This window comes from Pseudaestuariivita rosea, assembly GCF_017592335.1.
Classification (GTDB): domain Bacteria; phylum Pseudomonadota; class Alphaproteobacteria; order Rhodobacterales; family Rhodobacteraceae; genus Parasulfitobacter; species Parasulfitobacter rosea.
Genome location: NZ_JACNMP010000006.1, coordinates 57,461 through 148,546 on the forward strand (window position 1 = coordinate 57,461; position 91,086 = coordinate 148,546).

The 91,086-nt window shown below is 57.0% G+C and carries 91 protein-coding genes and 3 tRNA genes (1 of these 94 running past the window's edge); 49 read left to right on the forward strand and 45 right to left on the reverse strand.

The annotated features are described in order from the left end of the window. The 6 genes from H7848_RS06275 to H7848_RS06300 form a co-directional block, all read left to right on the forward strand. A protein-coding gene (locus tag H7848_RS06275; protein ID WP_208349101.1) for an alpha/beta hydrolase crosses the window boundary here: on the forward strand, nucleotides 1-696 show its 3' portion. Its footprint begins 180 nt before the window's first position; the window shows 696 of its 876 coding nt (coding positions 181-876); its start codon lies beyond the left edge, outside the window; its stop codon occupies nucleotides 694-696. Nucleotides 697-780: 84 nt separating this feature from the next. Further along, complete coding sequence (locus H7848_RS06280) at nucleotides 781-1,353, forward strand: hypothetical protein (RefSeq protein WP_208349103.1); 573 nt, start codon at nucleotides 781-783, stop codon at nucleotides 1,351-1,353. A gap of 309 nt (nucleotides 1,354-1,662) precedes the next feature. Beyond that, entirely contained in the window at nucleotides 1,663-2,259 is a 597-nt protein-coding gene (locus H7848_RS06285; RefSeq protein WP_208349105.1) for a peptidoglycan recognition protein family protein, read from the forward strand. A 194-nt stretch (nucleotides 2,260-2,453) separates the two neighbouring features. Beyond that, nucleotides 2,454-3,404: a hypothetical protein gene (locus tag H7848_RS06290; protein ID WP_208349107.1), complete on the forward strand. Its 951-nt coding sequence runs from the start codon at nucleotides 2,454-2,456 to the stop codon at nucleotides 3,402-3,404. Nucleotides 3,405-3,605: 201 nt separating this feature from the next. After that, nucleotides 3,606-4,316, forward strand: a complete 711-nt coding sequence (locus H7848_RS06295; RefSeq protein WP_208349109.1) for an alpha/beta fold hydrolase — start codon at nucleotides 3,606-3,608, stop codon at nucleotides 4,314-4,316. A 468-nt stretch (nucleotides 4,317-4,784) separates the two neighbouring features. Next, the gene (locus H7848_RS06300; protein ID WP_208349112.1) at nucleotides 4,785-5,048 is read left to right on the forward strand and encodes a hypothetical protein; all 264 of its coding nucleotides are present in this window, start codon (nucleotides 4,785-4,787) and stop codon (nucleotides 5,046-5,048) included. A gap of 233 nt (nucleotides 5,049-5,281) precedes the next feature. Here the strand turns inward: H7848_RS06300 and H7848_RS06305 are convergent, their stop codons facing one another. Both H7848_RS06305 and H7848_RS06310 read right to left on the reverse strand, forming a co-directional pair. After that, entirely contained in the window at nucleotides 5,282-5,818 is a 537-nt protein-coding gene (locus H7848_RS06305) for a hypothetical protein (RefSeq protein WP_208349114.1), read from the reverse strand. Between the two features lie 72 nt (nucleotides 5,819-5,890). After that, nucleotides 5,891-6,325 carry a MarR family winged helix-turn-helix transcriptional regulator gene (locus tag H7848_RS06310; RefSeq protein WP_208349117.1) on the reverse strand — a complete coding sequence of 145 codons (435 nt, stop codon included), beginning with the start codon at nucleotides 6,323-6,325 and terminating at the stop codon, nucleotides 5,891-5,893. A 136-nt stretch (nucleotides 6,326-6,461) separates the two neighbouring features. On the opposite strand from H7848_RS06310, the gene hmgA reads away from it, so the two are divergent. Next, complete coding sequence (gene hmgA / locus H7848_RS06315) at nucleotides 6,462-7,754, forward strand: homogentisate 1,2-dioxygenase (protein ID WP_237072624.1); 1,293 nt, start codon at nucleotides 6,462-6,464, stop codon at nucleotides 7,752-7,754. Between the two features lie 66 nt (nucleotides 7,755-7,820). Then, nucleotides 7,821-8,804, forward strand: a complete 984-nt coding sequence (locus tag H7848_RS06320; RefSeq protein WP_208349123.1) for a fumarylacetoacetate hydrolase family protein — start codon at nucleotides 7,821-7,823, stop codon at nucleotides 8,802-8,804. A gap of 2 nt (nucleotides 8,805-8,806) precedes the next feature. Here H7848_RS06320 and H7848_RS06325 read toward each other — a convergent pair whose 3' ends face one another. Continuing rightward, on the reverse strand, nucleotides 8,807-9,367 hold the full coding sequence (locus tag H7848_RS06325; RefSeq protein WP_208349124.1) for a DUF2585 domain-containing protein: 561 nt from the start codon (nucleotides 9,365-9,367) through the stop codon (nucleotides 8,807-8,809). A 64-nt stretch (nucleotides 9,368-9,431) separates the two neighbouring features. Here H7848_RS06325 and H7848_RS06330 point away from each other — a divergent pair, with 64 nt between their 5' ends. The 5 genes from H7848_RS06330 (at nucleotide 9,432) to H7848_RS06350 (ending at nucleotide 13,117) form a co-directional block, all read left to right on the forward strand. Then, complete coding sequence (locus H7848_RS06330) at nucleotides 9,432-9,794, forward strand: VOC family protein (protein WP_336512070.1); 363 nt, start codon at nucleotides 9,432-9,434, stop codon at nucleotides 9,792-9,794. Beyond that, nucleotides 9,791-10,741, forward strand: a complete 951-nt coding sequence (locus H7848_RS06335) for an MBL fold metallo-hydrolase (RefSeq protein ID WP_208349126.1) — start codon at nucleotides 9,791-9,793, stop codon at nucleotides 10,739-10,741. Before H7848_RS06330 ends, H7848_RS06335 begins: the two co-directional genes overlap by 4 nt. A gap of 72 nt (nucleotides 10,742-10,813) precedes the next feature. Then, nucleotides 10,814-11,056: a hypothetical protein gene (locus H7848_RS06340; RefSeq protein WP_208349127.1), complete on the forward strand. Its 243-nt coding sequence runs from the start codon at nucleotides 10,814-10,816 to the stop codon at nucleotides 11,054-11,056. Nucleotides 11,057-11,313: 257 nt separating this feature from the next. Continuing rightward, on the forward strand, nucleotides 11,314-12,927 hold the full coding sequence (locus H7848_RS06345; RefSeq protein WP_208349128.1) for an FAD-dependent oxidoreductase: 1,614 nt from the start codon (nucleotides 11,314-11,316) through the stop codon (nucleotides 12,925-12,927). Beyond that, nucleotides 12,917-13,117 carry a DUF2783 domain-containing protein gene (locus H7848_RS06350; RefSeq protein WP_208349129.1) on the forward strand — a complete coding sequence of 67 codons (201 nt, stop codon included), beginning with the start codon at nucleotides 12,917-12,919 and terminating at the stop codon, nucleotides 13,115-13,117. Before H7848_RS06345 ends, H7848_RS06350 begins: the two co-directional genes overlap by 11 nt. Nucleotides 13,118-13,271: 154 nt before the next feature. Here the strand turns inward: H7848_RS06350 and H7848_RS06355 are convergent, their stop codons facing one another. The 3 genes from H7848_RS06355 to H7848_RS06365 form a co-directional block, all read right to left on the reverse strand. Continuing rightward, the gene (locus H7848_RS06355; protein ID WP_208349131.1) at nucleotides 13,272-15,263 is read right to left on the reverse strand and encodes a capsular polysaccharide biosynthesis protein; all 1,992 of its coding nucleotides are present in this window, start codon (nucleotides 15,261-15,263) and stop codon (nucleotides 13,272-13,274) included. Further along, complete coding sequence (locus tag H7848_RS06360) at nucleotides 15,264-16,394, reverse strand: polysaccharide biosynthesis/export family protein (protein ID WP_473774351.1); 1,131 nt, start codon at nucleotides 16,392-16,394, stop codon at nucleotides 15,264-15,266. It abuts the gene before it with no gap. A gap of 92 nt (nucleotides 16,395-16,486) precedes the next feature. After that, a complete protein-coding gene (locus tag H7848_RS06365) occupies nucleotides 16,487-17,791 on the reverse strand; it encodes a capsule biosynthesis protein (protein WP_237072613.1) in 1,305 nt (434 codons plus the stop codon). A 162-nt stretch (nucleotides 17,792-17,953) separates the two neighbouring features. Here H7848_RS06365 and H7848_RS06370 point away from each other — a divergent pair, with 162 nt between their 5' ends. From H7848_RS06370 to nusB, 5 genes are read left to right on the forward strand one after another with little or no spacing between them, the layout of a single operon-like run. Beyond that, nucleotides 17,954-18,544: a riboflavin synthase gene (locus H7848_RS06370; protein WP_208349133.1), complete on the forward strand. Its 591-nt coding sequence runs from the start codon at nucleotides 17,954-17,956 to the stop codon at nucleotides 18,542-18,544. Further along, on the forward strand, nucleotides 18,541-19,107 hold the full coding sequence (locus H7848_RS06375) for a hypothetical protein (protein WP_208349135.1): 567 nt from the start codon (nucleotides 18,541-18,543) through the stop codon (nucleotides 19,105-19,107). Before H7848_RS06370 ends, H7848_RS06375 begins: the two co-directional genes overlap by 4 nt. Then, a complete protein-coding gene (ribB, locus tag H7848_RS06380; RefSeq protein WP_208349136.1) occupies nucleotides 19,104-20,228 on the forward strand; it encodes a 3,4-dihydroxy-2-butanone-4-phosphate synthase in 1,125 nt (374 codons plus the stop codon). Before H7848_RS06375 ends, ribB begins: the two co-directional genes overlap by 4 nt. Next, nucleotides 20,228-20,779 (forward strand): 6,7-dimethyl-8-ribityllumazine synthase, encoded by a 552-nt coding sequence (locus H7848_RS06385; protein WP_208349137.1) that lies wholly within the window; start codon nucleotides 20,228-20,230, stop codon nucleotides 20,777-20,779. Before ribB ends, H7848_RS06385 begins: the two co-directional genes overlap by 1 nt. Further along, complete coding sequence (gene nusB / locus H7848_RS06390) at nucleotides 20,776-21,243, forward strand: transcription antitermination factor NusB (RefSeq protein WP_208349138.1); 468 nt, start codon at nucleotides 20,776-20,778, stop codon at nucleotides 21,241-21,243. Before H7848_RS06385 ends, nusB begins: the two co-directional genes overlap by 4 nt. Nucleotides 21,244-21,457: 214 nt before the next feature. On the opposite strand, the gene H7848_RS06395 is transcribed toward nusB, so the two are convergent. Beyond that, nucleotides 21,458-22,735 (reverse strand): alkaline phosphatase, encoded by a 1,278-nt coding sequence (locus H7848_RS06395; protein ID WP_208349139.1) that lies wholly within the window; start codon nucleotides 22,733-22,735, stop codon nucleotides 21,458-21,460. A 199-nt stretch (nucleotides 22,736-22,934) separates the two neighbouring features. On the opposite strand from H7848_RS06395, the gene H7848_RS06400 reads away from it, so the two are divergent. The 3 genes from H7848_RS06400 (at nucleotide 22,935) to H7848_RS06410 (ending at nucleotide 24,653) form a co-directional block, all read left to right on the forward strand. Next, the gene (locus H7848_RS06400) at nucleotides 22,935-23,267 is read left to right on the forward strand and encodes a hypothetical protein (RefSeq protein WP_208349140.1); all 333 of its coding nucleotides are present in this window, start codon (nucleotides 22,935-22,937) and stop codon (nucleotides 23,265-23,267) included. 330 nt (nucleotides 23,268-23,597) lie between these two features. Next, the gene (locus tag H7848_RS06405) at nucleotides 23,598-24,095 is read left to right on the forward strand and encodes a hypothetical protein (RefSeq protein WP_208349141.1); all 498 of its coding nucleotides are present in this window, start codon (nucleotides 23,598-23,600) and stop codon (nucleotides 24,093-24,095) included. Nucleotides 24,096-24,203: 108 nt separating this feature from the next. Then, entirely contained in the window at nucleotides 24,204-24,653 is a 450-nt protein-coding gene (locus tag H7848_RS06410; protein WP_208349142.1) for an MmcB family DNA repair protein, read from the forward strand. Here H7848_RS06410 and H7848_RS06415 read toward each other — a convergent pair. Next, the gene (locus tag H7848_RS06415; protein WP_208349145.1) at nucleotides 24,631-24,831 is read right to left on the reverse strand and encodes a DUF6324 family protein; all 201 of its coding nucleotides are present in this window, start codon (nucleotides 24,829-24,831) and stop codon (nucleotides 24,631-24,633) included. The genes H7848_RS06410 and H7848_RS06415 overlap by 23 nt on opposite strands. A gap of 143 nt (nucleotides 24,832-24,974) precedes the next feature. Here H7848_RS06415 and H7848_RS06420 point away from each other — a divergent pair. Together H7848_RS06420 and H7848_RS06425 are read left to right on the forward strand one after the other, a co-directional pair. Then, nucleotides 24,975-25,051, forward strand: a tRNA-His gene (locus H7848_RS06420). Nucleotides 25,052-25,128: 77 nt separating this feature from the next. Further along, nucleotides 25,129-25,205: transfer RNA gene (locus H7848_RS06425), tRNA-Arg, on the forward strand. 368 nt (nucleotides 25,206-25,573) lie between these two features. Here H7848_RS06425 and H7848_RS06430 read toward each other — a convergent pair. The 4 genes from H7848_RS06430 to H7848_RS06445 are packed head-to-tail and all read right to left on the reverse strand — an operon-like array spanning nucleotide 25,574 to nucleotide 29,518. Continuing rightward, nucleotides 25,574-26,320, reverse strand: coding sequence for a proteasome-type protease (locus H7848_RS06430; protein ID WP_208349148.1), 747 nt, complete (start codon nucleotides 26,318-26,320; stop codon nucleotides 25,574-25,576). 22 nt (nucleotides 26,321-26,342) lie between these two features. Next, a complete protein-coding gene (locus H7848_RS06435; RefSeq protein ID WP_208349151.1) occupies nucleotides 26,343-27,146 on the reverse strand; it encodes a transglutaminase family protein in 804 nt (267 codons plus the stop codon). 6 nt (nucleotides 27,147-27,152) lie between these two features. Further along, nucleotides 27,153-28,088 carry an alpha-E domain-containing protein gene (locus H7848_RS06440; protein WP_208349154.1) on the reverse strand — a complete coding sequence of 312 codons (936 nt, stop codon included), beginning with the start codon at nucleotides 28,086-28,088 and terminating at the stop codon, nucleotides 27,153-27,155. After that, nucleotides 28,088-29,518 carry a circularly permuted type 2 ATP-grasp protein gene (locus H7848_RS06445; protein WP_208349157.1) on the reverse strand — a complete coding sequence of 477 codons (1,431 nt, stop codon included), beginning with the start codon at nucleotides 29,516-29,518 and terminating at the stop codon, nucleotides 28,088-28,090. Before H7848_RS06445 ends, H7848_RS06440 begins: the two co-directional genes overlap by 1 nt. Before the next feature lie 673 nt (nucleotides 29,519-30,191). On the opposite strand from H7848_RS06445, the gene H7848_RS06450 reads away from it, so the two are divergent. From H7848_RS06450 to H7848_RS20165, 3 genes are all read left to right on the forward strand, one after another. Next, nucleotides 30,192-30,755 (forward strand): GbsR/MarR family transcriptional regulator, encoded by a 564-nt coding sequence (locus H7848_RS06450; protein ID WP_208349160.1) that lies wholly within the window; start codon nucleotides 30,192-30,194, stop codon nucleotides 30,753-30,755. 63 nt (nucleotides 30,756-30,818) lie between these two features. Beyond that, complete coding sequence (locus tag H7848_RS06455) at nucleotides 30,819-31,460, forward strand: DUF4166 domain-containing protein (RefSeq protein WP_208349162.1); 642 nt, start codon at nucleotides 30,819-30,821, stop codon at nucleotides 31,458-31,460. 3 nt (nucleotides 31,461-31,463) lie between these two features. Next, nucleotides 31,464-32,960 (forward strand): TIGR01777 family oxidoreductase, encoded by a 1,497-nt coding sequence (locus H7848_RS20165; protein WP_272874385.1) that lies wholly within the window; start codon nucleotides 31,464-31,466, stop codon nucleotides 32,958-32,960. A 20-nt stretch (nucleotides 32,961-32,980) separates the two neighbouring features. Here the strand turns inward: H7848_RS20165 and H7848_RS06465 are convergent, their stop codons facing one another. The 5 genes from H7848_RS06465 to H7848_RS06485 are packed head-to-tail and all read right to left on the reverse strand — an operon-like array spanning nucleotide 32,981 to nucleotide 37,963. Beyond that, nucleotides 32,981-33,757, reverse strand: coding sequence for a citryl-CoA lyase (locus tag H7848_RS06465; protein ID WP_208349165.1), 777 nt, complete (start codon nucleotides 33,755-33,757; stop codon nucleotides 32,981-32,983). Continuing rightward, nucleotides 33,754-34,956 carry a CaiB/BaiF CoA transferase family protein gene (locus H7848_RS06470; RefSeq protein ID WP_237072614.1) on the reverse strand — a complete coding sequence of 401 codons (1,203 nt, stop codon included), beginning with the start codon at nucleotides 34,954-34,956 and terminating at the stop codon, nucleotides 33,754-33,756. The genes H7848_RS06465 and H7848_RS06470 overlap by 4 nt, the downstream gene beginning before the upstream one ends. Then, nucleotides 34,953-36,491 (reverse strand): tripartite tricarboxylate transporter permease, encoded by a 1,539-nt coding sequence (locus H7848_RS06475; RefSeq protein WP_208349168.1) that lies wholly within the window; start codon nucleotides 36,489-36,491, stop codon nucleotides 34,953-34,955. The genes H7848_RS06470 and H7848_RS06475 overlap by 4 nt, the downstream gene beginning before the upstream one ends. Beyond that, nucleotides 36,488-36,937, reverse strand: coding sequence for a tripartite tricarboxylate transporter TctB family protein (locus H7848_RS06480; RefSeq protein WP_208349171.1), 450 nt, complete (start codon nucleotides 36,935-36,937; stop codon nucleotides 36,488-36,490). The genes H7848_RS06475 and H7848_RS06480 overlap by 4 nt, the downstream gene beginning before the upstream one ends. Before the next feature lie 57 nt (nucleotides 36,938-36,994). Then, the gene (locus H7848_RS06485) at nucleotides 36,995-37,963 is read right to left on the reverse strand and encodes a tripartite tricarboxylate transporter substrate binding protein (protein WP_208349173.1); all 969 of its coding nucleotides are present in this window, start codon (nucleotides 37,961-37,963) and stop codon (nucleotides 36,995-36,997) included. Nucleotides 37,964-38,091: 128 nt separating this feature from the next. Between H7848_RS06485 and H7848_RS06490 the strand changes: the two genes are divergently transcribed. Both H7848_RS06490 and H7848_RS06495 read left to right on the forward strand, forming a co-directional pair. Then, entirely contained in the window at nucleotides 38,092-38,817 is a 726-nt protein-coding gene (locus H7848_RS06490) for an IclR family transcriptional regulator (RefSeq protein WP_208349175.1), read from the forward strand. Nucleotides 38,818-39,005: 188 nt separating this feature from the next. After that, on the forward strand, nucleotides 39,006-41,210 hold the full coding sequence (locus tag H7848_RS06495) for a hypothetical protein (protein ID WP_208349176.1): 2,205 nt from the start codon (nucleotides 39,006-39,008) through the stop codon (nucleotides 41,208-41,210). Between the two features lie 123 nt (nucleotides 41,211-41,333). On the opposite strand, the gene H7848_RS06500 is transcribed toward H7848_RS06495, so the two are convergent. Genes H7848_RS06500 through H7848_RS06510 form a run of 3 tightly spaced genes read right to left on the reverse strand, consistent with a single transcriptional unit; the run spans nucleotide 41,334 to nucleotide 43,410 of the window. Then, a complete protein-coding gene (locus tag H7848_RS06500; RefSeq protein ID WP_208349178.1) occupies nucleotides 41,334-41,801 on the reverse strand; it encodes a CinA family protein in 468 nt (155 codons plus the stop codon). Then, nucleotides 41,798-42,292: a phosphatidylglycerophosphatase A family protein gene (locus H7848_RS06505; protein ID WP_208349179.1), complete on the reverse strand. Its 495-nt coding sequence runs from the start codon at nucleotides 42,290-42,292 to the stop codon at nucleotides 41,798-41,800. The genes H7848_RS06500 and H7848_RS06505 overlap by 4 nt, the downstream gene beginning before the upstream one ends. Further along, entirely contained in the window at nucleotides 42,289-43,410 is a 1,122-nt protein-coding gene (locus H7848_RS06510; RefSeq protein WP_208349181.1) for a bifunctional 2-C-methyl-D-erythritol 4-phosphate cytidylyltransferase/2-C-methyl-D-erythritol 2,4-cyclodiphosphate synthase, read from the reverse strand. The genes H7848_RS06505 and H7848_RS06510 overlap by 4 nt, the downstream gene beginning before the upstream one ends. Nucleotides 43,411-43,596: 186 nt before the next feature. Between H7848_RS06510 and dusB the strand changes: the two genes are divergently transcribed. The 9 genes from dusB to hflX all read left to right on the forward strand — a co-directional run bounded on the left by dusB (nucleotide 43,597) and on the right by hflX (nucleotide 55,375). Further along, nucleotides 43,597-44,577: a tRNA dihydrouridine synthase DusB gene (gene dusB / locus H7848_RS06515; RefSeq protein WP_237072615.1), complete on the forward strand. Its 981-nt coding sequence runs from the start codon at nucleotides 43,597-43,599 to the stop codon at nucleotides 44,575-44,577. Further along, nucleotides 44,574-45,662, forward strand: a complete 1,089-nt coding sequence (locus tag H7848_RS06520; protein ID WP_208349187.1) for a two-component system sensor histidine kinase NtrB — start codon at nucleotides 44,574-44,576, stop codon at nucleotides 45,660-45,662. The genes dusB and H7848_RS06520 overlap by 4 nt, the downstream gene beginning before the upstream one ends. Beyond that, entirely contained in the window at nucleotides 45,662-47,026 is a 1,365-nt protein-coding gene (locus H7848_RS06525; RefSeq protein WP_208349189.1) for a response regulator, read from the forward strand. Before H7848_RS06520 ends, H7848_RS06525 begins: the two co-directional genes overlap by 1 nt. Before the next feature lie 96 nt (nucleotides 47,027-47,122). Next, nucleotides 47,123-49,369, forward strand: coding sequence for a sensor histidine kinase NtrY-like (locus H7848_RS06530; RefSeq protein WP_419555496.1), 2,247 nt, complete (start codon nucleotides 47,123-47,125; stop codon nucleotides 49,367-49,369). 7 nt (nucleotides 49,370-49,376) lie between these two features. Next, nucleotides 49,377-50,780 carry a nitrogen assimilation response regulator NtrX gene (gene ntrX / locus H7848_RS06535; protein WP_208349192.1) on the forward strand — a complete coding sequence of 468 codons (1,404 nt, stop codon included), beginning with the start codon at nucleotides 49,377-49,379 and terminating at the stop codon, nucleotides 50,778-50,780. 52 nt (nucleotides 50,781-50,832) lie between these two features. Next, nucleotides 50,833-52,209, forward strand: coding sequence for a Trk system potassium transporter TrkA (gene trkA, locus H7848_RS06540; protein ID WP_208349193.1), 1,377 nt, complete (start codon nucleotides 50,833-50,835; stop codon nucleotides 52,207-52,209). Then, a complete protein-coding gene (locus H7848_RS06545; RefSeq protein WP_208349194.1) occupies nucleotides 52,209-53,720 on the forward strand; it encodes a TrkH family potassium uptake protein in 1,512 nt (503 codons plus the stop codon). The genes trkA and H7848_RS06545 overlap by 1 nt, the downstream gene beginning before the upstream one ends. A 135-nt stretch (nucleotides 53,721-53,855) precedes the next feature. Further along, nucleotides 53,856-54,089 (forward strand): RNA chaperone Hfq, encoded by a 234-nt coding sequence (hfq, locus tag H7848_RS06550; RefSeq protein WP_093966744.1) that lies wholly within the window; start codon nucleotides 53,856-53,858, stop codon nucleotides 54,087-54,089. A 5-nt stretch (nucleotides 54,090-54,094) separates the two neighbouring features. Further along, a complete protein-coding gene (hflX, locus tag H7848_RS06555; RefSeq protein ID WP_237072616.1) occupies nucleotides 54,095-55,375 on the forward strand; it encodes a GTPase HflX in 1,281 nt (426 codons plus the stop codon). Nucleotides 55,376-55,740: 365 nt separating this feature from the next. Here the strand turns inward: hflX and H7848_RS06560 are convergent, their stop codons facing one another. Continuing rightward, the gene (locus H7848_RS06560; protein ID WP_208349195.1) at nucleotides 55,741-58,200 is read right to left on the reverse strand and encodes a penicillin acylase family protein; all 2,460 of its coding nucleotides are present in this window, start codon (nucleotides 58,198-58,200) and stop codon (nucleotides 55,741-55,743) included. A gap of 82 nt (nucleotides 58,201-58,282) precedes the next feature. Between H7848_RS06560 and H7848_RS06565 the strand changes: the two genes are divergently transcribed. Beyond that, nucleotides 58,283-59,152: an NAD(P)-dependent oxidoreductase gene (locus H7848_RS06565; RefSeq protein WP_208349196.1), complete on the forward strand. Its 870-nt coding sequence runs from the start codon at nucleotides 58,283-58,285 to the stop codon at nucleotides 59,150-59,152. 228 nt (nucleotides 59,153-59,380) lie between these two features. Here the strand turns inward: H7848_RS06565 and H7848_RS06570 are convergent, their stop codons facing one another. Both H7848_RS06570 and H7848_RS06575 read right to left on the reverse strand, forming a co-directional pair. Further along, a complete protein-coding gene (locus H7848_RS06570) occupies nucleotides 59,381-60,019 on the reverse strand; it encodes a nucleotidyltransferase domain-containing protein (RefSeq protein WP_237072617.1) in 639 nt (212 codons plus the stop codon). A gap of 260 nt (nucleotides 60,020-60,279) precedes the next feature. Beyond that, nucleotides 60,280-60,840: a lipid-binding SYLF domain-containing protein gene (locus H7848_RS06575; RefSeq protein ID WP_208349197.1), complete on the reverse strand. Its 561-nt coding sequence runs from the start codon at nucleotides 60,838-60,840 to the stop codon at nucleotides 60,280-60,282. A 404-nt stretch (nucleotides 60,841-61,244) separates the two neighbouring features. Between H7848_RS06575 and H7848_RS06580 the strand changes: the two genes are divergently transcribed. Next, on the forward strand, nucleotides 61,245-62,480 hold the full coding sequence (locus H7848_RS06580) for a bifunctional alpha/beta hydrolase/OsmC family protein (RefSeq protein ID WP_208349198.1): 1,236 nt from the start codon (nucleotides 61,245-61,247) through the stop codon (nucleotides 62,478-62,480). Here H7848_RS06580 and hpt read toward each other — a convergent pair. Further along, entirely contained in the window at nucleotides 62,473-62,979 is a 507-nt protein-coding gene (hpt, locus tag H7848_RS06585) for a hypoxanthine phosphoribosyltransferase (protein WP_237072629.1), read from the reverse strand. The genes H7848_RS06580 and hpt overlap by 8 nt on opposite strands. Before the next feature lie 99 nt (nucleotides 62,980-63,078). Here hpt and H7848_RS06590 point away from each other — a divergent pair, with 99 nt between their 5' ends. Further along, nucleotides 63,079-63,528, forward strand: a complete 450-nt coding sequence (locus tag H7848_RS06590) for a type II toxin-antitoxin system RatA family toxin (protein WP_208349201.1) — start codon at nucleotides 63,079-63,081, stop codon at nucleotides 63,526-63,528. A gap of 128 nt (nucleotides 63,529-63,656) precedes the next feature. Here the strand turns inward: H7848_RS06590 and H7848_RS06595 are convergent, their stop codons facing one another. The 5 genes from H7848_RS06595 to H7848_RS06615 all read right to left on the reverse strand — a co-directional run bounded on the left by H7848_RS06595 (nucleotide 63,657) and on the right by H7848_RS06615 (nucleotide 69,876). Beyond that, nucleotides 63,657-64,124 carry a DUF1203 domain-containing protein gene (locus H7848_RS06595; RefSeq protein WP_208349202.1) on the reverse strand — a complete coding sequence of 156 codons (468 nt, stop codon included), beginning with the start codon at nucleotides 64,122-64,124 and terminating at the stop codon, nucleotides 63,657-63,659. 97 nt (nucleotides 64,125-64,221) lie between these two features. Then, a complete protein-coding gene (locus H7848_RS06600) occupies nucleotides 64,222-64,866 on the reverse strand; it encodes a class I SAM-dependent methyltransferase (RefSeq protein WP_208349203.1) in 645 nt (214 codons plus the stop codon). Nucleotides 64,867-64,948: 82 nt separating this feature from the next. Then, a complete protein-coding gene (locus tag H7848_RS06605) occupies nucleotides 64,949-65,629 on the reverse strand; it encodes an HAD family hydrolase (protein WP_208349204.1) in 681 nt (226 codons plus the stop codon). Between the two features lie 28 nt (nucleotides 65,630-65,657). Continuing rightward, complete coding sequence (locus tag H7848_RS06610) at nucleotides 65,658-68,768, reverse strand: efflux RND transporter permease subunit (RefSeq protein ID WP_208349205.1); 3,111 nt, start codon at nucleotides 68,766-68,768, stop codon at nucleotides 65,658-65,660. Nucleotides 68,769-68,772: 4 nt separating this feature from the next. After that, nucleotides 68,773-69,876, reverse strand: coding sequence for an efflux RND transporter periplasmic adaptor subunit (locus H7848_RS06615; RefSeq protein WP_174139259.1), 1,104 nt, complete (start codon nucleotides 69,874-69,876; stop codon nucleotides 68,773-68,775). Between the two features lie 102 nt (nucleotides 69,877-69,978). On the opposite strand from H7848_RS06615, the gene H7848_RS06620 reads away from it, so the two are divergent. Next, nucleotides 69,979-70,614, forward strand: a complete 636-nt coding sequence (locus H7848_RS06620) for a TetR/AcrR family transcriptional regulator (protein ID WP_208349206.1) — start codon at nucleotides 69,979-69,981, stop codon at nucleotides 70,612-70,614. 3 nt (nucleotides 70,615-70,617) lie between these two features. Here H7848_RS06620 and H7848_RS06625 read toward each other — a convergent pair whose 3' ends face one another. The 3 genes from H7848_RS06625 to sfsA form a co-directional block, all read right to left on the reverse strand. Then, a complete protein-coding gene (locus H7848_RS06625; protein ID WP_208349208.1) occupies nucleotides 70,618-70,995 on the reverse strand; it encodes a DUF2237 family protein in 378 nt (125 codons plus the stop codon). A gap of 65 nt (nucleotides 70,996-71,060) precedes the next feature. Continuing rightward, nucleotides 71,061-71,873, reverse strand: coding sequence for a type I methionyl aminopeptidase (gene map, locus H7848_RS06630; RefSeq protein ID WP_208349210.1), 813 nt, complete (start codon nucleotides 71,871-71,873; stop codon nucleotides 71,061-71,063). Between the two features lie 53 nt (nucleotides 71,874-71,926). After that, nucleotides 71,927-72,652 (reverse strand): DNA/RNA nuclease SfsA, encoded by a 726-nt coding sequence (gene sfsA, locus H7848_RS06635; RefSeq protein ID WP_208349212.1) that lies wholly within the window; start codon nucleotides 72,650-72,652, stop codon nucleotides 71,927-71,929. Between the two features lie 46 nt (nucleotides 72,653-72,698). Here sfsA and H7848_RS06640 point away from each other — a divergent pair, with 46 nt between their 5' ends. From H7848_RS06640 to H7848_RS06660, 5 genes are read left to right on the forward strand one after another with little or no spacing between them, the layout of a single operon-like run. Beyond that, entirely contained in the window at nucleotides 72,699-73,421 is a 723-nt protein-coding gene (locus H7848_RS06640; RefSeq protein ID WP_208349213.1) for a competence/damage-inducible protein A, read from the forward strand. After that, nucleotides 73,418-74,164, forward strand: coding sequence for a GNAT family N-acetyltransferase (locus tag H7848_RS06645; protein WP_208349214.1), 747 nt, complete (start codon nucleotides 73,418-73,420; stop codon nucleotides 74,162-74,164). Before H7848_RS06640 ends, H7848_RS06645 begins: the two co-directional genes overlap by 4 nt. Continuing rightward, nucleotides 74,161-74,733, forward strand: coding sequence for a peroxidase-related enzyme (locus H7848_RS06650; RefSeq protein ID WP_208349216.1), 573 nt, complete (start codon nucleotides 74,161-74,163; stop codon nucleotides 74,731-74,733). Before H7848_RS06645 ends, H7848_RS06650 begins: the two co-directional genes overlap by 4 nt. Further along, nucleotides 74,730-75,680 carry an OmpA family protein gene (locus tag H7848_RS06655; RefSeq protein ID WP_208349219.1) on the forward strand — a complete coding sequence of 317 codons (951 nt, stop codon included), beginning with the start codon at nucleotides 74,730-74,732 and terminating at the stop codon, nucleotides 75,678-75,680. Before H7848_RS06650 ends, H7848_RS06655 begins: the two co-directional genes overlap by 4 nt. Nucleotides 75,681-75,695: 15 nt before the next feature. Beyond that, entirely contained in the window at nucleotides 75,696-76,640 is a 945-nt protein-coding gene (locus H7848_RS06660) for a 1-phosphofructokinase family hexose kinase (protein ID WP_208349221.1), read from the forward strand. Between the two features lie 7 nt (nucleotides 76,641-76,647). Here H7848_RS06660 and H7848_RS06665 read toward each other — a convergent pair whose 3' ends face one another. The 7 genes from H7848_RS06665 to H7848_RS06695 form a co-directional block, all read right to left on the reverse strand. Then, nucleotides 76,648-77,553, reverse strand: a complete 906-nt coding sequence (locus H7848_RS06665; protein ID WP_208349223.1) for a LysR family transcriptional regulator — start codon at nucleotides 77,551-77,553, stop codon at nucleotides 76,648-76,650. A 134-nt stretch (nucleotides 77,554-77,687) separates the two neighbouring features. Next, entirely contained in the window at nucleotides 77,688-79,715 is a 2,028-nt protein-coding gene (locus H7848_RS06670) for an NADPH-dependent 2,4-dienoyl-CoA reductase (protein WP_208349225.1), read from the reverse strand. A gap of 115 nt (nucleotides 79,716-79,830) precedes the next feature. After that, nucleotides 79,831-80,457, reverse strand: a complete 627-nt coding sequence (locus H7848_RS06675; RefSeq protein ID WP_336512071.1) for a ferric reductase-like transmembrane domain-containing protein — start codon at nucleotides 80,455-80,457, stop codon at nucleotides 79,831-79,833. Between the two features lie 5 nt (nucleotides 80,458-80,462). Then, nucleotides 80,463-80,951, reverse strand: coding sequence for a peptidase associated/transthyretin-like domain-containing protein (locus H7848_RS06680; RefSeq protein ID WP_208349227.1), 489 nt, complete (start codon nucleotides 80,949-80,951; stop codon nucleotides 80,463-80,465). A gap of 178 nt (nucleotides 80,952-81,129) precedes the next feature. After that, entirely contained in the window at nucleotides 81,130-81,771 is a 642-nt protein-coding gene (locus H7848_RS06685) for a TetR/AcrR family transcriptional regulator (RefSeq protein WP_208349228.1), read from the reverse strand. Nucleotides 81,772-81,882: 111 nt separating this feature from the next. Further along, the gene (locus H7848_RS06690; protein WP_208349229.1) at nucleotides 81,883-82,032 is read right to left on the reverse strand and encodes a hypothetical protein; all 150 of its coding nucleotides are present in this window, start codon (nucleotides 82,030-82,032) and stop codon (nucleotides 81,883-81,885) included. A 221-nt stretch (nucleotides 82,033-82,253) separates the two neighbouring features. After that, nucleotides 82,254-82,508 carry a transposase domain-containing protein gene (locus tag H7848_RS06695; protein ID WP_237072618.1) on the reverse strand — a complete coding sequence of 85 codons (255 nt, stop codon included), beginning with the start codon at nucleotides 82,506-82,508 and terminating at the stop codon, nucleotides 82,254-82,256. 89 nt (nucleotides 82,509-82,597) lie between these two features. Here H7848_RS06695 and H7848_RS06700 point away from each other — a divergent pair. Together H7848_RS06700 and H7848_RS06705 are read left to right on the forward strand one after the other, a co-directional pair. Beyond that, nucleotides 82,598-82,687: transfer RNA gene (locus H7848_RS06700), tRNA-Ser, on the forward strand. A gap of 126 nt (nucleotides 82,688-82,813) precedes the next feature. Continuing rightward, the gene (locus tag H7848_RS06705; RefSeq protein WP_208349230.1) at nucleotides 82,814-84,127 is read left to right on the forward strand and encodes a tyrosine-type recombinase/integrase; all 1,314 of its coding nucleotides are present in this window, start codon (nucleotides 82,814-82,816) and stop codon (nucleotides 84,125-84,127) included. Nucleotides 84,128-84,159: 32 nt separating this feature from the next. On the opposite strand, the gene H7848_RS06710 is transcribed toward H7848_RS06705, so the two are convergent. From H7848_RS06710 to H7848_RS06730, 5 genes are all read right to left on the reverse strand, one after another. Then, a complete protein-coding gene (locus H7848_RS06710) occupies nucleotides 84,160-84,639 on the reverse strand; it encodes a hypothetical protein (RefSeq protein ID WP_208349232.1) in 480 nt (159 codons plus the stop codon). Further along, nucleotides 84,629-86,254: a hypothetical protein gene (locus tag H7848_RS06715; protein WP_208349236.1), complete on the reverse strand. Its 1,626-nt coding sequence runs from the start codon at nucleotides 86,252-86,254 to the stop codon at nucleotides 84,629-84,631. Before H7848_RS06715 ends, H7848_RS06710 begins: the two co-directional genes overlap by 11 nt. 1 nt (nucleotide 86,255) lies before the next feature. Further along, on the reverse strand, nucleotides 86,256-87,227 hold the full coding sequence (locus H7848_RS06720; RefSeq protein ID WP_208349237.1) for a DUF4123 domain-containing protein: 972 nt from the start codon (nucleotides 87,225-87,227) through the stop codon (nucleotides 86,256-86,258). Nucleotides 87,228-87,363: 136 nt separating this feature from the next. Next, a complete protein-coding gene (locus H7848_RS06725; protein ID WP_208349238.1) occupies nucleotides 87,364-87,645 on the reverse strand; it encodes a hypothetical protein in 282 nt (93 codons plus the stop codon). A 159-nt stretch (nucleotides 87,646-87,804) separates the two neighbouring features. Continuing rightward, a complete protein-coding gene (locus H7848_RS06730) occupies nucleotides 87,805-89,019 on the reverse strand; it encodes a MobA/MobL family protein (protein WP_208349239.1) in 1,215 nt (404 codons plus the stop codon). A 101-nt stretch (nucleotides 89,020-89,120) separates the two neighbouring features. Here H7848_RS06730 and H7848_RS06735 point away from each other — a divergent pair, with 101 nt between their 5' ends. Next, a complete protein-coding gene (locus tag H7848_RS06735; RefSeq protein WP_208349240.1) occupies nucleotides 89,121-89,402 on the forward strand; it encodes a hypothetical protein in 282 nt (93 codons plus the stop codon). On the opposite strand, the gene H7848_RS06740 is transcribed toward H7848_RS06735, so the two are convergent. Continuing rightward, nucleotides 89,377-90,471 carry an AAA family ATPase gene (locus H7848_RS06740; protein ID WP_208349241.1) on the reverse strand — a complete coding sequence of 365 codons (1,095 nt, stop codon included), beginning with the start codon at nucleotides 90,469-90,471 and terminating at the stop codon, nucleotides 89,377-89,379. The two genes, H7848_RS06735 and H7848_RS06740, sit on opposite strands and share 26 nt — an antisense overlap. Nucleotides 90,472-91,086: the final 615 nt, after the last annotated feature.

The window sequence follows — 91,086 nt, forward strand, 5'->3', positions numbered from 1 at the left end:
CCGGTTCCTGATCTGGTGGCCCAGGCGCTGGGGGCCAATCTGCACTATACGCGGCTGGCGGGCCATGGGCAGGACGGTGCGGCCATGGGGCAGGCCGGTTTCGGCGACTGGATGGACGACGCGCGGCAGGCCATTGCGATCGGAAATGTCATCGGGGAAAAGGTTCTGATCCTGTCCTGTTCGACCGGTGGCACCCTTGTGCCGATGCTGCTGTCTGACAATCCGACCGACCGCGCCGTGCTGGGGGCTGTCTTCGTGGCGCCGAATTTTGGCCTGTCGCGGCGGATGCTGCGCGTGTTGCTGTCGCTGCCAGGGATCGAACGCTGGGGGCATCTGCTGGTTGGGCGCGAACAGGGATACGATGTGATGTCGGACCAGCATCAGGCCTATTGGACGACCCGCTTTCCCACGCGCGCCGTCTTTACGATGCGTCAGGCGGTGCGGACGGCCTGGCGTGTGAACGCCCACCGCATCAAGACGCCCGCCCTTGTCATCGCCGATGACCGCGACAAGGTCGTCAGCACCCGCGATGCCCGCCGCTATTTCGGGCGATGGGGCGGCCCCGTGACATTTATCGATTGGGAAACCGGCCCCGACGACGACCCCAACCATCACCTGATCATGGGCGATATCTTCAGCCCGTCGCAAACGCAGCCCGCCACACAGGCCATTTTGGACTGGTTTCACAAATTATAGACAAACCCCATTGCCCCGACGTAAAAACGTCGCTTTACTTAAGGTATAGTTGTCGTTGTAGATCACTCATTTCAGGGGCTGTTCATGAATTTCGAAGCATGGATCATCACGCTGCGCCATATCGAGGGGCAGATCAAGACGCATACGCTGGCCTTGAAGGTCAACGATTCACCCGACAAGAACACACATTCCTATAATGAACTGATCCGCAAACTGGATCGATGGGAACGCCAGCTGACGCTGATGCAGCGCGATCTGGCGTCGCAATATCACAATGTCGCCTATCGGCACGGGCGGCCCAAAAGCTATCCCGAGGTGCAAAGCCGCAAGGACCGACTGGGCAATGTCAACCGCCTGAACGCTCAGGTCGATGATCTGCTGGATGCGCTGGACAAGATGCGCAATGCGATGGGCGTTCCGAATAACCCCAACCGGTCGCTGATGAAGGGCTTTCAGAAGGGGCTGAAGGAACTGACGAAGGACATCGATCCGGATGATTTCATCCAGGTGATCGGACATAATCCCGGACCGGCAGTGCCAGCGGCGCCCCCCGTGACCGGCAATCAGATCACCGGCGGCATCGTTCTGGCGGTGGCTGCGATTGCCGCGATCAAGCGGTATCTGTCGGGCCGCAGCCGAAAGGACGACGCGGCTTAAGCGTCGTCTACATTTATTAGGCAACACCCCATTAAAACTACAGGGCGACGCATGGCTTGTGTGTGGGTTAGAAGCGCCCGCCCTTTTGGGCGGAATCGGGCGCTGCCCGGTGGTGACCACCGGGCGAATTCGTTGATGCCTTTGATGTTGAATTATTAATTCGATACCTGAAGTCTTACTTCAGCCTGCGGACTTGGCGCAGATGGCGATTTGTGTTAATTTCTGAAGCTGAAGGGGCATTTTTCGCCCGTTCGCTTTTTTGAACTTTGTATTTTTGAACCTATTGAAACAAATGATTGGAAATCTCCCATGTCTTTAAGACGTATCATTATGCATTGGACCGCCGGTGGTCATTCCGCCAATAGTCTTGACCGCAAACACTATCATGAAATTGTCGAAGGCGACGGCACCCGTGTGCAGGGCGACAAGCTGCCCGAGGCGAATGAATCCACGCGCGACGGCCATTATGCCGCCCACACACGCGCGCTGAACACCGGGTCGATCGGGCTGTCGATGGCCGCGATGAGCGGGGCGCGCGAACGGCCCTTTGCCAAGGGCAAGTCCCCCATCACTGAAAAGCAGCTGGATGCCTTTGTCGCGATGGTGGCGGAATATGCCGATACCTACGCCATCGAGATCACGCGCGAAACGGTGCTGACCCACGCCGAGGTTCAGCGCACCCTGGGCGTCGCGCAGCGCGGCAAATGGGACATCACCTGGATCCCCGGTATGGACAAACCCGGCGACCCGGTCGAGGTCGGCGACCGCATCCGCGCGATGATCAAGGCCAAACAGGCAGAACTGTATCAACCCGACCTCCCCGCGCTGAAAGGTGCAGGCCTGGACGACCTTGGCGCACGACTTGCATCGCACATCACCGACTTCCTGGAAAACGCGCGCCCCTGAGCAGCGATCTTATGCAACGGGCCGTCTTTGTGATGGCCTTTTGCAGCCGCTGTAGGGGCGTATGTGAAAGTTTGATAAAACGTCTTTAAGGCGATTGATAGGTTAGCCGACTAAGGGTAGTGTGATTGCAAAGATTTTGTATTTTTTAAAAGTTCAGCCCGGTTTCATAGTCAGATTGAAAGTAGGATTGCAAAATGCCATACGGTTTTACCCAGCAAAAATCCATCAGCGGAAATGACAACCTGAAGACACTCGAAGGTCTTCATGATTTTCAGGAAAAGTTTGTTATTGGCTGGCTTATCAAACAGCCTATCGAGTATCTGAAACGATCCACTTGGATGATCTGGGGAGATCTGATGAACTGTGCCGACATATCGGTCAGGTTCGCCGCAAATTCGCTTGCAAATAGCATGCGCCTGATGCCGCTGATCAAAAGATTTAAATCCAATCTTGGAATAACTGAAAGCAAGACCTTTTCATTTGGTTTGCCCAAAGTGGATTATCAGGGGGCAGATACAACAGCGAAACAATCTGCATCGAAGCCCGCGAAGAAGGATCAACTGAACAAGCTGGAAAACACTGTCGGATATGACGACGGGTATAGTTATTTCCAGACCAAGTATCAGTCAAAAGTTGATCTTGGATTTGCAAAGCCAGTTACACTTGACGCAACGATCTATAACAAATATCCGTTGAAAGACGGCAAGGAGAGTTCGAAGTCTTACATTTCTGCCCAGTATGAGACAGACAAAATATCCTTAAGCGACAGCTCTAGCAATCTTTATATGGTGCTATACTTCATCGGAAGTTCAGGTGTCGAGATCAAAGACGGTGAGAGTGCGCCTTATAACCTTCTAAAAACTAAGACTAAACTAAACATGGCGAAAGATATTGCCCTGACGGGTGAGCTTGCAACCGATGCTGGCGTCTCTCTTGGGTTCACGATTGATAACCTGGCAATGGATCGCCTGAACCTGAAGGGTGGTGCGAATGGCGATCTGAATAAAGGTTTCTCGGATATCTATTTTGGTGGTGATTTTAAGATAACGAAGGATTTCGCGATTGGCGCTGGTACCAATGTTGCATTTCCCGGTGGACCTAAACTAAAGAAGCTTTATCTGACCATCTCTTATAAGTTTTGGTAGCCTAATCTTCTTTGCCTGCACACCGCAATCTAATCGGCAGTTTTTAACCATATCCCCCTAACCACAGGTTTCCAATTGCGGAATTAGGGTTGGCTGGGTCTTTCGACTTGGGATATAGAGATGCGGATAAGCTTGGGGGCGGGGAATGGGTTATCCCAATCAGTTTAGGTACATACATTGCGCTTGTGGGGTCAGGGCGCGATGAATGAACCATTGGTTCTATTGCCGGGGCTGATGTGTGACGCGCGGCTGTTTTTCCATCAGATCAATGTGATCTCGGCCGAGCGTCCCGTTATGGTGTCACCCATCACGCAGGGCGAACGGATTGAACAGATTGCATCAGACATCCTCAGCGCGGCGCCTGCGAAGTTTGCGCTTTGCGGTCTGTCGATGGGGGGCATCGTCGCGATGGAGGTGCAGCGCCGCGCGCCTGACCGTGTGACGCGCATCGCTTTGCTGGACACCAGCCCGCTGGCAGAAACACCCGCCGTGGCCGCCGAACGCGAACCGCAGATCGTGCGCGCCAAGACCGGTCAGCTTGTCGAGGTCATGCGCGAGGTCATGCAGCCGAAATATCTGGCTCCGGGGCCGCATAGGATTGATGTTCTCAATACCTTCATCGACATGGCAACAGCCCTCGGCCCCGAGGTCTTTATCCGCCAAAGCCGCGCCCTGCAGAAACGCAAGGATCAGCAGAAGACCTTGCGTCAGTTGAAGTGCCCGGTTCTGATCCTGTGCGGCGAACATGATACCATGACGCCCGTCAAGCGGCACGAATTCATGGCCGAACTGATCGAGCATGCCAAGCTGAAGATTATCGAGGGTGCAGGCCATCTGCCCACGCTGGAAAAGCCCAAGGCCACAACTCAGGCGCTGCAGGATTGGCTTCGGCAGCCTTATATTCTGCAGTAAACAGACCGTTAAAACATTTTTCTGCACATCTGACATGTAAATGCCGGGTCACCATCGCGCGGGAGTGGTCAGGCAAAGCGTTTCAGATGTCCAGAACGATGCAAAAACACCGTCAGACTGGATAATTTTGGCCGCTTTTCATTTTATTTGACCTCACGTTACTCACGCAGTTTGTGAGTATTGACGCCGGATCACAGTATTTTTGTAACAATGCAGAACTGCACATCGCAAAACACCTTTTTTCTTTGGGTTATTTTGCCCTTTTTCACGGATTTTTATTTCACGCGCGTGTGATGTGCGATTTTGCACAATGGGCAGTCGCATTTTCGCCAGTACTCAATTTTTGGCACGACCCCAAATGTATCTCATCCGACGAGCGGATCACAACGATCCACCCGCCAAATCAACGGCCCATAAGGGTCAATATATAGCACCCGCAATCCCCGCGGGACATAGAAAGGAAGACCAATGACACGTAACTTCGCAATCGCCGCTATCGCTTTCGCACTGGCAACACCTGCACTGGCAAACGACAAACTGGCTGGTTCAGTTGGTGTTGAGCCTGGTCAATTCACATTGAATGAACTGGCTTCTTTGAAAGCCGCACAGGACGGTGATGATCGTATCGCTTTCGGCTTTGAAGGCGGTTCAGAAATCGTGTCGACCCAAAGCATCGATATGGACCGTTCGGACGATGGCCGTAAAGCCGGCATCATCTCAGACGACGACTAATTGAACTGCTGGACGCCTGATCACAGCGCGTTCAGTGTCACCGGTGACAAAGAAGCGGGGTTCCCCACATGGGTGAGCCCCGCTTTGTTTTTGGATGAGGCCGCACATAATTTAGTTCAAACTGAAAAGGCAGTAGGACAAAGATATTCTCAGTATCGATGAGAAACGTCCGGTGTCGTGCGGTTAAGCCGTATTGATGTACCGCAACTTTTCGATACCATCATTGTACAAACTCAACGATCTTCGCTTTTCCGAATACTTGCAGCGACAGTTATACTGTTGTCGTTCAGGTCGAACATAACAACTTTTTTGAGTGTTCGGCAGATTTCGAGAAGTTCATCCGTCTCATCCACCTTCTCGGAAATTAACTTGATTGAACCATTACCTTTGTGAATTCTTTCGAATTTGACTGATTGCTCTGCAAGGGTTTTCTCGATCAATGCAAGATGATCGAAACGTTTATAGCCCATCCGTATTTCAAGTTGATACGAGTTCTTGTTCGCCTTCCTTCCGCTTACCTTTACAAAAACTTCGATCGTTGGAATAGGAAAGACAGCAGAAACAAATGACCCCCTTGGAGCGCTATGCAGCAGATCGGGCACTTTCTGCTTTAGGGTTGAAAATCCCACGTCTTTATTTGTGTGATTACCGGAAACCTCTTTAAACTCTGACTGTAGTTTTCGCCCTATAATCACTGCAGCCAAGACAACAACTATAGCAATAATGCCAATGCCTGCCAAAATCCCGATCAGTATTCCTGTTGCTGTCATAACGCTCTAACTTTCTTCAATACTGGCGACTAATACTGTTTAGAGAAACAGTGTCGGCTTACTTCAACACCCCTATTGCAGCCTCGCCAGCCTTTTCAACATATCTTGCAGCGCTTTCGCGTCGGTCATTTTGAATTGCCCCAGCAACTCTAGCTGATGGTCATGGGCCACCTGGACCAGATCGTGATAAACCTTTTGGCCTAAGGGCGTTAGCTGCAATAGTTCACGTCGGCGATCCTTTGCATCGGTGTCGCGTTTCAGCCAGCGGCGGTGTTCCAGTTTCGTGATCGCTCGGCTGATTTTGGTTTTATGCATCTTGGACCGCGCGCTGATTTCCTGGGCGGTCAGGGTGCCGAAGCGACCAAGGTGAAACAGAACGCGCCATTCGGTGCGCAGCATGCCGTAGCGGTCTTTGTAGTGTTTCTGAAAGGCCAGGCTGCATTCCTCGGCCGCCTGGTTCAGCAGATAGGGCAGAAAATCGGTCAGGTCGAAGTCATCCGGGTGCATGGGGTTGACTTAGGGCTTGTTAGTTACAAATGCAACAGTTAGCGGAGTGCTGTGGGAGGGCCGCGATATGAATGATCAGTCTGCGACGTTGGTAGAGGCTGAAGGCGATCAGCCACTGCTGTTGAAGCCAAGCTATATGCCCGGCTTTGGCAATGATTTTGAGACCGAGGCGCTGCCCGGCGCGCTGCCGCAGGGTCAGAACAGCCCGCAGAAGTGCAACTATGGGCTATATGCCGAACAGCTGTCCGGCACACCATTCACCGCGCCTCGGGGGCAGAATGAACGCACTTGGTGTTATCGCATCCGCCCGTCGGTCAAACACACGGGGCGCTTTGAAAAGATTGATCTAAGCTATTGGAAAAGCGCGCCGAATGTTGATCCTGATGTCATCAGTCTGGGCCAATATCGGTGGGACCCGGTGCCCCATTCCGATGCGCCGCTGACGTTCCTGACAGGTATGCGGACGATGACGACGGCGGGGGATGTGAACACTCAGGTCGGCATGGCCGCGCATATTTACCTGATCACTCAGTCGATGCAGGACGAATACTTCTACTCCGCTGACAGTGAGCTGCTGATCGTGCCGCAAGACGGGCGGCTGCGCTTTGCGACTGAGCTGGGGATCATTGATCTGGAGCCGCAAGAGATCGCCATTCTGCCGCGCGGCATGCTGTTCAGGGTCGAGGTGCTAGAAGGGCCTTGCCGTGGGTTTGTCTGCGAAAACTACGGCGCAAAGTTCAATCTGCCGGGCCGCGGTCCGATTGGCGCGAACTGCCTGGCCAACCCGCGGGATTTCAAGACACCGGTTGCTGCTTTTGAGGATCGCGATGCCCGGTCCCGTGTCGTGATCAAATGGTGCGGACAGTTTCATGAAACCTGGATCGATCACAGTCCGCTGGATGTGGTGGCCTGGCATGGAAACTATGCCGCCTGTAAATATGATTTGCGGACGTTTAGCCCGGTGGGGGCGATTTTGTTTGATCATCCCGATCCGTCGATTTTCACCGTTCTGACCGCGCCAAGCGGGGTGGAGGGCACGGCGAATATCGATTTTGTGCTGTTTCGTGATCGTTGGAATGTGGCCGAAAATACCTTTCGCCCGCCGTGGTATCACAAGAACATCATGTCCGAGCTGATGGGGAATATTCACGGAATTTATGACGCCAAGCCCAAGGGGTTTGTGCCCGGCGGGATGAGCCTGCATAACATGATGCTGCCCCATGGTCCCGATCAGCCCGCGTTTGAGGGGGCATCGAATGCTGATCTGCAGCCGCAGAAGCTGGAAAACACGATGTCATTCATGTTTGAGACACGGTTTCCGCAGCACCTGACCAAGTTTGCGGCGACTGAGGCGCCGTTGCAGGATGATTATATCGATTGCTGGGACGGGCTTGAAAAGAAATTCGACGGTACGCCGGGTGAGAAGTGATTTCTTTGAGTGTATGTGGGGGCCAGCCCCCACGCCCCCGGAGTATTTTAACCAAGAAGAAGGCATATGAAGTACGGATCACTTTTTCTTCCTGACAGTAAAGAAGAGTCCTTTTTCAACGCCGACGGTTTTCTTGTAGCCGTTTCGAATGATTTGACACTTGTTGCGACATGCGAAAGGCGCTCGCTGCAAGAGGCATTGGATCGTGGATTTGGCAAGGTGCTGGACAATCACGGGTCGATGTTTAAGGACTTTATCTTTTCGTCACCCCTGCCGCGGGCGTATCAGTTTCTGGATGGCTCGGCCTATGTGAACCATGTCGAACTGGTCCGGCGGGCGCGGGGGGCGAAGATGCCGGACAGTTTTTGGACCGATCCGCTGATGTATCAGGGGTGTTCGGACAGCTTCCTGAACCCTACGGACGACATCGTCGGTGATCCGGCCTGGGGGATCGATTTTGAGGCTGAGGTGGCGGTGATCACGGGCCACGTACCGATGGGCGCCAGTCGGGATGAGGCGGCAGGCGCGATCAAGTTGGTGATGCTGTGCAATGATATCAGCCTGCGCAATCTGATCCCGGGTGAGCTGGCCAAGGGCTTTGGTTTTGTCCAGTCGAAGCCGCCTTGCGCCTTTTCCCCCTTGGCCGTTACCCCCGATGCCTTGCCGGGATGGGACGGCGGTAAGCTGCATGGTGTCGTCAAGGTGGATCTGAACGGCCAGCCCTTTGGACGTGCGGATGCGGGCATTGATATGACCTTTGATTTCCCGACGCTAATCGCCCATGCCGCCAAAACGCGGCCCCTTGCGGCGGGCACGATCATCGGGTCGGGGACGGTGTCGAACAAGCTGGACGGCGGCCCCGGCAAACCGGTGGATCAGGGCGGGGCGGGCTATTCGTGCATCGCCGAACAGCGGATGGTCGAAACGATCCTGGATGGTGCGCCAAAGACGCCGTTTCTGCAACCGGGCGATCACGTGAAAATCTGGATGGAGGATTACACGGGTCAGTCCATCTTTGGGGAAATCAGCCAGACGGTGCGTGCGCTATGAGCCTACAGCGCGCCTTGCCAGTCTTTGACCGCATCCAGCGGATAGATCAGCATCAGCACGTTCAGCGCCAGACCGTCGCGGATCAACCAGTGTGTCAGGAGCTCAAAAAAGATCACAATTCCGATGCTGGCCCAGACCGGCAGGCGCCGCGCCAGCCAGAAACCGATCAGCATTGCTGCCATATCGGACACGGAATTGACGACGCTGTCACCGTAATAATCAAGCGAGATCGTGACCTCGCGGTATCGTTCGATGACGGCGTTGGTGTTTTCGACAATTTCCCACGCGGCCTCGACTACGGTCGCGATCACCAGCCGCCAGCCCACCGACATGCGCCGCGCGACCAGCCAAAGCGCGCCATAAAACAGAAAGCCGTGGATCAGATGCGACGGCGTGTACCAGTCGATGATGTGCTGCGATCCTTCGGACGACATCAGTTCGAAATGCCACAGCTTGATCGTGCCGCATTTACACATTGGTTCGCGGCCCATCCAAAGCAGGACGGCGGCCATGGCCATAATAAGTGCGGCGGTGATCCAATAGGGAAGCATACGTTTTGTCATGTCGAACAGCGTTCACGATATCTGAGGGAGTTGTCGAGTATGGAAAACCAGAGGTGAAGCAATGATGATCAAGACTGTTGATCACGTGCAACTGTCGATGCGCGCGGATGATACAGACGCCATGCGTGATTTCTATCTTGATGTGCTTGCCATGATTGAGGTCGAAAAGCCGCATGCATTGAAAGCAAGGGGTGGGTTTTGGGTCAAGGCTGGCATGATGAATATACATTTCGGCGTTGATGATAGCTTTGTTGCGCAGAAAAAGCCGCATATTGCACTTGGCACGGATGACCTTGATAACTTGGCAGCGCGATTCGAACAGCGAAACCTTGCAGTAACTTGGGATACTAAAATTCCCGATATTCGACGTTTTTTCAGTGTCGATCCAGCGGGGAACAGGATTGAATTAATGGAGGTACGGCAGTGAGCAAAGCATTCGCAAGCGCGGACGATATGGAAGAAAAGCAGATCAGTTTCACCGAGGTGGGCGAGGGGCTTTATGCCTTTACGGCCCAGGGCGATCCGAACAGCGGCGTGATCATCGGTGACGATAGCGTTATGGTAGTTGAGGCGCAGGCGACGCCGCGGCTGGCGCGCAAGGTGATCGACTGCATTCGCGGGGTGACGGACAAACCGATCACGCATCTGGCGCTGACCCATTATCACGCGGTCCGGGTTCTGGGGGCCAGTGCCTATGGCGCGCCGCAGGTCATCATGTCGGACAAAGCCCGCGCCATGGTCGTCGAACGCGGGGCCGAGGATTGGGCCAGTGAATTCGAACGCTTTCCGCGTCTGTTTCAGGGGCACGAAGAAATCCCCGGCCTGACATGGCCCACGACGACCTTCAGCGACCGGATGACGGTTTATCTGGGCAACCGGAAGGTCGAGATCATGCACCTGGGCCGTGCGCATACGGCGGGCGACGCCGTGATCTGGGTGCCCGATGCCGAGGTGATGTTTACCGGCGATATCGTCGAATATCATTCGGCCTGCTACTGCGGGGATGGGCATTTCGCCGACTGGGGTCGTACTCTGAATGCGGTGGCGGGATATCAGCCAAAGTCTATTGCGCCGGGGCGCGGCGATGCTTTGGTTGGCGATCAGATGGTGGGTGCCGCGATTGAGAACACCCGCGATTTCGTCCAAAGCACCTATCGCCCCGCCGCTCAGGTCGCCGCGCGTGGCGGGTCGCTGAAAGACGCGATGGAAGCCGTGCGCGATGCCTGTGACGCGAAGTTCGGCGATTACGCGATCTACGAACATTGCCTGCCCTTCAACGTCGCCCGCGCCTATGACGAGGCTCGCGGCATCGACACCCCCCGCATCTGGACGGCCGAGCGGGACAAACAGATGTGGGAGGATTTGCAGGGGTGATGACGTGGATTTTAACTGAGTGTTAAGCAACTAAAAGGATGACAATGTCACGAACCTGCAGTGAGGATAGGCATGATCGATTGGACCGAATTCAAAGTCGCCATAGTCAAGGCTACGGTCGTTTTGTTGCCCTCCTACACCGCTGCTTATCTTACCGGGCAGATGGTTTGGGTCGTTCCCACGTTAGCCGCATCCGGTTTTCTGGCGGCATCTATTCAGAAGATCGATACAGCCGAAACGCGCGTGGAGCAGGAAGCGGATTTCGAGACAGATGTTCAGACAAATGTTTACAAGGAAGCAGAAGTTGCTGGTTAGAAGATAGCCTTGCTGTTCCATTCGACACTAGAAATCCGGTAGCGCCGGCCCGAGGGTGGCGCAATCGCGCCGCCCTGGGGGGCGGGTCGGCGCGGCCCGGTGGCGCCCACCGGGCGAGTTTTCTATGCTGCAGTGGTGAACCGTAGTGAAAGCAAGGGTAATATCATGAAAATAAAAGCTATTCTGGCGATCTTGGCACTTCTCACGCTGACCGGTTGCGGGGTGCCATTTGTGCCGATCATCTGACGGGGGATCAGATGCCCTATGACTACAGACCCTTTCCCTACATCACGCCCCCCGGCCTGACGGGACCCGAACCGCGCCATCCGGTGGCGATCATCGGGGCGGGGCCGATTGGGTTGGCTTTGGCGATTGATCTGGCGACCAAGGGGGTTGGCAGCGTGGTGCTGGACGACAACAACGTCGTCTCGTTCGGGTCCCGCGCTATTTGCTGGGCCAAGCGGACGCTGGAAATTTTTGACCGCCTTGGCGTCGGTGAACGGATGTTGGCCAAGGGCGTGACCTGGCGGGTGGGGCGGTTGTTTCATGGGGCGGATGAGGTCTATGCCTTTGATCTGCTGCCTGAAGACGGCCACAAATACCCCGCCTTCATCAATCTGCAGCAATATTATGTCGAAGAATACCTGATCGACCGCGCGCGGGACTTCCCTGACCTGATCGATCTGCGCTTTAAGAACGCGGTCACAGACCATCAGGATCGCGGCGACCATGTGGCCTTGACCGTTGAGACGCCGGATGGATCGTACCAGCTTGAGGCGCAATATTGCGTTGCCTGCGACGGCGCCGGATCGCCCACGCGCAAACGGATGGGGCTGGGGTTTGACGGGCAGACATTCGACGAACATTTCCTGATCGCCGATGTCGAGATGGACGACAGCCCCTTTGGCACCGATACCCCCGAACGCTGGTTCTGGTTTGAGCCGCCTTTTCACAACGGCCAGTCCGCTCTGCTGCACCGTCAACCTGACAACATCTATCGCATCGACCTGCAATTGGGCCCCGACACCGACCCGAAGGCAGAGGCGACCGAGGAAAAGGTCATCCCCCGCATCCGCGCGATGGTGGGCGACCGGCCGTTTCGATTGGATTGGATGAGCGTCTATAAATTCCGCTGTGCCAAGCTGGATCAATTCGTCCACGGCCGCATGATCTTTGCCGGGGACAGCGCCCATGTGGTCAGCCCCTTTGGTGCGCGGGGCGGGAATGGTGGTATTCAGGATGTCGATAACTTGGGCTGGAAACTGGCGCGGGTGGTGCAGGGGCAGTCCGATGCCAGCCTGCTGGACAGCTACGATCAGGAACGGCGGCAGTGTTGCGATGAGAATATCCTGAATTCGTCGCGGGCCACGAACTTCATGACGCCAAAGTCGCCGATTGAGGCGCTGTTCCGGCAAGAGGTCCTGCGACTGGCCCACGACATGCCCTTTGCGCGGCGGCTGATCAACTCGGGCCGTTTGTCGATGCCGGGGTCCCTGGCCGGGTTGCCGTTGCAGACCGATGCGGACACGCCGGTGCGCCCCGGGGGCGCGATGCCAGACGCGCCCTTGGGCGATGCGTGGTTGATCGACGTTGTTCAGAGCCGGTTCTGCCTGTTGGGCTTTGGCGATGTGGTGCTGCCGGATGTCGATGGGCTGGCACGGATCGGCGTCGGGCAGGGGGCACAGAATTACCCGGTTTATCAGGACATCGATGGCTTCGCGACAGAGCGTTACGGGACCGGCATGGCCTATCTGTTCCGTCCCGATGGGCATGTTGCTGCAGCTTTTCGGGCGCCGGATGCAGACAGTGTGCGCGAAGCCCTTCGGCGGGCCTGCGGTGAACTGGAAAGGGAATACGCCAATGGATCATGACAATCTGGGGGCCGATGGCGATGCAGTCTACGCCGCGCTGATGGCCACGCATGAAGGGTTAAACGAGGCGGAAAGCCACGCCCTGAACGCGCGGCTGGTGCTGATGATGGCGAACCAGATCGGGGATGCAGACGTTTTGGAGAAGCTTTTCTTGGCCGCAAGGTCGTATAGAGAGTCGACCCCGCAGTAATTGAATTTAGGCGCCTCGCTCGCCGATATTGCCCGGTGGGCACCACCGGGCAGCGCCCGACCCGCCCCCATGGGCGGGCGCTTCACGCCCACCCTCGGGCCGAGCGCTGCCCTCAGTTCTAATCAAATACATTGCAGATTTCGAGGACGACAACCTAGCGCCACAAGCGGGCCTGGCTGGCGAAGATTCCTTGAAGTTTCGACAAAATACGGTTTGCGGGGCCGGGCAGGGGGACGGTGTTGTCGGCCAGCCGTTCGATGATCACCTCAATCGGGCAAGGTTGGTTGGTGACCGGGTCGTGATAGCGCGGGTAGTCGATCAGGGCGGCGTGGACGAATGCTGTCAGATCGGGCCGGGCGCGGCGTCGGGGTGGTGTGGGTGCCAGATCGGTCGTCAGACCCCAGCCCGCATAGAACGGCACGCCAAGACAGGTGACGGGAACGCGGTGCAACAGCGCCTCAAACCCCATCAGGGATGTCATGGTCCAGACTTCATCTGCGGCCTTTATCGCCTTGATGGGATTGATGTTTTCAAGAATGATGTCCGCGTATTCTTGCGCGGCAGAGGCATCCACCCCGCCGTCGCGCAAGCCAGCCAGAACATCCGGATGCGGCTTGTAAAGGATGGCGGCATCCGGGTTCAGTTCTCGGGTTTTTTGCAGAAGCTGCAGGTTTGTTTTGACCTCACCCGCGCCTGTCAGGATCGAGGCATCGTCTTCCACCTGACCCGGCACCAGAATGCGGCGCCCTGTGGGCAGTTCAGGCAGATCGCCGCCCTGGTTGTATTTGCTCAGCTGCAGCTGTGTTATGCTGGCGATCACCGCCTCGGCCCGATAGCGCGCCCAGCTTGGCAGGTCTTCGCGCCAGGCGACCAGCAGTTCCAGATCGCTTTCCTGCGTGGGATCATAGTAAATGCCCCGCTGATCGCAGATCAGCGACAGGGGTGGGGTCAGTTCGGCACCCAACCCGCGGGATCGCAGAAAGCCGTCTTCCAGCCGCGTCGCCTGTGGTCGATCAGCCTGCCATTTATTGGCCCAGACCATTTCGCGGCGGTCCTGTTTGTTGGGTTTGTCAAAGATCATCCGCCGCGTCTGGCCGAAAAAGCGTTGCAAATGCGGGCGCTTCCACAGGCGCATGTCATGGCCGACCCACCCAAAACGATCCTCGCGCCAGGCGCGGGATTGGGCCTGTAGCGTATTGATCGCCTCTTCCAGCGAACACAGGCGGTCGCGGTAAGGATCGTACCATTTGGGATAGAGTATCATCGCACCCGCAAAAAGCTGTGCGTGGGTCAGTTTGCGTTCGCGGCGGGCGACCGGGTTGCGGTCATCGGTCAGGCCCCAGCCCGCATAGAAGGGCTGGCCAAAAACCTTGGGCTTATGCCCGCCATAGATCGCCTCAAACCCCAATTGCGAACTGACGGTATAGACGCCGACGGCCCCTTCGAACAGGACCCAGGGCGAATGCGGCTGATCACATATTTTGATGCGGTCGGTCTCGGTTTGCGTGCTGAGATACCCCGAGCGATGCCCCGCAGTGGTTTCGGGGTGGGTTTTGATCAGAACCGGGCAGCCGGGGTTTTCTTCCTGCGCGATGACCAGCATTTCCTGAAACATCGCCTTGTCCGCGCCGCTGCAGGTGACGGATGCGTCGCCCTCGGTCTGGTCTATGACCAACACATAGCCGGGGTCGGGTGGGGGCAGGTCGGGGTCAAAAGCGCTGTATTTCGACAGATGCGCCTCTTTCATATGGCCGATGGCATCCTTGGCGCGGTTCATCAGGTCGGTGTCGTCCAGTGGATCTGTGGCCAGCAGCGTTTCCAGATCAGACGGTTGCGCGGGATCGAAATGCAGACCGCTGTGATCGATGGTCAGCCCCATGGGCGGTTCCCCATCGCGGCCGGGATGGACGGATCGCAGAAAGCTGTCTTCGACCCTTACGATCCCGGCGCCGGTCCAGTCCGATACAGCCTGACCCCGGGGCGCGGTGGGCGATTGGCCCCAGACGCCGATCAGGTCGTCGGGGCCGGGTTTGCCAAGCTGAATGTCATAGCCCGAAAGGTCCAGAATGCGGCGGATGCGCGACTGCGTCAGGAACCCGCCGCTGTAGACATAAAGACTGTGGCGCGTGGCGTCGTCGTCGGCCACTTAGTTTCCAATGTTGCTGATCGTGTTGACCTGGGCCAGTGATCCGGTCAGGGCCGAGAAGATCTTGTTCCACTGGGTAAACGGCGCTTCGGTCACATAAACAGTGTCGCCATCGCGGATCATGAAATCACGCGCATAAAACAGGCCGTTGGGTTCGGTCAGGTTCATCACATAGACCATGCGCTGCGTGGTCTGAATATCGCTGCGGCCGGTCAGGGTGCGGGCCACATCCACGCGTTCATCGCGCAGCACGAAAAGGCCGGTCGGGTCGGCGGAATTGCTTTGTAGGCCACCGACCTGCGCCAGGGCCTCAAGTGCTGTCAGTTCCTGTGTGTCAAAGGGCACAAGCGTCTGCGCCCCCGTCGAGCCAAGCGCGGTGTAACGGCGTGTATCAGCCTCGACCAGAATACGGTCGCCACTGCGCAGCGCGATGTCCAGTTCGGGATTTTCGAAGATATCGGTAAACCAGACACGTCCCCGCGTGCCGCCACGCACCAGGACGACCTGCGCGATCTCGGGTTCGCCCAGAATACCGCCTGCGCGGGCAATCATAGCCGACAGCTTGCGCGTCGGTCGTTCGATTGCATAGACACCCTGCGCGCCCACGGCCCCGGACAGCGTTACGGTCGCACCATCCCCGGCCACACGGCGCACTTGCACCTGGGGGTCAGGGGTCTGGTCGTTCAACTGACGCGTGATCAACTGGCGTAGCTGTTCGGGCGTTTTTCCAGACGCCTTGAGCACACCGGCATAGGGCACGAAGATATTGCCATTGCCGTCGACCTGCACTTCCTCAAGGATCGTGGCGTTCTGACCCTGACCGGCCAGCAGACCGTCATCGACGTTTTCCCAGATCGTCAGGCCCAGCACGTCGCCGGGGCTGATCAGATCGGACCCAACGATGCCTGCATTCTTGAATGAATTGGGAAAGCCGAACTGCGGAATGACATTGGCGTGCCGGGTGACGGTATCATCCACATCGACGATAATGGCGTTCACGCCACCGTCGCGATCTTCGCGCGTCAGTTCGGATTTGTTCGGGCCGGATCGGGGCAATCCGCAGGCCGCCACAGACAATGTCAACAAAAACACAAGGATAAGTTGCGCGCTGCGTCGCATGTCTGCTTTCACTGTCCTGTCCTGCCTTTACGCATTTGCTGCAGTTTTTCCTATAAGTATTCGGTATCTGACTCAATAGACAAGGATTAAAACCATTTGCCCACTCAGCGCGGTTTTTGCGGCAACATGCGCAAATATTCCCGCGGGGCGGGTCGGCCCAGTTTCAGCAGCGTGTATGGATCGTGGGGCGACAGCATCATGTCGACCACCTGACGCAGGACCTGCCTGCGGCCCGCGGCGGAATAGAAGCTGCCTGGGATTTGCGATGTTTCCAACAGATAGCGCCGGAACAGAGCATAGGCTTCGTTATCGGAACGTTGTGGGTGTACGAAGAATTCAGGAAGGGGCTGATCTGACACCAGTTCTGGCTTGTCATAGATTGCGCGGCCAAACAGCTTAAGCGGTATGCCGCGCCAAAGCACCTGTTGCCCGGCGGTTGAGTTAACGGTGATCGCGGTGCGAGCGTGATCCAAGAGCCGGGCCAGTTTGCCCCCGCGGATATAATGAACACGAGAGGTTATGCCGTGATCGCGGGCCATGGCGCGGATCATCTTTCGCAGGGGAACCCGCCCGTCTTCCAGTGGGTGGGCTTTGAACACCAGTCTGTGGTGTTTGGGGGCGCTTTCCGCAAAGCCGCGTGTTACGATTTCTAGAAATTCGGACATGGTGGAAAAAGGCGAATGTTCCTGAAAGCTGGCGTCATGTTCCAGTTGCAGCAGGACGACGTGATAAGGAAATCCGCCCATCTTGACGCGGGTCGTTTCGACAAACCGTTCTGCCGCGTGCAGCGGCAGCAGCAGAAATCGCAGCAGGTGCAGCCGAAATTCAGCCGCCACAGACAGGCTGCGATGGGGGCGATAGGCCTTGTAGCCCTGATTAAAGAACAGAATAAAGCCGTGGTACAAAGCCCCATAGAACATATGCCGCCGCAGACTGCCCCAAAGCCCTGGGGCCTCGGGGATGGCCATATCGCGTTGGGTCATCTGACCGCGCACATCCGTCAGGCTGGTCTGCATCAGGGCCGAATGCCCGTTCGATCCATCCCGTTCATAGCTGATCCAATAGGGGCGCAGATAGCCTTCCTCGAACACATGGACGGTCAGACCGCGTTCGCGGGCCTGTTCCGCCGCAATTGCATGGACTTGCCGCGTATCGCCATAGATGACAATATCGGTAACGCCCTTGTCGTTGATGATGCTGTTAAACCGGTTCGGCCACTGATCCAGACTGTTCTGAAACGGAATGTAATGCGCCCCGTCACGCCAGAAGGCGGCGTCGCCCGCGTTGAACCCCACGCGCCAGACTTCACACCCGGCTTGGCGCAGCATATTGCCCAGCTTGCTGAAAAACGGGCCATGGGGCCCCTGCAACAGCAGGAAAACACGCTTGGGTTTCATTTGGTCTGGCATCAGGACGGTCTGATTTCACTATCACTTGCAACTGGGTTGCTTATACCCAAGGGTCATCAATTGGCAAAAAGATTAAATAACAAATAATATCGTCACCCAGTGTCACATCTTGCCCCGCTGTGTTGCACAGGCTAGGTGGAACGAAAGAAGAAAGGGTCGCGCATGTTCACAGGGATTATCACGGATATAGGCGAGGTGCTGCAGGTCGAACAGCGCGGCGACATGCGCGCGCGGATTGGCACATCTTATGACACGGGCGACATTGATATCGGGGCCTCAATCGCTTGTGACGGGGTTTGTCTGACCGTAGTGGATCTGGGCGCAGGGTGGTTTGATGTGGATGTGTCGGCTGAGACACTATCGAAAAGCAACCTGAAGGGCTGGTCCAAGGGCACGCGGATCAATCTGGAACGCGCGCTGCGCGTCGGTGATGAACTGGGCGGTCATATCGTGTCGGGTCACGTCGATGGCGTCGCCGATGTGATCGGTATCAAGGACGAAGGCGACAGCACGCGCGTCATTCTGCGTGCGCCGGATGATCTGGCGAAGTTCATTGCACCCAAGGGGTCGGTTGCCTTGAACGGCACATCGCTGACGGTGAACGATGTAAATGGCGCTGATTTCGGTATCAACTTTATCCCGCACACCAAAACCGCGACCACCTGGGGTGGGGTCAAGATGGCCGATCATGTGAACCTGGAGATCGATACTCTGGCCCGTTATGTCGCGCGTCTGGCGGAGTATGAAGAATGAGCGGTCTAGGCCACAACAACGGCCCCACGATGGAAGGCGGCTATCGCTGGCGCAAGCACGTCTGGACCAAGGCGCGCGCCGATCTGCTGCCGAAACTGCCGATTGAGATCGTGCGGCTGCGCGTCAAGCGGGCTCAGGAACTGGGGCTGGAGTACAAAACCTACGCCAGTGTCCGCGCCAGCACAGGCCGTGACGTTGTGGGTTTTTTGTTTTCCACCAATGCCTTGCGTTTGGTGAAGGGCCGGGATCGTTTGCGGCCCGACCGGAACGCGAAACTTCAAGGCCTGCGCGCCTGTCAGCGGATCGCGGTGGTGCAGCCACCGTTGTCAGCCGCGGCGGTGATGGGCCTGAACCCGGTCATCGATCTGGCCACCGCCGCGCCGCGCGCCTTTGCGCCCTGGTCCGAGGTGCGCCGCGGCATGCAGGGTATTGCCCGCCAGGCGCAAACACCCGGTGACAGTCTGTTGGTGATCGGTGACACGGCGCTGGAACGGGAATGGTCCGAGGCCGGGCGCCTGGCCGGATATATTCCGGCAGATCAGTATTTTGGAGCAACACCATGAGCTTTGAAACCCCCGGACCGGTGGAACAAAACTGGAGCGATGCGATCAGCTCAATCGATGAAATCATCGAAGATGCGCGCAACGGGCGGATGTTCATTCTGGTCGATCATGAGGATCGTGAGAACGAGGGAGATCTTGTCATCCCCGCCCAGATGGCCACGCCCGAGGCTATCAATTTCATGGCCACCCATGGGCGTGGTCTGATCTGCCTGTCAATAACGGGTGAACGGGTTGATGCGCTTGGTCTGCCGCTGATGGCGTCTTACAATTCTTCGCGCCATGAAACGGCCTTTACCGTGTCGATCGAGGCGCGCGAAGGCGTCAGCACCGGTATTTCCGCCCATGATCGGGCGCGCACGGTGTCTGTGGCCATCGACAGCAGCAAAACCGCCGCCGATATCGCCACACCCGGCCATGTCTTCCCCCTGCGCGCCCGCGATGGCGGCGTGCTGGTCCGTGCAGGCCATACCGAGGCTGCCGTGGATATCAGTCGGCTGGCGGGGCTGAACCCCTCCGGCGTGATTTGTGAGATCATGAACGAAGACGGCAGCATGGCGCGTCTGCCCGATCTGATTGCCTTTGCGCAGCTGCACAATCTGAAAATCGGCACGATCAGCGACCTGATCGCCTATCGCCGCCGCCACGACAATCTGGTCCGCCAACGGACGTCTGAAACGATCACGTCAGAATTCGGCGGCGAATGGGAGCTGCGCGTTTACACCGACGAAACCCAGGGCGCCGAACATATCGCGCTGATCAAGGGCGATATCTCGGGCGATGATCCGGTTCTGGTTCGCATGCACGCGCTGGACCCGATGCTGGATATCGTCGGCACCGGGGGCAGGGGCCGTGCGGCGGAATTCAGCGATGCGATGAAACTGATCGCGGACGAAGGCCGCGGCGCGCTGGTTTTGCTGCGCGATCTGCATATGAAACTGAGCGCCGAGGGCGAGGTGTCGCCCCAGACCCTGCGGCAATATGGGCTTGGAGCGCAGATATTATCGTCACTCGGCATATCGAAAATGACCTTGCTGACAAATTCACCCACCCCAAAGGTTGTCGGGCTTGAGGCCTATGGCCTTGAAATCGTGGGCACCCGCAAAATATCGGAGATTGGCTGATGGCCGGACAGGAAACGCACTATACATTGCCGCGCCCCAGTTTTGACAAGCCGGTCAAGGCGCTGATCGTCGTGGCCCCTTATTATCGCGATATTGCGGATAATCTGATAAAAGGCGCTGTGGCCGAGCTTGAGGCCGCGGGCGCCACCCATGAGCTGATCGAAGTGCCCGGCGCGCTTGAGGTGCCGACGGCCATCGGCATGGCGGAACGACTTTCGAATTTCGACGGCTATGTCGCACTTGGCTGCGTGATCCGCGGGGAAACCACGCACTACGAAACCGTCTGCAACGACAGCAGCCGCGCGATCCAGTTGCTGGGGTTGCAGGGCCTGTGCATCGGCAATGGCATTCTGACGGTGGAAAATCGCGCCCAGGCCGAGGTGCGCGCGCACCCTGATGATCAGAACAAGGGGGGGGGCGCCGCGGCGGCGGCATTGCACCTGATTGCCATCAGCCGCAAATGGAGCGGTCAGACCAAGGGCGTGGGCTTCAAACCCACCACCGACACAATCCTGCTGGCCGGCGACGCAGATGGGTCCACAACCGCATGACCCTGTCGAACAACCAAAAACGCAAGATGAAGTCGGCGTCGCGCCTTTATGCCGTGCAGGCGCTCTTTCAGATGGAGGCATCGGGGCAGACAGTCGATGCCGTCATTCGTGAATTTCACGATCACCGCTTTGGCGCCCGCTATGAAGACGATGAGATGAACGAAGGCGACCCCGATATCTTCCGCCAACTGATGGAAGATGCGGTGAATAATCAGGCCCGCATCGACCAGATGACCGACCGCGCACTGGTGGCCAAATGGCCCATCGCCCGCATCGACCCGACCCTGCGCGCCCTGTTCCGCGCAGCAGGGGCCGAGTTGGGCCAATCTGACACCCCGCCCAAGGTCGTGATCAGCGAATTCGTCGACGTCGCCCGCGCGTTTTTCCCCGAAGGTAAAGAACCGAAATTCGTCAATGCTGTTCTGGATCACATGGCACGAGAGGCCAGACCAGAAGCTTTCTGAGTATCGTATGTGTCATGAGTATTTTTGGAACAATAAAGAGCATATAATCTTCTTCTTGGCAAAAATACTCAAATCCCGATCTATCCGATAACACATCGGTCAGGCATTTTGCACAACTTGCCAATCCAAGCAGTCCCGGCCAGCGCGCCGGGACCTCATAGCATAGCGATACAAATGACCGGCCCCGCGTACCAAAGGCTGGTCCTACCTTTCGTTATTGCATCGGAACGTTAAACAGCGTCCGGTGCATGATGCGGTAGACGTCAGTGCTGTCCATCAACGGTTCGACCAGATCGCTGTTCAGACCCGCGGTGCGGACCAGAATACCGCCCGCCATGTCGTTCGACCCGGCCCATGCAATGCCAAACGGGTGCTTCACCCCGTTGGCGTCAGGCGCCGTCATGAAAGCATCGCCAAAAGGCCCCTGCTGCCCGTGCAGGATACCACCACCCCGGGTTGTTGCATCGACCATTCCGGGGCCGTCCGTGGCCACCACCTGCAATCCGCTCGCATCTGAGTCAGCAGCCATTACCAGCATCGTATCCTGATTTTGACCTATGAAATCCAGAATAACACCCGTCGCCTGATCGGCCCGTGCCAAGGCCTCAAGCGTACCGGCGGCATTCATGTTGTTGGGGATGTTGTCTGTGCCTTCCTCTTCGATCACGGCGAAAAAGCCGTCTTCGTCGCGCGATACGATCTGAAGGGCGATGTCGGTCATCTCGGCGATGGTTGGTGCGGTTTCCAAATACGTTGGAAGACCGTCGATAGTGTTCCGGATCCATTCCTGATCATTGAATGTGTGATTATGGGCAAAAACACCCAGCACCATGTCTGTATTATCGACATCCAAAGCCATCAGTTCATCACGGGTGTAAACAACAGTGTATCCCAGTTCTTCTGCGCGTTCGATCAGGTTTACGCCATCCTGTCGTTCGCCCGCCCCGTGACGACCCTGGGTGCCCTCAGGCAACAGGAATCGTTCGCCGCCCGCCATGATCACCTGTGCGCCCGATGTGATGACCTGTTCCGCGATATCCTGAGTGTTCCGACGGCTTTCCGAGGATGCCACGAAAACAGCAGTGCCCGGTTCGGCGATATGACCTGTTTGCACCAGCGCCACGGCCTTGCCTGCCTGCAGGGCCTCTTGGCCGATGGACATGCGCTGCCCGGAGGCGGCGGTGATCTCTTCCGTGCCATTCATGCCAAAGCTGTCAGCCTGCACCTTGACGCCATAGGCATGGACCGTTGCGCCGCCATGGCTTGTCCCCGTCACCTGGTCGGCCATGTGGCCGGTGTAGACACCGATGCCAGGCAACCGATCCCAGTTCAGCTGACCATCGGGGCCTGCAATATGCATCCGCGCAGCCGTCCAATGGTTCAAACCCGTTCCGTCCGGGTGAAAAAAGATCACATTGCCGGTGTCCTGTGCGGCCACGGTCGATGCCCCCAGGGCCAAGCCAAAACAGGCGGCATAGGTTATGATTTTCATCAGAGTGCTCCAGTTCGTTTGTTAGCGATTGATCAGGCTGGCACAAATGCTGCCCATGGATGCTACATAGAGGCCTATGTAACAGTCAGGGCACAGGAATATGAAAGTGTTGTAAAGCCACAGGTTGAATGCAATTGATTTGCATTCCGGCGGAAACGAGATAGTTTATAGACTGAGTGTGAATGATCTGAGGTTACCGATGCCCAAACTGGTTCAGCTTTATATTCGTCAGTCTTTGATTGGATTTGTCATTGCGGGCTGCTTTGTCGGGTTGCTGTTTTACTTCAACGTTGCAAACCTGTGGCATTTGGTGACGCACACATCAGAAGGTTGGCTGGCGGCATTTTTGCTGTTCATGTTCAACGGTATTGTATTTTCCGGCGTTCAATTCGGCATTGCCATTATGCGGATGGAAGAAAAAGACGACACGCCATCAAATGGCCGTCCTGCGGCAATGCTGCAGCCGGTTCCGATCAAGGTTGAAAATATGTCTGATCAGCGGCGGGCCCGCACGCAACCGTGGGGTTCGTAATTCCCGAGGACCTGTATATACAGGTGGGCGCCAGGTAACTGGACCACGATCCAATCAGAGCCAGCTCCCTCGGAATTGCTTAAGGCCACCGGAATTTGACCCATATACGAGAAGGGCAGTACCCGCCAGATGTTTAGATAAGGTGGCGGGGGTGATCCGACAAGTCTTATCAATCGGTTAAACGCATCTGTTTAATCAAATTGTAAACAAGCTTACGAAAATACAACGCAACTTTCGCGGTACCTTCACGAAGTTTTAAACAGTGTCAGTGCATCTTGTCTTCGTAAACGCAAGGTAAAGTAAACGGTAATTGATGTAGGAGAAGGTCCAATGCACGCACTTATTCTGGACTCTCGTTTTTCGACAGTTGGTAAAATCGGCGCTGCTGTTAAGGCGCGCGGTATCACGACCAAACAGAAACTCACGGTTGAGGGCGCATTAGGCTTTCTCAGAACAGCCCCGGTTGATCTGCTGATCATTCGCGAATGCATCGGTGATGCGCACAGCCTGTCCGTTGCGCTGGCGGCTGAATACTATAACCCTAATGTCGCAACAGTTATTCTTAGTGACCGCAAGGGCGACGATGCCGATGAGCTTTTTGATCTTTTGCCATCACTGTATAGCCTGATGGGCAACGCATCGACACCGGAAAGCATTGCCGCCATTGCAGATGCGGCGTGCGAAATGAACCGTGATACGCCACTGATCCTGGGCAAACAGTTTCGCGTTTATGAAGATGAGGTGGCGATGCCGAAGGTTGCCAGGGTTTCACCTTTCTTCTCATCCGCACGTGTCGCGCAGCCTCTGCAGGTTGGTCTGTCGGCCTGACGCGCAGGGCGCCTCTTCTCCTAAATCATCGCTCTGGCCCCGGTAATATCCGGGGCTTTTTTATTTAAGTACACTTGTCATTGTTCATGTTTTGTTCATAATCAAGATATGATGATCGAGCTTCAACCAGGGCAACTTTTGGCGCGCGGGGTGTCGCGGCACCTTTTGTCATTGGATTTCATGTCGGTTCATGAATTTGTTCCAACTGCGGGACTGCGTGTGGATGTCATTGCTTTGGGGCCAAAAGGTGAGATTTGGGTCATTGAATGCAAATCCAGCCGGGTCGATTTTCAATCCGATCAAAAGTGGCAGGGGTATCTTGAATGGTGCGATCGATATTTCTGGGCTGTGGATTCGTCGTTTCCGACGGAATTGCTGCCGGATGATGGCGGTTTGATCATCGCCGATGCCTATGACGCTGAAATCCTGCGCATGTCCGATGAACAGAAACTGACCCCGGCGCGGCGCAAAATGCTGACCCGAAAGTTCGCCCGCCATGCTGCCCTGCGCCAACACATGGCGCGGGATCCTGACATCATGCTTTCTTCGGCGGTTTGATCGCACGTGCAGCTTTGGCTGCAGCAATGATTTCTTCGGCAATCTCTTCAGCTTCATCCGCATCGAAATCCATCGGAATTTCGGCACCATCGGCTTCGACATAAATGCGCACCATGCCCACATCTGTCGGACCGATCTGCAGATTGGCTTCGACGTCCTTTTCGCTGTTGATGCCCATCATCATTCTCCTGCTGACGGGGTCGTTTAGCCCATGGTGCAAGGCAGTTGCAACCAAATCGACTAACGGTGGTGACCTGCACCGGAAAAGCGGACGTATTTCCCTTGCAATTGATGATATGCGACGGTATCTGAACGATCGTTGCCGTCTTAGCTCAGTTGGTTAGAGCGCTGGTTTGTGGCACCAGAGGTCGGTGGTTCGAACCCACCAGACGGTACCATTTCAATTTTGCTTGTATGGCATTGGTGAAATTCCTGTTGCATGATGACAAGTGCTTGTCTAATCCATCCCTGTCGCGGTCCCGTAGCTCAACTGGATAGAGCAACTGACTTCTAATCAGTAGGTTGAGGGTTCGAGTCCTTCCGGGATCGCCATTTTTATAATATTTTACATATATTAAAGGATATTACTCTTTTGGGCTTACTGGTGCGCCATTCCAGTGAAGAAGTACTGAGGCAAGTTTAACATGCATCATTCTTTGCAACAATGCTGTCGTTCTAACGAATTCATGTATTGGCTCGATAGAATATTTAGAAGTAAATACGGTTCATAACTGCTGTTGAATGGAAATGGTCGCTACTACGAAGCGGCCCGCCATCCGGGCATTGCTGCAATTGCGCAATCACCGACCTTGATTTTGTATCTCAACAGATTTACGCGCGATGAAGTCTCAAAATCGCTAGTTCTGCCGTGCGCCGGGGTGGCTGAGCATGAAGAAATTCAGGAATAGCCCTGACTTCGACTATGTATCGTCCAGTCGATAAGGCGGAAGGTCTTGTACCGCGTTTTTCAGTGCCTCGCCCCATCCAAGGGACAGCGCTTCGAAATAGCTGTCGCCCTGGTCGATCCGTCTTTGGGTGCCCAGTCTGAGGCTGTCATTTTTGTAGACATGCAGGTCCAGCGGCAGGCCCACGGATAGGTTGGCCTTTAACGTCGAGTCGAAACTGAGCATCGTGATCTTTATCGCGTCTTCGAACGTCATATCAGTGGAAAAGGCGCGGACGATGATCGGCTTTCCATACTTGGTTTCGCCAATCTGAAAGAAGGGTGTTTCTTCGCTGGCCTCGACGAAATTTCCTTCGGGGTAAATCATGAAAAGCCGCGACTCGCCGCCCTTGACCTGCCCACCAAGGATAAGGGTGGCCGAGAATGCGGACTCGGCATTTGGTCCGGCATCGCCGGTCTGGTCGCGGATCACTTCCTGCAGGGTTTCACCCACAAGTTTTGCCACCTGATACATCGAAGGCACCTGAAGGATTGAGGGCGACCCCCGTTCTTCGGCCGGAAGCGCGCGTTCGTTCAGCAGACTGACGACGGCCTGTGTGGTCGCAAGGTTTCCCGCCGTCATGAGGGTGATGCAGCGTTCGCCGGTGGCTTCCCAGTGAAACATCTTTCGAAACACGCTGATGTTGTCGACGCCCGCGTTCGTGCGTGTGTCAGACATGAACACCAGTCCATGCTTCAGTTTTAGGCCAACGCAATAGGTCATAGTCGCTCCTTATTCGGACCAACTACTGCTGTGCGACGGTCACGTCCACAGTTAATGCTTCTGACCCTGCGCCAAACCTGAGACCCGAAATCGGAGCGGCTTCACCATAGTCCAGACCCGTGGCCACACGCACATAGCGATCATCCGGTGACATGGCATTCGAGATATCGAACCCGACCCAACCGATCCCATCTATATGCGCCTCGGCCCAGGCATGCGTTGCGTCCTGCTCGGTACGGTCATCCATCATCAGATACCCCGATACATATCGTGCAGGAAAATCCATCGCCCGTGCGGCCGCAATGAAGATATGGGCGTGGTCCTGACACACGCCGGACCCGCGTTCAATGGCTGTGTCTGCGCTTGTCGCTGTATCCGTTTGTCCGATTTCGTAGCGCACTGCATCAATGATGCGGGCAGAAAGCGCATGCAAAAGGGCGATGTCGTTATCATGCGCCTCGCGCAGACCTTTGGTCAGACGGCGCACATTGGGCGTCGCCCGGGTCAGTTCCGTGGACCTTTGAAAAAGCCAAAGCGGGATGCATCCGCGCTGTTTGCCCACCACACCGTGTTCGTCTGTCGTTTCGACAAGTCCGCGACATTGAATGGTGATCTCGGTCGCCGACGGATCAAAGGAAATCAGGGTCACGTCATTGGCATGATGGTCAGTGAATTCGGTTTCGATGCGACCCCCTTCGATCTCGATCGTCCAGTTTCTGATGGCCTGGCTTGATCGACTTTTGGGCGTTTTGCGCAGTTGCTGCAGCCCATAATGCACGGGGTGTTCAAACCGGTATTTGCTGGTGTGGCCGATGTTCAGCAGCATGGGCGCTCACTCCGTAAATTTAAAGTCTGTTTCAATTTCTGCCCCCAACCTGCCGGTTTCGGCCAAAAACTCGGTCAGGAATTCATGCAGACCCTCTTCGAATACCTCTTCGACGGTTTGTCGTGTCAGCCGTCTGTCCAACCGTTCGATGGTGTCATGACAGGCGTGCCAATCGCTGTATTCGGCATGAAGCATCCTAAGATTGCTCAGTATTTTTGTCACCGAATAGCGCAGACTGCGCGGCATGCGTGGGTCGAAGATCAGAAAATCTGCGATACCCATCGGTGTCGCCTTGCCATGGTTCAGCCTGTTATAGGCGCGCACCCCGGACACCGACCGCAGGATCGTTTCCCATTGCACGTTGTCCAAAGACGACCCGACCTGCATTACCGAAGGCAGCAGCACGTAATACTTCACATCCAGGATCCGGGCGGTGTTGTCCGCGCGTTCCAGAAACGTGCCCAGGCGGCAAAAGTCGAACATATCATTCCGCAACATTGACCCATGCAAGGTGCCGCGGACAAGGGCAGAGTGCTGCCGAATTTGTGCCAGGACATCCGGCAAATCCCGTTCGGGAACAGGACGGGCCAGTCGGTCTTTCAGGGACACATAGGCGTCATTGACGGCTTCCCAGACTTCCCGCGTGATGGCCGTGCGCACGATACGTGCGTTCTGACGGGCTTGGGAAAAGGACGACATGACAGAGGATGGGTTACCCGGATCACGCAGCAGGAAATTGATGACACGTGATTGCTCGACTGCACCATGGTTCGCAGTATAGGCTTGGTCCGCAGCTGCCGTTTTCAGCACGCTGGCCCATTCTTCGCTTCCCGGACGCGTCAGTGCGATCCGAAAACCCGTTTCAATCAATCGTGCCGTGTTTTCGCTACGCTCCAGAGAGCGAAACATCCAGAACAGGCCACCGGCGGTCTTGCCCAGCATCAGTCGTCCTCCAGGACCCAGGTGTCTTTTGTGCCGCCACCCTGGCTTGAATTGACGACAAGGCTGCCCTTTTTCAAAGCAACACGGGTCAGACCCCCTGGGATCAGCTGCACGCCGTTCGGACTGAAAAGGGCAAAGGGGCGCAGATCAACGTGGCGCGGCGCCAGGCCGGCCTTGGTCAGAATAGGCACGGTCGACAATGCCAGCGTTGGCTGCGCAATATAACCGCCCGGTTTGGCCTGCAGCTTGGCGCGGAACTGCTCGAGTTCTTTCCTGGACGCCGCAGGGCCGACAAGCATACCGTAACCGCCTGAACCATGAACCTCTTTCACCACCAGTTCGGCCAGGTGATCCAACACATAGGCCAAAGACTCTGGCTCAGAACAGCGCCACGTCGGCACGTTCTTCAAGATAGCATTTTCGCCCGTGTAGAACTCAACGATATCAGGCATATAGCTGTAAATCGCCTTGTCGTCCGAAATGCCGGTGCCGGGCGCATTTGCGATTGTGATCCGCCCGGCGCGATAGACGTCGAAAATGCCTGGCACGCCCAAAAGACTTCCAGGATTGAAATTCAGCGGATCAAGGAAATCGTCGTCCACACGGCGGTAAATGACATCGATGGGCTTGTATCCACGGGTGGTGCGCATGGCGATCCGGCCATCGCGGACCCTAAGGTCGCTGCCTTCGACCAGTTCGACGCCCATGTTATCTGCCAGAAACGCATGTTCAAAATAGGCCGAGTTGTGGATGCCGGGGGTCAGGATCGCCACTGTCGGCTCTGGGCTGGGATCGGGCGGCATACAGGCAGCAAGCGAGGCATGTAAGGCGGTCGGATAGCCGGCAACGGGCCGTACCTTGATACTGCTGAAAAGCTCGGGAAACATCTGCAGCATCGTTTCGCGGTTTTCCAGCATGTAAGAGACACCGGACGGCGTGCGGGCGTTATCCTCAAGCACGAAAAATTCACTTTCGCCCGTTCTGACCAGATCAGTTCCGACAATGTGGGTATAGATGCCACCGGGCGGCTCGACCCCCATCATCATGGGCAGGAAAGCCTCGTTCCGGGCGATCAATTCTTTGGGCACACGGCCTGCGCGCAAAATCTCTTGCCGATGATAGATATCGTATAAAAACGCGTTGATCGCACGAACACGCTGATCAATGCCCTTCGCCAGCAACGCCCATTCCTTACTGGATATGATGCGCGGCACGATGTCAAAGGGGATCAGCCGTTCCTCGGCATCGGCCTGACCGTAGACGTTGAATGTGATGCCGGTGCGCCTGAAAAAGGCCTCGGCTTCTTTGGCTTCCTTTATCAGTCCTTTGGGGTCTTCGCTCTGAAACCAGCTTGCATATGCGTCATAAGGCGCGCGCGTCACATCATTTATGCCGCGCATTTCATCGAAAAACTTCTGTCCGCTTGTCATACCTACACTCCCAAAGCTCAGCCTAGACCCTGGCGCGGGCCAGATACAATAAGCAGTCCATCGCGTTGATCATTGGTAATTTATACAATTAGAAAATGCCTATTTTTTAGGCAAATAAGTGCTGTGCGTATTTGCGAAACTGTGCGCATGTCATGAATCATAAACAGAAAAACCGAAATTCATCAGATTTGGTTGCGCCGCATGTCAGACAAATCCCAAGACAGTTATGGATTTTGCTGTTGAAGTAGAGTCAGGCAGCTGCCTCAAAACAATAGAAGCACCGATGTGTTGTCATCTTGGGTTTTCGGAATCTTCAAGCGTCAAATATCTCAAATCTCTAGGCCGACATAATTCGAACGCCATTTATAAAAGATTACATCGCTGTTCTGCGCTTACGGCATAGTTCTTCGGGTCAATGGCAGTCTGATACTGCTTCAAAATTACAGTGATCTGTTCTTCGCCAAAACGGGTTTCCGTCATATCCCGGTTCAAACAACATGCTTACCTCAAATTGGAAACATCCAAGAAGGGCAGGCCAAAATCTGTTGTATGCTTGCCCAGCAGGCCAATCCGATACCGGGCGTAAATCACGATAAAAACTAAAAATAGCGGCCTATGATGCCTTCCCGAATTTCGTCTTGACTTTCTGTCTGAGCAATCAGATATTTCTGTCATGACAGAAATAAATGACATATCTGAATCGCGTGTACGGGAACAGTTTGTTCTGTACTGGGGAAACATGGGCAGCCAGTGGGGGGTCAACCGGTCGGTTGCGCAGATCCATGCGTTGCTTTTCCTGTCGCTACAGCCAATGAATGCCGAACAGATTTCGGAACAGCTTGGGATCGCGCGATCAAATGTCTCGAATTCGCTTAAGGAACTTGTCAGCTGGAAACTGATTCAACGTGTTCCGGTGGCAGGTGACCGGCGCGAACATTTCGCAGCCGAGACGGACGTCTGGGAAATCGCCATGCGGATTGCTCAGGGCCGCAAGGAACGTGAAATTGACCCCGCACGTATCGCCATCGCCGACTGTGTCGCGCAGGCCGAGGTGGAAGAAGGCATTAACCCGGTCGTTCTGGAACGGCTGCGAGCGATGCAAGAGTTTCTTGAGACCACAGATAAATGGTATTCGCAAATGCTGGGTGTCCCCAAGAAACAACTGAATATGCTTATGAAAATGGGCGATAAGGTTTTTTCAGTTCTTCGGTTGACCAATCGAAAATCAGGGGAGTAAGTTTTTTTGCCCAATAATTTCTGTATAAACAGAAATAACTGATATTACCGAATGAGGTGACAGATGAAACATTTTATAACAGAGATGCAGCCCGCAATAGACCACCGATTTCGCGATCTGTTGGGTGATCAAGCATGGTTTCTTTTGCCGCCGGCCATCCGCCGCAGGTTCGGCAAGCGCCTGAAGGGCGGCAGCAGCGTGACCTATCAGGGGCAGGTCGTGACCATGCGGATGACAGCTGCGGGCTGGTGTTTCGCTCAGCTTGTTCGGCTGATTGGCAGCCCTTTGCCCTATGACCGCAGCAGCGCAGGGCAGGCTGCCGTCGTTGTGGTGACCGAAGATCAGCAAAGTGACGGTCAGTTCTGGGTACGGCAGTACGGCCGGGCGCAAGGCTTTCCCCAGGTCGTTCACAGCTCAAAACGATTTGATGGGCCAACAGGGCTTGAGGAATACATCGGTTATGGCGTCGGCATGGCGCTTCTTGTTGAGGCGACCGATGACGCGCTTTACTTCAAAAGTGCTGGCTATTTCATACAGCTGCGCGGGCGTAAGTTCCGTCTGCCCAAATGGCTGACCCCCGGTGCGCTGGTGATCGGCCATCACGACATGGGCGACAGTAACTTTCTGTTTTCCCTGCATCTTTCTCATCCATTTTTTGGCGAAATGATTGCGCAAGACTGCGTGTTTCAGGACGCAAAGGAGTAAACCATGAACGATCCCATCCTCTGGAGCCTTATTGCGATTCAGGTCGCCATGGGCGCCTTTGACACTTTGGTTCATCACGAAGGCACCGAACGTCTGGCCTGGCGACCGTCTCAGCGCCGCGAACTGCAATTGCATGGTGTGCGCAATTTCTTTTACGCGGTGATCTTTCTGACCTTTGCATGGATCGAACCGCACGGGGTCTGGACAATGATCCTGGCCGGTATCCTGATTGTCGAGGTTCTGATCACGCTTTGGGATTTCGTGGAAGAGGATCTGACCCGCAAACTTCCAGGGACCGAGCGGATCAATCACACTCTGCTGGCCCTGAATTATGGTGCGATACTGGCCCTGGCCGCGCCCATCCTGTGGACATGGTCACAGATGCCCACAGCCCTTCTTCCCGCGAACTATGGCTGGTGGAGCGTTTTTGCGACGTTATCCGCATTGGGTGTTGGTATCTTCAGCCTGCGCGATCTGCTGGCTGCCCAAAGAAGCGAACGACTGGATCGTGGCGATCCGGCCAGACTGGTGGATGCGCTGCCGCCGCGGCAAAAGCTGCTGATCACCGGTGGCACTGGCTTTATCGGTAATCGTCTGGTCAAGGCGCTTGTGGCCGCAGGTCATGATGTGACGGTGCTGACCCGGTTCTTGCGGAACGCCGATAGCCTGGCGCATCCGGTGCGGGTGATCACGACGCTTGACGCGATCCATGCGCAGGACCGTTTCGATGCCATCATCAACCTGGCTGGTGATCCGGTGGCCAACGGTCTTTGGACGCAGAAAAAGCGCGCCCGTATCATAGCATCCCGCGTTCAGATGACCCGCGCATTGGATGCCCTGATTGACCGATTGAACGTCAAGCCGCGCGTTGTGATATCAGGCTCGGCTGTTGGGTATTACGGTCTGCAGGGTGATCAGATCCTGGCCGAGGATGCCGACCCGAAGCCGGCGTTTGTGCACGATGTCTGCAAGGCCTGGGAAGAAAGCGCTGCGCCAATCGCACGGCACGGTGTTCGGTTGGTGGTCCTGCGCATCGGTCTGGTGCTGGGTGTGGAAGGCGGGATGTTGGCCCGGTTGCTGACACCTTTTGAGTTCGGCGGCGGGGGCGTCATGGGATCAGGCCAGCAATGGATGCCATGGATCGCCTATGACGATATGATCCGCGTGATCGCCTTTGCAATTGCGGATGATACGCTGGAAGGGCCGGTCAATGCCACGGCACCAAACCCCGTTCGCAATGTCGATTTCACGGGGGCCTTGGCCAAGGCGCTGCATCGTCCCGCCTGGTTGCGCATACCGGCTTGGGCTATTGGTCTGTTGGGCGATATGGGGCGTGAAACGATGCTGGGCGGGCAGCGGGTTGTTCCCGCGAAACTGACGCAGCACGGGTTTGTTTTCGACCATGAGGAAATCGCACCGATGCTGGCCCGGATCACAGGGTCACGTACGGCGGGCGCTGATTTACGTCATCAAGCTTCGGTTAGGGTGTCGGACGCATAAAGCGAATGATCATCGTGCGGTCAGGTTTGACCGTCATAGGTCCAGCGGTACTTCGGTGGCGTTGGGCCTTTGTTGCGCCCGCCCTGTTCGGTCTGTTCCCACGCGTGGGCCAGGATGCCAACGGAACGGGACAGCACAAACAAACCTCGGGCCAGCGGGGCAGGGAAGCCAAGCTCGGCGTGAATGACCGCCGTTGCACCATCGATGTTCATCGGAACCGGTTTTGAGGCAGTTTTGGCCAGATGCTGTTCGACAGCCAACGCGATCTGACGAAAGCGGCCGGTGACGACGCCTTTGTCCGCGGCGGCCTTGACCAAAGTCATCAGGGCCGGTGCGCGGGGGTCGACCGGGTGGAAGCGGTGACCAAAACCCGGCACATAGCGACCATGGTCGCGACGCCACTGATCAACTTGCTCGGGCGCGGCATCTGGCCCACCGGCCGCGTCGATCTGATGATAAAGCTCAACAGCCTGTTCGCCCGCACCGCCATGCACATCGTCCAGCATATTGACGGCACTGGCCATCGCACCGTTCAGGGCCACCCCGCAGGTCACAGCCATGCGCGCAGTCGCGATCGAGGGCGCCTGCGGCCCGTGATCAACGGCCGCGACCAATGTCGCCTCAAGAAGTTTCGCGGCGCGGGGGTCGGGTCGTTCGCCGCGCAACATCAGCCAGATCATCTCGGCAAAGCTAATCTGACCGATCAGATCTTCGACAGGTTGGCCGCGCAGCGCGATGCGCCCGGGCTCCATATCGATGATCGCAGTGCGCCACCAGTCAGACACATCATTCGTCATACAGCGCCCCCTTGCCGCAAGGCCGCAATTTCGGCGGCATCATAACCTGCGGCAGCCAGTATATCGTTAGTATCGCCACCAAGTGCGGGGGGCGGTCGGTCGACAGTGGGCGCGGCCCCGTCGATCTTGACGGCCGTTCGCACCGTTTGCACAGGCCGATCCACGCCCGGCACCCCGTCAAACTGGCCGATCAGACCCCGGTCAGCGACCTGCGGATGGGCCAGCGCCTGGGGCACGTCCATCACCAGACCGGCGGGCACGCCGATGGCGTTCAACTCGCGGACCCATTGGGCGGCGGGGCGGGTTTGCAAAACCGTCTCAAGATCAGCCCGCAAGGCATGTCGATTGGCTTTGCGGTTTTCCCGGTTGCTATAGTCGGCCCGCTCCAGCAGGTCCGCGCGGCCCAGGTGATGGGCCAAAGCCTCCCACTGTGTATCGCGGTTGGCCGCAATGTTCAGCAGACCGTCAGCGGCGCGAAACGTACCCGATGGGGCCGAGGTCATGTTTTCATTGCCCACACGTGTCGGCCTGACGCCAGCCACCAGCCAGTTCGAAACGGCCCAGCCCATCGTGGCCAGCACAGCCTCCATCATCGACACATCGATCAGACAGCCCCGCGGTTTTGCGTTTAAAGCCGACGTAATCGCCATGGCCGCAGTCAGCCCGCCAATCGTATCGGCCACAGGATAGCCGACCCGCAAGGGGTCACCCTCGGGCGTTCCGGTCAGCGCCATGACACCCGCCACACCCTGCACGATCTGGTCATAGGCAGGCCGGTCGCGCCACGGGCCATCCTGACCAAAGCCCGATATCGCGGCGTAGATCAGCGATGGATTGTCAGCGCGCAGCACATCCGGCCCAACGCCCAGGCGGTCCATCACGCCGGGGCGGAAATTTTCGACCAGAACATCCGCGTCGCGCACAAGACGGCGCAACACAGCCTTGCCGTCATCATGTTTCAGATTCACGGTGATCGACCGTTTCCCTGCGTTCTGCGCCAGGAATGACGCCCCCATATTGGCTGCATTCAGGGCCGGGTCCGCCCCAAGCTGCCGGGCCAGATCACCGCGCCCGGGCGCCTCGACCTTGATGACATCGGCCCCCAGATGCGCAAGCTGATGACAACAAAACGGCCCCGCCAGTACGTTTGTCAGGTCAAGGACACGTATACCAGACAGAGGTTTTATGGCATTGGTCAATCGCCGCTGGCCCCTGTGCGTTTATAGGCAGCATCCTTGATCCGCCGGATCTGTCCCGTCAGGGCGGGCAGCACCAGACACAGGGCTGCGATGCCAAGGATCGTCACCGTCAGCGGGCGTTCCCACAGGAAGGACCACGACCCGTCGTTGATCAGCAAGGCGCGGCGCAGGTTTTCCTCCATCATGCCGCCCAGGATGAAGCCCAGGATCATCGGGGCCATCGGAAAATCCAGCAGGCGCAAGACCACGGCGACCGTGGCAAAGATGACCATCAGCTGGATATCGAAGGTGTTGAAGCTGACGAAATAGACCCCGATCAGGCTGAAGAACAGAATAAGTGGCAGCAAAAAGCGTGACGGAATTGCCAGAATGCGCGCGATATAGGGGATCAGTGGCAGGTTCAGGATCAGCAGGATGATGTTGCCGATCCACATGCTGACAATGACAGACCAGAAGATTTCCGGCTGGTCTATATAAAGACGCGGTCCGGGCTGAATGCCATAGCCGATCAGCGCCCCCAGCATGATCGCTGTTGTGCCCGACCCCGGTATACCAAGTGTCAGAAGGGGCACAAAGGATCCGGTCGCCGCGGCATTGTTTGCGGTTTCCGGTGCCGCCAGTCCACGAACGGACCCCGTTCCGAATTCTGCACCTTTCTTTCCTGCCAGCCGTTGTTCGGTGCCATAGGCCAGAAAGCTGGCGATTGTGGCGCCTGCACCGGGCAGGACACCAATCAGGAAACCCAGGATCGAAGATCGCCCGATAACCGGGGCCATTTCTTTGACTTCGGCGCCCGAAACCTTCATCGATCCCAGTTTTTGCGCCGCCTCCTTTTCCTCTAACCGGGCCGCGTCGCCCTTGGGTTTCAGGATGGCCATCAGGGCCTCGCTTAGTGCAAAGGTCGCCATGACCAGCAGCAGAAAGCTGATGCCATCCACCAGGTCGATCATGCCAAGGGTAAAGCGCGCGACGCCTTGCGTTTGGTCGGTGCCAACGGTCGATAACATCAGCCCGACGACCGTCATCAACAGCGCCTTGATCATAGACCCCTTGCCCGCGAAAGCCGCCACCGCCACAAGGCCCAGCACCATCAGCGCGAAGTAATCGGTCGAATGAAAGGACAGTGACACGCGCGCCAGCGACGGGGCCGCGACCAGCAGCAAAAGGGCACCGACGACACCGCCGGAAAAACTGGAATAAGCCGCAATCGCCAGGGCCTTGCCCGCCATCCCCTTGCGCGCCATCGGGTAGCCATCGAAGGATGTGGCTACGGTCGACGCGACCCCCGGCGCGTTGATCAATATCGATGAGGTCGAGCCACCGAAGATCGCCCCATAATAAACCGCCGCCATCAGGATGATACCCGCCGATGGGTCCAGCGTTGCGGCAATCGGGATCATCAGCGCGATGGCCGACATCGGCCCCAAGCCCGGCAGCATACCGATAAAGGTGCCCATCAGGCATCCCATCATTACAAACAGCAGATTTTCGATGGTAAATGCGGTCGACAGACCGATCAGTATGCCTTCGATCAATTCCAGCCCTCCGGAAATGGTGCAATATAAACCTCAAGTCCCTGGGTCATCAGCAGCCAGAACAGGACAACCAGCGGAACCGAGACTGCCGCCAGAAGCCACAGACGCCGTTCCCCCAGCACTGCAAAGCCCACAGCCAGGAAAAGGGTCGTTGAAATAAGAAAGCCAAGCGGGCGAACGGACAGCCCGTAAATCGACATCCAGACCAGGAAAAAGGCGACGCGGCCCCAATCCAGCCCCCGCAGATCCGGCAGATTGCGGCTTGGCCGGATCACAAGGATCGCGGCCAAGCCGATCCCCAGAACAGCCAGGACCATCGGCATGGTGCGCGCTGTAAAGGCATCGCCGCGCTGAAACGGCAACAATCTGATATCACCGATCTTGAACGCATAGAATGCGCAAAAGGCCAGGATCAGTATCCCCCCAATTCGGTCTTTGGTTAACATATGGAAAATCCCCTTGGGGTGCAAAAAAGGGCGCCCATGTTTCGGGCGCCCGTCTCTTTACAAAAAGCCCAACTGGCGCATCAGATCGCCGATCTGCTGCTCCTGCGCCTCAAGGAATGTCACGAATTCATCACCTGGGTTAAAGATTTCGACCCATCCGTTACGCGCGCGGACGGCTTCCCATTCTTCGGTATCATACATCGCTGTCAGCGCATCACGATAGGCCTGTACACGTTCGTCCGAAATACCGGGGGCGGCAAAAAACCCGCGCCAGTTGACAAAACTGGTGCCCGGTGCGCCAGCCGCATCGCAGGTAGGAGCACCATCGGCTGCAGGCACCTCTTCCATTGCCGTCAGGCACAGGATGCGCACCTCGCCCTGACGGGCCAGTTCGATCGCCTCACTCAGTCCGGTGGACAGGGCCTGGATTTCGCCAGACAGAAGACCTGCCATCGCAGGGCCGCCCGTATCATAGGGGATATACCGGATGTTCGCCGGATCGGCGCCCGCATTCTGCATGATCATGGCCGCGACGATGTGGTCCATACCACCTTGCACTGACCCGCCACCGATGGTGACCGATCCGTTGTCGGCCTGATAGCGGTCAACAAGATCCTGGAAGGTGGCGATTTCGCTGTCTGTGTGCACCACAAGTGTCGCATAATCGCCAATTGTCCCGGCCACAGGGGTCAGGTCGCGGAAGCTTTGCGGGAAGACACCTTGTAGCGATCGGATCACGATGGGCGTCGAATTGACCAGCAGGACGTTTGGATCGTCTGTTTCGATCAGATGCGCAATCGCACGACCGCCGCCGCCGCCCGACATGTTTTCATAGGTTGCGCTGCCCACAAGGCCCGCGTCTGTCAAGGCCAGGCCGGTGCCGCGTGCAGTACCGTCCCAGCCACCGCCGGCGCCCCCTGGAATCAGAAAGTGAATCTTGTCGACCACCTGATGGTTTTCGGCCTGCGATACCTGACCCACCATTATGGTCATGGCCGCCAAGGCGCCCAGCATCCTGAACTTCATATTGTATCCTCCCGTTTGGTTGGCAACTGATGTGCCATCTTGTATTTCGCTTGGCGAAATTCTATTCTTGCAGATGAAACTTTGCGGATCATACCGGTCAAGGTCAACCCCCAAGTTTCGAGGATATGATGGCAGAACAGATCCAAAAGCAAGGTGTGGAAGCCGTTGATCGTGCATTGGCGCTGCTTGATTGCTTTGATGAAGGCGCCAGTGCCCTGGGTCTGGCCGATCTTGCCCGGCGCAGTGGTTTGAACAAATCGACCATCCTGCGCCTTTCCATATCGCTGATCCGGGCGGGCTATCTGAACCGTGACAACCGTGGTCAGTTCCGCCTGGGGCCCCGAACGTGGCAACTTGGCAGTCTTTATCGCGACACCTTCCGGCTACCAATGGAGCTGCGCGCCCAGTTGCGGACCCTCAGCCAGTCCACGGGGGAAACGGCATCTTTTTACGTGCGCGACGGTCAGCGCCGTATCTGCCTTCTGCGTGAAGAACCCATTCGCGCAATCCGTCATGCTTTGAAAGAAGGCGTCAGTCTGCCCCTGAAGGATGGCGCAAGCGCGCTGGTCCTGCGTGCGTTCAGCTCAGGTGATGACGCCGAACTGGGGGCGATCCGAACCCAAGGCTATGCCTTCAGCCGCGGCGCGCGCGACCCTGATGTCGGATCGCTGGCCGTGCCGGTTCTGCGGGGCCACAAGCTGGTTGGCGCTTTGACACTGTCTGGTCCGATCAACCGTTTTGACGATGCACGGGTCGCCCAGATATTGCCGGTGCTGCTTGAGTGTTCGGCCCGTATAGCAAAGAACTTAGTGTTGCCCGACCCCGAAATCGGCGCCGCTCTGCCGATCGCTTAGGCCCGGCGATGCATCGATAGGCAGACTTGTGCGCGGGGGGCGCGTCATGCCTGCACGTGCTTGCCCCGTACCCATGGCCCACCATACCGTAAAACCAGCAAGTATCTGAACTTATCAACCATCGCGTTTATTTCGCGTCGCACTCAGGGCTGCATGTCAGCCGCGACACAGCTTGGCAGGAGATACTCATGGCAACCTTCACCGTCACCACCCTGGCAGATGAACCCCTTGCGACAGATCAGCCCCTTGATCCGATCCGCGAGGCCGAAGATGGCGCCGGCCTGTCGCTGCGCGAAGCGATTGATCTGGCCAATGCACTGGATGGCGCGGATGAGATTGTGTTTCACCCCGATCTTGCAAATGGCCGCATGACCCTGTCGGGTGAGCCGTTGCGGATTACGGATGACGTCACGATTGACGGCGATGCCCTGGGCGATGGCGCAAGCCGCATCATCCTGGACGGCGATTACAGATCGCGCGTTCTTATCGTCGAGGACGGCACATCGGTTATTTCCGACGTTGATATCACAAGGGGCGGAAACGGTCCAAGGGACGAAAACCCCTTTGTTGGCAACGGTGCTGGTGTGTCCATTGATCAAGAGGCCGAGCTGACCCTTGATGATGCAAGAATATACCGCAACGGCGCAGGCACGTTTGACGGATCATTCGGTGGCGGGATTTTCAATGAGGGCACATTACGGCTGACGAATTCAGAAGTATTTGAAAACTCGGCTGGCGTCAGTCGTGCGCCCTCTAGTGGCGGTGGTATTGCCAATTTTGGCACGCTTATTGTCGAGGATACTTTGATCAGTGACAACAACGCGTCGGGGCGCATCACTGGCGGCGGCGGTGGCATACTGAACACCGGAACAGCCTCGCTGACAAATGTCGCCGTCGTTGGCAATTTCGGCGGCAACGGCGCCGGTATCAATAACTCGGGCACCATGGTCGTTAGCAATGCAACGATCGCCGACAACACCGGCAGTTTCTTTTTCGACCCCCCAAACGGCGTCTGGAATACCGGCGACCTGACCTTCATCCACTCGACCATCACCGCGAATGCCGGGGTCGAGATCGCAAATCGCGCCGAACTGACATTGGTCAACAGCATCGTGACAGAAACGCCCGGCTGGATCGTCAACCAGATCGGCCACAATATCATCGGCACCACCCTGTTTGACGGCGACACAGCAGTGGGGCAGGCCCGCGCAGAAGACATCTTTGCCAATGTCGGTCCCAATGGCCCCGTGCTGACCAATAACGGCGGGGCTTTACCAACGATCTTGCTGCGTGCCTCAGATCTTAACCCGGCGATTGATGTCGCCAACGCCACACTGGCTGTCGATGCAACCGGCGCACCCCTTGTGACCGACAGCCGCGGCGCAGGCTTCGGGCGGATATTTGATTTCCCCTCTGCCGGTGCCACCGATGATGGCCTGGTGGACCTGGGTGCCTTGGAACTGGACCTTGATCCGGTGGACACGCTGATATTCAACGAAACACCGCTGGCTGTGCTCAGCTACGGTGACCAGGACGGCGGCACATTCGAAATAGATCGCCGCGGCGATCAACTGATCCAAAGCGAAAACGCCTGGAACCACCTTTTGATCGATCACGAGATCACAGAAGATACGATCCTGACATTTCGTCTGGATACACAAGGCCAGGCCGAAATCTTTGGCATCGGCTTTGACAATGACGACACGCCGGACTCGGACACGTATTTCCAACTGGGCGGCACGCAGCAGGGCTTCGGTATTCAGGATTTCAACGCCGGTCCTGACGGCAACCCATCCGGCCAGTTCTACAGCATCCCGGTGGGCGAATACTTCACAGGGCAGTTCGACCGGCTTGTCTTTGTGACCGATCAGGATGACCCGAATGCAGATGCGCAGGCGACCAGCTTCTGGTCCAGTGTGTCGCTTTTCGAACCGGGGCCGCGCGTGCGCCTGAACGGCGATCTGGAAAACATCCGATCCTATAGCGCCGAACAGGATCGAGGCACCTTCGATATCTTCGACAACGGCGAGATGTTGTTGCAGGAAGCCAATTCCTGGCAGAAGATCGATATCGATTACGAGGTGACAGAAAAGACCGTTCTGACCTTTGAATTTACCACCTTCGGTGAGGGTGAATTGCACGCTATAGGCTTCGATAATGATGATATGCCCGATAGCGATACATATTTCACATTGCTCGGCACACAGGACGGGTTCGGCAACCGTGACTTCTTCGACAGCTCGGTTCTTAACGGGAACCAGCGCCGCTTTGAAATCCCCGTGGGCGAATATTTCACAGGTCAATTCGACAGCTTGGTCCTGGTCACCGATCTGGATGCGGGCGGCGTGGCAAACAGCCTCTGGTCCGAGCTGACCCTGTCCGAAATTGCTTAACCGAACATGGCCTTCTTCTTGGCCAAAATACTCTGGGGGTGAGAGCCGTCTCGGAAACGCTCTGGCAGAGCGTTTCAGGCTCGAACGGGCGAAGCCCAGGCAAGGGGCAAGCCCCTGATCTGATCAGCCCAAGCCGTCAAACAGTTTCTGCAATGCGTGATGGGTCGCGGCGTCGCGAACATTGGCGCGGCCCAGGGCGCCGAAGTCGACCGTTTCGGTGACCGTCTGCTGGCCCGCCCGCGCAAGGCCAAAGCAAACGCGCCCCTCGGGTTTGAACTCTGACCCGCCGGGGCCCGCAATGCCGGTGACCGACACCGCCAGCGTCGCGGTGGAATGGGCCAGGGCGCCCTCTGCCATCTCGCGCGCGACCTCTTCCGATACCGCACCGTGCTGATCCAGGGTCTGCGCCTGAACCCCCAGCATCGTTTGCTTCGCTGCATTCGAATAGGTCACAAAACCGCAGTCAAAGACATCGGATGATCCGGGAACCTCGGTTAGGGCGGCGGCGATCATACCGCCGGTGCAGCTTTCGGCGGTGGCGATCATCACGCCGGCCTCGCGCGCTTTCTGCAGGAGGTCGGTGGTTTTCATAGCCCCAAAACTCCATGCGCCAACCCGGCCGCGACCGCAACGATCACCGCAGCCATGGCCCCTGCAATGACATCGTCCAGCATCACGCCCAAGGGGCCGTGCTGGCGGTCGGCCCAGCCCACCGGGCCCGGCTTCCAGATATCGAACAACCTAAACAAAACGAACGCCGCGATCCAGCCGGGGTAGGGGAAGACCCACGGATCAACCCCCGCATGCCATAGGCTTGCTGATAAGGGCCAAAGCGCGATCCACTGGCCTGCGACCTCATCTATCACGATCTCGGACGGGTCATGATCGTCGGCCCCGCGCGTTTCCCGCATCGTGGCCCACCAGCCCGCCGCGAAGACCAGGACCGTGGCGATCAGCAACAGTGGAAAGCCCCCCGCGACATGCAGTCCATAGGCCACCGGGATCGCCGCCGCCGACCCCCATGTGCCCGGGGCCGGGCGCAGGTAACCCACATAGAAAAACGTGGCGATCAGGCGGCTCATGCCCGGATCAGGCTGGCGGTGGCCAGCGCCGCGATGCCTTCGCCCCGACCCGTGAACCCCAGACGTTCCGAGGTTGTGGCCTTGACGCTGACTCGATCTGCGTCGATCCGCAGGATCAGCGCCATTTTCGCCCTCATATCAGCGGCATAGGGGCCGATCTTGGGCTGTTCGCAGATCAATGTGCAGTCGACATTGGCAATCTGAAACCCATGATCCGCTGTCATCTGCACCGCGTGGGCCAGAAAGATATCGCTGGCCGCACCCTTCCACTGCGGATCCGAGGGCGGAAAATGCTGGCCGATATCCCCCTGCGCCAGCGCGCCATAGATGGCGTCGGTCACAGCATGCATCCCCACATCGGCGTCCGAATGCCCCTGCAAACCGCGGTCAAAGGGCACCTCGACACCGCACAGCGTTACAAAACTGCCCGGGCCAAAGCGGTGCACGTCAAATCCGTTGCCAAGGCGAATGTCCATCGGGGGCCTCAATATCCGGGCGGCGCGGGCGAAATCCTCGGGCCGGGTGATTTTCAGATTGTCTTCGCGCCCCGGCAGAATTGCAACGTCAATTCCTGCGGCGCGGGCCAGGGCCACATCATCCGCGGCACCATCGGGATGGGCGCGATGGGCGGCCAGGATCGCGTCATAGTGAAAGCCCTGCGGCGTCTGGGCGCGAAACAACCCGTCGCGATCCTGCAGTCCTGTCACCAATCCATCAGAGCCCCGCCAGAGCGCATCGGTCACAGCCAGCGCTGGCGCGGCCCCGGCATGGGTGTCCAGCGCTGCGATCACGTCCTGAAACAGCGCGACCCCGGCGCAGGGCCGCGCGACATCGTGGATCAGCACCCTGGTCACACCGCGGCCGGTCAGCGCCTGCAACCCCGCCAGAACCGAGGCACTGCGCGTGGCGCCCCCCGCGACTTTTTCCACGTCTTCAATCCGGTCCATATCATCGGGATGCAGCACCATCACAATGTGATCCACACCGGGTACCGCCCGCACCATATCCAGCGTCCAATCCGCCACGCTGCGCCCTGCAACCTGTTGCCATTGCTTTGCAATTTCACCACCTGCGCGTGTGCCGCGACCGGCTGCTACAATGACAATCGCCGTGCTCATTCCAATCACCCTTTTTGCGGGATTTGTTTAAGCGGTGATTGCCGCGGGGGCAATCGGCAAGAAAACGGGCACTAGAATGCCTAAATATTAAGCATCATGCGAATGAGTGGTGAAAATCACGGCGTCATCATTTGCGCTTTGCAGATAAGGGCGATAACTCAGCCGAAACGCTTAAGGATTAATCACTTGTCTATCCGGTTGGCAGATCGAGTTCTGGACCCACCTGTTTTTCTTGCGCCTTTGGCCGGGATCACCGATTTGCCGTTTCGCAAATTGGTGTCGTCGTTCGGCGCCGGTCTGGTCGTCAGTGAAATGGTCGCCAGTCAGGAAATGGTGCAGGCCAAGCCGGGTGTCCGCGAACGGGCTGAACTGGGCTATGGCATTGAAAACACATCCGTTCAGCTGGCCGGGCGTGAAGCGCACTGGATGGCCGAGGCCGCGCGGATGGTCGAAGCCAACGGTGCCTGCGTGATCGACATCAACATGGGGTGCCCCGCGAAAAAGGTGGTGAACGGCTATTCCGGCTCGGCCCTGCTAAAGGATCTGGACCACGCGATGACGCTGATTGAGGCCGTCGTGGGGGCGGTCAAGATCCCTGTCACGCTGAAAACGCGGTTGGGCTGGGATGATGACCTGCTGAACGCGCCCACGCTGGCCGAACGGGCGCAGGCCGCGGGGATTGCGATGATCACGATCCACGGTCGTACGCGCTGTCAGTTCTATAAGGGCCGTGCGGATTGGGCCGCGATTGCCCTTGTGAAACAGGCCGTTGATATTCCTGTGATTGCCAACGGCGATATCGTCGATGCCACTACGGCCCGTCAGGCGCTGGATCAGTCGGGCGCCGATGGTGTGATGATCGGGCGCGGGGCGCAGGGGCGGCCCTGGCTGCTGGCTCAGGTGGCGTCAAAGCTTTATGGCACCGCGGCCCCTGATATTCCCGTGGGTGATGCGTTCACCGACATGGTAAGTACCCATTATCAGGACATGCTGTCGTTTTACGGCACCGACTTGGGCGGTCGTGTCGCGCGCAAGCATCTGGGCTGGTACATGGATCAGGTCGAAACGCCCGCCGGTCTGCGCAAATCAGTCCTGACCGCACAGCCTGATCAGGTGCTACGACTACTGCCCCGCGCCTTAAGCGCCCCTGAACAGGTGGCCGCATGAGCTTTGATCAAAACCTTTGGACATCGCTGCCGACGCCCGCGCTGCTGATTGCGCCGGATGACCAGATCGTCGATGCTAACCCCGCCGCCGAAGGGTTTCTGAATTCATCGACCAAGGTGCTGACCTCGGGCCGGTTATGGGAACGCGTGTCCATTGACGCACCCCTGCAAGAGGCCTTTTCCCGCGCCCGGCAGGATGAAACGGTGCTTTACGTCAACCACATCAATATTGGCGGGCGGGACCGCGCGCCGGTGTCCTGCAACATCCAGATCGCGCCCTTGAACGGCAGCAACGGTCAGATGATCTTCCTGATTTCACCGCGCGAACTGGTCACGCGCATCAACAAGGCCGGGGGGGCGCAGGCGGCTGCGAAATCGGCGATCGGCATGGCCGAAATGCTGGCCCATGAGATTAAGAACCCGCTGGCGGGCATCACCGGGGCGGCGCAGCTTTTGTCGATGAACCTGTCGAACGGGGACCTGGAACTGACCGACCTGATCGTCGCCGAAAGCCGCCGAATCGTGAAGCTGCTGGAACAGGTCGAACAGTTCGGCAACCTGCGCCCACCGGAAAAGAAGCCCGTCAACATCCATGACGTGCTGGACCGTGCGCGGAAATCCGCGATGGTGGGCTTCGGTGCTGCAATGGCTTTCGTCGAAGACTACGACCCATCGCTGCCCCCTACGCTAGGAGACGCCGATCAGCTTTTGCAAGTCTTTTTGAACTTGCTGAAAAATGCTAGTGAGGCAGCCGGAAACAAGGGCGGAACAATTCGGTTGAAGACCTCGTACGATATGTCCCTGCGTTTGCGCAGAAAAGATGGCAAGGCTGCATCGGTCCCGTTGCTGGTGGAAATCATCGACGACGGCCCCGGCCTGCCGCCCGAGATCGAGGATAACCTGTTCGAACCCTTCATTTCCGGTCGTGAAAACGGCACCGGGCTGGGGCTGGCGCTGGTGTCCAAGATCATTTCCGAACATGGTGGATGGGTCACGGTGGACTCGGTCCCCGGGCGCACGGCCTTCCGCATTTCCCTTCCCATTGCGACCCGCAAAGACCTTCAGTCCGACATGGAGACATATTAATGGACGGTACCGTATTAGTTGCTGATGACGATCGAACGATCAGAACCGTGTTGACCCAGGCGCTGACCCGCGCCGGCTGTAAGGTGCATGCGACCTCAAGCCTGACAACGCTGATGCGGTGGGTTGAGGAAGGCAAAGGCGATCTGGTGATTTCAGACGTGATGATGCCCGATGGCAATGGGCTGGATGCGCTGCCCAAGATCGGTCAGGAACGGCCCGGTCTGCCGGTCATCGTGATCTCGGCGCAGAATACGATCATGACCGCCATTCAGGCGGCCGAGGCCGAGGCCTATGATTATCTGCCCAAACCCTTTGATCTGCCAGATCTGATGAAACGCGCGGCCAAGGCGCTGGATGTCAAACGCCGCGCGATCCCGCAAAAGGTCGTGGCCGAACGCCCCGCCGATGATCTGCCGCTGGTGGGGCGCACCCCTGTGATGCAGTCGCTTTACCGTCTGGTCGCGCGGGTGATGAACACTGAACTGGCCGTGCTGATCACCGGTGAAAGCGGCACTGGAAAATCGCTGATCGCAAAGGCCATTCATGACTTTTCCGACCGCAGGCCCTTGCCCTTTGTCGTGGTCAGCGCGGCTGATCTGGAAGGCATGGAAGGCCCCGCCACGGTGCTTAGCCGCGCCAAGGGCGGGTCGCTGGTCTTTGATGAGGTCGGCGATCTAAGCCTGGAAGCCCAGGCGCGGATCGTGCGGATGCTGGACAGTCTGGGGGAAAATTCGCCGCGCATCATGGCGACCAGTCAGGCCGATCTGATGCACAAGATGGAAAACGGCGCCTTCCGTCAGGATCTGTTCTATCGGCTTGGCGGCGTGACGATCCACGTGCCTGCGCTGCGTGAACGGGTCGATGATATTCCGCTGCTGGCCGAACATTTTCTGGCCCGTGCCGAACGCGAAGGCAACGCGACCAAGCGGCTGAACGAAGATGCCGTCGATCTGATCCGCGCCTACAGCTGGCCCGGCAACGTGCGCCAGCTGGAAAATGCCGTGCGCCGTCTGGTCGTGACATCAGCCGAAGATGACATCGCCCGCAGTCAGGTCGAGGTGATGCTGGGCAACCAGCCCGCGATGGAACCCCTGGTCGGCGGGGGCGAGGGCGAAAAGCTGTCCAGTTCCGTCTACAAACACCTGCGCCGGTATTTTGATCTGCACGGCGGGGTGCTGCCGCCCGCGGGTCTTTACCAGCGAATCCTGAAAGAGGTCGAACTGCCCCTGATCGAGATCGCGCTGGATGCAACGGGCGGAAATCAGGCAAAATGCGCCGATTTGCTGGGAATTAACCGTAATACCCTGCGAAAGAAGATCACAGACCTTGATATCCGCGTGACACGCCGCCGCAAATTGATGTAAAAGCGCAACAGAACCGTGACCTATCGGCGTCAGTTGCCGTCGGGTCACAGAGCATAAAGCGCGCGCAATCAAGCGCACCACATCAGGAGAGCAGGCTTGTCAGCACTCGTGCGCAGGTCGTTGATATATTCACTCGGTCGGCTTTGGGGGCATAAACGCGTCCAGCTTGGACTGATGATCTTTGTGGTGGCCATGGGGCCGGTGCTGGCCGTGGCGACCTATCTGGCCTTTGGGCCGTTGGACGACACGACATCGCCCCTGAACCTGCGGTTGGTTCTGATGGCCGACCTTGTCTATATTCTGGTCATTGCAACACTGGTTGTGCAACGTGTGGCGCGCATTATCGCCGCGCGTCGGGCGCGATCGGCAGGGTCACGGCTGCACCTGCGTCTGACGGGTGTTTTCGCGCTGGTCGCGCTGATTCCTACGGTTGTTGTCGCCGTCTTTGCCGGGCTTACGATCAACATTGGGCTTGAGGGATGGTTTTCCGAACGGGTGCGCAATGTGGTTGGGGCGTCATTGGAAGCTGCGCAAGCCTATGAGGAAGAACACCGCGTTGCCATCGAACGCGATGCGACCCTTCTGGCGCAATACCTCAACAGCCTGCGCGATAATACGCCGCTGATGGACGATGGACAGTTGCGTCAGGAATTGAATGAAATTCCCACCTTTCTGCAGGACAGTCTGATTGCGATCTATGTGATCGACGGCACTGGCGAAATCCGCACGCGGGGTGAAAGCAGCTATCTGTTCAACTTCGTGAAACCCACAGCCGAACAGATGCGCCAGGCACGCCAGCAAGGCCTGGTGCTGATCGAGGATGTCGATCAAAGCGAATTCCGCGCCATACGTCCCATGAACAGCTATATCGACCATTACATTTATGTATCGCGCTATGTCGACAGCCAGATCCTGCGCCTGCTGGACGATACCGAGGCAACGGCCAGTCTGTATCAGCAACTGGAAAATGACCGGGGCAGGGTGCTGTTTGAATTTGGCCTGTTTTACCTTGGGTTTTCGGTCGCGCTGATCCTGATTGCCACCTGGTTGGGGCTTTGGTTCGCCGAACGCCTGTCGCGCCCTGTCGGGCGTCTGGCGGGGGCGGCACAACAGGTGGGCCTGGGCAATCTGAACGTACAGGTGCGCGAAGAAAAGGGTGACGACGAAATCGCCATGCTGGGCCGGTATTTCAACCAGATGACCCGCCAGTTGAAGGGCCAGCGCGAGGCGCTGCTGGAAAACACCCAACAAATCGAACAGCGGCGGCGGCTGTTTGATTCAGTTCTCAGTTCTGTGACCTCGGGGGTTATCGGGTTGGATACGCGTGGCTGCGTGACTTTTGTGAACCGTGCGGCCGAACGTCTGCTGAATGTCGCGGCCGAAGACGAGGCCCGCCCGATTGCTCAGACCGTTCCTGAATTTGGGCCGCTGTTCAAAAAACTGAAATCTGCCAAATCCGGTGCCGCGCAGGAAGAACTGAAAATCACGCGTCAGGGCAAAACGGAAAACCTGCTGGTGCGGTTGTCATCGCGCAGGAACGAAGACAACAAGCTGGACGGTTATGTGATTGCCTTTGACGATGTCACCGATCTGGTCACGGCGCAGCGAATGGCGGCCTGGGGCGATGTGGCCCGCCGTATCGCGCATGAAATCAAGAACCCGCTGACGCCTATTCAGTTGTCCGCCGAACGCATCCGCCGCAAATTCGCAACCCAGGTCGAAGCGAAAGAGGATCTGGAGCAGATGACGTCGGTCATCGTGCGCCAGACCAATGATCTGCGCCATATCGTTGATGAGTTTTCGAAGTTTGCCCGTATGCCCGAGCCGCAGAAAAAGTCCGAAGATATCACCGATCTGGTGCAAAGCGCGGTTCTGCTGCAGGGGGCGGCGACGGATCTGACATTGCGATCCGACATTCCGCTGCAGCCGCTTTATGCCAATGTGGATGCCACAATGATCGGGCAGGCGCTGACCAATCTGATCAAGAACGCGGCAGAGGCCATTGAAACCTTTCAGGAAAAACGAAATCCGAAAGAGTTTACACCGGAAATTCGGGTGATGCTGACGGCCAATGAAGATGAGGTGATCGTTCAGATCGCCGACAACGGCATTGGTTTGCCGAAAGATCGGGCGCGGCTGTTTGAACCCTATGTCACGACGCGCGATAAGGGCACCGGGCTGGGTTTGCCCATTGTGAAGAAGATCATTGAGGAACATGGGGGATTGCTGGTGCTTGCAGATGCACCGGTCTTTGAAGGCAATGATCATGCGGGTGCCCTGGCCGAACTGCGGCTGCCGCGGATCATTCTGCAAAATGTTGAAAATGAAAAAGAAGCGGTTTGAGGTGAACATGAGTCATATTCTGATAACGGATGACGAACGGGATATTCGGGAACTGATCGGCGACATCCTGAAAGACGAAGGCTATGAGGTCAGGCTGGCGGCCAATTCCGAGGAATGCATTCAATCGGTGACCGAGGCGCGTCCGGCGCTGATGATCCTGGATATCTGGCTGAAAGACAGCAACATGGATGGCATCGACATCCTGAAAAAGGTCAAGCGTGACATGCCCGAGGTGCCCGTGGTGATCATCTCGGGACATGGCAACATCGAAATTGCGGTCGCGGCGATCAAACAGGGGGCTTATGATTTCATCGAAAAGCCGTTCAATATCGATCAGCTGACAGTCGTGATTTCACGTGCGATGGAAACCAGTCGTCTGCGTCGTGAAAACAGCGAACTGCGCCGCAAGGATGTGTCGACCAGCGAAATGATCGGGGTCAGTGCGACTTTCAAGGCTTTGAAATCTCAGCTGGAAAAGGTGACCAAGTCGAACAGCCGTGTGATGTTGACCGGCCCCGCCGGGGCGGGCAAGGAAGTGGCCGCGCGGTATATCCACGCCAATTCCAACCGCGCCAGCGCGCCTTTTATCAGTGTCAATTCGGCCTCGATCGCGCCTGACCGCATGGAAGAGGTTCTGTTTGGCCGTGAAAGCGGGGAACGCGGCATCGAACCCGGCCTGCTGGAAGAGGCCAACGGCGGGATCCTCTATTTCGACGAAATCGCGGAAATGCCCCTGGGCACGCAGTCGAAAATCCTGCGTGTGCTGGTCGATCAGCAGTTTCAGCGCGTGGGCGGCACCGATAAGGTGAACGTCGATATCCGGGTGATATCCTCGACCAACCGTGATCTTCAGGCTGATATCGCCGCGGGCACCTTCCGGCAGGAACTTTATCATCGTTTGAATGTTGTCCCTGTGCATGTGCCCGGTCTGCAGGAACGGCGCGAGGATATTCCGGTGCTGGCCGAGCACTTTATCCAAAGCTTCAATGCGACCCAGGGCCTGCCGCAGCGCGACTTTTCGGGCGAAGCGCAGGCGCTGATGCAGACGATGGATTGGCCGGGCAACATTCGTCAGTTGAAGAATGTGGTCGAACGCATTCTGATCATGGGCGATGGATCAGGTCCGATCGACGTCAAGGAACTGCCACAGCAGGACAGCGTGATGCCCGACGAAGGCCGCGTCGTCCTGTCGGGCGGTCTGGCCACGCTGCCCCTGCGCGAGGCACGTGAGCTGTTTGAACGGGAATACCTGCTGACCCAGATCAATCGCTTTGGCGGCAACATCAGCCGCACGGCGACCTTTGTCGGCATGGAGCGGTCGGCCCTGCACCGCAAACTGAAATCACTTGGGGTTGTCACGGCCAACAAGGCTGGCGCCCGTGTGGCCTATATCGAAGATCCTGTCGATTGACGCGCCTTGGTCCCCGTGCGAACGATAGCGTCAGGCTGCTAGGGATGCAGGGATGAAAGTCATCATATGTGGCGCCGGTCAGGTTGGCTGGCAGATTGCACGCCATTTGTCGGGTGAACGCAACGACGTAACGGTTGTTGACAACAATGCCGGGCTGGTGCGCCGCGCGACGGATGTTCTGGATGTGCAGGGAATCGCGGGCTTTGCCAGCTATCCCGATATTCTGGATCGTGCCGGGGCGGCGGACGCTGATATGATCATCGCGGCCACGCATTCGGACGAAGTCAATATGGTCACCTGTCAGGTGGCCCACTCTGTCTTTGAGGTCCCGCGCAAGATTGCGCGGCTGCGGTCGCAATCTTATCTGGATGCGATCTATTCCGACCTGTATCGCCGGGATCATCTGCCCATCGATGTGGTGATCAGCCCCGAGCGCGAGGTGGCCGAGGCCGCATTGCAGCGCCTGGCCTCGCCCGCGGCCTTTGACACGGAAAACTTTCTGGATGGCCGTGCGCAGCTTTTGGGGATCAAGATCAGCAATGAATGCCCCGTGACGAATACACCGCTGCGGCAGTTGACCGATTTGTTTTCGACCCTGCGCGCCATTGTGGTGGGCGTGCGTCGCGACGGTAAACTGTTCGCGCCAGAACCCAATGATCAGATTTTCGGCGGCGATGACTGTTACGTTTTCACCCATATCGATGACGTGAACCGTACGCTGGAAATCTTTGGAAAGACGATAAAAAAGCAGGAACGCATCGTCATTATCGGGGGCGGCAACGTAGGTCTGTCGGTCGCAAAGGAACTGGAAAGCCGCACCAACCGCATCCGCGCCAAGGTGATCGAGAAAAGCCGCAAATGTGCCGAACGCGCCGCCGATGCGCTGGAACGGACGATTGTGCTGAACGGTGACGGGTTGGACCGGAACCTGCTGCTTGAGGCGAACATCGACCGCGCGGATGCCGTACTGTGCGTGACCGATGATGACAAAACAAACATTCTGGCCGCCGTGCGATCCAAGGCCAATGGCTGCCCGATGTCGATCTGTCTGGTCAACGACCCGACGCTGGTGCCGCTGATGAGTCCCCTGAACATCGACGCCTATATCAACCCGCGCGCCACCACGGTCAGTTCGATTCTGCGCCATATTCGCCAGGGCCGTGTGCGCATGGTTTATTCCATTGGCGATGCCGAGGCCGAAATGATCGAGGCACAGGTGCTGTCGACGTCCTCAATCGCGGGCAAGCGGATCAACGAAATTGACTTTCCCGAAGGTGTGTTGGTTGGCGGCATCCTGAAAAGCGGTACGGTTGTCAAACCCACCGGCAGCACCCGCATCGATGAAGGCGATGTGATCGCCCTGTTTGCGATGGCCGATGACGTGCCCGAGGTCGAACGCCTGCTGCAAGTGTCGATCGACTTTTTCTGATGCAATGGATCCTGAAACTGCCGCTGTTTGTGCTGTTGATGGGCATCGGCGCGGCGGCGATGTATGTTCCAGCCGTCCACGCATACACCCTGCGTGACATGCACGAGGCGCGGACGTTCTTCTATGGGGCCACACTGTTTTTGATGCTGACGGCCATGCTGGGGATCGCCACGTCAAATTACAAACCCCGTCACGCAGCCCGCAGTCAGTTGCTGTCGCTGATGGCGGCCTTTCTGATTTTGCCGATCATGCTGGCGGTGCCCTTCAACGAAGCGCTGCGGACGACCAGTTTTCTGAATTCCTACTTTGAAATGGTGTCCAGCATCACCACCACCGGCGCCACGATCTTCGACAATCCAAGCCGTCTGCCGGACAGTCTGCACCTGTGGCGTGCCCTGGTGGGCTGGTTGGGCGGTCTGCTGATGTGGGTGACCGCCGCCGCGATTTTGGCCCCTATGAACCTGGGTGGGTTCGAGGTGACATCAGAAGACCAGACGCAAATCGGCGAATTCAGCCAGATCACGCGCATCATCGACCCCTCGGAACGGTTGCTGCGGTTCACGCTGGATCTTTTGCCGATCTATACGGCGCTGACCATCATTTTATGGATCATGCTGTCATTGTTGGGCGAAAGCGGCCTGACGGCAATCTGCCACGCGATGTCTGTGATGGCCACCAGCGGCATTTCCCCGGTGGGGGGCATGGAAAACAGCGCTGCAGGCCGGTGGGGCGAAGTTCTGGTCTTTCTGTTCCTGATGCTGGCGATTTCGCGGGTGACCTTTTCGCCCGAGGTCCGCCTGCGCCATTTCGACCAGCTGCGTGTCGACCCTGAGATTCGTATCGCCATTGTTTTGCTGGTCACGGTGCCCACGGTGCTGTTTCTGCGCCATTATCTGGGCGCTTATGATGTGCAGGGGCAGAACAATCTGGGGGCCGCGCTGGCGGCGCTTTGGGGCGGTCTGTTCACCGTTCTTTCATTTTTGACAACCACAGGTTTTGCCTCGGCCGACTGGGCGGCGGCGCGTACCTGGTCGGGGCTGGGCACGCCGGGGCTGTTGCTGATGGGACTGGCGCTGATCGGGGGCGGGGTCGCAACGACGGCGGGCGGTGTCAAACTGTTGCGAGTCTATGCGCTTTACAAGCACGGACAACGAGAGATCGAACGCCTGATCCACCCGTCTTCGGTTGCGCGTTCGGGCCGGCATGGACGCAAGATCAGGCGGGAAGGTGCCTATATCGCATGGATTTTCTTTATGCTGTTTGCATTGTCGATTGCGCTGATCATGACCGCGCTGTCGTTGACCGGACTGCAGTTTGAAACCGCAATGGTGCTGACCGTCGCGTCGATTTCAACCACCGGTCCACTGGCCTCGATCGCTGCTGAAACACCTATTTCTTATGCCGGAATCAATGACGCCGCCAAAATGATCCTTGTGGGGGCCATGGTGCTGGGTCGGTTGGAAACTTTGGCCATTATCGCGCTGCTGAACCCCGAGTTCTGGCGCAGTTAAATGCCGCATCTGCGAAATTGCGCCATAAATGACTGTTTTTGGGGTGGAATCTTTCAAACCTGCAATACATACTTTACGACGTAACGAGGGGATGCAGGTCGGCAAACGACCAAAAAACAAAAAAGGGTTAGGGCGATGGCAGCCGATAAGCAAAATTTGCAGGACGCTTTTCTAAATCATGTCCGCAAGACAAAGGTTCCAGTCACAATTTTTCTGATCAACGGGGTGAAGCTGCAGGGTGTGATCACTTGGTTTGACAACTTCTGCGTGCTTTTGCGCCGCGATGGTCAGTCGCAACTGGTTTATAAACATGCAATCTCGACGATCATGCCATCTCAGCCCATCAATCTTTACGATGGTGAAGAATAGATCTGATGCCCTCTGACGCCCCAGGCAACACGATGCGTGCCTGGGTGCTGCACCCGGACATCAAGACCGATCAACAGCGCAGACAGCCTGAATTCGCGCTGGACGAGGCCGTGTCGCTGGCCCATGCGCTGCCGGATCTGACGGTTGCGGGGTCTGAGATTGTGCGTTTGCCCAAGGCGCAACCGGGGTTGCTGTTCGGGTCGGGCAAGATCGATGAACTGGGCCAGCGGTTCAAGGATAATGACGTCGGTCTGGTGCTGGTCGACGGGCCGGTGACGCCCGTGCAGCAGCGCAATCTGGAACGCGAATGGGGCGTGAAACTGCTAGACCGAACAGGGCTGATTCTGGAAATCTTCTCCGACCGCGCCCGCACCCGCGAAGGGGTGCTGCAGGTCGAAATGGCCGCGCTGAGTTACCAGCGCACACGGCTGGTGCGCGCCTGGACCCACCTGGAACGGCAACGGGGTGGGCTGGGCTTTGTGGGCGGTCCGGGTGAAACGCAGATCGAGGCCGACCGCCGCGCCATTGATGAAGCGATCGGCCGGATCCGTCGGCAGCTGGCCAAGGTGGTCAAAACCCGCACCCTGCATCGCGCCGCACGGGCCAAGGTGCCGTTTCCCGTGGTGGCGCTGGTGGGCTATACGAACGCTGGAAAATCCACACTTTTCAACCGCTTGACGGGCGCAGATGTGATGGCGAAGGACATGCTGTTTGCCACGCTGGACCCGACGATGCGGGGGGTCACGCTGCCCTCGGGCGATAAGGTGATCCTGTCGGATACGGTGGGCTTTATCTCGGACCTGCCGACGCAACTGGTCGCGGCTTTTCGCGCGACGCTGGAGGAGGTCCTGGGCGCCGATCTGATCCTGCATGTGCGCGATATCTCGCACACTGAAACCGAAGAACAGGCCGAAGATGTGCGCGATATTCTGGCTGATCTGGGCGTGGGTGAGGACACGGCGAGTTTTGAGGTCTGGAACAAGATCGACAATCTGTCGCCCGACCAGCGCGAGGCTATTGAAACCCAGGCGGCGCGCATCGACGGGATATTCGCGATTTCGGCGCTGACGGGTGATGGGTTGGACGATCTGCTGGATGCGGTTTCCGAGGGCCTGAAGGACCCCCGGCAGGACGAAACGATCCTGATTGCCTTTGATGAGGGGCGTAAACGCGCGTGGTTGTTCGACCGCGGCTTGGTCGCGGATGAGTCTGAAACAGACGAAGGCTGGCAGATCGATGTCAGCTGGTCCCAAAAACAACGCGACCGGTATCAAAAGCTGTCCTGACAAGCGCCTCTGGCCCCGCGCGGCTTTTGCCGGGCAGGGGTCTGGGTCTGATCTGGTCAAGAAAGGTGGCGCCACTCTGTTGGGTCGGTCTGCCGGAAAGGGGTCGCAAGCCCCCCACCTTTATGTTTCATGCATGATTTTGCAGGTGGCTTGCGCTTTGGGGCTTTAATCCAAAGGGGCAAGTTCCGAAAAACCATTATGTCCGACGTCGTGGGATGGGGTTTTAGGCCTCAGATGCTAACATCTGGTTGGGGTTGCGTACGGTGGGATTTGAGTATTTGGGGAACAATAAAGAACGGAGTGCGCTTTATTGTTCCGAAAATACTCCGGGGGAGCGCCGAAGGCGCGGGGGCAGAGCCCCCATTTTAACGCGGACTGATGACCGTCACGCCGACTGCCGCAGCGCGCGCCAGGTCGGGGTCCAGCGACATCGGAATATATTCCCCACGCCGCCACAGTTGGCCCAGATCGTCATAATGGCGGCTGAGCGGGTGGCCCGATTGGCCCGTCGAAATGATAAACAGCGAACTGTCGGGGTCGGCGAAATCATAGACCCCGCGATACCCGGCACCATGGACGTTCAGAAAGGGTTGCGGCCCTGTGCCGATGGTGCGCCCGCGCAGCAGAGTGTTGTCGCCGCCGCTGGTTGACTGACGGATATTCACGAACCAGCGCAACCCTGGCGTTTCGCCCAGAACGGGGTGGTCATGCGTGGCCTCATGCGCATCGCCCCACCGCAGGCTTTCGATGGCCAATCCATAGGTTTCATCCAGCCACAACAGTGCATCATCCAGCGCCAGGCGCGCCATTTCGGTACAGGTCTCAGTCGGTGCCGATTGCGCAACATCGCACCAGACCGCAGCACCGTCGATATTACGAAATACCCGTTCGATCAGCAAAGGCTCAAGATGCGGGAATTCAGAGGTCAACGGTCCCAGTTCATCCCGGATCAGGCGGTTTTGCAGGGCGCGCATCCAGGCGGAATAGATCAGCGGTTCCGGCAGATGTTCGTTCATTTCGCCGTTCCAGTTGCCAAGCAGGTTCAGCGCATCCTGCCGGCGCCGTTCCAGCGTTCCGGCGGGCGCGGCGGTACCCGTGTGCCACAGATCTGCGCCCACAAGGCTCAGCAGCGTCACCGCCGTCAGCGACACCGTATCCAGCTGCGCCTCCATAAAGCTTTCGCGGGTGTGCACCTTGCGATCCTGCATCAGCTTGCGCCAGCGCAATATCCGCTGCGTATCGCCATAGATAAAGCTGACGTGTTCGGGGAACGGCCGGTCGATCACCTTATTATTCGTATTGCCCAAGATACCACCTTCGGGCGCAATGATCGTGGGGTTCTGACTGTAATCCATCCGCCCCTGCCAGCGGTTTGTCGCGACCCATCCGGGGCTTGGCATGCGGCCCTGGGTCTGGTGTTGCGGATGGCGCAGCGGGATGGCCCCGATGGTTTTCAGCGCGATATTTTCACGATCGGCCAGCACCAGATTCTGGATCGGGGCCAGATAGTCTGAACTGGCGCTGAGCGCCTCGGGTATGCTTTGGGCTTGCATCAGGCGCAGACCGGCACTGATTGAGGTGTCAGCAGGGCTAAGTGCGGACCACGACAGGCTGGTGACAAAGCCGTCGCGTGTAATCGTGCCCAAACCGTAGTGCGTGCCGGGCAGGACGGGGCCGTTTTCGGTCCAGCGCAGGGTGATCGTCACCGGGTCTGCATCCTTGACGTTGATGATCGTATCCCGGGCCACAAAGGGCCTGAAGCCATCGGGCGTCAGGTATTCCTGCGGATTGTCGGGGTTCAGCTGTTCCAGAAACACGTCCTGATCATCGGCATAGGCGGTTGTGGTGCCCCAGCCCAGCACATCGCTGCGCCCGGCCAGCACGACCGGCAAGCCGGGGATCGTGCCGCCGATCACACCTCCGCTGTTCAATTCCATCCGCGCCAGATACCAGATGGCAGGCGCGGTGAAGCCCAGGTGCGGGTCCCCTGCCAAAAGCGTGCCGTCCTTGGCCGACCGCGCAGGGGCGGCGGCCCAGATATTCGATGCGCCCGCCAACGCGCGGGGTTTGAAGGGTGACAGGGCGTGGTCCGGCATCGGCGCGGCCTGCGCATAGCGGGGCAGGTCCGGCATAATACTGGCGAATGAGGGCAGGGCGGCGATGCCAGTGCCCGGCGCGTCCGGCAGCAGGTCGCGCAGCCTATCCTCCTCGATCAACAGCGAGGCGCGGGCGCGCAGCACCTCTTCTTCCAGATGGGCGGACAGTTGCAGCGACATCAGCTTCAGGATGGCGATTGAGTCGGCGGGCTGCCACGGGGCGATCTGATTGGAAAACAGGAAAAATTCGGGCGCTCCACGGCCAAGTGCCTGTTCGTTCACATGAGTCAGGCGGGCGTTCACACCGGCGGCATAGGCATTCAGCGCCGCCATGGTCTGATCATCCTGCGCCTGTACCGAGCTGACCGACAGATTGTACAGATCCAGCCTGCGGATCAGCATATCGATCTGCAGCGTGCGTTCTCCAAAAAGCTCGGACAGGCGGCCCTGCGCGGTGCGGCGCAGCATCATCATCTGCCACAAGCGATCCTGCGCGTGGGCATATCCCAGACCGAAGAAGACATCCTGATCACTTTGCCCGAAAACATGGGGCACATTGGCGTTGTCGCGCACAATCTCGACCGGGGCCGACAGTCCGTTTGCCGTCAGATCCGCGTCGTAATCGGGCAGGGACTGGCTGGTGAAATAATACACCAAGGCCATCGCCAGTGCGATTACCACCAGCAGACCCGTGGTCAGTCTGAAAAGCCAACGAAAAATAAATGCCATCAATGCCTCTTGCTGTTTTGGCTTGCCTGCGTTTGGATAGGTAAAGAAAGAGTTTCAGAACGTAAAGCAGGGGGGCAGTGTCATGGCAAAAGTTGCATTTTTGGGGTTGGGCGTGATGGGCTATCCGATGGCCGGACATCTGGCGAAGGCCGGGCATCAGGTGACCGTCTATAACCGGACGTTCAGCAAGGCCGAAAACTGGGTCGAAGATTACGGCGGTCAGGCCGCGCCGACACCGGCCAAAGCGGCCGAGGGCGCTGATTTTGTGATGGCCTGCGTGGGCAATGACGATGACCTGCGCCAGGTCTGCACGGGGGCCGAGGGCGCGTTTTCGACGATGTCCGGCGGGTCGGTCTTTGTCGATCACACGACCGTATCGGCCAAGGTGACGGCGGATATGTACGCGGCGGCCGACGCCCATCAGATCAGTTTTGTCGACGCGCCGGTGTCGGGCGGGCAGGCGGGGGCCGAAAACGGTGTGCTGTCGGTGATGTGCGGCGGGGACGAAGGCGCCTATGCCCGCGCCGAACCCATCATCGACGCCTATGCGAAAATCTGCAAACGGATGGGGCCAAGCGGGGCCGGGCAACTGACCAAGATGGTCAACCAGATCTGTATCGCGGGGCTGCTTCAGGGGCTGTCCGAGGGGCTGCACTTTGCTGAAAAAGCCGGCCTGGACGCCCGCGCTGTGATCGATGTGATCCAGGGCGGGGCGGCAGGCAGCTGGCAGATGGTCAACCGCTATGAAACGATGCTGGATGATGAATTCAACCACGGCTTTGCAGTGGACTGGATGCGCAAGGATCTGGGCATCTGCCTGAGCACCGCCAACGAAAACGGCGCCAGCCTGCCCGTGACGGCGATCATCGATCAGTTCTATAAAGATGTTCAGAACATGGGCGGCGGGCGGTGGGACACGTCCAGCCTGATCAAGCGATTACGCACGCTTTAGCCGTTTGGCTGCCGTCACGCTTGGATCGGCGCAAAGGCAAACAGCTTAATGCGCCGCCGCAGGGCAGCTCTGAACATCCGGTGACAAATGCCCAAAACCGCAAATGGGATTGATCCCGATAGGGGGCGGAATCGTAACACAAGCAGCCTTTGGCCCGGCCCGCGGCAGGATTTAACCGTGGGCCCATACCTCTCAGGTTTCTTCGCCTTGGTGAATGATGGCTTTCAGTCAGAGGTGCTGTAACCACTTGTGGTCAACATGACAAAGAGAGAGCCAGCGGCGCAGTGTTGCACGATCGCTGGCAGTTAAATTTGGTAGAGCTGCTTGAAAGTCATCTTCATCCTTGGCTCTACAGTATTTGGCCTTGAACAAGAGAACGTTAGCCGGAGCCAAATACCGTATCCCGTCCGCATTGGTCCGCACAGCGCTATCGCGTAATTGTTCGAACGAAGGAGAACGTTTGTATTTCCAAAACTCGCGTGTTCCCCGTTCTAACATCATATCGACGCGCCAGCGCCCAACCTCAAGATCGGCCCCCCAGAACTGCCAAACGTCCTTGCCGAACTTTTGGTTGAGGTCCCAAGGGCTAAGTTGACCTGCTTTTACTTCAAAGAAAATCAACTCCGATAGATGAGAGGCCAACTTTGGCGCATATTGCGGCAATGTTGCGAATTCTAAGTCGTCGTGTTGGCGACGTTGCTTACCAAGCCAGAGGTCTAGTGCCCAACCGCCAACGATGTACCAATCCGCATCTACACCAGACAGCTTTTGCGCCAACTGCATGGGCGACCACGCATCCCATGCGTCTTCATGCGGGAGTTTCATCAGCGTCTTTCTTGTGTCCTTTGCTGAGAAGGCACTGGTCAAAATCTTATGCGTAATCCCCCAAAGCTGCAATCAGCATAGCTGCAGAGAAAGTGCAAAAAGTTCGCATGTTGCTCACTCTCCGGCATTACACATGACATCGGCAGTGCGAATGAGAACCGTCACTGAGCTTTCATGATACCTTCTGTGTAAGATGTGAAAGCGGGGGGAAATGTTGAAAGCGAAGGGGTTAAGCGTTGTAATGCCTAACCCCTGGTGTGATACGATATTGCCACTTTTCGGGAATTGACCCCGCAGTGTGGTTACGGAATGATCCGGTTGTACTTTGTACCTTCAAGCGTGGCGCCGACGCGGAAGCCTGCTTGACCGAAGACAACCGCAATAACCGGGGAAAGCGCGGTTGTTGTGCCGGCTTTCAGCGCCTCGCCCTGGTCGCTGAGCGCGTATTCCAGATCAGCACCGGCGGCCCATCCGCTGGACCTGCGGAAATCCATCAGCGCCTCGTCCGTCATGAAAAACAAAACGTGGGCATATTGCTGCGCGCCGATCTGAAGGCCGAAATTCGCTGTGGTGGCGGAATAGTAATCGACCGTGACATCGTTGATCCGCAGTGCGCCACGCCCATAGGACCCGCCCACGCCAAAGCCCGCCTCGGTCACAAGGGGCATGACCAGAATGCCGGCGGCCTTGTCGCCCAGATCGCGGGTGCCCGGATAGCGGCTGTACATATCGCTGAGGGTCTTGTCGACGCGCGCATCAATCACCGCGCCGCCATCGCTGCCAATACCATTGCCGCACCCGGCCACCAAAGGCACCATTGCCAGTGCGCCGAACGCGAACGTGCGTCTTGTAAATTTTGTCATGTGTCTGCCTGTTACTGCTTGATCGATTTATTGTTCTGGGGCGCTTATGTGCACCTTTATGCATTCTTATAGGGGGTATTCGCAGGCTTGTCATGCCCGATATGGTGGATCACGTCAAATTGTGAACGATATCTTGAATTGTTAAGCGGAGCGCGCTGGTCGCGCGCATTTGGCCGCGCGTGCCGCGCTATGTTTGCGCTTCGCGCGAGAGTATTTGGGGAACAATGAGGCGCACACTCATCCATCATTGTTCCAAAATACTCATGACCCAAAGGTAGCCATAGCAGCCCGAAGTCAAAGCGACGTACGATTATTTCTCACCATCCCGTGACGCGGCTGACACATGGGTTGTGCTTTGGCCTTCCGATCTCCAGTCTTAGGTGGGCGAAGAGAAAGGACAGGTCATGCCAACCGAACGGATCACATTCAAAGGGCACAGCGGTGATATGCTGGCCGCCAGGCTTGATCTACCGGATGGGCCACATCTGGCGACCGCTCTTTTTGCGCATTGTTTCACCTGTTCCAAGGACATCCCCGCCGCGCGGCGCATCTCGGCGCGGTTGGCGGCGATGGGTATTGCCGTTTTGCGGTTTGACTTTACGGGGCTTGGCCATTCCGAAGGCGAGTTTGCCAATACGTCTTTCACATCAAATGTCGACGATCTGATAGCGGCCTGCAAATACCTGGATGCCCGCGATATGTCGCCCAGCATGCTGATCGGTCATTCACTTGGGGGCGCTGCGGTGCTGAAAGCCGCACCTCAGCTCCCGTCCACCAAGGCCGTTGTGACCCTTGGCGCCCCTTTTGATCCGCAACATGTGACCCATAACTTCGAAGACGCCTTGCCCGAGATCGCGGTTAAGGGCGTGGCTGAAGTGCAATTGGGCGGTCGGCCGTTCAAGATCGGCAAGACCTTTTTGGATGACATCGCGCAGGGCGAACTGACCCCTGCGATCACCCACCTTAAGGCGGCGCTTTTGATCATGCACGCGCCCCTGGACGACACCGTCAGCATCAACAATGCGACCGAGATATTCCTGGCCGCCAAGCACCCGAAATCCTTTGTGACACTTGACGATGCCGATCACCTGATCACCCGCGCGTCAGATGCCGAATACGCCGCTGAAGTGATTGCCGCCTGGGCGTCGCGTTACCTTGACCTGGCACCGCCTGCACCGCCGCCCGGCGCGCCCGAAGGCGTCGTGCGTGTGACCGAGGTCGATCCAGACGGTTTTTTGCAAGATATCCAGTCCGGACCCCATCACCATGCGCAGGCGGACGAGCCGCTGTCTTATGGCGGCACCAACAAGGCGATGTCGCCTTATGGCTATCTGGCGTCAGGTCTGGGCGCCTGCACATCCATGACCATCCGTATGTACGCCCGCCGCAAAGGATGGCCCCTGATCGGGGTGCGGGTGGATGTGACCCACGACAAAGTCCACGCTCAGGACGCCGAAACCGCCACCGAAACGCGGATCGATTCCTTCACACGGGAAATCCTGCTGGAAGGCCCGCTGAGCAACGACCAACGCACCCGCCTTCTGGAAATCGCCGACAAATGCCCGGTGCATAAAACTCTTGAGCGCGGGGCGGTGATTGTCACGAAGCTGGCGCAGATACCTGAAAAAATACCTACGTAAACCGCACCTTACCGATATAAGGCAAATTCCGGTTGCGTTGGGCGTAGTCGATGCCGTAGCCCACGACGAATTCATCGGGTATCTCGAACCCGGTCCAGTCGGCATGCACGTCAACTTCTCGCCGGGTGGGTTTGTTCAGCAGGGCGATGGTTTTCAGCTTCTGTGGTTTGCGCGCCCGCAGCAGGTGCGTGACGTGGTAAAGGGTGTGGCCTGTATCGACCAGATCTTCGACGACTAGCACATGGCGCCCCTCGATCGTGCCGCGCAGGTCTTTCAGGATACGGACCTCGCGGCTGCTTTCCATCGCATCGCCATAGGACGAGGCTTCCAGAAAATCGACCTCGACATCCAGATCAAGTTCGCGCACCAGATCGGCGATGAAGACGAAACTGCCCCGCAACAGACCCACAACGACCAGCTTGTCCGCATCGGCGAATTCCTTTTCGATCGTGCGGGCCAGATCCTCGATCTTGGCGGCAATCGCCTTGGCTGAAATCATCTTGTCGATGACATATGGACGCGTCACTGGCAGGCTCCCCTTGATTTTTGTCGCTATTTTTACGACATGCACGGCCACTGTCACGCGCAAAGGATAAAAATGCCCCAACATACTGAAACCAAGAAACTGCCCTACAGTGCCGAACAAATGTATGATTTGGTGGCCGATGTCGGGTCGTATCCCGAATTTCTGCCCTGGACGGCGGCGGCGCGCATTCGGTCGACGGATGACCGGGGCGAGACGATCTTGATGCTGGCCGATCTGGTGATTTCGTTCAAGGTCTTTCGCGAACGCTTTGGCAGTCGCGTGACGTTATGGCAGGACAAAAGCCGGATTGACACCGAATATATCGACGGGCCTTTCCGCTATCTGGAATCGCGTTGGGATTTCAAGCAGGTAGAGGGTGGGTGTGAAGTGACGTTCTTTGTCGATTTCGAATTCAAAAACCGCATTCTGCAAGGGGCTGCGGGGATGTTTTTCAACGAGGCCATGCAGAGGATTGTTCGTGCTTTTGAACGCCGCGCGGCGGACCTTTATCAGGGGGCTTGAATAAGCGCTGCTGACGCCGCGCGGCCTTCGGCGAGAGTATTTATGGAACAATGATGGAATATAATTGCTTTATTGTTCCCCAAATACTCAGAACTCGATTTTTCCGAACGCGCGGCCGTTGGGGCGTGTCACACTCGCGTAACCCGGGCCGCAAAACAGCCGGGTTTGGCATAGTGGATATGGATATAGTCGACGGCTGGATCTGATAGCATTGTCTTAAGCTGAGCAGCCGCATCGCGGCCTTTGATGACATCGGCCGCGATCATCATGTCTTTGTGATCGAAACCTCGCAAGGACAAAAGGCGCAGTTGCAGCACCTGGGGCACGGCCCCTGGGTCGGGCCTGGCCTGAGTGGCACCTTTTCGGACGAAAACGGCGTGGGATGCGCGATAGGGGGACCGACCGGACTGATGTTCGTAATTCACCAGCACCAGTTCATCGCCGGGTTCGGCGTCTTGCAGGCTGACGCGGCAGGGATACCCTGGTTTCGCATCTGCCGTGACACGGCGTGCGGCATGGTGTTCAAGCGCGTCCTGTGTCATATCGAAGTAAGGCGCAAAGGTGGTGTAGGGCAGGGCATGTATCTGGAATGGCACGGGATGTCCTTTCGTTTTCCGGACGATCCCATGCGCCCCCAATCAAAGCGACCCGTTCCTTGCGCTTTTGTTCAGCACCTGACCTGCGATGTGAATACTAGAACTTCTCGTCCAGGGCCGGTGTTCCGAATTGATGGGTGTATTCGATATCGCCGGCGCGTCGGATACAGAATTGGGCATCATATCCGGCAGCGACAATTTCGTAGTCGGCTTTTTTCACAAACTCATTCACAGCGCGACACACACCGGAATAATGCTTGGGGTTCGAATACCAGTCATCCCCAAAGATCACGCCACCCTTCGCAAGGGCTTTGTCAATCATTGGAAGTGTGCGAACCACATCGTCATAGTGGTGGCTGCTGTCCAGATAAACAAAATCCAGCTTTTCGGTCAGCGATGTTAAGAAGTTTTCTTCAAAGTCTTCAATGATTTCAATGTTATCAAGATGCTGTGTGCGGCGCAGAGCATCAGCCTTCGCTTGGGCCGTGGTCAGTTGATTGTTGTTGGTATAATTTCCGTTTCCCCAATTGAACCGTTCCCCCAGTTTTTCCCAAGGATCCACAAGATAAAGTTTTTTAGGTTTCAAAACGCGACCGATGACGGCGGAAAAATGCCCGCGGAATACACCAAATTCGGCGCCGACGCCGCCTTTTTTGGCATAGCGCAAGATCCATTTGCGTCTTTCGGCGATTTCTTCATGGGGAAACTTATCCTCGTGAGGAAAGCAATCCGCAACCGTCATTTTTAATTCCCTTGTTCATGTAAATCTGCAGAGATTCTAGACGCTTGGATATGGGGCGTCAATTAGGTGATCTTCTGGTATTCTATGATACCTGCTGCAGCGCGGGACAGACCAGGGTTTTGACGGCGCCGAACAGGTCGGGGCCGGATATCACGATCTGATCGGGCAGGTCTTCCACTGTGCCGCCCATGTCTGGCAGGGCGATGACGCTGACCCCTGCGGTGCGGGCCGCTTGCATGCCACTTGTTGTATCCTCAATCGCGATGCAGTCGCTTGGGCGCAGGCCAAGGGATTTCAGGGCGTGATCATAGACGTCGGGCAGCGGCTTTGGTGGCAGGCGGTCCTTGTCGGATACAATCAGATCAAGGCTGGAGGCCCAGATGCCAAGTGCTGCGGCACGTACCAGATTGATGGTTTGCAACGGGGCTTCGGAAACCAGCACTGTTTTCATTTGCCGCATCCGGGTCTCTTTCAAGATATCGACGACACCCTGACGGGCCTGCAGGTCGGACTGGTCCAGCAGAGATTGGAAAATCTGCACCTGGGTTGCCTGGATCTGGGGCACGTTGATGAACTGCCCCTGAAGCGAGGCAAAGCGTTCCAGCCGCGCGCGATCGCTAGACAGCCGCCGCATGGTTTGAAAGGTCGTTCCGTCCCAATGCCAGCCCAGACTATGGCGTTGAAAGGCCAGATTAAAGGACTGGCGTTCGATTTCGGATGTATCGGCCAGGGTTTGAAGTGATCCGAATATAATGGCTTTCATGGTCCCGTCCCTCATTTTTTGGCGGTGGTCATTCAGCGGCAAGTTTGTTGTTTTGCGTGGTTTTGTATTCCGTTTTTTTGCTTTTCTTTTGCATATTTTCCGCGCGGCGTTCTTTTCGCAGATACGTGTGGTACAGCACGGGTGCGCCGATCAGCGTCAGAACCGAGGCAAAACCAAGCCCACCCATGATTGTCACCGCCATCGCAGCAAAGAACGGATCCCACAACAGTGGCACCATGCCAAGGATCGTGGTGGCCGCCGCCAGCATTACAGGTCTCAGACGGCTGATCGACGCGGTAACGATGGCTTCGCTTTGTGGCAGGCCCTCTTCGTTTTTCTGCGCATCGATTTCTTCGACCAGAACGATGGCGTTCTTGATCAGCATGCCCGATAGGCTCAGCAGGCCCAGAAGCGCGGTAAAGCTGAAAGGCAAACCCGTGAACAACAGTCCAAGGGCCACACCATTTACGGCCATTGGTACAATCGTCCAGATCACCGCGGTCTGGCGCAGTTTGCCGAACAGCAGGATGGTGATCAGCAGCATGACACCGAAAGACAGGGGCATCTGTTTGCCAAGGCTGGCCTGCGCCTGGGTTGCGCTTTCGTATTCGCCGCCCCATTCCATGCTGTAGCCGGGGGGCAGTTCTATCGCCTCGACCAGGGGGCGGACCTCGGCAAAGGCGGTAGGGGGCATGACGCCCGCGACCGCAAAGCCCTGAATGCTGATCGTCGGTTCGCGGTTGCGGCGTTCGATCAGGGTGTCGCGGGTGATGACCTCAAACCCATCAATGGCCTGGGACAGGGGTACGAAGTTGCCCGAGGCCTGCGAATACAACACCTGATCCAATATCTGGCCCTGTTCGGTCTGATCGCTGCGCGGGGTACGCACATAGATGGGGATCAGACGTTCACGTTCGCGGTAAAATCCAGCCTGGATGCCATCAGTGGCCAAAGCAATAGCTTGGCCGATGTCCTGGCGGCCCACACCCAATGCCTGGGCGCGGTCGGTGGCCAGAATGGGGCGGACGGTAAATTCGCGTTCGCGCCAGTCGATGCGTTCTGTCAGCAAAAGGTCGGTTTCAAGTTCAAAGATCAGCTGCGCTTCGTTCGCCAGATCACGCAGAACATCCGGGTCGGGGCCTGAAAAGCGCACCTCGACATCGGCGCCCACGGTGGGTCCGAAGATAATTTGCTGGGTGCGCACCTCGGCCCAGGGCAGAGCGTTTGCGATAAAATCATCCAGTTCACCGCGCAGGCCTTCGATGGCGTTAAAGTTTTCTGCGCGGATCACGATCTGACCACTGGCCGGATCCTGTGGATCGGGCGAATAGGTCAACAGGAAGCGGGTCATCGCATTGCCCACCGATGTGGTATAGGCCACGACATCGTCGCGCTGGTCCAGCCAGTTTTCGACAATGGCCAGGTCGTCTGAGGTCTTGTTGATGGGTGTGCCCTGGGCGGCCTGATAATTTAGATAGAACAGGGGGGTATTGGCAGGTGGAAAGAACTGCTGCGTGACCTGAGCAAAGGCCATGACACAGGCCACAGTGCAGCCGATCAGACCGACGATGACCAGAAAACGAACCCGAAGCGCCCCGCGCAACAGTTTACCATAGGCGCGGAAGAGAAAGGTATCATAGGGGTCGGTTGCGGTATCCGCATCGCCTACCTTGAATAAATAGCTGGCCAGCAGCGGTGTCACAGTGATTGCCACCAACCAGCTGAGCAGCAGCGATATACCGATGACGGCAAAAAGCGAAAACAGGAATTCGCCCGAGCTATCGGGGCTAAGCCCGATACCCGCAAAGGCCATGATGCCGATGACGGTGGCGCCAAGCAGCGGAATTTGCGTCTTACGCGCAGCTTCCTGGGCGGCGGCGGTGGCTTTGCGGCCCTTGCGCATTTCGACCTGCATGCCTTCGGCGACAACAATGGCGTTATCGACCAGCATCCCCATGGCGATGATCAGTGCACCCAGGCTGATGCGTTCAACCTTGATGTCGAATACATACATGAAAAAGAAGGTGAAACTGACCGTCAGCAGCAGTGACGCACCAACAACAATGGCCGCGCGCCACCCCATGAAAAGGGCCAGAACGCCGATCACAACACTGACCGACAGCGCCAATGACAACAGGAAATCACTGTTTGCCTGATCGACAACGCGGTGCTGTTCATAGATCGGGTTCAGTTCAACGCCTAAAGGCAAGGTGTCCTGCAGATCGTCCAGCCGCGCTTCGACACGCTGACCCACAGTCACGATGTTTTCCGATGTCAGTCCGGCGATGCCGATGGTAAAGGCCTCTTGCCCGTTATGGCGGATGATGTGGTCGGGTTCTTCGAGACGTTTGCGGGTGACGGTGGCCAGATCGACAAGGTTCAGCACCTCGCCCTGAAATCCGAAGCTAAGTGCGCTGATTTCACTGACGCTGTCATCGCCCTGCGGGGCGTCGATCATCACTTCGCGTTCGCCGGTGGTTGTGTCCCCTGTGGGCACGACGGCATTGGCGTTGGACACGGCACCGATGATCAGTGCAGGGTCAATGCCCAGATTGATGGTGGACTCGGTTGAGGGTTCGACATAGATCGCCTCTTCCGGCAGGCCGCGCAGTTCGACATTTGCAACGCCTTGCACCGTTAGCATTTCGCGCCGCAGATAGGTGGCGATTTCCCAGGTTTCGGTATCGCTGAACCCCTGGGTCGTGACGGCATAGAACAGCCCGTAGACATCGCCGAAACTGTCGTTCACTTCAGACGGGCGGACGCCAGAGGGCAAATCGCCCGCCGCATCCAGAACACGGTCGCGCAGATCATCCCAGATTTGGGGCAGTTCATCACCACCAAAGATATCCTTGACCTCGACCTCGATCACCGACAGGCCCGGCAGATTGCGCGAGGTGACGGTGTCGATTTCATCCATCTGCTGGATTTCTGTCTCGATGACCTCGGACACTTCGGTGGCGACCTCATCTGCGGTCGCACCGGGGTAGGGTGTGATCACCAGCGCGGATTTCAGCGTAAAAACCGGGTCTTCCAGTTTGCCGACAGCAAAGTAACCACCCGCACCGCCAAAAAGACAAAACAGGATCAAAAGCCATGTATAAAGCGGCTTTTCGATGGCAAGGCGGGCGATTTGCATTGGATTACTCCTGGAAACTCAGGCCGTTGTAGGGGCGGACGCGCTGTCCGTCGCGCAGCAGATGGGCCCCGGCTGCAACGATCTGGCTGCCGGGCGATATTCCGTCGATGACAAAGGCGTTGCCCGCAGGGCTGCTGAGTGAAACAGGCGTGGCCGTGACCGTTCCTGCGCCATCCTCACCGGGTGTATACAACATGACATATGGATCGCGATCATTGCCGCCAACGATGGCCGAGGTCGGCACCTCAAAGCCATCGGTCTTCGACGGCAGGCGTCCGATCACAGTCGCTGATTTTCCGGGAATCAGCCCCGCCGTGGCACTGTCGGGGATCGCAAAGCTGACCTCGTAACTTTGTCCGATCTCGGATGAGACCGCCTGAAATTCGACTAATGTGACAGGCACGGGTTCATCCTGACCCGGCAGTTCGGCAAAAACCTCGACCTCGGACAAGGCGCCAATTGTTTCCAGCAGGCGTTCTGGCAAATCGATTGTCACACGCATTTGCGATACATCATGCAGTCGTACAATGGCTTGACCGGGGGACACACTGCTGAATGTCGGGGTCAGACGTTGGGCGACCAGACCGTCGAAAGGGGCGCGTAGTGTGGCGTCTTGCAACGCTTCGCGGGCCTCGCGCAACGCCACATCGGCCAGATCGCGTTCGGTTTGCGCGTCTTCGGCCTGGGTGCGGCTGGCCACATTACTGTTGGCCAGTTGCGTCGCGCGGCTAAGGTCGCGTTCAGCGCGGGCCAGGTTAAGTTCGGCCCGTTCGACAGCCCGTTCAAAGGGGGCCAGATCAAGTTGTGCAAGCACGAATTCTTTCGGAACGACCTGACCTTCTCTGACGGGAAAAACGGTCATGGATCCCGCGACCTCAAACGATAGATCGACGGTTTCACGGGCTGTGACCTGACCGAAGAAACGCCGTTCGATTGCACCATTTGCATTTTCGGGTGTGATCAGCTTGACGGGTCTGATGCGTTCAGCCGCCTGATCCGTACTGTTCGAAATCTCTTGTCCGCGGGCCTGAAACCCAATCAGAATCGCAATGATCAGAACGACGGGTTTAAGCACCGACTGCCACAATCCCCCTTGTTTCTGTGCCATAATGTGCTATCTCCTGCTGGTAGCCACCCGACCGGTCGGTAGGTTTGTATTGGGAGGGAACATAGACTTGAAAAATCGGGCGTCAACAGACAATGTTTGAAAATGACTGATAGAAAACAGGAAATCATCGATATCGCCTCAAATTTGTTCATCGAGAACGGGTATGCAGGAACATCGATAAACGCCGTGGCGACTGCGGCGGGTATTCAAAAAGCCAGTCTGTACCACCATTTTCCCAGTAAAGAGGCGCTGTTTCTATCGTGTATCGGCCATGGCTATCCCGATCATATCGCGCGGATGAAGGTCTATGCCGAAGATACCAGCAAACCCCATGCCGAGCGTTTGAAACTGATGCTGGATGAGTTTTACGATGCGATGATTTTTTCGAATGTGGGTCGCATGTCGTCGATCATTGCCGAAACCACGCGACGCTTTCCACAGATGGCGCGGGATTTTCATGACCAGTTTATCGAAGAAATGGACACATCCCTGCGCACCCTGCTGTCCGATGGCATTGCTGTCGGCGCTTTTGAGGAAGTGGATGCGGATGGCTTCGACTACATCTTCTGCAGTACGCCCGTCCATTTATCGCTGTCACGCGCGATGTTTGCCTGTTTTGACGATCTGGAAGAACGTTTCAACGTTGAAAAGATCAAAAAGGCTCATTGGGATGCCCTGAAAGCCCTGCTGAAAATAGACGAACGCGCCCAGACGCACCAGGTAGCGGCTTTGGTTTAGCCCTTAGACAGCGTATTCTTTCAGTTTCGACAGGGTCACATACTGCAGCGTTTCGGCATGCGTCGCCTGAAGATTGATCTTTGGGGCTTTGCCTGCTGCCTCGGCCTCTTTCCAGCGCGATACGCAAAGGCACCACCAATCGCCCTGTTTCAGACCGGAAAAGCCGTATTCTGGCCGGGGTGTCGACAGATCATTCCCCTGCGCCCTGGAAAACGCCAGAAAGTCATCGGTCATTTGTGCACAAACGACATGCGTGCCCGTGTCGGTGGGCCCCGTGTTGCAGCATCCGTCGCGAAAATAGCCGGTCACAGGATCAAGCGAGCATGTCTGAAGCGCTGTCCCAAGAACATTCTTCGCAGTAAGGTTCACGGTGATTGACATGGGGTGCATTTCCTGTTTTCTGAAATTTTTAGCGCTTGCACGGCAATGTCAACCGCCGTGCGTGATCACTTGTAGGTCGGGTGAAACTTGCCCGTGGGCGACAGGGTAAAGATATTGGCCCCATCTTTTGTCACGCCGATCGAATGTTCGAATTGCGCCGACAGGGATTTATCGCGCGTCACGGCGGTCCAGTCATCATCCAGGATCAGCGTTTCCGGGCGGCCAAGGTTCACCATGGGTTCGATGGTGAAAAACATGCCTTCTTCCAGAACGGGTCCGGTGCCCGCACGACCGTAATGCAGCACATTGGGCGGCGCGTGGAACACACGGCCCAACCCGTGCCCGCAGAAATCGCGTACAACCGACATGCGATGCGCCTCGACATAGGCCTGAATGGCATGGCCGATATCACCGAAAGTCTTGCCCGGCTTGACGGCCTCGATCCCCTTCATCAGCGCGTCATGGGTCACCTGGATCAGGCGTTCGGCCTTGCGGGGCAGCTTGCCCGCCACAAACATCCGGCTGGTGTCGCCGTACCAGCCATCGACAATCACCGTGACGTCGATGTTCAGGATCGATCCATCCTTCAGCCGCTTGTCGCCAGGAATACCATGGCAGACGACATGATTGACGCTGATACAACTGGCGTGCTGATAGCCTTTGTAGCCTATCGTCGCAGATTTTGCGCCAGCCTCACTGATCCAGCCTGTGATCAGTTCGTCCAACTCGCCCGTAGTGCGACCGGGCACGACATGTTCCGCGATCCGGTCCAGGATCGACGCGGCCAATTCACCGGCTTTGTGCATTCCGGCAAAGTCTTTTGGTTCATAGATACGGATGCCGTCTTTCGTCAAACGGCCACGCGTGTTTTCGTCCACTCGTGCTCTCCATCGTGGCTTGATCGTTATTTAGAGCGATTGGCGGTATTTTGCTAGTCCGCAGGTGCCTGTAACTGGGTGGCAACGGGCAGGGCGCGCCCGATTTCAACGCCATGAACATCGATTTTCGTGTCATAGCACAGCATTTCAACGCCAGCGGCCCGCGCTTTGTCGAATGCACGCGCATATGTCGGGTCCAGATCAGGGGCCAGTTTAAAGCGGGCGCAGTCGGTCCGCTGCACCAGATACAGCATCACCGCGCGGTGGCCGCCATCCACCATCTTTGACAGTTCATCCAGATGCTTCGCCCCGCGCGCCGTAACGCTGTCGGGAAATTCAGCCCAGTCGTCCTGACGCAGCAGGTGGACATTTTTCACCTCGACATAGGCATCGGGCAGACCGGCCTGGGTCAGCAGAAAGTCAACACGACTGTTTTCGCCGTACTTCACCTCGGGCCGGACGGTTTCATAGTCGGCCAGCTCGGTGATCTGGCGGGCGATCAGGGCCTCTTTCACTACGCGGTTCGGAATGGATGTGTCGATGCCCGACCAGTGACCGTTGTCGAACTCAACCAGCCGCCAGCCGTATTTCAGCTTTTTCTTCGGGTCATCGTTGGGTTCCAGCCAAACCTTCAGGCCTTCATCCTTTAAACCCATCATGGATCCGGGGTTGGGGCAGTGGGCCTTGACCACATCGCCGCTGTCCAGCCGAACGTCGGACAGAAAGCGGTTATAGCGGCGGATCAGCCGTCCGGGGACAAGAGGTGTTTGAAAGCGCATGAAAGGCCACCTATACCCCTAGGGAACGATCGGCAAGGAGGTCCAGATGACAAACCCAACCGCAGCGATGCTTGTGATCGGAGATGAGATTTTGTCGGGCCGCACGCGCGATGCGAATATGCATTATCTGGCCGGTGAACTGACCAAGATCGGCATTGATCTGAAAGAGGTGCGTGTGGTGTCCGATGACAGGGATGCGATTGTGGATGCAGTGCGTGCCCTGTCCGGGGCCTATGACCATCTGTTCACCAGTGGCGGGATCGGCCCGACCCATGACGATATCACTGCGGATTGTGTGGCGGCCGCCTTTGATGTGCCGATTGATGTGCGTGATGATGCGCGAGCGATCCTGCAGGCGCATTACGACAAGGCGGGCACTGATCTGAACGCCGCACGTCTGCGCATGGCGCGTATTCCTGAGGGCGCCATGCTGATCGAAAACCCTATCAGTGCCGCACCAGGGTTTAGCATGGGGAACACGCATGTCATGGCCGGCGTTCCCGCGATTTTTCAGGCGATGGTGGCCAGTGTGCTGCCGGGTCTGACGGGTGGTGCGCCGCTGTTGTCTCAGACAATTCGCATCAACCGGAGTGAAGGCGACATTGCGGGGCCTTTGGGGGCTTTGGCCCAGCAATTTCCGGATCTGTCGATCGGGTCGTATCCGTTTCAGAAAGACGGCATTTATGGCGCGAACATCGTGATCCGCGGCACCGATGGCGCCCAGGTCGATGCGGCCATGACGCAGTTGGCGGGGCTGTTTCCTGAATGATCACGGCCGCGGCGCTTTATCAGGCTATCGATGTGACATGGCCGCCTGCGGCCCTGCATGACACAGGCCCTTGGCTGGTGCGTGAAGGACGTGGTGGCGGCAGCCGCGTGTCGGCCGCCACATTGCGTGACTATGACACCAACAGCCCATCGCCCGCAGAAGAGGATATCCATCTGGCCGAAAATGGCATGCGCGGCATCGGGCAAACGCCGCTGTTCATGGTGCGCGACGGGGAAGGGGCGCTGGATCAGGCGCTGGCGCGGCGCGGATACAGCATCAGCAAGCCCGTGACGCTTTATGCAATTCCCACGGCCGCGCTTGCGATAGAAAAACCCCCGCCTGTGACGTGCTTTACTGTTTGGGAACCGCTGCAGATCATGTGTGATATCTGGGCGGTCGGTGGGATTGATGCCGCGCGGATCGCGGTGATGGACCGGGTGACAACGGCCAAGACGGGCCTGTTCGGCCGGATCAACAACAAACCGGCGGCTGCGGGTTTTATCGCCATGGATGGCCCCATCGCGATGCTGCACGCGCTTGAGGTTTTGCCCGAACATCGCCGCCAAGGCCTGGCGCGCCATATGATGCGGGCTGCGGCATTTTGGGCGCAGGATCAGGGCGCAGAATTTGTTTCGGTGCTTGTCACTGACGACAATACAGGTGCAAATGATCTGTATCGCGGTCTTGGAATGTCACCGGTCGCTGCTTACCATTACAGAGAACGGACGGAGACCGCAGAATGAGCCAGAATGACAGCCCCACCGCGCTTGATCTGCCCATGGTCGATCCGCTGCCCGAGGATACGCAGAAATACTTTGATGTCTGTCAGGACAAGCTGGGCATGGTGCCCAATGTGCTGCGCGCCTATGCCTTTGATATCGACAAGCTGAACGCCTTTACCGCGATGTATAACGACCTGATGCTGGCGGGCAGCGGGCTTAGCAAGCTGGAACGCGAGATGATCGCGGTCGTCGTCAGTTCGATCAACAAATGCTATTATTGTCTGACGGCCCATGGTGCGGCTGTGCGTGCCCTGTCGGGCGATCCGAAACTGGGCGAAATGCTGGTGATGAACTACCGTGTCGCACCTTTAGACGCCCGCCAGCGGGCGATGCTGGATTTCGCGGCAAAGATGACCACGGAAAGTGCAGCCATCGAAGAACCTGACCGTCAGACTCTGCGCGATGCGGGTTTCAGCGATCGTGATATCTGGGACATCGCCGCGGTGGCGGGGTTTTTCAACATGACGAACCGCATCGCATCGGCCACCGACATGCGCCCCAACGTTGAATATCACAGTCAGGCCAGATGATCCGTTCCGTTCTTCTTTGCCTTAGCCTTTCTGCTGCGCCCGCGCTGTCGGCCAGCCTGCAGTTGCCCAGCACGGCCTCGATGGTTATCGAAAATACCGAAGCCTTTGCCAGCTATGCCATGCCCGTTGGACCCTATCTGAACAGCAGCATCCCCATGCAGGAACTTGAGGGCGAGGTTTATCGTCAGGTCTGGCAGGTCGCGACCGGTGGCCTGACGACGCTGCAATTGCTGATCCCTTTGCGGGCGCAGCTTTTGGAAGACGGGTTCGAAATCCTGTATAGCTGCGATGCCGAGGACTGCGGTGGTTTTGACTTCCGGTACGCGATGGATGTTGTGCCCGAACCCTATATGCACGTCGATCTTGGGGATTATCGCTATATGGCGGTGGCGCGTGGGGGTGACAGCCCCGAACATCTGGCCGTTCTTGTCAGCCGGTCGCCCACCACCGGGTTTATCCAGATCGTCCAAGTGATCCCGCCGGGCAGTGACAGAACCCTGGAAACCACGATTCAACCTGATCCTGATGCCCCGATTGATCCTGTTGATGCCACGTCGGACATCGGGGATGGTCCTGTGGCTGAGATACTTGAAAGCCGGGGTCGCATCGTCTTGTTCGATTTATCGTTTGAGACGGGATCGTCTGATCTGGGCGATCTGAATTTCCCGTCGCTTGGCGCGATTGCGGATTATCTGCGGACAAATCCGGGTCGCAAAATCGCGCTGGTCGGGCATACCGACAGTCAAGGCAATCTGGACAATAACATCGCGCTGTCGCGGCAACGCGCGGCCTCGGTTCTGGAACGTCTTGTCGACCGGCACGGTGTTCCGCGCGACCAGATGGAGGCCCAGGGCATGGGCTATCTTGCCCCGATTGCCACCAACCTGTCCGAGGCCGGACGCCGTCTGAACCGGCGGGTTGAGGTCATCATCACATCAATTGAATAATGGGGCAGGGGCAAAATGAGCATATTTACCATCACTCTTAATCCGGCTGTTGATCTGTCGACCTCGGTTGCCGGGGTCAAACCGGGGCCCAAACTGCGCTGTGGGGTGCCTCAGATTGATCCGGGCGGTGGCGGTATCAATGTCAGCCGCGCCATATCTATTCTGGGTGGTGAAAGTCGTGCCCTGATTGCGGTGGGGGGCACGACGGGGGCGCAACTGCGATCATTGTTGCAGGCCGAAAGTATTGACCACATACCTTTCGATGTGACCGGCGAAACCCGCCAAAGCCTGTCGGTGCATGATGACCTGACCGGTGATCAGTATCGTTTTATCATGCCGGGTCCGGGATGGGATCAGCAGCTGGTCGACAGGTTTCTGGATCAGATCCACGAAAACGCGGCGCCGGGCGATATCGTCGTGCTCAGCGGCAGTGCGCCTCCCGGTGTGCCCGTTGATTTTCCCGCTCAACTGGCGCATGCGCTGGCGCCGACGAATAGTCGTCTTTTCGTCGATACTTCGGGCCCGGCGCTGCTGCATCTGTTTCAATCGTCTGGAAATGGCGTTGATCTGATCCGGATCGACATGGCCGAGGCGGCAGAGGTCGCCGGTCGCGTTCTGCCTGATGTGCGGGCCAGCGCAGATTACGCGCAGCAGTGTGTGCAGGCCGGTGTGGCGAATGTCATCGTTCTGGCGCGGGGTGCCGAGGGGTCGGTTCTAGCCACTCAGGATCAGCGTTTGTTCTGTAACGCCGCCGATGTGCCGGTCAAAAGCAAGACCGGGGCAGGGGACAGCTTTCTGGCAGGTCTGACACTGGCGCTATCACGCGGCGAAGAATACGCGACTGCGCTGAAATGGGGCGCCACAGCCGCCAGCGCAGCCGTCATGACAGATGCTACATCCCTGTGCCGCAAAGAGGACTTTGACAGATTGCTGTCAGACTGTGTCGTGCGCGAGGTCTGAGACCCGTTTACCAGCTTTCAGGGCCTTTTTCGCCAAAGGAATCGACCAGAAAGTCAATGAACGCCCGAACCTTAGGCTGCGTGAACCGACCGGGCGGGTAGACAGCATAGATGCCCTGCATCTCCACCGGCAGATCTGGCATGGCCTCTTCCACCAAGCCTTTTTCCAGCGCATCGGCATAAAGAAAACTGGGCAGATAGGCGATCCCAAGGCCCGAGATCGCGGCATTCAGCAATGACTGCCCGTCATTCACTGTCAGCCAACCTGCCGTGCGCACCTGACGCTTTTCGCCGGACGGCGCGGTCAGTTTCCAGACATTGCCCGAGCTTTGGTTGGAATAATGCAGCAGCTTATGTTCATTCAGATCGTCAATGCGTGACGGACGACCGTGTTTATCGAAATAGGCCGGGCTGGCGATCATGCGGCGTGTTGTGTCGGTCAGCTTGCGGGCGCGCAGCGTGCTGTCTTCCAGTTCTCCGATCCGGATGGCCATATCGAAGCCTTCGGAAATCAGTTCAACATAGCGGTTGTTCAACACCATGTTGACCGTAATTTCGGGAAATTCCTGCAGGAAGTTGCCTAAAACCGGCGACAGATGGTTCACACCAAAATCCGTTGCGACCGAAATGCGCAAAACGCCCGAGGGCGCGCTTTGCATTGATGTCACCAAAGCATCGGCCTCGCCCGCGTCATTCAGAACGCGGCGGGCACGGTCGTAATAGGCCAGGCCGATCTCTGTCGGGCTGACACGACGCGTTGTGCGATTCAAAAGCCGCGCACCAAGGCGTGCCTCAAGCGAAGAGACATGCTTGGAAACTGCGGATTTCGAAATCCCCATTTTCTTGGCGGCATCCGTGAAACCGCCCTGGTCAACGACCGTCGCGAAAGCTTCCATTTCGGTCAGTCGGTCCATCCCATACCTCTGCCATTCATAATTTGTTAGGCAGATGTATTGTGTCGAATTCGGGCAGGATTTGGACGCTGACCGGACATTATCGAGATTTTGTGACCCAATTCGGGTACTTAGGTGTTACCTTAAAACGTCACTCAAAGGGCAGCAGCCAGCCGTGTGCCTTGGTTTATTGCCCTTTTTGCGTCCAGTTCCGCGGCCACATCGGCCCCGCCAATGACGTGAATTGTGACGTTACGTTCCTGCAATTCATCGGCAAGAGACCGCTCAGGCACCTGACCGGCGCATAAAACAACTGTATCGGCTTCGATCACCTGAGGATTCTCGCGCGCCTCACCAAAGCTGACATGCAGGCCCAGGTCATCGATGCGTTCATAGTTCACGCCGCCGATCATCTGCACATTCTTCATCTTCAGGCTGGCGCGATGGATCCAGCCAGTGGTCTTGCCCAGACGGCGCCCCAGCTTTTCGGATTTTCGTTGCAACAGCGTGACTTGACGGGCAGGGGCATCAGGTTGCGGACCCTCCGGGCGCAGACCGCCGCGCTGATCTTGGGGGTCGCCCACGCCCCATTCCTCTTTCCAGGCCTGAAGGTTTTCGGTGGGACTTTCGCCATGGTGCACCAGATATTCGGCCACATCGAAGCCGATACCGCCGGCACCGATGATCGCAACTTTTTCACCGACCTTGGCGTTTTTGCGCAGCACATCGATGTAGCTGACAACGTTTTCACTATCCTGTCCCTGGATTTCGGGATCGCGCGGCAGAACACCGGTGGCGATGATGACCTCATCAAAACCGGTCAGGTCATCTGCGGTTGCAGTCGTTCCAAGGTGCAAGGTGACATTGGACCGGTCCAGCATTGTGCGGTACCAATCGACAAAGCCCCAGAATTCCTCTTTTCCGGGCACCTGTTTGGCCATGTTCAGCTGCCCCCCGATTTCGTCAGCCTTGTCAAAAAGGGTCACATCATGCCCGCGCTCATCTGCGGTCAACGCCGCAGACAGCCCCGCAGGACCTGCACCGACAACTGCGATTTTCTTTGCCGTTTCAGCGGGTTTGATCACCAGATCGGTTTCATAGCAGGCGCGCGGGTTCACCAAACAGCTGGAAATCTTGCCGCTGAAGGTGTGATCCAGACAGGCCTGATTACAGGCGATACAGGGGGCAATTTCATCAGAGCGGCTATCAATGGCCTTTTGCACGAAATGGCTATCGGCCAGAAACGGACGGGCCATCGAGATCATATCGGCGCAGCCTTCGGCTAGCACTTGTTCGCCGACTTCGGGTGTGTTGATCCGGTTGGATGTGATCACCGGAATGCTGACCTGACCCATCAGTTTTTTCGTGACCCAGGCAAAGGCGGCGCGGGGAACGGACGTGGCGATGGTGGGAATCCGAGCTTCATGCCAGCCGATACCGGTGTTGATGATGGTGGCGCCTGCGGCCTCGATCGCTTTGGCCAGTTCAACGACTTCGTCCCATGTTGACCCATCTGGGATCAGGTCGATCATCGACAGGCGATAGATGATGATAAAATTCGGCCCCACAGCCTGCCGGGTACGGCGCATGATTTCGATGGGCAAACGCATGCGATTTTCATAGGATCCGCCCCACCGGTCGGTTCGTTTATTGGTATGCGTGACCAGAAACTGATTGATGAAATACCCCTCGGAGCCCATGATCTCGACCCCGTCATAGCCTGCCTGCTGCGCGCGGGCGGCCGACGTTACGATGTCAGCGATCTGCTTTTCGATGCCATCTTCATCCAGCTCTTTCGGGGGAAAGGGGGAAATGGGGGATTTAATCGCACTTGGGGCCACACATTCGGGGCCGTAAGCATAGCGCCCGGCGTGCAATATCTGCATCGCGATCTTGCCGTCTGCGTCATGCACGCGGTCGGTCACGATCTTGTGGTTGGCGATATCATCGTCGGTGAACAGCCCCGCCGCACCCGGGTAAACGCCGCCCTCAAGGTTGGGGGCCATGCCGCCGGTGACCATCAGCCCCACCTGGCCGCGTGCGCGTTCGGCATAGAATTCAGCGACACGGTTCCAGTCCTTGGCTTCCTCAAGCCCTGTATGCATCGACCCCATCAGCACGCGGTTTTTCAGCGTGGTAAAGCCCAGATCAAGCGGTGCCAGAAGATGTGGGTACTGTGTCATGCGAAACCTCCCTTGAATTCGGCGACAATCTGGTTCGGTTGACGCGTAATGTCATCCCAAACGCGGCGTCATCCCGCGCTTTGATGTAAGGGGCTGGCAGGCGTTGTCGATAGAATTATGTGCCGCGCCGCCGTCGGGCTGCACTGACCCACAAATCAAGAATGATCTTCGCTGTGGCAAGAACGACCAGCGCGCACAGAAGGATTTTTGTTATGGTTTCCATTGTGCCCTCGATCAGCAGCGCGTGGGTGACCGTTCCGGCGACGGTGATCACTGCGAACACCAGATGCGCCCGCCGCCAAGTCCGAAAGCCCAGACGCAGTCTTTTGCGGAAAGTGGCCAGCAGTGCTGCGGCAAAGACGGCCCACATGGCAATGACGCCCCAGACGGAAAAAGCGGTAGGCGAAACAAACAGAAGGGCGTCCATCACATCGGGCGGACTGGTGATCCAAAGTCCAGCAACGTGAATAATGATGGCAATGACAAGGGCTGCGCCAACCATCCGGTGAACCCGCTGTCCGATCACCTTTGGTGTACCAGGCAGGTAGCCCGCGATCAGTAATGGTTGAAGCAACATCAGACACATCGCGACGATGCCTGCAAAGCCCGCCAGGATATAAATCGGGTCACGCCAGGCCAGCAGGGGGCTGGTTGAGGCCGCGACAACTGGTACAACGATGGCTGCGATGACAGCGCACCAGATCAGCGCGGCACCGATCCGACCTGTCTGCTTGGATTGCACCCTATTCAGGCGGGTTGCAGTACGAAATGCGCCTCAAGCGTCTTGTCGCGGGAACTGCGCATCACGGGGCGCAGGAAAACGGTCTGAAAATCTTCGCTGTCATAGGCCAGATGCCCGTGCGGTTGACCAAAGGCCGGAACGATCTGTGGCATTTCCATGCGGAACTCACCGTTTGCGTCAGTCAGTGTGGCGCCATGGCTTTGCGGATCACGTTCGTGCCCTTCGGTGGTATGGGCCCAGATCTGGATGCGCTGGCCTGCAAGCGGTGCGCCATCGCCCGCGCGCCGGACCGTACCCGTCATCCAAAAGCCGCCGCCGCCGATGCGATCCACAATTGGTGCACCGGGTCGATAGTTATTCGCACCACCGCGCATGGACGGCGTCGGCGCAAGACCCTGCGCATATGCGGGCCGCACCTGACCCGAGACACCAGCAGCCACAACGGCACTGCCGGCAGCCAACAGGGAACGGCGGGTGAACAGAAGTCTGGACATTACGAAGTCTCCTATCAGGCGGGCGTGTCATGGTTAATCTGCTTGTCGATAAATAACATATCAGCCCAAAATTCCGAGGCTCGAGGGGCTGAAACAGCCTCAACATCGCTCAAGATTTCGCGATCTGATCAAAAGTAGGGCATGGCAGTTGGGCGGGCCTGCGCAAAACAGTCCTGACTTAAACCGCGCTTTCTTTAACTTTTACAGCACCATAGCGCGCCAAAAAGGTTTTTACCGCCGCTGCGATAATCTGCTGGCGTTCGTCATCGCCAAGACTGTCCTGCAGGCCCAGTACCATCCGCGGGAATGCCCCGGCTTTGCAAAGTTCCACGAACTGCTCGGCGGCCATCATATAGTCATCGACGACCAGTTCACCCTTTGCCACGGCCTTTTCAAAGAACGAAATCAACGTCGTACGGGCCAGTTTCGGTCCGCTGTCATAAAACCCGCGCGCCAGTTCGGGAAAGCGGTCAGCCTCGGCCACAGCCATGCGATAAATCGCCAGGTTGAAGTCCGATGTTATAAAGGAAATCAGTTTATCCGCGGCAGATCGCAGGACCTCATCAATGGGGCGGTTCAGGTCGATGAACTCGATCGCCTCATTGGCCTGACGCAGGCATTCGGTCTGGCAGACCTCAAGAAACAAAAGCCGCTTGTCGGGAAAATAGCTGTAAAGCGTGGCCTTCGACACACCGGCGGTGCGGGCAATATCGTCAACGCTTGCGCCTTCAAAACCATGGGCCATGAAGACCTGTCGCGCGCCATCCACAACCTGATCGAATTTTCGCCCTTTGCGGATATCTTGCGCCTGTGCGGTCATGGGGCCTCCTGCCGAATAGGACGCGACTATAACCAAAGCCCCGCGATAAGTGCAACAAAAACGGGGGCTGCCGCCGCCGACATCCCCCGTTATTTGGATGCTAACGTTGAGTTACTTTTCACATTGTGTCGTATGCGTCGTGTCACTACACCCCTGTGTCACATCGGGTTTGGGCGCAGGATACTGCAAGTTCGGCAGGAAAAAGGCATTTGCGAGCGTTGGAAGCATTGCAATAGCCAAAGCTGACAGGAGAAGTCTCATCGGTTTTATCCTTTTCTGAACTGTTCTGTTCACTAATCTAAACGGATTAGTTCAGCACGCAAGCTCAAAATGAACCAATCGGTTCACTTTTGTGAATAAACAGCTTTCGAATCGCCCTAGATCTAAGCGCCCGCCGATTTCGCCATTCGTTTCAAGGTTTAACAAGACGCCATTTGGGTGCCGTACGTTGAACCCGCCCTGTCGGGCCAGTACATAACCTGTTACACTGCCCGAGCAGCGTAACGCCATGGGAAGAGCTCGTCGAGGCGTGTGATATTGTGGTCGGCGATCTGGTCAAGAACCCATGTGAGCCATTCTTGAGGGTGGACGTCGTTGAGCTTGGCGGTCTTGATCAGGGTGAAGGCGATTGCCATGGCTTTGCCGCCACCTTGTGAACCTGCGAACATCCAGTTTTTCCGGCCGATGGCCACGGGTTTGACGGCGCGTTCGGCGCTCGACCATTGTTCTTGAACCAATGGCGAAAAGGCGTTAGGTCGTGTTCAACGGACACTTACCCATTTGGGCTTGCATTGGCACGTCAACAGCGGCTATTGGACACGAGTTAGGAGAGGTGGCCGAGTGGTCGAAGGCGCACGCCTGGAAAGTGTGTAGGCGGGAAACCGTCTCCAGGGTTCGAATCCCTGTCTCTCCGCCACAATGCCTGATTTGGTGATGATCAGGTGCCACATATGTCAATATTTACTGAATATTGACACTTTTCATCCAAGATATAGCTCGAAAACACCCATAACAGATGTGGGGTAAATTGTGGGATGGTAAAATGGATGGTGTCTTGCCCTCGGATACGTGTCGTCGTGTCAAATCGGGTCCGCATGTTGAGAAAAAGCTGAATGCTGCGTTTGTGCGCAGTGCTGGACCGGGGCGGCACGCCGATGGCGGTGGGCTTTTTCTTCAAGTTGATCGCTCTGGCGCGCGGCGGTGGGTGTTGCGGATCACCGTTCAGGGCAAGCGGCGTGATCTTGGGCTTGGGTCGGCAAAGCTGATTTCGCTGGCCGAAGCCCGCGAAAAATCTCTTGAATATCGTAAGATTGCGAAATCGGGCGGCGATCCAACTCTGCGTAAGCGCGCGGACGATGGACGGGCTATTCGTGTCGCGGATTTGGCGCGGAAGGTTCATGCGCAAAAGTTCAAAGACAATGTCAATAACGGCAAGCATGTCGCCCAATGGATCAGAACATTGGAAACCTATGCGTTTCCGGTCATCGGCGATATGTCCGTTGAAGATGTGCTCCAAGACGACATTGAAACTATCCTCGATCCGATCTGGACAACCAAGCCAGAAACCGCGCAGCGGGTTTTACAACGGCTGAAAACAGTCTTCGATTTCGCTTGTGGGCGCGGTTATCGGACGCGCGGCAATCCAGCGGATGGGTTGCGAAATATAATGCGGAAGCAGAACAGCAAGCCAAAGCATTTTGAGGCAATCGATTACGGGGAAATCGCGAAACTGATGTATGAGCTGCGCCAGTCGAACGCGATTGGTTCTTTGGCGCTTCAATTCACGATCCTGACGGTCGTTCGGTCAGGAGCGGTGCGTAAGGCAACATGGGATCAATTTGACTCTTCTTGGGAACATTGGACCATCCCGGCAGAAAACATGAAAATGCGGGAAGAATTTGTTGTGCCGCTGCCAGTGCCCGCGCGCGACATTCTTTGGAATTTGAGCCAAAAGCCCCATGCGCAAACCGATCTGGTGTTTCCCTCGCCCAGCAATCCACGCAAACCGTTGTCAGAAAATACCATGAGAAAGCTGCTTCAAACCCATTGCCCCGGCAAAACCGTTCATGGCACCCGCGCCACTTTCCGCACATGGGCACGGGAAGAACTGAAAGAGCGGGACGATATCGCGGAAATGGCGCTGGCCCATAAAATCGGCAGCAACACGCAACTGGCCTATAACCGCGCCGAACTATTATATGACCGCCTTATGCTTCTCGAAAAATGGGCGCTATGGGTTCATAAGGAAATGGAATTCTTTTGTGATGGTGGCCAAGACGCTGACAAAGATCATATGAGACGCACCCTCGAAAGGGAAATAAACACAAGACAAGACAAGTGGTATTTTGAGGACTAAATCGCTTCCAATTTGTTTATGAGCCTACGACCTTAAACCATCGCCCCCGGATTAGCGCGTTTCCATTTTTCGTGATCTTTTTGAAGCTGACGGACGGTTTTAATGGCCTGCTGATAAACGACCTCAGCTTCTTTCAAATCCTTCGCAAGTTGAGGGTCGTTTTCCGCGTTGGGGTAGTATTTCAACAAAGTCTGATAGGCGTCGGCCAGCCAGTTTTCAAACTCGGCAAGGGGCATATGTTCTTTGTAATTGGGATCGAAACCGAGATCGAACAGGGCATAGCCATAGGACGCACCGTCGATATCATAGTTTTCGGTGTGATACGAAATCTCGTAACCGAGCGATAAGTCAGCATCATTGCTGCCAAAACCGCCATGATTGGCTATACTATCAACAAAAAGAACAAATCTGTCTGGCGCACGTGCTATTACGTGAAATAAGGTGCCAGCAACCATCTCATATTTTGATGATGCGTATCTATCTATTTCCTGCTGTTTTTGCTCAGAAATCATAGTGGTAGCTTTCTATACGGTAGGTGTTGCCGGTTCTTGTAACATAAAATTGCATCTTTAAGTTTGTATTCGTGTAACCGTCAAAACGCTGGTAGCTTTTGCTTGGATCAAAGTTTTTGTTCAGGATAGCATTACGCAGAGCCTGCCTCATATCGCGGACAACTATGCTAACACTTCGAACCGATGTATCGACGTATGTTTTTTCTCTTTTCCTACCAAACTGGCCACCTCTGGGTCTACCGCTTTGATCCCGGCTACCCGCCTGCCGTCTCGGCTGATAAACCCCTCTATATATACCATATCCATGGGTCTGATTGGGGTGCGGTGTCGTGCTTACAGGGCGCGCCGCTGAATTGGCCATGTTGTTGCCGTAGATTTGGCCAATATGGCCACCGTAGAAATCGCCATTGGTCTTGACAGATTGTTCGCGGAATACGTGGTTATTTGCTGGGCCAACATTGAATTTCACGCCCTCCACTGTAGTTGTAGTGTTTGACGTTGTGCCAGCGTTTGACGTATTCGTCTTAGCTGGCAGCGCATGGTTGGCCTGGGCCTGTTGGACTTGGCCCTGATGCGGCGGCGCGGCTGCTTTGGGGTTACTTCCTTTGCCGGTCGTGTTCAGCTTCACCCCGTTACGGGCGCGGATACCGCTGCTGCCTCCGCCGCCCTTGTTCGGGCTGGCGTGGGCGGCGCTGATGAGGAACCCGCTATATTGAACCTCTTCTTCGATCAGGACCAGTTTGGCACTATCCGTAAAGAAGGCGGTTTCTGCCAAGATATTCAGCAGCGAGACAATACGTCGCCAGTGTTCAAATTCTGCCGAATGCGGGGACCGCCAGATGTCCATCACTGCATCGCCATAGACCCGCCCGTCAGGACCGACAAAGACGGCAGGCGCAACGCCCCTGAATACCAATTCGGCATCCTCATAAAGCAGTTCCATGCCGTCCAGCAGGTGATAATCCGGCGGGCGACCCTGAAGCGCCAGGATCAGCTTTGCCTCAGCCTCGTTCCGTGCAGTCAAAGACAAGTCTTCGTATAGCCCAAGTGCGGCACGGACGGCCAGGTTCAGTTCGCCAAGCATATCCTCAACAGCGGCTTTAGGTGCGCCCGCGCCGATCGCGCGGTTGATGTCATTGAGTGCCTCGGCCCCGGCAGGCCACAAGGCAGCGGGGTCCGAGGGCAGTTGTAAAGGCCCGTCGTATTCCGCAGGCAGTGTGAAGGTGTAAATTATCTCGTCATAATCTATGCCGAACCCGGCATCTGTGACCGGGTTTTCTGCGGCAGCCTGTTCGCCGAACACCAGATCAACGACATCAACAGTGGGCAAAATGGGCAGTCGTAGCGGCGTCGTCTGCCCCGCGCTTGTCAGAAACTGATCGGTGATATTAACAGATGGGTCCAGTGCCCTGGTATCGGTTCCGCTTTCATAGACAAACCATGGTTCGCCCGAGATGGGTTGCCCTTCAAGGTCGATAAGCTGGATTTCGATCCAGTTTTCTGGGCAGTTGTCGCAGACATTTGTTTCGCGGGCCTCAAGGACTTGGATGTACCAATCGGGCAGCGTGTGAAGGTGGTCTGTCAAGTCGTCGATGACAAGATAGGATTTGGTCATTTTAGGCGGTCATCCTGTCTTTAATGCGGTTCAGCAATGCGGTGGTGCGTTTGAATTGGGATTGGTTGGAATCGGTTAGGCTGTGTTGATCCTGCGGGGGCAGGTCTGTCAAAGGATGGCCTGTCAGTGCGACGATGGCAATCGCGTTCGCAATGACGGGTTTTGTCTGTAGGTCAAAGCGGTGGAAGTCGTTCGTGTGTTGGCGCGCGGTCCAAAGCAGATCGTCGTCGGGGATGTGGTTTAGCTCGGGCGTGTGGTTGCGCAGAAGCGCAATGGCCTCGCGTAAGACGCCTTCAGTGTAGCGGATGTCAAGTTCGACGACCGGTTGCGACGTGCTTTCAGCGTCTGGGTTAAAGCGAAACACATGCGCCGTTTTCTCGGCGGCATTTGTGGCGATCAGCGCGTCGATGCGGACGCCGGATCGCAGGTGAAACAGATCGGCCAGCCGCTCAGCAGATGCTTGGATGCCTTCCAGATAGTATTTCAGAACGGGCGGATCGTAGAGCCGCAGATAATACCATTTGTCCCGCCCGTCGTGGGTTTTCGTGAATTTGCGAAAATGCGCCCAAAGGTCGTCAAGGCTGGCCGTTGAGCGGATGTAGATGCCGGGGTTCTTGTCCCAAAGATACCACGGGGCCGGATTATCAGCGTCATATGTGAATAGGTTGCGTGTGAAGCTGTTGCCGTCTTCCAGCTTCACTATCCACGGCGCTGCGGTTTTCAGATCGTCGAAGGCTTTGCCTTTGAACAGGCACCGATAGTGGAGGTCTGACTGTTCCAGCATATCCGGCAACATGGTGATCTTTGCGGCATCCAGAAGCGCATATGTCTGGCGCGGCGGCTGGTCCTCGGCCTGACCGAACAAACTGTCATACAGCGCGTCGGGAGCGGTTGTCTTAGGATCAACGCCGAACTGGTCATCGAGCGGCGGGACATTGTCAAAGGTCTGGATTTCCAAAGGGTTTTGGGACATCTGGCCTCAAATCGAAGAGATTTAATACCCCTTGGGTAGATCAAACCGATACCTGAGTCACGCGTAAAAAGAGCAGATGATATCAGCGTTCGGCAGGGATGTGCCGAGACGCTTCTGTGTTAGGGCCGAAAGGCATTCAGCATTCAGAACAGTTCTTCGCGGCCAAGTAGATAAGCGCATCATCAAAATAGATACGATATCCGTTCGCACCATCGCTGACCCAAATTTTTTGGCCGTGCCCGGCTTTTTTAAGTGCATTAAGAATCTTGCGGTTAAAGCCTTCACCGCTGCAATACCAACGCCCTTCTGTCTGGCCTTTCAGATCGCGTGGCACAATTGCGCTGGCTGCTTCTGTAAAGAACTTGATTTGTGTTTCAATACTGATCGACTGTAGTTTTTGAATTGCGTCTCTACGCATGTATTTTCTCCTGAAAATGATGTATTTTGTAAGCTGAACTGCTTACAGTATTGACTTGGGTCCAGGAGGTATCAGCCCAAAACCGATCTTCGGAAAAACCTATAAAACACTGTTATCAAATTGTTTCTTTATAAAGGTGCTGGTCTATCACGACTGATTTTAAGAGCGGTCTAAGACGCAGTCGGATCGGTCTCTTGTTTGCTCATTTGATAATTGAATGCGCTCCCGCACCGCTTGCGCTGTTGGTAGGGCGTGGCGGCGACCCCCATAAGTCGCAAGCCGCGCCCGGAGGGTATCGCGCAGCATCAGCAGTTCTACAAAAATACGGCGGATAGGACGCCGCCGAGCATAAGGCCCGCGAAGCCCCACCAGATCGCTGCTGAGGGGCGGTTGAGCCTTGGGCTTGGGATGGGTGCCGACGCGTTCCGTGAGGCGTTCTGTGCTGCTTGAAGCGACCCAAGGCGGCTGTCGATCTGGGTCAGGTGTTTTGCCAGGTCTGACAGTCTTTTCGATTGGTCCTGCTGTGTTCTTAGCACCTCTGCCACTGCGCTTATCGTGCGTTCGGAATGGCGGGCGGCACTCGTCGCCTTGGCCTGTGTTTCTGTGATTGCGGCTTCCCAGTCTATCGTCTCGTTCATCTTTGATCTCCTCCTTCAATGTGTTGATCTCTTTGATAAGGGCGTTGGCTTGGGCACGAGATTGACCGCCGTCGATCCGCCGCCACGTCTCTTTGCTTGCGCCAGTTTTGCCTTGTCGCGCCATCTGCCGGGCCGCAGGGCCTTCGTGAATCTGCGGGATGCGATCACGGCCTTGATCGGCATAGGATCGGTGATCAATCATCGACGCAGCATCGTAACCCCAGTCGCGCATATTCTGATTGTGGATTTCCGCCCACCGTTTCGCGGTGGCCTCGACAGCATTCTTGCGCGCCATCCCGATGACGCTGCGGGGGCGGCCCCGACCACCGCTGCGCTCATGTTGATCAAACGCAATCAGATGGAAATGCGGATTGCGAATGTCGTTGCCTGTCTTGTCATGGATCGCCAGCACATAACCTGCTTTGCCTTTGGTCAGGTCTTCGGCAAAGGCACGGGCCAGCGCCACACGTTCTGCCTCGGTCGTCTCAACTGGCAGCGCCACGATGAACCGCTCGCAGACGCGGCCTTTGCGCCGCTCTGCCTCTTGCTCAACGGCCCGCGCCTGTGCGGCATCGGTCGGATGATCCAACCGCACCCGCAACACCTCGCGGGCGGCTGATGCTCGCGTGATATAGCGCAGATGCGCCGCTGTCTGGCCTTGCCTGGCGTGACGGCTCGCGCTTTCGCACCTGGGCGAAAAAGTCTTCACCGAATGTCTGAATGAAAACAATGCCATAGCCCCTCCGTTTTGGTTGCCGGGATAAAATCACAAGATTTTATCCGTTGTGCGCCTTCAAAAGCTCATGACGCTTAACTGAAATGTAGAAAGGAAACTTCATGACTAAAAATATCGACAAAGGACTGGACGTCCTGTTCGCGCAAACCATGCGCTATTGTCGTCAAACACGGCTGGCAGACTATGACACCGCAGCCCTGCCCACCGCTGACTTGCTGGCTGTGATGTCATACACAGTAGATTTTTTTGAACAGCAGATGGACCGTCTGGAAGCAGCCGCAGGGCGGCACTGGCCTGACGGCCCGCCCTCGGCTGACGGGGCCACAGGGACCGCTGACGGACCCTCCACAGGCCCGCTCATGCGTCACCCACCGACGCGCTAGGGGCGCTCTGGTGCAGGCGATAGCCTGTGCCATCGCTCTCGGCGATGCCCAACTGCGCTAGGCTGTCCAGCCCGCGCTTGATGGCCTTGCGCAAACTGTCAGCATTGTCCCGCACGCTGTTAAATGCAGCGCCGGATCGCGTGGCACATTCTGAGGCGAGATGAAAAGCACCCGGCGCAGCCTTGTCCAAGTCCCGCAGCACCCGCTCAAGATCAGCGCGGCGCAGGTCCGACGGCCCAGACGGCTTGCGGTTGGTGTTCGCGGGCAAAGCACTAGATTTTGGCTCCATGGGCACAGCCAGTGGCACGGTAACGGCTTCCCCGTCATCGTCTGTGCCACAATGGAAACTGCCAAGCGCGAAGGGGATTGGCGCAAGCTCTTTTGCGTTCTTCTGTTTGATGGGCGTCAAAAGCACAACCTTCGATCCATCGGTATCCGGCGCTTTGTTCAGTATGTAGAGCGCGTCGAGATTGCCTTGGAGTGTCGATGATCCCCGCGGACGATCCCCATTGGCGTGACTGGTGTGATGGACCAAAAGGACGGCTGCGTTGCAGTCGCGGGCAATTTTGCCCGTATGACCGACCACTCTGCCCATATCCGAGGCTAAATTTTCATCCGCGGCACCGATACACCGGTTCAGGGTGTCGAAAATCACAAATGCCTGATCGCATTTATACTCCCGCTGCTTGCGCTTGACGAACGCCACGATGTCGGACGCAGTCTCGGGCTTGCTGAGGTCTGGCACATCCTCAACAATCTCAAATGGGGCATCGGCCAAGGTGGGATCTTTCAGATAGGGATAGGCACGGCAGGCGGTGCCATAGGGGTCTTCGGCAGCGTAATAGATCACGAGGGTGTTTTGGACGCGCACCCCGCTGAAATCCCGCCCCAAAGCGGCATGGGCTGCGATTGTCGCCGTAACGGTGGTTTTCCCGACCGCAGGGGCGGCTGCCAGCATGGTAACCTCGCCAAGTTTGAAGGCATGTTTGGCAACATAGGGCGGATTGAGATCAGGTTTGAACTGCCCGGCTTTGATTGTCTTTGGGTTATATGAATGCTGGTGTGGCATTGTATGTAGTCCTTTCAGAGTTTGTGACGTCAGCACCATTGCTTCCGTCTGAAAAAGACTTGGGTCGGGGAATGTCCGGACAGAAATAAAAAATGAAAAAAGTTCCGGACAGCCCCAAGGCTGTCATGTCTTGGGCATCAGCGAGTGCGGTTTGAAGTTCTTGATTCATAACGTCTAATGTCATGAGAATTGTCTTTCTTATTTGGGCGGCTCAGCACCATGCTTTGCCTTTCGGATTTTTGATATTGGCAGCTTTGCGCGCGCACTAAGAGGGAAAGCAAAAAAGATCAGAAAGACACCGGACAGACGGACAGACAGCCGCTCCCCTAAAGGGGGCGGCTGTCTGTCCGTCTGTCCGGGTATGTTTGCGACTTCTTGAAGAAAACGGCTGAATTACGTCAAATAAATGTGGGATAGTTTGAGGTCTGATTTTTACATATGTTCAAGAAAGAATATAAATATCAATATATTAGATCATAAGTTTAACGCCCTGTCTCTCCGCCATTTTACAATTTGTGTTGTTCATATCGTCTAACACCTTGAAGGGTATGGATGTTTTTGGTGTTCGAAGTCCTGATTTTCGGGCGTAGGGAATTTGCTCAGTGAAGACCAGGC

Excerpts from the sequence above, each read along its gene's own strand:
- H7848_RS06705 (WP_208349230.1), top strand. The coding sequence starts at position 82,814 with ATGGATGGTGTCTTGCCCTCGGATACGTGTCGTCGTGTCAAATCGGGT.
- H7848_RS06370 (WP_208349133.1), top strand. The coding sequence starts at position 17,954 with ATGTTCACAGGGATTATCACGGATATAGGCGAGGTGCTGCAGGTCGAA.
- H7848_RS06725 (WP_208349238.1), bottom strand. The coding sequence starts at position 87,645 with ATGCGTAGAGACGCAATTCAAAAACTACAGTCGATCAGTATTGAAACA.
- H7848_RS06455 (WP_208349162.1), top strand. The coding sequence starts at position 30,819 with ATGAAACATTTTATAACAGAGATGCAGCCCGCAATAGACCACCGATTT.
- H7848_RS06590 (WP_208349201.1), top strand. The coding sequence starts at position 63,079 with ATGCCCCAACATACTGAAACCAAGAAACTGCCCTACAGTGCCGAACAA.
- H7848_RS06395 (WP_208349139.1), bottom strand. The coding sequence starts at position 22,735 with ATGAAAATCATAACCTATGCCGCCTGTTTTGGCTTGGCCCTGGGGGCA.
- H7848_RS06310 (WP_208349117.1), bottom strand. The coding sequence starts at position 6,325 with ATGCACCCGGATGACTTCGACCTGACCGATTTTCTGCCCTATCTGCTG.
- hpt (WP_237072629.1), bottom strand. The coding sequence starts at position 62,979 with ATGATTTCAGCCAAGGCGATTGCCGCCAAGATCGAGGATCTGGCCCGC.
- H7848_RS06410 (WP_208349142.1), top strand. The coding sequence starts at position 24,204 with ATGATGATCGAGCTTCAACCAGGGCAACTTTTGGCGCGCGGGGTGTCG.
- H7848_RS06340 (WP_208349127.1), top strand. The coding sequence starts at position 10,814 with ATGATCGATTGGACCGAATTCAAAGTCGCCATAGTCAAGGCTACGGTC.
- H7848_RS06465 (WP_208349165.1), bottom strand. The coding sequence starts at position 33,757 with ATGACGAATGATGTGTCTGACTGGTGGCGCACTGCGATCATCGATATG.
- trkA (WP_208349193.1), top strand. The coding sequence starts at position 50,833 with ATGAAAGTCATCATATGTGGCGCCGGTCAGGTTGGCTGGCAGATTGCA.
- H7848_RS06580 (WP_208349198.1), top strand. The coding sequence starts at position 61,245 with ATGCCAACCGAACGGATCACATTCAAAGGGCACAGCGGTGATATGCTG.
- H7848_RS06430 (WP_208349148.1), bottom strand. The coding sequence starts at position 26,320 with ATGACCTATTGCGTTGGCCTAAAACTGAAGCATGGACTGGTGTTCATG.
- H7848_RS06305 (WP_208349114.1), bottom strand. The coding sequence starts at position 5,818 with ATGACAGCAACAGGAATACTGATCGGGATTTTGGCAGGCATTGGCATT.
- H7848_RS06350 (WP_208349129.1), top strand. The coding sequence starts at position 12,917 with ATGGATCATGACAATCTGGGGGCCGATGGCGATGCAGTCTACGCCGCG.
- H7848_RS20165 (WP_272874385.1), top strand. The coding sequence starts at position 31,464 with ATGAACGATCCCATCCTCTGGAGCCTTATTGCGATTCAGGTCGCCATG.
- H7848_RS06640 (WP_208349213.1), top strand. The coding sequence starts at position 72,699 with ATGACAAACCCAACCGCAGCGATGCTTGTGATCGGAGATGAGATTTTG.
- H7848_RS06735 (WP_208349240.1), top strand. The coding sequence starts at position 89,121 with ATGACTAAAAATATCGACAAAGGACTGGACGTCCTGTTCGCGCAAACC.
- H7848_RS06615 (WP_174139259.1), bottom strand. The coding sequence starts at position 69,876 with ATGGCACAGAAACAAGGGGGATTGTGGCAGTCGGTGCTTAAACCCGTC.
- H7848_RS06600 (WP_208349203.1), bottom strand. The coding sequence starts at position 64,866 with ATGACGGTTGCGGATTGCTTTCCTCACGAGGATAAGTTTCCCCATGAA.
- hmgA (WP_237072624.1), top strand. The coding sequence starts at position 6,462 with ATGCCCGGCTTTGGCAATGATTTTGAGACCGAGGCGCTGCCCGGCGCG.
- H7848_RS06490 (WP_208349175.1), top strand. The coding sequence starts at position 38,092 with ATGGCAGAACAGATCCAAAAGCAAGGTGTGGAAGCCGTTGATCGTGCA.
- H7848_RS06520 (WP_208349187.1), top strand. The coding sequence starts at position 44,574 with ATGAGCTTTGATCAAAACCTTTGGACATCGCTGCCGACGCCCGCGCTG.
- H7848_RS06345 (WP_208349128.1), top strand. The coding sequence starts at position 11,314 with ATGCCCTATGACTACAGACCCTTTCCCTACATCACGCCCCCCGGCCTG.
- H7848_RS06375 (WP_208349135.1), top strand. The coding sequence starts at position 18,541 with ATGAGCGGTCTAGGCCACAACAACGGCCCCACGATGGAAGGCGGCTAT.
- H7848_RS06500 (WP_208349178.1), bottom strand. The coding sequence starts at position 41,801 with ATGAAAACCACCGACCTCCTGCAGAAAGCGCGCGAGGCCGGCGTGATG.
- H7848_RS06300 (WP_208349112.1), top strand. The coding sequence starts at position 4,785 with ATGACACGTAACTTCGCAATCGCCGCTATCGCTTTCGCACTGGCAACA.
- H7848_RS06485 (WP_208349173.1), bottom strand. The coding sequence starts at position 37,963 with ATGAAGTTCAGGATGCTGGGCGCCTTGGCGGCCATGACCATAATGGTG.
- H7848_RS06325 (WP_208349124.1), bottom strand. The coding sequence starts at position 9,367 with ATGACAAAACGTATGCTTCCCTATTGGATCACCGCCGCACTTATTATG.
- H7848_RS06560 (WP_208349195.1), bottom strand. The coding sequence starts at position 58,200 with ATGGCATTTATTTTTCGTTGGCTTTTCAGACTGACCACGGGTCTGCTG.
- H7848_RS06290 (WP_208349107.1), top strand. The coding sequence starts at position 2,454 with ATGCCATACGGTTTTACCCAGCAAAAATCCATCAGCGGAAATGACAAC.
- H7848_RS06400 (WP_208349140.1), top strand. The coding sequence starts at position 22,935 with ATGCCCAAACTGGTTCAGCTTTATATTCGTCAGTCTTTGATTGGATTT.
- hflX (WP_237072616.1), top strand. The coding sequence starts at position 54,095 with ATGCCCTCTGACGCCCCAGGCAACACGATGCGTGCCTGGGTGCTGCAC.
- H7848_RS06625 (WP_208349208.1), bottom strand. The coding sequence starts at position 70,995 with ATGTCAATCACCGTGAACCTTACTGCGAAGAATGTTCTTGGGACAGCG.
- H7848_RS06660 (WP_208349221.1), top strand. The coding sequence starts at position 75,696 with ATGAGCATATTTACCATCACTCTTAATCCGGCTGTTGATCTGTCGACC.
- H7848_RS06365 (WP_237072613.1), bottom strand. The coding sequence starts at position 17,791 with ATGCCAGACCAAATGAAACCCAAGCGTGTTTTCCTGCTGTTGCAGGGG.
- H7848_RS06330 (WP_336512070.1), top strand. The coding sequence starts at position 9,432 with ATGATCAAGACTGTTGATCACGTGCAACTGTCGATGCGCGCGGATGAT.
- H7848_RS06565 (WP_208349196.1), top strand. The coding sequence starts at position 58,283 with ATGGCAAAAGTTGCATTTTTGGGGTTGGGCGTGATGGGCTATCCGATG.
- H7848_RS06575 (WP_208349197.1), bottom strand. The coding sequence starts at position 60,840 with ATGACAAAATTTACAAGACGCACGTTCGCGTTCGGCGCACTGGCAATG.
- H7848_RS06610 (WP_208349205.1), bottom strand. The coding sequence starts at position 68,768 with ATGCAAATCGCCCGCCTTGCCATCGAAAAGCCGCTTTATACATGGCTT.
- H7848_RS06665 (WP_208349223.1), bottom strand. The coding sequence starts at position 77,553 with ATGGACCGACTGACCGAAATGGAAGCTTTCGCGACGGTCGTTGACCAG.
- H7848_RS06510 (WP_208349181.1), bottom strand. The coding sequence starts at position 43,410 with ATGAGCACGGCGATTGTCATTGTAGCAGCCGGTCGCGGCACACGCGCA.
- H7848_RS06720 (WP_208349237.1), bottom strand. The coding sequence starts at position 87,227 with ATGTCCCAAAACCCTTTGGAAATCCAGACCTTTGACAATGTCCCGCCG.
- H7848_RS06435 (WP_208349151.1), bottom strand. The coding sequence starts at position 27,146 with ATGCTGCTGAACATCGGCCACACCAGCAAATACCGGTTTGAACACCCC.
- H7848_RS06415 (WP_208349145.1), bottom strand. The coding sequence starts at position 24,831 with ATGGGCATCAACAGCGAAAAGGACGTCGAAGCCAATCTGCAGATCGGT.
- H7848_RS06645 (WP_208349214.1), top strand. The coding sequence starts at position 73,418 with ATGATCACGGCCGCGGCGCTTTATCAGGCTATCGATGTGACATGGCCG.
- H7848_RS06405 (WP_208349141.1), top strand. The coding sequence starts at position 23,598 with ATGCACGCACTTATTCTGGACTCTCGTTTTTCGACAGTTGGTAAAATC.
- H7848_RS06545 (WP_208349194.1), top strand. The coding sequence starts at position 52,209 with ATGCAATGGATCCTGAAACTGCCGCTGTTTGTGCTGTTGATGGGCATC.
- H7848_RS06730 (WP_208349239.1), bottom strand. The coding sequence starts at position 89,019 with ATGGCATTGTTTTCATTCAGACATTCGGTGAAGACTTTTTCGCCCAGG.
- H7848_RS06685 (WP_208349228.1), bottom strand. The coding sequence starts at position 81,771 with ATGACCGCACAGGCGCAAGATATCCGCAAAGGGCGAAAATTCGATCAG.
- H7848_RS06670 (WP_208349225.1), bottom strand. The coding sequence starts at position 79,715 with ATGACACAGTACCCACATCTTCTGGCACCGCTTGATCTGGGCTTTACC.
- H7848_RS06450 (WP_208349160.1), top strand. The coding sequence starts at position 30,192 with ATGACAGAAATAAATGACATATCTGAATCGCGTGTACGGGAACAGTTT.
- H7848_RS06680 (WP_208349227.1), bottom strand. The coding sequence starts at position 80,951 with ATGTCCAGACTTCTGTTCACCCGCCGTTCCCTGTTGGCTGCCGGCAGT.
- H7848_RS06620 (WP_208349206.1), top strand. The coding sequence starts at position 69,979 with ATGACTGATAGAAAACAGGAAATCATCGATATCGCCTCAAATTTGTTC.
- nusB (WP_208349138.1), top strand. The coding sequence starts at position 20,776 with ATGACCCTGTCGAACAACCAAAAACGCAAGATGAAGTCGGCGTCGCGC.
- H7848_RS06480 (WP_208349171.1), bottom strand. The coding sequence starts at position 36,937 with ATGTTAACCAAAGACCGAATTGGGGGGATACTGATCCTGGCCTTTTGC.
- H7848_RS06655 (WP_208349219.1), top strand. The coding sequence starts at position 74,730 with ATGATCCGTTCCGTTCTTCTTTGCCTTAGCCTTTCTGCTGCGCCCGCG.
- H7848_RS06690 (WP_208349229.1), bottom strand. The coding sequence starts at position 82,032 with ATGAGACTTCTCCTGTCAGCTTTGGCTATTGCAATGCTTCCAACGCTC.
- H7848_RS06285 (WP_208349105.1), top strand. The coding sequence starts at position 1,663 with ATGTCTTTAAGACGTATCATTATGCATTGGACCGCCGGTGGTCATTCC.
- sfsA (WP_208349212.1), bottom strand. The coding sequence starts at position 72,652 with ATGCGCTTTCAAACACCTCTTGTCCCCGGACGGCTGATCCGCCGCTAT.
- H7848_RS06440 (WP_208349154.1), bottom strand. The coding sequence starts at position 28,088 with ATGCTGGGCAAGACCGCCGGTGGCCTGTTCTGGATGTTTCGCTCTCTG.
- H7848_RS06740 (WP_208349241.1), bottom strand. The coding sequence starts at position 90,471 with ATGCCACACCAGCATTCATATAACCCAAAGACAATCAAAGCCGGGCAG.
- H7848_RS06505 (WP_208349179.1), bottom strand. The coding sequence starts at position 42,292 with ATGAGCCGCCTGATCGCCACGTTTTTCTATGTGGGTTACCTGCGCCCG.
- ntrX (WP_208349192.1), top strand. The coding sequence starts at position 49,377 with ATGAGTCATATTCTGATAACGGATGACGAACGGGATATTCGGGAACTG.
- H7848_RS06445 (WP_208349157.1), bottom strand. The coding sequence starts at position 29,518 with ATGACAAGCGGACAGAAGTTTTTCGATGAAATGCGCGGCATAAATGAT.
- H7848_RS06280 (WP_208349103.1), top strand. The coding sequence starts at position 781 with ATGAATTTCGAAGCATGGATCATCACGCTGCGCCATATCGAGGGGCAG.
- H7848_RS06295 (WP_208349109.1), top strand. The coding sequence starts at position 3,606 with ATGAATGAACCATTGGTTCTATTGCCGGGGCTGATGTGTGACGCGCGG.
- H7848_RS06385 (WP_208349137.1), top strand. The coding sequence starts at position 20,228 with ATGGCCGGACAGGAAACGCACTATACATTGCCGCGCCCCAGTTTTGAC.
- H7848_RS06650 (WP_208349216.1), top strand. The coding sequence starts at position 74,161 with ATGAGCCAGAATGACAGCCCCACCGCGCTTGATCTGCCCATGGTCGAT.
- H7848_RS06605 (WP_208349204.1), bottom strand. The coding sequence starts at position 65,629 with ATGAAAGCCATTATATTCGGATCACTTCAAACCCTGGCCGATACATCC.
- H7848_RS06320 (WP_208349123.1), top strand. The coding sequence starts at position 7,821 with ATGAAGTACGGATCACTTTTTCTTCCTGACAGTAAAGAAGAGTCCTTT.
- H7848_RS06495 (WP_208349176.1), top strand. The coding sequence starts at position 39,006 with ATGGCAACCTTCACCGTCACCACCCTGGCAGATGAACCCCTTGCGACA.
- hfq (WP_093966744.1), top strand. The coding sequence starts at position 53,856 with ATGGCAGCCGATAAGCAAAATTTGCAGGACGCTTTTCTAAATCATGTC.
- H7848_RS06715 (WP_208349236.1), bottom strand. The coding sequence starts at position 86,254 with ATGACCAAATCCTATCTTGTCATCGACGACTTGACAGACCACCTTCAC.
- H7848_RS06710 (WP_208349232.1), bottom strand. The coding sequence starts at position 84,639 with ATGATTTCTGAGCAAAAACAGCAGGAAATAGATAGATACGCATCATCA.
- H7848_RS06525 (WP_208349189.1), top strand. The coding sequence starts at position 45,662 with ATGGACGGTACCGTATTAGTTGCTGATGACGATCGAACGATCAGAACC.
- ribB (WP_208349136.1), top strand. The coding sequence starts at position 19,104 with ATGAGCTTTGAAACCCCCGGACCGGTGGAACAAAACTGGAGCGATGCG.